The organism is Gemmatimonadota bacterium, assembly GCA_041390125.1.
Classification (GTDB): domain Bacteria; phylum Gemmatimonadota; class Gemmatimonadetes; order Longimicrobiales; family Gaopeijiaceae; genus JAGQIF01.
Genome location: JAWKQN010000011.1, coordinates 114,933 through 229,313, shown reverse-complemented (window position 1 = coordinate 229,313; position 114,381 = coordinate 114,933). Strand labels below are relative to the sequence as shown.

At 71.0% G+C, this 114,381-nt stretch carries 87 protein-coding genes, 2 tRNA genes and 1 pseudogene (1 of these 90 cut by a window edge); 45 read left to right on the top strand and 45 right to left on the bottom strand.

Features of this window, described 5'->3' with window-relative positions:
- Positions 1–2,582, bottom strand: a 2,582-nt coding sequence (locus R3E98_13775; protein MEZ4424473.1) for a M14 family metallopeptidase, incomplete at its 3' end; no start/stop codon positions are given.
- A gap of 254 nt (positions 2,583–2,836) precedes the next feature.
- On the opposite strand from R3E98_13775, the gene R3E98_13770 reads away from it, so the two are divergent.
- Positions 2,837–4,138 (top strand): hypothetical protein, encoded by a 1,302-nt coding sequence (locus tag R3E98_13770; GenBank protein MEZ4424472.1) that lies wholly within the window; start codon positions 2,837–2,839, stop codon positions 4,136–4,138.
- Between the two features lie 25 nt (positions 4,139–4,163).
- On the opposite strand, the gene R3E98_13765 is transcribed toward R3E98_13770, so the two are convergent.
- Positions 4,164–5,321, bottom strand: a complete 1,158-nt coding sequence (locus tag R3E98_13765; protein MEZ4424471.1) for an NAD-dependent epimerase/dehydratase family protein — start codon at positions 5,319–5,321, stop codon at positions 4,164–4,166.
- A gap of 126 nt (positions 5,322–5,447) precedes the next feature.
- Between R3E98_13765 and R3E98_13760 the strand changes: the two genes are divergently transcribed.
- A complete protein-coding gene (locus tag R3E98_13760; protein MEZ4424470.1) occupies positions 5,448–6,770 on the top strand; it encodes a PQQ-binding-like beta-propeller repeat protein in 1,323 nt (440 codons plus the stop codon).
- Between the two features lie 174 nt (positions 6,771–6,944).
- Positions 6,945–10,301 carry an amidohydrolase family protein gene (locus tag R3E98_13755; GenBank protein ID MEZ4424469.1) on the top strand — a complete coding sequence of 1,119 codons (3,357 nt, stop codon included), beginning with the start codon at positions 6,945–6,947 and terminating at the stop codon, positions 10,299–10,301.
- Positions 10,302–10,307: 6 nt separating this feature from the next.
- Here the strand turns inward: R3E98_13755 and R3E98_13750 are convergent, their stop codons facing one another.
- The gene (locus tag R3E98_13750) at positions 10,308–11,243 is read right to left on the bottom strand and encodes an AEC family transporter (GenBank protein MEZ4424468.1); all 936 of its coding nucleotides are present in this window, start codon (positions 11,241–11,243) and stop codon (positions 10,308–10,310) included.
- A gap of 37 nt (positions 11,244–11,280) precedes the next feature.
- Entirely contained in the window at positions 11,281–14,475 is a 3,195-nt protein-coding gene (locus tag R3E98_13745; GenBank protein ID MEZ4424467.1) for an amidohydrolase family protein, read from the bottom strand.
- Positions 14,476–14,633: 158 nt separating this feature from the next.
- Here R3E98_13745 and R3E98_13740 point away from each other — a divergent pair, with 158 nt between their 5' ends.
- The 3 genes from R3E98_13740 to R3E98_13730 all read left to right on the top strand — a co-directional run bounded on the left by R3E98_13740 (position 14,634) and on the right by R3E98_13730 (position 17,128).
- A complete protein-coding gene (locus tag R3E98_13740; GenBank protein MEZ4424466.1) occupies positions 14,634–14,876 on the top strand; it encodes a hypothetical protein in 243 nt (80 codons plus the stop codon).
- On the top strand, positions 14,876–16,393 hold the full coding sequence (locus R3E98_13735) for a winged helix-turn-helix domain-containing protein (GenBank protein MEZ4424465.1): 1,518 nt from the start codon (positions 14,876–14,878) through the stop codon (positions 16,391–16,393). Before R3E98_13740 ends, R3E98_13735 begins: the two co-directional genes overlap by 1 nt.
- A gap of 102 nt (positions 16,394–16,495) precedes the next feature.
- Positions 16,496–17,128, top strand: coding sequence for a hypothetical protein (locus R3E98_13730; protein MEZ4424464.1), 633 nt, complete (start codon positions 16,496–16,498; stop codon positions 17,126–17,128).
- A 61-nt stretch (positions 17,129–17,189) separates the two neighbouring features.
- On the opposite strand, the gene R3E98_13725 is transcribed toward R3E98_13730, so the two are convergent.
- Complete coding sequence (locus tag R3E98_13725) at positions 17,190–18,080, bottom strand: hypothetical protein (protein MEZ4424463.1); 891 nt, start codon at positions 18,078–18,080, stop codon at positions 17,190–17,192.
- A gap of 273 nt (positions 18,081–18,353) precedes the next feature.
- On the opposite strand from R3E98_13725, the gene R3E98_13720 reads away from it, so the two are divergent.
- Positions 18,354–18,653, top strand: coding sequence for an AbrB/MazE/SpoVT family DNA-binding domain-containing protein (locus R3E98_13720; GenBank protein MEZ4424462.1), 300 nt, complete (start codon positions 18,354–18,356; stop codon positions 18,651–18,653).
- On the top strand, positions 18,637–19,080 hold the full coding sequence (locus R3E98_13715) for a PIN domain-containing protein (GenBank protein ID MEZ4424461.1): 444 nt from the start codon (positions 18,637–18,639) through the stop codon (positions 19,078–19,080). Before R3E98_13720 ends, R3E98_13715 begins: the two co-directional genes overlap by 17 nt.
- 72 nt (positions 19,081–19,152) lie before the next feature.
- Here R3E98_13715 and R3E98_13710 read toward each other — a convergent pair whose 3' ends face one another.
- Positions 19,153–19,992: an alpha/beta hydrolase-fold protein gene (locus tag R3E98_13710; GenBank protein MEZ4424460.1), complete on the bottom strand. Its 840-nt coding sequence runs from the start codon at positions 19,990–19,992 to the stop codon at positions 19,153–19,155.
- Positions 19,993–20,213: 221 nt separating this feature from the next.
- Between R3E98_13710 and R3E98_13705 the strand changes: the two genes are divergently transcribed.
- Positions 20,214–20,903 (top strand): SIMPL domain-containing protein, encoded by a 690-nt coding sequence (locus R3E98_13705; protein MEZ4424459.1) that lies wholly within the window; start codon positions 20,214–20,216, stop codon positions 20,901–20,903.
- 24 nt (positions 20,904–20,927) lie between these two features.
- Here R3E98_13705 and R3E98_13700 read toward each other — a convergent pair whose 3' ends face one another.
- Positions 20,928–22,073, bottom strand: a complete 1,146-nt coding sequence (locus tag R3E98_13700) for a saccharopine dehydrogenase C-terminal domain-containing protein (GenBank protein MEZ4424458.1) — start codon at positions 22,071–22,073, stop codon at positions 20,928–20,930.
- A 242-nt stretch (positions 22,074–22,315) separates the two neighbouring features.
- Between R3E98_13700 and R3E98_13695 the strand changes: the two genes are divergently transcribed.
- Together R3E98_13695 and R3E98_13690 are read left to right on the top strand one after the other, a co-directional pair.
- Positions 22,316–22,822, top strand: a complete 507-nt coding sequence (locus R3E98_13695) for a DinB family protein (protein ID MEZ4424457.1) — start codon at positions 22,316–22,318, stop codon at positions 22,820–22,822.
- A 171-nt stretch (positions 22,823–22,993) separates the two neighbouring features.
- Positions 22,994–24,298: an aminotransferase class V-fold PLP-dependent enzyme gene (locus tag R3E98_13690; protein MEZ4424456.1), complete on the top strand. Its 1,305-nt coding sequence runs from the start codon at positions 22,994–22,996 to the stop codon at positions 24,296–24,298.
- 106 nt (positions 24,299–24,404) lie between these two features.
- On the opposite strand, the gene R3E98_13685 is transcribed toward R3E98_13690, so the two are convergent.
- From R3E98_13685 to R3E98_13650, 8 genes are all read right to left on the bottom strand, one after another.
- Positions 24,405–25,103, bottom strand: coding sequence for a hypothetical protein (locus R3E98_13685; GenBank protein MEZ4424455.1), 699 nt, complete (start codon positions 25,101–25,103; stop codon positions 24,405–24,407).
- Positions 25,104–25,269: 166 nt separating this feature from the next.
- Entirely contained in the window at positions 25,270–27,777 is a 2,508-nt protein-coding gene (gene gyrA / locus R3E98_13680) for a DNA gyrase subunit A (GenBank protein ID MEZ4424454.1), read from the bottom strand.
- Positions 27,778–27,898: 121 nt separating this feature from the next.
- The gene (locus R3E98_13675; GenBank protein ID MEZ4424453.1) at positions 27,899–28,213 is read right to left on the bottom strand and encodes a zf-HC2 domain-containing protein; all 315 of its coding nucleotides are present in this window, start codon (positions 28,211–28,213) and stop codon (positions 27,899–27,901) included.
- On the bottom strand, positions 28,210–28,827 hold the full coding sequence (locus R3E98_13670) for a sigma-70 family RNA polymerase sigma factor (GenBank protein ID MEZ4424452.1): 618 nt from the start codon (positions 28,825–28,827) through the stop codon (positions 28,210–28,212). The genes R3E98_13675 and R3E98_13670 overlap by 4 nt, the downstream gene beginning before the upstream one ends.
- 102 nt (positions 28,828–28,929) lie before the next feature.
- Positions 28,930–29,604, bottom strand: a complete 675-nt coding sequence (locus tag R3E98_13665) for a TonB family protein (protein MEZ4424451.1) — start codon at positions 29,602–29,604, stop codon at positions 28,930–28,932.
- A 189-nt stretch (positions 29,605–29,793) separates the two neighbouring features.
- Positions 29,794–30,216 carry a hypothetical protein gene (locus R3E98_13660; protein ID MEZ4424450.1) on the bottom strand — a complete coding sequence of 141 codons (423 nt, stop codon included), beginning with the start codon at positions 30,214–30,216 and terminating at the stop codon, positions 29,794–29,796.
- A 229-nt stretch (positions 30,217–30,445) separates the two neighbouring features.
- Entirely contained in the window at positions 30,446–30,865 is a 420-nt protein-coding gene (locus R3E98_13655) for a hypothetical protein (GenBank protein ID MEZ4424449.1), read from the bottom strand.
- Positions 30,850–31,551 carry a CPBP family intramembrane glutamic endopeptidase gene (locus R3E98_13650; GenBank protein ID MEZ4424448.1) on the bottom strand — a complete coding sequence of 234 codons (702 nt, stop codon included), beginning with the start codon at positions 31,549–31,551 and terminating at the stop codon, positions 30,850–30,852. The genes R3E98_13655 and R3E98_13650 overlap by 16 nt, the downstream gene beginning before the upstream one ends.
- A 131-nt stretch (positions 31,552–31,682) precedes the next feature.
- Between R3E98_13650 and R3E98_13645 the strand changes: the two genes are divergently transcribed.
- Positions 31,683–31,979, top strand: a complete 297-nt coding sequence (locus R3E98_13645) for a hypothetical protein (GenBank protein MEZ4424447.1) — start codon at positions 31,683–31,685, stop codon at positions 31,977–31,979.
- A gap of 7 nt (positions 31,980–31,986) precedes the next feature.
- On the opposite strand, the gene R3E98_13640 is transcribed toward R3E98_13645, so the two are convergent.
- From R3E98_13640 to R3E98_13615, 6 genes are all read right to left on the bottom strand, one after another.
- The gene (locus tag R3E98_13640) at positions 31,987–32,682 is read right to left on the bottom strand and encodes a hypothetical protein (GenBank protein MEZ4424446.1); all 696 of its coding nucleotides are present in this window, start codon (positions 32,680–32,682) and stop codon (positions 31,987–31,989) included.
- 194 nt (positions 32,683–32,876) lie between these two features.
- A complete protein-coding gene (locus tag R3E98_13635) occupies positions 32,877–33,089 on the bottom strand; it encodes a hypothetical protein (GenBank protein MEZ4424445.1) in 213 nt (70 codons plus the stop codon).
- Between the two features lie 4 nt (positions 33,090–33,093).
- Positions 33,094–33,891, bottom strand: a complete 798-nt coding sequence (locus R3E98_13630; GenBank protein MEZ4424444.1) for a Phenylacetic acid catabolic protein — start codon at positions 33,889–33,891, stop codon at positions 33,094–33,096.
- A complete protein-coding gene (locus R3E98_13625) occupies positions 33,888–34,106 on the bottom strand; it encodes a hypothetical protein (protein ID MEZ4424443.1) in 219 nt (72 codons plus the stop codon). Before R3E98_13625 ends, R3E98_13630 begins: the two co-directional genes overlap by 4 nt.
- Before the next feature lies 1 nt (position 34,107).
- Positions 34,108–34,530 (bottom strand): metal-sulfur cluster assembly factor, encoded by a 423-nt coding sequence (locus R3E98_13620; protein MEZ4424442.1) that lies wholly within the window; start codon positions 34,528–34,530, stop codon positions 34,108–34,110.
- Between the two features lie 49 nt (positions 34,531–34,579).
- Positions 34,580–35,554, bottom strand: coding sequence for a Phenylacetic acid catabolic protein (locus R3E98_13615; protein MEZ4424441.1), 975 nt, complete (start codon positions 35,552–35,554; stop codon positions 34,580–34,582).
- 245 nt (positions 35,555–35,799) lie between these two features.
- Here R3E98_13615 and R3E98_13610 point away from each other — a divergent pair, with 245 nt between their 5' ends.
- A complete protein-coding gene (locus tag R3E98_13610) occupies positions 35,800–37,326 on the top strand; it encodes a DUF389 domain-containing protein (protein ID MEZ4424440.1) in 1,527 nt (508 codons plus the stop codon).
- Between the two features lie 17 nt (positions 37,327–37,343).
- Here R3E98_13610 and R3E98_13605 read toward each other — a convergent pair whose 3' ends face one another.
- A complete protein-coding gene (locus R3E98_13605) occupies positions 37,344–38,792 on the bottom strand; it encodes an aspartate aminotransferase family protein (protein MEZ4424439.1) in 1,449 nt (482 codons plus the stop codon).
- Positions 38,793–39,041: 249 nt separating this feature from the next.
- Between R3E98_13605 and R3E98_13600 the strand changes: the two genes are divergently transcribed.
- The gene (locus R3E98_13600) at positions 39,042–40,538 is read left to right on the top strand and encodes an amidohydrolase family protein (GenBank protein MEZ4424438.1); all 1,497 of its coding nucleotides are present in this window, start codon (positions 39,042–39,044) and stop codon (positions 40,536–40,538) included.
- Between the two features lie 237 nt (positions 40,539–40,775).
- A complete protein-coding gene (locus R3E98_13595; protein MEZ4424437.1) occupies positions 40,776–43,175 on the top strand; it encodes a DUF11 domain-containing protein in 2,400 nt (799 codons plus the stop codon).
- A 117-nt stretch (positions 43,176–43,292) separates the two neighbouring features.
- Here the strand turns inward: R3E98_13595 and R3E98_13590 are convergent, their stop codons facing one another.
- Positions 43,293–45,308 (bottom strand): hypothetical protein, encoded by a 2,016-nt coding sequence (locus R3E98_13590; GenBank protein MEZ4424436.1) that lies wholly within the window; start codon positions 45,306–45,308, stop codon positions 43,293–43,295.
- Positions 45,309–45,418: 110 nt separating this feature from the next.
- Positions 45,419–45,718, bottom strand: a complete 300-nt coding sequence (locus R3E98_13585; GenBank protein MEZ4424435.1) for a metal-sulfur cluster assembly factor — start codon at positions 45,716–45,718, stop codon at positions 45,419–45,421.
- A gap of 184 nt (positions 45,719–45,902) precedes the next feature.
- On the opposite strand from R3E98_13585, the gene R3E98_13580 reads away from it, so the two are divergent.
- The 4 genes from R3E98_13580 (at position 45,903) to R3E98_13565 (ending at position 49,580) form a co-directional block, all read left to right on the top strand.
- Positions 45,903–46,988: an ATP-dependent 6-phosphofructokinase gene (locus R3E98_13580; GenBank protein MEZ4424434.1), complete on the top strand. Its 1,086-nt coding sequence runs from the start codon at positions 45,903–45,905 to the stop codon at positions 46,986–46,988.
- 13 nt (positions 46,989–47,001) lie between these two features.
- Positions 47,002–47,568: a DNA-3-methyladenine glycosylase I gene (locus tag R3E98_13575; protein MEZ4424433.1), complete on the top strand. Its 567-nt coding sequence runs from the start codon at positions 47,002–47,004 to the stop codon at positions 47,566–47,568.
- Positions 47,569–47,591: 23 nt separating this feature from the next.
- Positions 47,592–48,608, top strand: a complete 1,017-nt coding sequence (locus tag R3E98_13570; GenBank protein MEZ4424432.1) for an aldo/keto reductase — start codon at positions 47,592–47,594, stop codon at positions 48,606–48,608.
- 120 nt (positions 48,609–48,728) lie between these two features.
- Complete coding sequence (locus R3E98_13565; GenBank protein ID MEZ4424431.1) at positions 48,729–49,580, top strand: creatininase family protein; 852 nt, start codon at positions 48,729–48,731, stop codon at positions 49,578–49,580.
- A 30-nt stretch (positions 49,581–49,610) separates the two neighbouring features.
- On the opposite strand, the gene R3E98_13560 is transcribed toward R3E98_13565, so the two are convergent.
- Complete coding sequence (locus R3E98_13560; protein MEZ4424430.1) at positions 49,611–49,847, bottom strand: thioredoxin family protein; 237 nt, start codon at positions 49,845–49,847, stop codon at positions 49,611–49,613.
- Positions 49,848–49,980: 133 nt separating this feature from the next.
- Between R3E98_13560 and R3E98_13555 the strand changes: the two genes are divergently transcribed.
- Entirely contained in the window at positions 49,981–50,328 is a 348-nt protein-coding gene (locus R3E98_13555) for a winged helix-turn-helix transcriptional regulator (protein ID MEZ4424429.1), read from the top strand.
- A 50-nt stretch (positions 50,329–50,378) separates the two neighbouring features.
- On the opposite strand, the gene R3E98_13550 is transcribed toward R3E98_13555, so the two are convergent.
- The 7 genes from R3E98_13550 to R3E98_13520 all read right to left on the bottom strand — a co-directional run bounded on the left by R3E98_13550 (position 50,379) and on the right by R3E98_13520 (position 69,650).
- Positions 50,379–61,727 (bottom strand): SdrD B-like domain-containing protein, encoded by an 11,349-nt coding sequence (locus tag R3E98_13550; GenBank protein MEZ4424428.1) that lies wholly within the window; start codon positions 61,725–61,727, stop codon positions 50,379–50,381.
- Positions 61,728–62,046: 319 nt separating this feature from the next.
- A complete protein-coding gene (locus R3E98_13545; protein MEZ4424427.1) occupies positions 62,047–64,722 on the bottom strand; it encodes a PIG-L family deacetylase in 2,676 nt (891 codons plus the stop codon).
- Positions 64,723–64,760: 38 nt separating this feature from the next.
- On the bottom strand, positions 64,761–65,687 hold the full coding sequence (locus tag R3E98_13540) for an ABC transporter permease (GenBank protein ID MEZ4424426.1): 927 nt from the start codon (positions 65,685–65,687) through the stop codon (positions 64,761–64,763).
- The gene (locus R3E98_13535; GenBank protein MEZ4424425.1) at positions 65,684–66,733 is read right to left on the bottom strand and encodes an ABC transporter permease; all 1,050 of its coding nucleotides are present in this window, start codon (positions 66,731–66,733) and stop codon (positions 65,684–65,686) included. The genes R3E98_13540 and R3E98_13535 overlap by 4 nt, the downstream gene beginning before the upstream one ends.
- The gene (locus R3E98_13530; GenBank protein ID MEZ4424424.1) at positions 66,730–68,202 is read right to left on the bottom strand and encodes an ABC transporter ATP-binding protein; all 1,473 of its coding nucleotides are present in this window, start codon (positions 68,200–68,202) and stop codon (positions 66,730–66,732) included. Before R3E98_13530 ends, R3E98_13535 begins: the two co-directional genes overlap by 4 nt.
- Positions 68,199–69,233, bottom strand: a complete 1,035-nt coding sequence (locus R3E98_13525; GenBank protein MEZ4424423.1) for a BMP family protein — start codon at positions 69,231–69,233, stop codon at positions 68,199–68,201. The genes R3E98_13530 and R3E98_13525 overlap by 4 nt, the downstream gene beginning before the upstream one ends.
- Positions 69,234–69,350: 117 nt before the next feature.
- On the bottom strand, positions 69,351–69,650 hold the full coding sequence (locus tag R3E98_13520; protein MEZ4424422.1) for a 4a-hydroxytetrahydrobiopterin dehydratase: 300 nt from the start codon (positions 69,648–69,650) through the stop codon (positions 69,351–69,353).
- A 212-nt stretch (positions 69,651–69,862) separates the two neighbouring features.
- On the opposite strand from R3E98_13520, the gene R3E98_13515 reads away from it, so the two are divergent.
- The 3 genes from R3E98_13515 (at position 69,863) to R3E98_13505 (ending at position 72,070) form a co-directional block, all read left to right on the top strand.
- A tRNA-Glu gene (locus R3E98_13515) sits at positions 69,863–69,935 on the top strand.
- Positions 69,936–69,992: 57 nt separating this feature from the next.
- Positions 69,993–70,065, top strand: a tRNA-Val gene (locus R3E98_13510).
- Between the two features lie 382 nt (positions 70,066–70,447).
- Positions 70,448–72,070, top strand: coding sequence for a diguanylate cyclase (locus R3E98_13505; protein MEZ4424421.1), 1,623 nt, complete (start codon positions 70,448–70,450; stop codon positions 72,068–72,070).
- A 67-nt stretch (positions 72,071–72,137) separates the two neighbouring features.
- Here the strand turns inward: R3E98_13505 and R3E98_13500 are convergent, their stop codons facing one another.
- The gene (locus R3E98_13500) at positions 72,138–74,297 is read right to left on the bottom strand and encodes an aconitase family protein (protein ID MEZ4424420.1); all 2,160 of its coding nucleotides are present in this window, start codon (positions 74,295–74,297) and stop codon (positions 72,138–72,140) included.
- 173 nt (positions 74,298–74,470) lie between these two features.
- Between R3E98_13500 and R3E98_13495 the strand changes: the two genes are divergently transcribed.
- Positions 74,471–75,757, top strand: coding sequence for a hypothetical protein (locus R3E98_13495; GenBank protein MEZ4424419.1), 1,287 nt, complete (start codon positions 74,471–74,473; stop codon positions 75,755–75,757).
- Between the two features lie 298 nt (positions 75,758–76,055).
- A complete protein-coding gene (locus tag R3E98_13490; protein MEZ4424418.1) occupies positions 76,056–76,859 on the top strand; it encodes an SDR family oxidoreductase in 804 nt (267 codons plus the stop codon).
- A gap of 40 nt (positions 76,860–76,899) precedes the next feature.
- Here R3E98_13490 and R3E98_13485 read toward each other — a convergent pair whose 3' ends face one another.
- The 6 genes from R3E98_13485 to R3E98_13460 form a co-directional block, all read right to left on the bottom strand.
- Positions 76,900–78,246, bottom strand: a complete 1,347-nt coding sequence (locus R3E98_13485) for an aspartate aminotransferase family protein (protein ID MEZ4424417.1) — start codon at positions 78,244–78,246, stop codon at positions 76,900–76,902.
- Positions 78,243–79,373 carry a hypothetical protein gene (locus tag R3E98_13480; GenBank protein ID MEZ4424416.1) on the bottom strand — a complete coding sequence of 377 codons (1,131 nt, stop codon included), beginning with the start codon at positions 79,371–79,373 and terminating at the stop codon, positions 78,243–78,245. The genes R3E98_13485 and R3E98_13480 overlap by 4 nt, the downstream gene beginning before the upstream one ends.
- A 7-nt stretch (positions 79,374–79,380) precedes the next feature.
- On the bottom strand, positions 79,381–80,343 hold the full coding sequence (locus R3E98_13475) for a calcium/sodium antiporter (GenBank protein MEZ4424415.1): 963 nt from the start codon (positions 80,341–80,343) through the stop codon (positions 79,381–79,383).
- A 1-nt stretch (position 80,344) separates the two neighbouring features.
- On the bottom strand, positions 80,345–82,087 hold the full coding sequence (polX, locus tag R3E98_13470; GenBank protein MEZ4424414.1) for a DNA polymerase/3'-5' exonuclease PolX: 1,743 nt from the start codon (positions 82,085–82,087) through the stop codon (positions 80,345–80,347).
- Positions 82,088–82,090: 3 nt separating this feature from the next.
- Positions 82,091–84,097 carry an NAD-dependent DNA ligase LigA gene (ligA, locus tag R3E98_13465; GenBank protein ID MEZ4424413.1) on the bottom strand — a complete coding sequence of 669 codons (2,007 nt, stop codon included), beginning with the start codon at positions 84,095–84,097 and terminating at the stop codon, positions 82,091–82,093.
- Positions 84,098–84,398: 301 nt separating this feature from the next.
- The gene (locus R3E98_13460) at positions 84,399–85,682 is read right to left on the bottom strand and encodes an OmpA family protein (protein ID MEZ4424412.1); all 1,284 of its coding nucleotides are present in this window, start codon (positions 85,680–85,682) and stop codon (positions 84,399–84,401) included.
- Between the two features lie 240 nt (positions 85,683–85,922).
- On the opposite strand from R3E98_13460, the gene R3E98_13455 reads away from it, so the two are divergent.
- From R3E98_13455 to R3E98_13440, 4 genes are all read left to right on the top strand, one after another.
- Positions 85,923–89,033, top strand: coding sequence for a two-component regulator propeller domain-containing protein (locus R3E98_13455; GenBank protein ID MEZ4424411.1), 3,111 nt, complete (start codon positions 85,923–85,925; stop codon positions 89,031–89,033).
- Complete coding sequence (locus R3E98_13450; GenBank protein ID MEZ4424410.1) at positions 89,030–89,674, top strand: response regulator transcription factor; 645 nt, start codon at positions 89,030–89,032, stop codon at positions 89,672–89,674. The genes R3E98_13455 and R3E98_13450 overlap by 4 nt, the downstream gene beginning before the upstream one ends.
- A 101-nt stretch (positions 89,675–89,775) precedes the next feature.
- Positions 89,776–90,933, top strand: coding sequence for a M20/M25/M40 family metallo-hydrolase (locus R3E98_13445; protein MEZ4424409.1), 1,158 nt, complete (start codon positions 89,776–89,778; stop codon positions 90,931–90,933).
- Positions 90,930–92,114 (top strand): aminotransferase class V-fold PLP-dependent enzyme, encoded by a 1,185-nt coding sequence (locus R3E98_13440; GenBank protein ID MEZ4424408.1) that lies wholly within the window; start codon positions 90,930–90,932, stop codon positions 92,112–92,114. The genes R3E98_13445 and R3E98_13440 overlap by 4 nt, the downstream gene beginning before the upstream one ends.
- 44 nt (positions 92,115–92,158) lie before the next feature.
- Here R3E98_13440 and R3E98_13435 read toward each other — a convergent pair whose 3' ends face one another.
- On the bottom strand, positions 92,159–93,217 hold the full coding sequence (locus R3E98_13435) for an oxidoreductase (GenBank protein MEZ4424407.1): 1,059 nt from the start codon (positions 93,215–93,217) through the stop codon (positions 92,159–92,161).
- 177 nt (positions 93,218–93,394) lie between these two features.
- Between R3E98_13435 and R3E98_13430 the strand changes: the two genes are divergently transcribed.
- The 5 genes from R3E98_13430 (at position 93,395) to dacB (ending at position 96,491) form a co-directional block, all read left to right on the top strand.
- Positions 93,395–93,976, top strand: a complete 582-nt coding sequence (locus tag R3E98_13430) for an RNA polymerase sigma factor (GenBank protein MEZ4424406.1) — start codon at positions 93,395–93,397, stop codon at positions 93,974–93,976.
- 1 nt (position 93,977) lies between these two features.
- Positions 93,978–94,400 carry a hypothetical protein gene (locus R3E98_13425; GenBank protein ID MEZ4424405.1) on the top strand — a complete coding sequence of 141 codons (423 nt, stop codon included), beginning with the start codon at positions 93,978–93,980 and terminating at the stop codon, positions 94,398–94,400.
- Entirely contained in the window at positions 94,397–94,723 is a 327-nt protein-coding gene (locus R3E98_13420) for a YbjQ family protein (protein ID MEZ4424404.1), read from the top strand. Before R3E98_13425 ends, R3E98_13420 begins: the two co-directional genes overlap by 4 nt.
- Before the next feature lie 71 nt (positions 94,724–94,794).
- Positions 94,795–95,061: a hypothetical protein gene (locus R3E98_13415; protein MEZ4424403.1), complete on the top strand. Its 267-nt coding sequence runs from the start codon at positions 94,795–94,797 to the stop codon at positions 95,059–95,061.
- Positions 95,034–96,491 carry a D-alanyl-D-alanine carboxypeptidase/D-alanyl-D-alanine-endopeptidase gene (gene dacB, locus R3E98_13410; GenBank protein ID MEZ4424402.1) on the top strand — a complete coding sequence of 486 codons (1,458 nt, stop codon included), beginning with the start codon at positions 95,034–95,036 and terminating at the stop codon, positions 96,489–96,491. Before R3E98_13415 ends, dacB begins: the two co-directional genes overlap by 28 nt.
- 27 nt (positions 96,492–96,518) lie before the next feature.
- Here the strand turns inward: dacB and R3E98_13405 are convergent.
- The 4 genes and pseudogenes from R3E98_13405 to R3E98_13390 all read right to left on the bottom strand — a co-directional run bounded on the left by R3E98_13405 (position 96,519) and on the right by R3E98_13390 (position 103,190).
- Positions 96,519–99,726: pseudogene (locus R3E98_13405) on the bottom strand (efflux RND transporter permease subunit).
- Positions 99,723–100,859, bottom strand: coding sequence for an efflux RND transporter periplasmic adaptor subunit (locus R3E98_13400; protein MEZ4424401.1), 1,137 nt, complete (start codon positions 100,857–100,859; stop codon positions 99,723–99,725). Before R3E98_13400 ends, R3E98_13405 begins: the two are co-directional and overlap by 4 nt.
- Positions 100,860–100,868: 9 nt before the next feature.
- Complete coding sequence (locus R3E98_13395; protein ID MEZ4424400.1) at positions 100,869–102,173, bottom strand: TolC family protein; 1,305 nt, start codon at positions 102,171–102,173, stop codon at positions 100,869–100,871.
- Positions 102,174–102,320: 147 nt separating this feature from the next.
- Positions 102,321–103,190: a patatin-like phospholipase family protein gene (locus R3E98_13390; protein MEZ4424399.1), complete on the bottom strand. Its 870-nt coding sequence runs from the start codon at positions 103,188–103,190 to the stop codon at positions 102,321–102,323.
- Between the two features lie 212 nt (positions 103,191–103,402).
- Here R3E98_13390 and sufC point away from each other — a divergent pair, with 212 nt between their 5' ends.
- The 10 genes from sufC to R3E98_13340 all read left to right on the top strand — a co-directional run bounded on the left by sufC (position 103,403) and on the right by R3E98_13340 (position 112,831).
- A complete protein-coding gene (sufC, locus tag R3E98_13385; protein MEZ4424398.1) occupies positions 103,403–104,176 on the top strand; it encodes a Fe-S cluster assembly ATPase SufC in 774 nt (257 codons plus the stop codon).
- 24 nt (positions 104,177–104,200) lie between these two features.
- Positions 104,201–105,616 (top strand): Fe-S cluster assembly protein SufB, encoded by a 1,416-nt coding sequence (gene sufB, locus R3E98_13380; protein ID MEZ4424397.1) that lies wholly within the window; start codon positions 104,201–104,203, stop codon positions 105,614–105,616.
- A gap of 7 nt (positions 105,617–105,623) precedes the next feature.
- On the top strand, positions 105,624–106,964 hold the full coding sequence (gene sufD / locus R3E98_13375) for a Fe-S cluster assembly protein SufD (GenBank protein ID MEZ4424396.1): 1,341 nt from the start codon (positions 105,624–105,626) through the stop codon (positions 106,962–106,964).
- Positions 106,957–107,271, top strand: a complete 315-nt coding sequence (locus tag R3E98_13370) for a non-heme iron oxygenase ferredoxin subunit (protein MEZ4424395.1) — start codon at positions 106,957–106,959, stop codon at positions 107,269–107,271. Before sufD ends, R3E98_13370 begins: the two co-directional genes overlap by 8 nt.
- Before the next feature lie 9 nt (positions 107,272–107,280).
- The gene (locus R3E98_13365; GenBank protein ID MEZ4424394.1) at positions 107,281–108,507 is read left to right on the top strand and encodes a cysteine desulfurase; all 1,227 of its coding nucleotides are present in this window, start codon (positions 107,281–107,283) and stop codon (positions 108,505–108,507) included.
- A gap of 9 nt (positions 108,508–108,516) precedes the next feature.
- Positions 108,517–108,975, top strand: a complete 459-nt coding sequence (locus R3E98_13360) for an SUF system NifU family Fe-S cluster assembly protein (protein MEZ4424393.1) — start codon at positions 108,517–108,519, stop codon at positions 108,973–108,975.
- Positions 108,972–109,622 carry a hypothetical protein gene (locus R3E98_13355; GenBank protein MEZ4424392.1) on the top strand — a complete coding sequence of 217 codons (651 nt, stop codon included), beginning with the start codon at positions 108,972–108,974 and terminating at the stop codon, positions 109,620–109,622. The genes R3E98_13360 and R3E98_13355 overlap by 4 nt, the downstream gene beginning before the upstream one ends.
- A 126-nt stretch (positions 109,623–109,748) precedes the next feature.
- Positions 109,749–110,282, top strand: coding sequence for a prepilin-type N-terminal cleavage/methylation domain-containing protein (locus R3E98_13350; protein ID MEZ4424391.1), 534 nt, complete (start codon positions 109,749–109,751; stop codon positions 110,280–110,282).
- A gap of 3 nt (positions 110,283–110,285) precedes the next feature.
- Positions 110,286–112,406, top strand: a complete 2,121-nt coding sequence (locus R3E98_13345) for an HD domain-containing protein (GenBank protein MEZ4424390.1) — start codon at positions 110,286–110,288, stop codon at positions 112,404–112,406.
- Positions 112,407–112,417: 11 nt separating this feature from the next.
- Complete coding sequence (locus R3E98_13340; GenBank protein MEZ4424389.1) at positions 112,418–112,831, top strand: hypothetical protein; 414 nt, start codon at positions 112,418–112,420, stop codon at positions 112,829–112,831.
- Here the strand turns inward: R3E98_13340 and R3E98_13335 are convergent.
- Positions 112,796–113,293: an SRPBCC family protein gene (locus tag R3E98_13335; protein MEZ4424388.1), complete on the bottom strand. Its 498-nt coding sequence runs from the start codon at positions 113,291–113,293 to the stop codon at positions 112,796–112,798. The genes R3E98_13340 and R3E98_13335 overlap by 36 nt on opposite strands.
- A 67-nt stretch (positions 113,294–113,360) precedes the next feature.
- On the opposite strand from R3E98_13335, the gene R3E98_13330 reads away from it, so the two are divergent.
- A protein-coding gene (locus R3E98_13330; protein ID MEZ4424387.1) for an HD domain-containing protein crosses the window boundary here: on the top strand, positions 113,361–114,381 show its start. The gene runs 1,154 nt beyond the window's last position; only the first 1,021 of its 2,175 coding nucleotides appear in the window; the start codon lies at positions 113,361–113,363; the stop codon falls past the right edge of the window.

Here is a 114,381-nt window from a genome sequence, read left to right as displayed (position 1 = left end):
AACCCGAACAGCACCACCTGTCCGTCACCGACGGACACCTGGGCGGCGGCCGTGCGACCCGCCAGGTACGCATCTCCGCCCAGGGTCCAGCCGCTGACGAGGTAGTCGGTGTCGGCGTAGCACACCGGCGTCCGGGAGGCTCCGTCGCTGCCGGAATGCTCCAGCACCTGGCTGCCCGCGAACAGGGTGACCGCATCCTCCGCCACGCCCCAGGCCAGCGGGTGCGATGGATCCACGCGCAGCTGGATGATCGACCCGGGAATGAAGAAGTCCTGCGAGTCCACGCCGCGCACGACGTTGCGGAAGGGCAGATCGAAGGCGGCGATCGCATAGTCCACGGACGCATCGAACGCGACCAGCCACCCACCGTCGCGCACGAACCGCCGGATGGCCTCCGTCCCGGCCTCGCCCAGGCCTCCCACGTACCGGTCGGGCATGCTGCCGGGCTCGTGACCCTCGCGGATGCCGCGCTCGCTCTGGTCGGGAAGGACCAGCACATCGTAGTCGGAGAGCGCTCCGGCCTTCACGTCCGCGTCCCACACGTTCGTCCACTCGAAGCCGTACTGGTCCAGCACCCAGCGCGTCCATCCTTCCGGCATGGGAGCTTCCCACGAGCGATAGATGGCGACGCGCGGGGCCCGTACAGCGGCCAGCGCATCGGACGGAGGGGCCTCGGTGACGGGGACGGGCTCGAGACCCATCTCGGCGAGGACCCGTGCGCCGGCAGCGGACAGTCCCGGCAGCCAGTAGGCCCCTGGGGTCGCCACCGGATGCTCCGCGGATCCGGCGACGTCGGACGGATTCCACGCGCGCGTGATCCGGAAGGTCGGCAGGCCCTCCTGCAGCCGCGTCCCGAGCGCACGATAGGTCCAGTTGTTCGTGGCCGGGAGCACGTACCCGGCCGCGCCGTCGGCGAATCCCGCCCGGCTGGGCACCTCGACCTCTCCCCACGCGCCGTCCGGCATCGCGAACGGGGTGTCGATGCCCACGACCGGCAGCCCCATCGAGAAGCGCGGCTCGTAGCCGGTCATGTCGTAGGGTGGCTCCGGAGGTCCCCCCGGGTACATCCGGCGATCCGGATAGGTCTTGGGCTCCATCAGGTCCACGACGTAGGGGCGGAAGGCCTGCGGCGGGATGACGTAGCTGCCCGCGGGGAAACGCTGGTCGTCCGCGCTGAACGCGCCGGCCGCGCGCACGAACTCGATGCCCGACTGCCGCATCAGGTCCATGAACTCGTACACGGCGCTCGGGTCGTGTGCCGCGTCGGGATCGAGCACGTAGGCGAAGGGACCGCCTTCCGCGCGCTGCCCGCGCTCGATCTGCCTGCGTCCCATCCAGTAGTGGTTGAAGAGGTAGTCCTCCTTCAACCGCGCCCCCATGTCGGCTACCGCCTTGGCGGCGGTCATCATGTAGTCCATGGCGTCGCGGATGTGCCAACACCCACCCGGCCAGGGGTTGTTGTAGTTGGTGGACGGCGTCTTCGCCGGCAGGTTTCCCGCACGATCGTTGAAGGCGTCGGGGATCTCGTCGTAGCAGCCGGGCGTGGCGTAGCGATACAGCGCCGTCTCGGTCAGGAAGCCCAGCATGTTGTGGTAGTCCGGACCGCCCCGCATGGAGCCGTTCCACCACAGGTCGTAGACCACGTCGCTGATGACACCAGGCTTGCCCTCCACGTCGAAGCGCTTGCGCATCGAATGACCCATCTGGTTGAGCGAGCTCACCAGCAGCGGGTCCAGGTGGGGGCTCACCGGATTCTCGAAGGGCGGCATCCAGATGCGGGCGGGGAACGGACCGCTCTGGTGCTGGTTGTAGACGATCTGCGGGAACCATTCGTGGTAGAGCGCGCGGGTGACCGCCTGCGTCTCCACCTGCGTGAGCATGTACCAGTCGCGATTGTTGTCGTGGCCGATGTAGTGGTGGTAGAGCTCGGGGACCGGAGCCACCTCGTGGGGGCCGCCCACCTGCGACATGTACCACTCGGCCACGGTGTTGAGGCCATCCGGGTTCATGTTGGCCATGAGCAGCAGGATGGTGTTGTCGCGGATCCGACGGGTCTCCTCCGATTCGTCCGTGACGAACCAGTGGGCCATCTCCGGCATGACCTGCCCGTGCGCCACCTCCGTGGCGTGCAGCCCGCCGTCGATCCACACGATGGCCTTGCCTTCGCGCGCCAGCGCCCGCGCCGTCTCCTCCGCGAGCACGGAGGGGTAGCCGCGCTCCGGATCGCGGGCGTAGGCCAGCGTGCGCGTGATCTCCTTCCAGCGCTCCAGCCGTGCGAGGTTCTCCGGTGTGGAGATGGCCGCCAGGTAGAGCGGCTCACCCCGCGTGCTCTCGCCGATCTTCTCCAGCATCATCCGGTCGCTGGCCCGATCGAGCGCTTCGAAGTAGCGGGCGATGGGAGCATAGGCGGCGAGCGTGTAGTCCTCGCCGGGCGCGAAGCCGATGATGTCGGCGGGTGTCGGGATCTGGGCCTGGAGCTGCAGCGGGGCGCCGACCAGCAGCGCACCGAGCGCGGCGAGGACCCGCGGCCAGATTGAGGCGGAGCGGCGATACGCGGCTGCGGACGACGACGGTTGGGCCACCGGAAGAGCCTCGGAGCGCGGAGGGGCGAGGGGCGCAGGTCTCGCGCCCAGGCCCGGTCAGAGTGGAGACGGGGATGCGGGGCGGCAACCATCCGAGGCCACCTTCCCGCGTCACGGCCTCGACCGCGGGGTGTTCGCGTGCGGGCCACCCCCGGCAGTAGGGGCCTTCCCTGCGCGTACTGCCTTCGCTGGCATACTCCTCGCAAACGGTGGTGGCCCTTCGGCTCGCTCCCCCTCCACCGGAGTGGATCCGCATGAGAGGACTACCGACCCGCCCGGGGCCGGAGGCGGTCGACAACGCGCTGGCCGGCCTCGACGACTCCCGCTGGAACCGGGGCCTGATCCGCCCCCCATGGGCCCGCGAGTGGCTCGGTGCGGGCGTGGGCCTGGTGATTCTGGGGGGCATGGGGCTCGGAGCCTGGACGGCCGCGTGGAAGGGCATCGAGGCGGGGGATGCGCCCTGGATCGCGGGGGCAGCGCTGTGGGGGGTGGGATGCGCGTCCTTCCTGCTGCAGGTTTCCATCCTCGGCGCGCGCTGGCTGCGGTTCCGTGGCGTCGCCCTCCGCCTGGATCCCTTCCCCGCCAGCCCCGGGGGCCCGTTGGGGGGTTCGGTGGAGATGCCGCAGAGCCCGTCGGATGCCCGGTCCTGCCGCGTCCGCATCACGTGCACGCGTGTGGAGACGGCGGGCGACTCGACGCGCCACCACGTACTCTGGGCCGCGGAGGGCCACCCGCGCGTACAGCGCTGGCGGACCGGTCGACAGCGCCTCTCGTTCACGTTCGTCCTTCCGCCCGACCTGCCGTGTAGCCGGGTCCGTGGGAAGGACGGCTGCGACTGGCACGTCGGCCTGTACGTTCCCGGACGAGGCCCCGATCTGGACGTGGTCTTCCTGGTTCCGGTGCTGCCATCGGAAACGCCCCGCGCCGCACAGGAGGCATTCCGGGTCGAGCCGCTGGGTACGGATGCGCACCCGCACCCGAAGGTGCGCGTGCGGGAGCTCGCCGGTGCAGTGCACATCGAGCTCCTGCCTGGCCGCAACCTGCGGGTTGGCGCCGCGGCTGGCGTCTTCGGCCTCGTCTTCGCGGGAGTGGGGGCCTTGCTGGGCGCGGCTGCGCTGGGCGCCTTCGGCAACAACCCGTTCGCTGCGCTGCTGGGCGGTCTGACCGGCTTCGTGGCGCTGGTGTTCGTGCTGCTGGGACTGCTGGTGTTCGGCGTGGGGCTCGCCACCTCCTTCGGCAGTGGAACGCTGATCGTGCACCCGGATCACCTCGTGCAAGGACGGCGCGCTCGGCGTCTGCCCACCGCCGAGCTGGACGCCATCGAGGCAACGCCGGACGCACAGATGGGTCAGGGCGCGTCGGCGACGTTGAGCTATCGCTTCACGGCGGTACCCACCGCTGGTAGGCCGACGGTGCTCCTGCAGGGCGTACCCGGGCCCGGCCCCAGCCAGATCCTCGCGCGACGCATCGAAGCGATCACCGGTGTGCCCACGCGGTTCGTCGCACGGAAGGCGGCGGGCGTGGCGCCCTCCGCAGCACCGTCCCCGAGCGACTGAGTTCACCGCCGCTCGCGCCCGGCCCCTACCTTCTCGCCTTCCACTCCTCCAGCAGCCGCCGCTCGACGGCCGCAGAGAAGCCCGGGCGCCGCTCCTCCGGCCAGTCGTCGTAGGTCTCCCAGTACCAGTCCAGCGTCGACCTCGCCGTGTCGGCGAGGGGACGGCGCGCGAAGCCGTTGGCCCACGCCAGGGATCCATCGATGGCGAACGCGCCCTCGCCGCCGATGTTGCCCCCGAACGATCGCGGACCCCAATCGTTGCGCGCCGGCCACCACAACGGGATGTCGGTCCACGGCTTCTGGTCGCGCTCCAGGAGGAAGTCCGCATCCACCCAGGTGAACGACACGTCCGCAGCGGTGATGGCGCGGATCCCGTGCAGGGTCTCCGCCCACGACCAAACCGGTCCGACTGCGCTGTAGGCTCCCGCGATGCGTTCTTCGGCGATCTGCACGTACCACGCCGCGAGGTCGCGTACATCCGTCACCTGCATGGAGTCTTCGGGCTCACCCGGAGCGAGCACCTCCCCGCCCCGATCGATGCGGACGCACCAGTAGGTCAGCAGGTGGTTGTTGTCGCCCGGCCCGGCGATCCATCCCGGTCGGATCTGCGTGGAGCTCCCGCCGTAGACGTCGCGCACGATCCGCTCGCAGTCGGCCTTGAGGGGACCGTAGAAGCGGCTGGGGTCCTCCGGACGCGTCGACGAGGGCGGATGCAACGGATACGACTCGTCCATCCCCACGGTGTTGAAGTCGCGGTAGGCGTCGATGGTCGAGGTGAAGATGTAGTGGTCGACCGAGCCGCGGAGCGCCTCCGCCGAGGCCCGCACGTGCGAGGGATAGTAGCCGCTGTTGTCGATCACGACGTCCCAGCGTCTCCCGGCGAGCGCGTCGAGCTGGCCGTTGCGGTCTCCGATCAGCTTCTCGACCTGGGGGAAGAGGTCGGTGTTGGTGCGCCCCCGGTTGAACAGCGTGACCTCGTGGCCACGCTCCAGCGCGCTGCGCACCATGTGCGGACCGATGAAGCCGGTGCCTCCGAGCATGAGGATGCGGAGCGCCCGGCGGGGCGGAGCCGCAGGAACGCTCGGATTCCTCGCCGGTGTCGGATGCCGCTCGGCTGCGGTCCGTGCTTCGGTTTGGAGCGCCGCGGCGGCCAGGGCCGCCCCCAGGAATCCCCGTCGGTCCACGCTGATCTCCCCCCTCTGGTGTGCGCCGGCCAACCCATCCACGGCTCGGACCCATCCCACGAAAGAGACCCCGAACCCGCTGCCCGGGTTGCCCCCACGCTGTCCACCCTTCGTCCTCCTGGACCCATGGCTTCGTACGCGCACGCTGGAATCCCGCCGTTCCTCCTGGCGCTCTTCTCCCTGGTGGGGCCGGGTTCGGGGACGGCGCAGGCCCCCATGTTCCGCGGCGGCCCCGCCCACCAGGGCGTCTACGACTCACAGGCTCCCACGCTGGAGGAGGTCGTCTGGACGTTCCAGACGGGCGGCCGCGTCCTCTCCTCGCCTGCGGTCACGGGGGACGTCGTGTTCGTGGGGAGCTCGGACGGCGTGCTGTACGCCATCGATCGGGCGAGCGGCACGGAACGCTGGCGGTTCACCTCGGGCGGCTCGATCGCTTCCTCTCCGGCCGTGAGCGGCGGGCTGGTCTATTTCAGCAGCCTGGACGGAAACGTCTACGCCGTGGACGAGGCCACCGGGGAGAAGCGCTGGACGTTCGCCACCCGGGGAGAGCGCCGCTTCACCGCTCCCGGCATCCATGGGGCCCAACCCCGGACGGAGCGGATGCCGGACCCCTTCGACGTGTTCCTCTCCTCGCCAGCCGTCACGGGCGGCACGCTCTACATCGGGAGCGGCGACCAGCACGTGTATGCGCTCGACGCTGCCACGGGCACCCTGCGCTGGCAGTTCGGGGCGGGCGATGTGATCCACGCCTCGCCCGCGGTGGCCGACGGCCAGGTCATCGTCGGAAGCTGGGACCGCAACCTCTACGCGCTCGACGCGGAGACCGGCAGGGAGCGCTGGCGCTACACGACCGGCAACGACACGGTGATCTACAACCAGATCGGCATCGCCAGCTCGGCGGCGGTCGTCGACGGAACGGTTTTCGTAGGGGGGCGTGACGGACACTTCCACGTCGTGGACGCGGCCACCGGTCACCCCCGCTGGGTCCACGACAACCACGGGGGGTGGACCATCGGCTCCCCGGCCGTCCGGGACGGCGTCGTCTACTTCGCCACGTCGGATGGACGCCGCTTCAAGGCATTGGACGCAGCGACGGGCGAGGTCCGCTTCGACCTCCCCAACCACGCGATCAGCTTCGGTTCCCCGTCGATCGCCGGCGACCGGGTGTACTACGGGACCTCCGACGGCTGGCTGCACGCCGTGGACGTGCGCACCGGCCGCTTCGCGGCCCACTTCCAGTCCGACGGGTCCAAGGCCAACCTCGCGCCCTGGACGGACTCCACCGGGGTCTTCGAGTCCGGGCGGATGTACCCCGACCGTACGCTGGACGGCATGATGATCGGGATGCGCACCATGTTCACGGTGGGGTCGTTCCTCTCCTCACCCAGCATCGTGGACGGTGTGCTCTACATCGGGAGCACGGACGGGAAGGTCTACGCGCTGCGGTAGGAGACCGGCTCACCGTTCTTCCGCGCCGCTCCAGCACGGGACCGGGCCAGGCGCCGAGCCCGGAAACGCCGGGCTCAGCCGGTCCCGGGGCTGCCTCCATGGCGCGCCGGCGTCGGGTACCACACTCTTGGTGCCGACCCGAATGCGACTCGTCCGTCCCGGAGACCCCGCTCCATGCCCACCTCCGCTCCGTCCTTGAAGTCGACCCTGCGCGCCCTTTGCCTCGCGCTCGTGACCGCCCTCCCGGTCCAGGACGCCGCCGCCCAACGCCAGGGGGGTGGGGAGGAGAACGGCTCCCGTTGGGACGTCACCCAGGCCCGCGGAGCGACCCGCCAGATCGACTTCACCACCGAGGAAGGCACCCGCATGGCGGTGGACCTCTCCCCGGACGGGACGTGGATCGCCTTCGACCTCCTGGGGCACATCTACCGCATGCCGGTGGCGGGGGGCGAGGCACAGGTGCTCACCCAGAGCGCGGGGGTGGCGCTGTCCGTCCAGCCGCGGATCTCGCCGGACGGGTCGAGCATCGCCTTCATCACCGACCGGGGTGGCCAGTACAACCTGTGGATCATGGACGCCGACGGCGGAAACCCGCGCGCGGTGTTCAGCGACCTGAACGTGACCGCCTTCGAGCCGGCCTGGACGCCGGACGGGGACTACATCGTGGTGCGGCGCGCCACGCGCGGTGCCCCCGGCGGCGGCGGGGGCGGCGGGAATGGCCTCTGGCTCTATCACAAGGACGGAGGCCGCGGCGTCCAGCTCGTGGGGACGGACGGCGGTGCGCCGTCCTGGCCGACGGTCTCCGGGGACGGACGCTTCCTCTACTTCCAGGTGAACCGGAACGTCTCGGACGGGCAGCCGCTGAGCGGCTCGCAGCAGGTCAAGCGCTTCGAGTTCAAGACGGGCGAGATCGTCGACATCAGCGCGGGCATCAGCGACGGGGCGGCGGCCGGCCGGCAGTCCAGCGGTGGCGCCGCCGCACCGGAGGTCTCACCGGACGGCCGTTGGCTGGCGTTCGCGCGCCACATCCCCGACGGAGTGCTCTCGTTCAAGGGGCAGGAGTTCGGACCGCGCAGCGCGCTGTGGCTCCGCGATCTGCAGACGGGCGCCGAGCGCCTGCTCATGGATCCGATCGAGCCCATCATCGCGTCCGGGGGCAAGACGCTGGGTGTGTTGCCGCGCTACGACTGGGCGAGCGACGGCCGCTCCGTGTTGATCACACAGGGCGGGAAGATCCGGCGTGTGGACGTGGCCTCCGGGGACGTCTCCACGATCCCGTTCCAGGCGCGCGTGCAGCGCACCATCTCGGAGATGGCCCGCAAGGAGTTCCGGATCACGGACGATCCCATCGACGTGGTCTTCTTCCGCTGGCCCACCTCCACGGCCGACGGCGGCACGCTCGCCTTCCAGGCCGTGGGCCGCATCTACACGCAACAGGGCAGCGGACAGCCACGGCGGGTCACGGCCGAGAGCTTCGATCCGCTGGAGTACATGCCGGCGTGGAGCCCGGACGGACGCTGGATCGCGTTCGTGAGCTGGGACGACACCATCCGCGGCCACGTCTGGAAGGTGCCGGCGGCAGGCGGACAGCCGCAGCGCCTGAGCCGCGAACCCGGGGACTACGCCCACCCGGTCTGGAGCCCGGACGGACGCTCCGTGGTGGTGGCGCGAGGTGAGGGCGCCACGGCGCGCCAGCAGACGATGACCGCGAACGCGTATTTCGATCTCGTGCGGTTCTCCGCGAACCCGCCTTCCGGCGGGGAAGCCGGGGCGTACGTCGTCACCATCCCGGGAGAAGGCGTGGCGCGCCGCCAGCTCGTAGGTCCGTCGTTCGGACCGGACGGGCGCATCTTCTATCCGGAGATCCGGGAGCCGGAGGGAGGTGGCCGCAGCCGCACGTCGCTCATGAGCGTGGCCGCCGACGGCAGCGACAAGCAGGAGCACCTGAGCTTCCCCAACGCCGAGGAGATCGTGCCGTCCCCCACCGGGCGCTGGGTGGCGTTCCAGGAGGGGGACAACGTGTACGTCCAGCCCATGGGCTGGGAGTCGCTCGGCGGCGAGGTGCTGGAGGTGGACAAGCGCCGCGGAGCGCTCCCCGTCACGCAGCTCACGCGCGACGGTGGCCTGTTCCCGCGCTGGCGCAACGAGACCACGCTCGAGTACGGGAGCGGCCCGCGGCACTACGTCCATCACCTGGACACGGGCGTCACGGATACCACGACCCTGGCGCTCCGCGTCCCGCGCGCTGTGCCGCAGGGTCGGATCGCGCTCACGGGTGCCCGCATCGTCACGTTGAACGACCGTCAGGTGATCGAGAACGGCACCATCGTGGTGGACGGCAGCCGGATCGCCTGCGTGGGCCAGTGCGACACGAACGGCGTGGCCCGCACGATCGATGCGCGCGGGAAGACCATCATTCCCGGCTTCGTGGACATGCACGCGCACCACTACCGGGAGTGGCGCGGCATCCGGCCCCGGCACGACTACGAGCAGGCCATCTACCTCGCGTACGGCGTGACCACCACCATGGACGTGTCCATGTGGAGTCAGAACATGTTCCCGACCGCCGAGCTCATCGAGGCGGGGGAGATGATCGGACCGCGCGGGTTCAGCACAGGCGACAACCAGTCCGGCGGGGATGGTCCGCACACCAACGAGATCTCCAACCTCGCGGATGCCGTAGCCGCGGTGCGGCGCCTGACCGACTGGGGTGCCACGCAGATCAAGCAGTACGCCCAGCCCCGGCGGGATCAACGGCAGTGGTTCAGCGAGGCCGCCCGTCAGATCGGCGTGAACATCACGTCGGAGGGCGGCTCGTTCGTCGAGAACCTGGGCATGATCATGGACGGCCAGACGGCGTGGGAGCACGCCTTCAGCGAGGTCCCCATGTACTCCGATGGCGCCCGCTTCCTGGGACAGGCCCAGGCCACCTATTCCCCGACCCTGGTGGTGGCCGGGCCCGCCGCGTGGAGCATCGAGTACTTCTTCCAGGAGAGCGATGTCTGGAAGGATCCCAAGCAGCGCCACTGGTTCCCGTGGCGCATGCTGGTGCCGCAGACCCGCAACCGCTGGCTCCGCCCGACCACGGATTACTCCTTCCCGCTGATCGCGCAGGCGATGGCGGATATCATCTCCGAGGGCGGGTACGGTGCGGTGGGCTCCCACGGGGAGCACCACGGCCTGGCCACCCACTGGGAGACCTGGATGGGCGCGAGCGCGCTCGGCAACCACGGCGCGCTGGAGGTGGCCAGCCTGCACGGCGCCCGCCTGCTCGGCGCCGATCAGGACCTGGGCTCCATCGAGGTGGGCAAGCTGGCCGACCTGATGATCCTGAACGCCAACCCGCTGGACGACATCCGCGCCACCACGGACGCGCAGTACGTCATGAAGGGCGGGACGCTCTACGAGGCCATGTCCCTCGACCAGGTGTGGCCCAACGCCGTACCGTTCGGACCGGCCTACTGGCTCAACGATGACGCCATGAAGACGGATACGGTGGGGACGGACGTGTTCGATCGGCGGGGCGGGTGAGGCGGGTCACCCCATCACCACCAACCACACCGAGATGGTGACCACCGACACCGCGGAGGCTACCAGGACGGTCTTGGCGGCCACGCCCTGCGCCGCGTCGTAGCGCGCGCCGAACAGGTAGACCATGGCGCCGCTCGGCAGACTGGCCATGACCACCGCCACGGCGGCCCAGGGTGCGCCCAGACCGAGGACGGGAACGGCCAGGATCCAGGCCAGCACGGGTTGGAGCACCAGCTTGAGGGTAGCCAGGGCGGCTGCGGGCCCCAGCTCGCCTTGGAGCGGATAGCCCGCGAGGGACGCGCCGAGCGCGAAGAGCGCACAGGGGATGGCCACCGTGGCCAGCAGAGCGGCGGTGGCATCCAGAGGCGCCCAGAGGCCGGTCCCCAGCGCGTTGACCAGCAGCCCCAGCAGGATGCCCACGATGATGGGGTTGGCGAGGATCTCCCCGACCAGGCGGGCCCACCGGACGCCGGGTCTCGCCTCCGTACGAGGTCGCCCCGACTGGATCAGCGCCACCGTCACCGGCAGCAGGGTGATGGAATGGAAGGCGATGATCATGAAGACGGGCAACTCGGCTTCCGGCCCGAAGGCGGTCAGCAGCAGCGGGATGCCCAGCAGCACCGTGTTGGAGAACCCCGCCCCCATGCCGTAGATGGCCTGCTCGTCCCGCGGCCGCCCGAAGCGGAAGCGAGCCACGGCCATCCCGGCCCCGTACGCGAGGAAGGCGCTCGCGTAGTACGCCAGCAGGAACGCCCACTCGATGTGGTCCGGGAAGTCGATCCGGGCCAGCCGATGGAACAGCATGGCCGGGATGGCCAGGTTGAACACGAAGCGCACCAGGCGCTGTGCGCCGGTAGGCCCGAAGAGACCCAGACGCACGGCCAGGAAGCCGAGGACGATCACGCCGAAGACCGGCGCGATCGTGGTGACCAACGTGCTCACGGAGCGGCGGTCTTCCCGCCGCTCCCGGCGAATCCGGTCACCGCGGCGCTCCCTCCCGCGGCGGCCCGAAATCCGTGTACTTGAACGCCCGCAGCGGCTCCGTACGCGGCCACACCATGTCCAGCGTGTTGCCCTCGTACAGCTCACCGCCCTTCATCACCCAGCGGATGGCCGTGCTGTTGCGGATGTCCTCGAGCGGGTTGGCGTCCAGCACCACCAGGTCCGCGACCTTTCCCACCTCCAGGCTCCCGAAGTCCGCGGCCATGCCCATCCCCGTGGCCACGTTGATCGTGCCGGTGCGCAGGACCTCGTGCGGGGTCATGCCGGTCATCTCCAGCATCCACAGCTCCCAGTGCACGGCCAATCCGTGCACCTGGCCATGCCCGCCCGCGGCGACGTTCCCACCTGCGTGCAGGATCGGCGCGGCAGCCGCGCCGCCTTCCAGGAAGTAGTAGTCCTCCAGCGCGAAGCGCTGGCTGTTGCGTGACTTGTGATCCAGCGCGTCGTGGGTCAGGAAATGCGCCAGCTTCTCGTTCGCATGCACATCCGTGGTCTGATACCAGTAGAGCTCGCCCTGATACGTGCTGGGCGACGCCACCACCAGGGTGGGCACGTACATCGTCCCGGAGCGCGCGTAGAGCTGCACCACGTCGTCGTAGATGTGCACGACGTCCGTGGGCGCGTGCTCGATGGCGGTGTAGCCGTCCAGGATCATCGCCACCTGGCGCATCACACCCCCGCCCTCCGCGGTGGTGTTGATGCCGAGCTGGTCGGCCGCCTGCAGCATCCACTGCATCTGGCGCCGCTGCGGCTGCATGTACTGCTTGGTGGAGATGGAGCCGCGGTCCACGTAGCGCTGCACACCCGCGAGGGCATCCTCGAACCGTTCGATCTTCACCGCCCGCGTGGTCTGGGACGGCCCCGTCATGAAGATCCGGGGTCCGAGCATCCGTCCCGCCGCGATCAGTTCCCGGTAGTGGAACTGGTCCGTCGAGGCGTTCACGTCCCGTGACATGGTCACACCGAACGCCAGGTTGACCAGCGGCTCGGGCGCGATCTGCACCAGCACGTCGCGCGGCATGCCGCGGATGTGGGCGTGCGCGTCGATCAGGCCCGGGATGATGGTCTTGCCGGTCGCGTCGATGACCCGCGCCCCCTCGGGCACCTGCACGGACCCGGACGGGCCGATGGCGCGGATGCGGTTGTCGGTCACCACGATCGTCGCGCCCTCGATCACCTCGTCTCCGCGCATCGTCACCACGCGCGCACCGGTGAGCGCCACCGTCCCCTGGGGACGCGGCGTTGCGACGGTGAGCGCGATGCGCTCGTGGACGGCCTGCTGGTCCAGGGCCGAATCCGGCGCCGCCGGCCCGAACACACGATCGAGATCGAGGTGGGAGAAGACGTTCGCGAACACCCAGGTGAGCGTCTCGCCCCCGTCCGCCCACCCGAGGTCCTGGCCACCGTCCCGGGTCACGCGCTGGACGGGGCCCGGCCCCGTGCGCTCGGTGATCGTCGCCGTCTCGTTCGTGGGCGGCAGCGCCGCCACGAACACCTCCTCCCGGAGTGTGAACGCCAGCCAGCGTCCGTCAGGGGAGGGCAGCATCTCGTCGGCCCCTTCCACCTTCGCCAGCTCGCGCCGCTCGGTGCCGTCCAGGCGGACGGAGACCAACGTGCCGTTCTCCGCGAAGGTGATGCGGGACCCGTCCGCAGTGAACGTCAGGGCGTTGTCGGAGGGGATGGAGACCACGGACTGCGCCTCGCCCCCGCTGCTCGGGATCCACTCCAGGAAGCCCGTGTTGCGCGTGTCGCGGTTGCGGGTGGCGGCCGGATCCTCACGGACGTAGGCGATCCGGCTGCCGTCGGCGGACCACGCCGGGTTGGCGTAGTACGCGGGGTGGGTGGTCAGCCGCTGCGGCGTCCCGCCCGCTGCCGGCACCCGCCACACGTGGCCTCCCTCCGTCTCGTGCCAGCTCACGAAGGCGATGCTGCTGCCGTCCGGGGAGAACGTGGGCTGGTAGTGGCCCGCGCCGCCGGCGATCAACGGACGCGGCGTACCGCCCGGCAGGTCCATCACCCAGATCTGGTTGAGCGTGCCGAAGACGAGCCTCCGCCCGTCCGGGCTGCGCTCGGCGTAGCGCACGTTGCGGATGGCGATGGAGTCCTCCCGGAACGGCATCTGGTGCTGGATCCGCGGTCCGAGCTGCTGCTCCACACGCGCCGTGAAGGCGATGGGGCGCACGTCGTGCGTGCGCACGTCCACCTCGTGGAACGTGCCTTCGGACACGAACACCACGGCGCGGCTGTCCGGCGTGAACGTGAACCGGGTCCGGTCGTCCGGGGCTTCGCGGTCGATGGGGAAGACCAGCCACTGGTCCTGCTGGGTCACGAGGTTGCGCACGCGCAGACCGCTCTGCGCGTCCACGTCCGCGACGTAGACCAGCCAGGCCCCGTCCGGTGAGACCGCGGGCCGTGCGGCACCGTTGGGGGTGTTGGTGATCTGCGCCACGTCCCCCGTGCGCCGGTCCAGACGCAGGATCTGCGCGCGCGCCGGGATGCCGTTGCCACGCTGAGCGGCGGTCGCCTGCGGTCCCTCGGTATCGCGAAAGAATACGTAGCGACCGTCCGCGCTCCAGCGGAAGCCGCTGCCCTCCGCCTCCTCCGCCAGGGCCATCCCCCGTCCACCGTCCACATGCACCAGCCAGGCCTGGCGCCCCGTGTTGGGCGTGGCTTCGTCGTTGCGGCGGACCAGCACGTAGTCGCCGTCGGGTGACCACTCCGGGTCGTCGTAGTGCAGGTCTCCGCGGTCGGTGGTCACCGGTCTCGGGTTCGAGCCGTCCGCGTCCACCACCCAGAGGTTCTCGTTACCACTCCGGTCGCTCACGAACAGGATGCGGCTCCCGTCCGGCGAGAACACCGGCTGCAGGTCCAGGGCCGTCCCGCTGGTGAGTCGCGTGGCCGTCCCACCGCTGCGCGGGACCGTGTACAGGTCCCCGAGCAGGTCGAACAGAAGGGTCTGCCCGTCCGGGGAGACGTCCACGTTCATCTGCGTGCCCTGGGTGGTCTCGAACGTGATCGTGCGCGTAGGCGTGATGCAGAGGCTGTCGCAGGCGCTGGCGCGACCGGCCGTGCGGGCCTGCTGGCCCGCGAGGGCGGAGGAGCCCACGAGGGTGCCGACGAGCACGATGAGCGGGACACAGGGGTCCAGGCGAACAGGGCGCAGACGGGACATGCAGGGGCTCCGGGAGCGTAGGGTCGTCCGGACGGACGGGCCGATGACCGTGGCCTTGAACGTAGGGGCCGGACCGGAGTGGCGCACCGAGTCGGCCCCCCTTCCGGCCGGAGGAAGGGCGGGTTGCGATCCGGTGCGCGGAGGCCTACGTCAGCCCCATGGACCCTCTCGGGCTCGTCCTCTCGGTGGTGCTGCTGATGCTCCTGGCGGCCGCATTCCTGCGGCTCCGGGCCCGGGGGACCGCATCGGGCGCCGGCCTGGACGACGATCACATCCGGCGGATCGTCGAGCACGGGACGCTCGCCTTCGAGGAGGACGAGCCGCTCGACGAATCGGAGATCGAGCGGGCCGAAGACGCATTCTGGGACGAAGAGCGCTGGGACGAGGCGGAGGAATGGTGATGGAGGGGCAGGCGCACGGCAGCTACCACTTCGGTCCGTTCCGGCTCGACCCCGCTTCGGGCGAGCTCTTCCGGGACGGCAGCCCGGTGCCGCTCGAGCCCCGTCCCACCCGTCTGCTGATCCGTCTGGTCGAACAGCCCGGACATCTCGTCTCCCGAAGGGAGCTCCGCGAGCTGGGATGGCCCCGGCTCCCGGGGGCGGCGGAGCAGTCGCTGAACACGTGCATCCGGCAGATCCGGCAGGCGCTGGAGGACGATGCGTCGGCCCCTGCGTTCGTGGAGACGCTGCGGGGTCGCGGCTACCGCTTCATCGCACCGGTCGCGCACGCACCGGCGCCGGCGGTGCTCACCGGCGCGAACGTCGTCGCACCCACGACCCCGGTCTCCGGAGGATGGGACGCGGTCCCCTCGCGCAGGCGCGCGCGACGTGCCCGCCTGCTCACGACCGCCGCCGTCGCGGCGGTGGTCGGGGTGGCCCTCGCGTCCGTCGCCACGGTGGCTCGTCGCGGTCCACCGGCTGCGTCCCCGCCCGTAACCTCCCCAACCGCCCGGGTCGAACCGGAGCTCGGCGGAGACGCGGCGTCGCCGTCACTTCCGGACGAGGTGCGCCTCTTCGTCCTCAAGGCGCAGCACCTGGCGCGGACCCACGGCGATCCGGCCCTGGGCGTTGCGCTCCTCGACAGCGCGCTGGTGCGCGCGCCGGAGCTCGCCCCGGCGCTGGGGCTGAAGGCCGAGCTCCTGCTGCGGCTCGACGACCCTGCCAACGCACGCAGCGCGGCGCTGGCGGGGCTGCGCCTCGATCCGTCCGACCCGGGCGCGCTGCGCGCGCTCGCCGGCGTCCAGATGCTGGACGGGACGTGGACCGAGGCCGAGGCCTCGCTGACGGGCGCGCTGTCCGCCCATCCCGACGATCCCACCACGCTCACCGCGCTCGCCTTCCTGCTCACGGTGCAGGGTCGGTTCGACGAAGCGCAGGAGGCGCTTGCGCACGCCGAGCGCGGCGATCCCCTCACCCCCCTCCTGTTGGCGGACGCGGGGCTGCTGCACCTGTGGGCAGGACGCTTCGACCGCGCCGCCGCGGCCTGCCGCGAGACGCTGCAACTGGATCCGCGGGCCGTCTGGGCCCTGGGGTGCGCGTTCGATGCGCTGGTGCGGGCGCAGCGCCACGCGGAAGCTGCCGAGGTGGGACGCACGCTGCTGGCCACCTACGGCGCCGAGGACGTTCCGGAACCGTCCGCCGACCCCGCCACTGTGCTGGCACGGGTCCGGCAGTGGCGGGTGGCCGCGTGGGAGGACGCCGTGCGCGACGGAGATCCCCCGTTCTACCTGGCGGTCGCCTACGCGGACGCGGGCCGCACGGTCGAGGCGCTGCGCGCGCTGGAGGAGGCCGCACGGCAGCCCTCCCTGGCGGTGCTCTCGGCGGCGGTCGAGCCCCGCTTGCGCGCGCTCGCCGACGAGGTCGCGTTCCGGAGCGTGCTCCGCCGCCTCAAGTTGAGCGGCTCCCCGGCCCGGAGCTGACCCCTTCACGCAGTCCTCATGCGATCCTCACGGACTTCGCATGGCCTCGCACGCCCGTGCGTCCGATCCTGCGGCGAGCCCCATTCGAAGCGAGGAGACGCCATGGGACGTGCACGCGCGCCGCAGCCGGTCCTTCGTCCTTGGCTGCGCGCGATCGCGCGGTCAGCTACCGTGCTGGGTGTCTTCGCCGGGCCCGGCGCCGCCCAGACCCCCGATGCGCAGCCCCCGTTCGACGTGGACAACCGGGCGCTCTGTGCCGCCGAGTACCACCTGGGCGGGTGGGTTCCCGGGGACCCGGACGCGCCTCCCGGCATCGGCATCGAGTTCGCGTGGGGCATCCCCGGCAAGACCATCCTGGACGCGGAGTACCGCGAGATCGAGGGCCAGCGCGTCCAGGTGAGCCAGGGCTTCGCGGGCTATCACTACGGCACCCAGGAGATCCAGTGGGTGTCGTTCACCCGGGACGGGGTCCGGCCCTTCGAGGTCATGAACATCGGGTGGATGGAGGTACTTCCCGGAGACACGCTGGTGCGGCACTACCGCAGCTACGATCCCGATACCAGCAGCCGCGAGTATCGCGAGACCTTGAGCCCCATCGATGAGAACACCCGCCGGAACACGATCCTCTATCGGGCCGACGACCGGAGCTGGCAGCCGTGGGGCGTCTTCACGCACGTGCGCGAGACGCCACGCGTCCGCTCGGCGGAGTGCGCCGGGATGACGCCGGGACGCTGACCGACGGGGGCGCCGCGGGAAGCGCGACGCCCCCTCGGCCGCACCCGCGCGGCCTGCGGGATCAGCCGCTGCAGGGCGTGTTGTTCTGGTTGCCGTCCCAGCAGGACTTCACGCCGCCGTTGTACCCGGGCGCGATGATGTAGCCCGTCCCGGTGCCCGCATCCCAGCCGATCTCGACCTCCACGTTCTCGGAGGCGTCGTACCAGGTGACGAGGTGGTCGTCTCCGTCCCGGTCGGCCGTCAGCATGTCTCCCACGTTGGGGCCACTCGTCACGGTGATGGTCACGCCGTGGACGACGTCGCTCTCGTGGGTCCAGTCCACCCGCACCACCTCGGTGGGCGTGCCCGGCCGGGTGATCTCGTTGAAGCGCCACGTGCCGGCCGTCCGGTCCAGCCGCGACGTGCCGCTGTACCACACGAAGTCGTCCAGGGGCGGATTGGTCTGGGGCGCCGTGATGCGCATGTCCCACCCGACCTGATCCCCCTGCACGGCGCCCGACAGGTGCGCGGTCCACAGCTGACCGGCATGCGAGGCGGTGTAGCGCCAGTGCCAGCGGTCGTCGTCCTCGAAGGAGGGCGTGTTGTTGGCCGCGGCCGCGAACACCGCGGCCGGCACCACGAGGTGGAGCGCCGTGATGGCTTGGGCCACCACCACGCTCAGCGCGGCGGTGGTGAAGTGGAGCCCCACACCCGACGCCGCGGCATGCTCCTCCGCCCGCGCGATCAGCGCGGCCAGCTCGTGCACCTCGGCCGCCTGGGCCGGGGCCGCCCCCAACAGCCCGAAGTCCACGTTCATGCTGGTCGCGGCCGGAAGCTCCGGTGGGGTGCCCGGGTCCGCGCCGGGTCCGGTGCCGGTGTCACAGGCGCCCAGGGCGGCGGCGGCGAGGAGGAGCGCCCACGGCGACGTCCGTCGGAGCGCGCGCGGAATCGGAGATCGGTGGGATCGGCTCATGGCCCTTCCATCCTCGTGGGTTCGAGGGTCGCCGGATCCGCCCCCTCGGCGGCTCCGTTCCTGGGTGGGTGTCCTCCGCCCCGATTCCATAGGACACGGCGCGTGGGGACGGGTACCTCCGGGATGTCGGCCAGACGTCCGGCCAGTTCCGGGCCAGGCAACTGGGGAGCCGGGATGAGACAGCCCTGAGGGACCTACGGTCGGGCCGACCCTCCAGGCGTGGGGCGCCGGGGCTCGATTGAACAAGGCCATGATCCTTGCTATCGTAAGGCCATGAGTAAGGTCACCAGCAAGCGCCAGGTGTCGATCCCCAAAGAGGTGGCGGATCGGTACGGAATCGAGCCCGGGGACGAGATCGACTGGATCCCCGCCGGGGACGAGATCCGCGTGGTGGTCGGTGGCTCGGTCGGGACGCAGCGCCTGGGTGTAGCCCAGCGCCTGGCCCTCTTCGACCGGGCGACGGAGCGGAGGGACCACCGAGCGGCGGGGGCCGCGCAGGAAGAGCGCCCGGACGCCCCGGGCGGTCGCGCATGGACCCGGGACGAGCTGTACGGTCGTGGCCGCTCTGGTTGACACCAACGTCCTGGTCTACCGGTTCGACCCACGCTTCCCGGCGAAACAGGCGCGCGCGGACGCGCTGCTCCGGGAAGGGATCTCGGCCGGCAGCCTGCGGCTCGCCCATCAGTCCGTCCTGGAGTTCGTGGCGGCCACGACGCGCACGCAACGCGACGGCACCACGCTCCTCAGCCCCGACGTGGCCCTGCGCGAAGCCGAAGACCTGCTCCGCCAGTTCGACGTGGTGTATCCGGACGCTCGCGTCGTGCGCACCGCCCTGCAGGGGATGGCGGCCTATCAGCTCTCCGTGTGGGATGCGCACATGTGGGCGTGCGCGGAAGTGCACGGGCTGGGTGTGCTGTACTCGGAAGACTTCGAGCACGAACGCTGGTACGGCGGCGTGCTGGTGCTCGATCCGTTCAAGGAGACCGGCACGAGCGGTTGAGTCGCTCGAGTCCCTCCGGCCGAGCGGACACGACGACCCGGGATCTCCGGGCGCCGGCCCGCACGCGCCCGTCTACCGCGATCCCACCGCGAGCAGGCTCCGCACGGCCTTCAGTGCCGCCGGGTGGTAGATCGTGGCGTGCGTCTCGTCCGGCATCGGCTCCACGTGCCAGGTGAGGCTGCCCGGCGCCCCCTGCGCGAGGATCTCCCCCAGCCTCCCGGTCAGGAGGGCGATCGTCTCCTCCGAGCTGTGGGCCAGCCAGAGCGTACGTGACCCCGGCACGCGGGGAATCCAATTGCGTGCCGTCTCCACCAGGTGCCCTCGATTCCACCAGAGGCTGGGATCGAAGGCGATGTAGGTGTCGAACAGGGTGGGCTCGAGCGCGAGGGTCTCCACCACGAAGAGCCCGGCGAGCGATTCGCCCATGAGGACGGTCTCGCCCGTGGTGGCGTACCGCGCGTCGATGAGCGGCATCAGCTCGGCGCGCAGGAAGGCGCGGAACGCGGCGGAGCCCCCCACGACCGGCGCGATGGTGCGGTCCTCGGGATCGTCCGTGGGGCCGGTGAGGTCGCGCCGCCGTTGCGTGTTCTCGATCCCCACCAGGAGGAATGGACGCATGGTCCCATTCCCCACCGACACCTGCAGCAATCCCGCGACATGCAGGAAGTCCTCGGCGATGCCGCCGTCCGGCATGTAGAGGACGGGACGCGGCGTCCCCGGTTCCTCATCCCAGGCGGGCGGTGCGTACACGTTGATGGTCCGCGTCTCGCCCAGCACGGTGGACTCGAGCGTGAACGTCTCGCCGATCGTGAGCGGCGCAGATGCGGAAGCCGCCGGCGGGGTCGCCTGCTGTCCGACCAACGACCCCGTGAGGAGAAGGAGCGCCATGAGGGTCAGCAGCGGTGTCTTCATCGAGATCTCGGACAGGGGACGCGGGACGTCCAGATGGGTGGACGGGGGAGCCGTGCACGACGCGCTCGGCGCGGGATCAGCATGCTCCGCAACGGGCCGGGCGCAGCCCGCTGGGGCCGTTCCGGGGCGATGCGACCGCACAACATCCCGGTGGCGAGGATCTTGCGGCTAGGCTGGCAGTGGAGGGTCGGGGCCCCTGCAGGGGAGGTCCGGAGGGTACGATGCACCATGGGTTCAGCGCAGTCCTGATCGGTGTCCTGTCCTTGCCCGCGGTCGTGGCGGCCCAGGACAATGCCACCTCGGAGGTGGTGACGGTCTCCGCCACCGCGTCGCGCTCCGTGCGACCGGACATCGCCGAGATCCTGTTCACCATCAACGTCACGTCGGGAACTGCGGACTCCGCCACGTCAGAGGTGGCCGAAGCCGCTCGCGGCGTCGTGCGCGTGTTGAGCGAATTCTCCTCCGAGCCACCGGTCATGTTCACGGACGCCTTCTCGGTGCAGGCCGGGCGCACCGATCAACGCACCGCGCTACCGTTCGAGCATGTCGCCAAGAACGACTTCCGCGTGATCGTCACCGGAGTCGAGTCCGTTTCCGATGTGATCGAGCGCGCTGTGCGGATCGCCAACGTCCAGGTGCGGGGCGTGCGCTTCTCGGCTTCGAACCTGGGATCCGCGCGCGACGAAGCGCTCGCCTCCGCTGTGGCCAGCGCCCGCAAGCGCGCCGAGCTCATCGCGGAGTTGGCCGACCTCAGATTGGGCCGCGTCGTGCACCTGATCGTCCATCCGGATCGTGACGAACCCTGGAGCGGGGCCACGCAATTCGTGGCAAACTCGTCCGGGCCACCGATCCGGCCCCAGGATCTCGTGGTGACGGCGCACATCACGATCCAGTACGCCGTCCTGCCGTAGCCTTCGCACGCGGCCCACGCCTCCTCACCCCGTCTTGCGCACCACCTCCACGCCGCTCCGGCGCAGCTCGTCCAGGTAGGCGTCCGCCGGCACCGCTTCGTCGGGCGTGCGCACGCCCAGCTCGGACACGCGGCCGTCCGCCTGCAGGACGGCCGTGGCCGCGAGCGAGTACCCCGTGCTGCGCATCATGGCCGTCACACCGTGCTCGGTGTCGTAGTAGTCGATGAGCTCGTACCGGATGAGCGCGGGCTTTCCCGCCAGGGTGCCCCGGATGTCCACCCGCAGCACGACCAGGTCGTCCCCGTCCGGGTTGCGCAGGTGTGGCGTCACGGCAGCGATGAAGGCCCGACGGGGGACGACCGTCTGGCCATCCACGTCGATCGGCTCGTGCCCGAACAGACCGATGTCGCGCATGGCCCGCATCAGGTACGTATTGCCGGGATAGCGGAGCGTCTTGTAGACCATCCGGTCGATCCGGCCCTGGTAGCGGTAGGGCATCAGGCTGATGCCGCCTGCGGTGTTGAAGGCCTCCAGGTCGCCCAGCGCGTCGAAGGACACCGTCTCCAGGTCCCCGAGCGGCTCCACCTCGGCCACCTTGCCGTCCTGGAGGACCAGCACCGGCGTCGTCGCGTAGTCGATCACGCCCTCCAGGGAGAAGACGACCTGATAGTTCAGCGGGGGCTTGGGATGCTGGGGCAGCCCGCCCACGAAGAGCTCGACCGCGTTCGTGGTATCGAGGTCGTCGATGCCGGCCTGGGCCAGGATGTTGACCATCCCGGGGGCCAGCCCGCAGTCCGGGATCACGGACAGGCCCGCGGCCCGGGCGGCCTCGTGCAGCTCCCGCTGCTGGCGGACGATCGCCGTGTTGCCGCCGAGATCGCAGAAGTGGGAGCCGGCCTCCAGCGCCAGCTCGGTCATCGGGCGATTGAAGTAGTAGGGCAGGGCGCAGAGCACCCCGTCCACCCCGGCCATGAGGGCCTGCACAGCGCTCTCGTTCCGGGCATCCAGCGGGCGCAGCTCCAGCCGGTCGCCCACGTAGGGCTTCAGGAACGGCCTGGGGTCGTCGACCCGCTGGTCGGCGAGGATGACCTGCTCCACCTCCGGGCGCCGGAGGAGGTCGAACGCGGCCGCGGACCCCTGTGCGCCCGCCCCGAGAACCAGGAATTTCATGAACGTGCCCCCGAAACAGCGTTTGTCCCGCGCAAAACCCGTCCGATCGGCCCGCGGGCAGCCATCGAAGATCATCGGAGCCCGTGGATCGGAGCAACGGGGATGCCGCGGGGGATGGGCAGGGGGCCGTTGCCGAGGGCACGACCGGCCGGCAGCCGGAGGAGCCCGAGACCCCGCCCCCCGGCGATCGGCCCCGCCGCTAGCTTGTGGAACCGCACCCGGTTCCCCTGGCCCGGCCGCCCATGGACATCTCGACCATCGACGAGTTCCTCCCGTACTTCGAGCGGGTGCGGGAGCGCACCCGGAACGTCGCGGTGCTCGCTCCGCCGGACCGCCTCGAGTGGCGGCCCGCAGAGGGACGCTTCAGCCTGGGCGACCTGATCCGGCACATCGCGGCCACGGAGCGCTGGATGTGGGCCGAGAACGTGCACGGCCACCCCAGCCGCTACCCGGGGTGCGGGCCGGAGCTCGCCGACGGCCATGACGCCGTGATCGGCTACCTGGACGCCATGCACGCCGAAGCCATGGCGCGGTTTGCGACCCTCACGCCGGAGGCGCTCCAGCGCCGCTGCCCCACCCCGGGCGGGGTGCAGCTCACGGCCTGGAAGTGGCTCCGGGCCATGGTCGAGCACGAGATCCACCACCGCGGCCAGATCTATGAGCGGCTGGCGGACCTGGGCGTCGACACCCCGCCGCTCTATGGCCTGACGGAGCCGCAGGTCCTCCAGAACAGCGTGCATCCGGACTAGGCGGCCGCGCGCCGGTGGGACCTGGGGTCCACCGCGGCCGCCCCATCCACCCCGGAGGCCGGCTCGGGCCGGGCACGCTTCCCACCCCGCGGCCCCTTGCCCCTGCACCGGCGGCGTCCCTACGGTGCGTCTCGACCACCGATCCGCCCTCCTGCGGAGCCGCGCCCCGCCATGATCACTCGCCGAGGCTTCATCCGCACCGCCGGAGTGGCGGGTGCCGCCACCGCCCTCCCGCTCCAGGCCCAGGAGCCCGGTGCTCCGCAGGAGGCGCTGCCGCCACTCGCCCGACCGGACGGTCCGCCCGAGCAGGTGGCGCGGGACGAGGCGTACTGGCGTCGGGTCGGCGCCTACTACAGGACCGGAAGCGGCTATACGAACCTCGAAGCGGGATTCTGGGGCATGATGGCGGCGCCCGTCCTCGCCGACTTCCACGCGCACATCGACCGGGTCAACCAGGAAAGCTCCTATTATGCGCGTCGTCAGTACGATGCCGACCTGAGTGCGGCGCGGGAGCGGGTGGCCCGCTTCGTCGGCGCCAAGCCCACGGAGATCGCGTTCACGCGCGGCGCCACCGAGGCCTTGCAGCGTCTGATCATCCAGTACCGTCACGTCGGGACCGGCGACGCGGTCCTCTACGCCGACCTCGACTACAGCTCCATGCAGACGGCCATGAAGGCGCTGGCGGAACAGCGGGGGGCACGGCTGGTGCGCTTCGACCTGCCGGAGCCGGCGTCGCGTCAGGCCGTGCTGGACACCTATGCGAGCGTGCTCGAACGCACGCCGCGCGCGCGCCTTCTGTTGCTCACGCACCTGAACAACAAGACCGGCCTGATCCTCCCCGTGCGCGAGATCGCGGAGATGGCCCGCGCACGCGGTGTGGACGTGGTGGTGGACGCGGCGCACTCGTTCGGCCAGTGCGATCTGAAGCTCGAGGACCTGGGCGCGGACTTCGTCGGGCTCAACCTGCACAAGTGGTTGGGCGCGCCGGTGGGCGCCGGCCTCATGTACATCCGCGAGGATCGCCTCGACGACATCGCGCCCATGCTGGGCGAGGACGACAACGGCCGCATCGACAGCCGCATCCACACCGGCACCGCCCATTTCGCCACGTTCCTGACCGTCCCCGCCGCGCTGGACTTCCACGACCGCGTCGGGGGGGCTCCCAAGGCCGCGCGGCTCCGCGCGCTACGCGATCGGTGGGTGGCGGCCGTCCGCGCCACGCCCGGGGTCGACGTCCTCACGCCCGACGACCCGGACCTGGTGGCGGCCATCACGGGCTTCCGGCTCCATGGCCGGGGCGGCCGCGCCGAGAACCAGGCCCTCGTGGCCGAGCTCCTCGACCGCTTCGGCATCTTCACGGTGTGGCGGACGGGTGTGGCGGGCGGCGACTGCGTGCGGGTCACGCCGGCGCTGTACAACACGCCTGCGGACGTGGACCGGCTGGCGGAGGCGTTGAACACGCTGGCGAGGGCATAGGCCGGGGGAAGACCACGACGTCAGCCGGGGGTGGCGTGTGACGCGCGTCCCGGTACGCCCCGGTGCCGCTCCCGGCGCGCGAAGCGGCCGGGCACGAGAAAGAACCCTACCCCTCGTCCGTGCGCCCCGCGCGCAGTCGCGCCCGCTCCCCCACCTCTTCCATCTGGCGCATGCGCGTCGCCGACCAGCCGGGAAGCTGGATCAGACCGGCCCCGATGGACACGAGCCCCGCGAGCTCCATCGCCACGGCCCCGCTGATGGCCCCTTCCTTGAGCCCGGTGGCGTAGAGCAGGAAGAGCACGGCGCCCATGATCGCGAAGACGGTGCCCATCATCATCACCGACTGTGCGCTTTCCTTGCGCGAGCCCATGCGCAGCCGGTATCCGTCGCCGTCCGGCTCCACCACGGCGAAGAGGTTCCCGTTGCGCCATTCGCGGAAGGCACCCTCGACCCGGAGCTTGCCGTTGGCACCGAAGGTGTCGCGCAGATCCACGACCAGCCGGTTCCAGTCCTCCTCGGTGAAGGTGCCGGGGAGGCGCACGGTATGCTTCACGCGAATGGGGAGCGTGCTGCGCTCCGCCTTCTGGACCGCATGGCTCCCGCGCCGCTCCAGTGCTCCCGCGGCCTCCGCAATCCGCTCCGGAGGGATCCCCGCCTCCGCGCCGATCTCCTGCAGCTCGGCCAGCGTGAATCCCTCACCGGTGGTCAGGTGCGTGCCCGACCTGTCGCCACGCGCCGGCGTCGGACTCACGGCACGGTCGAAGATCGCGCGGACCTCGTCGTCATCGTATCGGCGCTGCGTCATGCATCGACCTCCACAACCTCGGACGGTATGCTGCCCGAAGGGTAGCCTCCCGGGGCCCCCCGGAGGAACCGGGGCCCGGGCGCGGCGGACCGAACGGTAGCCCCGGATCTACGGACGCCGAAGGCCGTTTCGTCACCGGCGGCCACGAACCGAGCGGCCACCCGGCCTACCCCAGCAGGTCCAGCTGCCCCTCCCGACCCCCTCCGGCCGCGGGCCGTACGGGGCCACCTCCCTCGCCGCTGCTCTCGGTGCGCGTCACCTCCACCACCCGGTCGCCGCGACCCAGCTGCACCAGCGGGCTGCCCCGGGTGCGCCGGCCCTGCTCGGGCACGTCCGCACCCACCAGGCGGAAGACCTTCCCGCTCGCAGCCACCACCATGACCTCGTCGTCCGGGAGCATCTCCAGCGCGGCCACGAGGGGCACCTTGGAATCGGACGGTCCCACCAGCGTGCCCATCCCGCCCCGGCCCTGCAGGGGGAATTCCTCCAGCGGGCTGCGCTTGCCCATCCCGTCCGCGGCCACGGTCAGGATGGACGCCTCGCGGCGCACCAGGATCATGCCGACCACGCCGTCGTCCTTGCCCACCGACACGCCCTTCACACCCTGGGCGGTGCGGCCGAAGACGCTGATGTCGTCCTCGGCGAAGCGGATGGCGCGCCCGTTGGCGGTGAGCAGCATCACCTCGGCGCCGCCGTCCGAGATGCCGACGTCCAGGACGCGGTCCCCCTTCTTCACACCCATGGCGATCACCCCTCCCGCACGCGGGTTGGCGAACTCGCTCAGATGCGTGCGCTTGATCAGGCCGCCCCGCGTCACGAACACCAGGTGACGGTCCGCATCGAGATCCTCCACCGGCACCGCCGCCACGATGCGCTCCTTCCTGTCCACGCCCAGGAGGCCGTAGATGCTCTGTCCCCGGGAGGCCCGCGCGGACTCGGGCACGTCTTGCACGGGCAGGAAATGCGCCTGACCGGCCTCCGTGAACGCGAGGATCAGTCCCGACGTGCGCGCCACGAACACGCGCTCCAGGAAGTCATCCTCGTACTTCTCCATCCCGGCCAGCGCCTTTCCGCTCCGCACACGGCGCTGATAGAGACCCATCGGGATCCGCTTCACGTATCCCTCGTGGCTCACCGTCACCACCACGTCCTCCTCCGCCACGAGGTCCTCGACCACCTCTTCTGCGGTCTCCTCCTTGGCTTCGTCGGTGATGACGGTCCGCCGGTCGTCCCCGAACCGCTTGACCGCCTCGTCCAGCTCGTCGAGCATCACCTCGACCTGGCGGGCCTCGCTCTTCAGGATGCCGCGCAGGTGGGCGATCTCCGCCTTGAGCTCCTTGAGACGATCCTGCAGCTCCTTCTTCTGGAGCTTCGTGAGACGCGCCAGCCTCATGTCGAGGATGGCGTCGGCCTGCACCTCGGAGAGCCCGAGCGCGTCCTGGAGCTTCTCGCTGGCTTCCGGGCGGTCGGCGGAGCTGCGGATGATCTTGATCACCTTGTCGATCTGGTCGAGCGCGATCAGCAGACCTTCGGTGATGTGCTTCTCCGCCTCGGCCTTCTCCAGCAGGAACGTGGAGCGTTTGCGGATCACCTCCAGCCGGTGATCCCGGTAGCGCTCCAGGATCTCGAGCAGGTTGAGCTCGCGGGGCTGCCCGTGGTCGAGCGCCAGCAGGATGGCGCCGAACGTGCTCTGCAGGGAGGTCTTCCGGTACAGGGTCTTGAGCACGCGACCGGGATCGCCCTTGCGCTTCAGCTCCACCACGACGCGTACGCCGTCGCGGTCGGACTCGTCACGGAGGTCGGCGATGTCGTCCGACAGGACTTGACGGGCCACGTCGGCGATCTGCTCCACCAGCCGGCTCTTGCTGACGCCGTACGGGAGCTCGGTGATGACGAGCTGCTCCTTGCCCGCGCGCAGTGCCTCCTTCACCACCCGGCCGCGCACGATCATCCGGCCGCGGCCCGTGGAGTACATGTCGCGGATGCCGTTGCGGCCCACGATGATCCCGCCGGTGGGGAAGTCGGGGCCGGGCACGAGCTTCATGAGCTGCGCCACCGTGGGCTGCTCGTCCCCGCAGATGAGCTTCACCGCCTTGGCGATCTCACGCAGGTTGTGGGGCGGCACGTTGGTGCTCATGCCCACGGCGATCCCGGAGCTGCCGTTGACGAGCAGGTTGGGGATCTTGCCCGGAAGGACCGACGGCTCCTCCAGCCGATCGTCGTAGTTGGGCTGGAAGGCGACGGTCTCCTTCTCGATGTCCGCGAGCAGCTCCACGGCCACCGCGTCCAGGCGCGCCTCCGTGTAGCGATAGGCGGCCGCCGAGTCGCCGTCCAGGGAGCCGAAGTTGCCCTGGCCGTCGATCAGCGGATAGCGCAACGAGAAGTCCTGCACCATCCGCACGAGCGCATCGTAGACGGCCGTATCCCCGTGCGGATGGAACTTGCCCAGCACCTCGCCCACCACCGTCGCCGACTTCTTGTGCGCCCGGTCCGGCCGCAGACCCAGCTCGTGCATGGCGTAGAGGATGCGCCGATGCACGGGCTTGAGGCCGTCGCGCACGTCGGGTAGCGCGCGCTGGACGATGACGCTCATCGAGTAGTCCAGGAACGAATCCCGGATCTCTTCCTCGATCAGGCGGGGAAGGATGCGCTCGCGGCGAGCGGCAGCGGACATCGGGGAGCTCCTACGCAGACGGCCAGAAAGGTCGGCCCATCTTCGAAGGAAGCGGGGAGCCCCGCAAGACGATCGGGGCGGAGGGCAGGCGCGCCGGCTCGTCGGCCCCGAGGCGCCGGCCTCAGGCGGGCGGCTCCTCCGGCTCTCCCCGCTCCCCGGGCTCCTGCAGCACCTGCAGCACGCGCCGTCGCACCGAATCCGGGATCGGCTCCCCTGCGGAGGAGGCCTTCTTCACCGCGTTCAGGAATGCGCGTTCGAAGTCGGCCCGTGTGGCACACGGCGCGCAGACCTCCAGGTGGTTGCGCAGGTGCGTCGCCACCTGGGGATCCAGCTCGTCGTCCAGGTACTCGAAGAGATGCTCCGCGGTCTCGCCACACTTCATCACGTGGCCGCGCCGCTGCCGCCGCAGCTCCCGCAACCGATCGAGGAAGCTCATGACGCCTCCCGGCTGGTGGCGCCCAGGTACCCCATCTCCACGGCGTAGTCGTACAGCTTCTCCTGCAGCTGCCGCCGCCCCCGGAACAGACGGCTCTTCACCGTCCCCACCGGCACACCCATGATGTCGGCGATCTCCGCATAGCTCATCCCCTGGACGTCGGACAGCACCACCGCGGTCCGGTATTCCTCCTGGAGGGCGTCGATGGCGTCCAGGATGCGGTCGTCGACAAGGGACGCGAAGAACGCACCCTCGGGATCGTCCGTCTGACTGGCCACGAACACCGCGTTCTCCCGGGACAGCTGCTCGGGCGAGCGCGCAGTGGTCTCCTCCAGGATCTCGTCGTGCCGCTTCTCACGCTCGCGGTTCCGGAGAAAGACATTTCGACAGATGGTAAAGAGCCAACTCTTGGCCGCGGTTCCCGGGGTGTACTGGTCCCATGCGCGGAACGCGCGATAGAACGTCTCCTGCACCAGGTCCTCGGCTGCGGCCGGGCTGCCACTCAAGCGCAGCGCGAAGCGATAGACCGCGTCGAGGTGCGGCAACGCCTCGCGCTCGAACGCGGCGCGCTTCGCGGTCGGGCTCGAAGCCGGGGGCTCGCGGGTGTCGCTCACGGGGTGCGGGTGCAGGGTGGGCCGGACATGCGATCCCCTCCCAACCCCGGAGCGGCCGATTTGGTGCCCAACCCTCCGCGATTGGTGCCCCACCCTCCGCGGTCAGCGATTGGGCTGGAACGTGATCGGGAACGCGACCCAGACCTCCATCGGGATCTGCTCGATCTGCGCGGGCTGGAAGCGGGCCGCACGGATGGCGCGCAAGGCGGCCGCGTCCACGTCGACGCTGCCCGAGCTCCGCTGGACGAGCGTCCTGCCGACCGTGCCGTCCGTGTGCACGAAGACCCAGACCGTCACGATCCGCGTGCGGTCCAGATCGAGGCCCTGGGCTTCCTGGGTCACCGCCTGCTCCACCAACGAGGTGTTGCGCATGGCGGGCCGGCACATGGCGGGATCGCGGACGCCGCGCAACCGCGGCCCTTGTTCGGTGCGGAGCGTCAGCGTGATCGACTGGCTCGGCAAGGGGCTCCGGGCAGCCGCGATCAAGGTCCCTTCGAGCGCGTTCTCCAGGATCTCGGGAAGCTCCCGCGCGAAGACCGACGCCTGCAGGGCACCCGTGGTGTCGGGACCGATGGTGGCCAGCACCAGACCGCTCGTCTGGGCGAGGAAGGGCGCCATCTCCGTCTCCACCCGCGCCGAGTCGACCCAGGCCTCCAACGACTCGGCGCTGGGCACGAGCGCGGAGCGGCCACAGTTTCCCGCACCGCCACCACCCCCCGCCGACGCACACCCATCCGCGACCGACAGAAGAACGATGCATGCGACGATCCGGCCCATTGCCACCTCCTGGCGTGTGGCTCCAACGGAGAAGCCCTGTCCAGGAAACGGCATATCCGCCACGGTCGGGTCAAGAGGGGCGTGCGGCGTCCGGTCGGTGGGACGCCACCCACGCCCGTGGGTGGACCGGAGGACGGAAGCTGCGGGGGAGGGGGAGTCGCCGCCGAGGGTGCCCCGGAGCGGCGGGGCTCAGTCCGGGAACTGGAACGAGCGCGAGGTCTCTTCGTCCGGACGCCGGCCCGTGACGAGCTCAATCATCGCCTCCATCTCGCCTCGGATGTCCCGGAGCCGGGAGAGGACGGCAAAGGCGTGCGCGAACTCGAAGTACGCATCCACCGCGCCTTCGTCTCCGGGGTGGCTTTGCACCACCACGGACTTCATCTCCGCCTCGAGGCATTCGACGATCGTGTGGACCGCGGTCTCGACGCTGCGCTCCTCCGCCAGCGTGCGCAGCGAGAGGTCGCCCGTGAGACGGGGAAGCAGGACCTCCACCTGGAAGCGCCCTTCGAGCGACGGCTCGACGGAGCAGGACAGCGATCCCTCGAGGCCCAATACGGCGCTGGCGCCGTGGCGCAGCGCCTGGGTTTCCTCGTAGTTGCAGCGCAGGATCACGTCTCGACTCCCCCCGGGGTTCCTACTCCATCAATACCGACCCGGCCCGGGTTTGTTTCTGCAAACGACAGGCCCTCGCTATTGGTGCGCGAGCGGACGGCACCGCCGGACGCGCTTCACTGGCGCCGGGGCGCCAAACGATTGCCAGAACGGCAGTTGGGATCGATCGACGGCAGCGGCCCCCGCCGCGTGCACCGGACCGGCGTTGTCGCGCTGCACCTACGCTCGCTCACGCCTGCGCAGCACGTCCGCGTTCGGGGCCGGCCACCAGGAGGGGTACCGTCACGAGCATCCGGGTGTCGACGGAGACGTCGAAGGCGTACGAGCCGGGCGACTGGAACACGATCCCGTCCAGGTTGATGACGTGCGGGAGCCGGAACAGCCCGCCCGCCGTGGGCGGTCCCGCGGAGACCTGGATCTGCCCGTTGATCCCGAACACCTGTTCGCCCTTGGGACCGCGCATGGACAGGCGCACGTCGTGGCCACCCACATCCCCGAGCCCGCCGCTGAAGCGGAGCACCAGGGTGATCCGCGGGTGCTGCGCCGGGAAGCCCTGCACCTCGATGCGGTCGAAGGCGCCCAGGATGTTGATCTTCCCGGCCGCGTCGATCGTGGCCGCGTCCGCCAACAGCGCTACGTCGATCTCCATTCGACTCCCGTTCGTTCGGCGGCGCGGCGCGTCCATCGCTCTCCGAGGAGCAGCCCGCCGATCCAGTCGATCATCGTGTGTGCCAGGATGGACGGCCACAGCCCCCAGCCCAGCCACACCGGAAGGGTGAGCACCACCCCCAAAAGGCCGGCCCGGATGCGCCCGAACGTGCCCTGGTACGCGTGCACCCACCCGAACGCCATCGCGGTCACGACCCCCGCGATCAGGGGGCTGCCCGTCCAGAGCGCCAGCAGCTGGAAGGCGAAGCCGCGGTACGCGATCTCCTCTCCTACCCCCGCCATCACCGAAAGGCCGGCGAAGACCCACTTCTCCCGCAGGGTGACGGGCAGGAGCGCCAGCACCCAGGCGCTCTCGGACTCCCCGCGGCGGGCCCGCCACCGATCCAGTCCCTCGGTGATCGCCACGGACGTCCCCGCCAGCAGGGCGGCCTGGAGCAGCACGACGCTCCACGAGGCCGGAGCGGCCAGGCCCAGGCCGGCCAGCCCCCACCGCCAGGTGCCGAGCCAGAGCCCCAGGGCGCCCAGCACACCGATGGCCACCATGGACTCCAGGTAGGCCGGGATGCGACGCAGGTCGGCGGGGTCCATGAGCTTCAGCTGGGCCTGGGCCGACCAGGGGACCACCAGGAGCAGGAGGAGGAGGAGGGCTCCCTCCAGGAAGACCATCAGCCGGACCGCGGCGGCAGGAGGCCGGTCCGCGCGGAGGGCGGCGTCCGCGCGACGCGTTGACGCTCCCGGTCCCGGGCTCCAGACTTGGGGCGCTCCGGTCCCACCCCACCGCTCGCGAGGTTCATGGAATGGCCCGTTTCCGGGTGATCGACGCGTTGGCCGCTCCCCACGGCGGTTCCATCCTGCGCCTGCGCCTCACCGACGGGGAGGCGCCCGCGCTGCGGGCCCTCAAGGGCGCCACCCTGACGGCGAAGAGCCCCGACGGGAGCGCGTCCCGCCGCGTGCGCGTGGAGGGCTTCCCGGTGATGTGGGGCAAACCGTCGGACGCCCGGGTGAAGGCCTCCGGACGGGTGGACGTGCACGTGAAGGACCTCGACGGAGCCGGAGAGCCCATCTGGCTCAAATGGCAGGTCGAAGGCCCCTGAGGGCTCCTCAGCCGGCGCCGCCCGTCTCCTCGCCCCGCAGGCCCGGCGGTGGGCGATCGAACGTGTCCTCGAACCACGTCCGATACTCCTCGAGCCCGTTCGGATGCTCGGCGATCCAGGCGTTGCGCGCCTCGGGGAACTCATCGGGTCGGTCCGTGAAGAGGAACGCGTCCAGGTAGCCGTTCTCACTGGCGTAGATCAGCTCGTCCAAGGCCGCGTACGGCGTGGTCTCGAACACGGAGCGTCCGTACAGCCAGGCGTCGGCCACGCGTTTGACGATGGCGCGCTCCAGCGGGTAGCCCGTCTCGTCGGCCGCCTCCGGCAGCCACTCCTCCAGCTCACCCCGCCGCTCCATCAGGTGGAAATGGGCGTAGAGCTGATAGGGAAGCCCGATGTCGGGCACGCCGCCCTCGTACGCGATGCGGACGGAGTCATCCGACAGCACCTCCAGGTGGGCCCAGGGCAGGACGGGCTGGAGCGCCGTCGTGCTGATCACCCAGAACGAGGGGTCCTGCTCGATGTTGAGGTTCTGGGCCCGCACCCACGTGTCGATCTCCGCCATCCGCTCGGGCTCGGGCTGCAGGCGCGCCCCTGAATGCACGATCAACGGGCGCGGGGGCGGCAGCTCCACGTTCGCGGCCCCACACCCGGCGAGCACGCCGGCAGAAAGCACCACGAGTGGACGCAGAGCGGATCGGAGCATGGCGGCGGACCTTGCCTTCCTGTCTCGGGTGGCACGGAGGATCGGCGTGGTGCGACTCGGCCGGACCTCCGACTAAGACCGCCCAGGACGCCAGGAGTTCCTGTGCGGAAGCCGCTCGCAAGCGGTGGCCACAGGGCGCAGATGCGCTTCCGTGCCCCGTCGGCAGCCGGGCCGCGACGGCCCGGTGTGGCGGGTCAGCAGCGATCCCGCTCGCGTCCGGCCCTGGAGTATCCGCTCCCCGGCTCGGTCCATTTCATGACCTCGAACGGGGAGCGACAACTCCGGCACCAGTAGGTGGAGACCGACAGCTGGGAGCCGAACGCCGAGAAGAGCTCCGTCTCCGTGCCCTCGCAGAAGGGGCAGGGGGGCGACTCGGGGAGCCCCGGGGGCGTGACCTGCTCGATCACGCCGCTACTCGACGAACAGCGCGCGGTTGCGGTCCCCGCGGGCACGCTCCAGCGCGTCGTCCGTCGGACCACCGGGGCCTCGACCGCGCGCCTCGTCCCAGCCGTCCGTGGCGGGCGCCACCGATGTCAGGTCGATGCCCACCCGCTCCAGGAGCGGCCCGACTTCCGCCGCGTACCGTGCCGCGCGGGTCTCGGTGCCCGCCACCAGACCGGCGTCGATCAGCGCGGCCGTGTGGGCATCGTCGGAGGCCAACCAGGCCAGCGTCCGGGGCAGGAGCGCCCCGCAGGCGGCCTTCAGCTCCGGAGCCGCCTCTGTCGATTCCGCCAGCCGGCGGAACCAGGCCTGGGCGAAGTCGCGGTGCAGCTCCTCCTCCGCCAGCATCTTGGGGACGCGGCCCCGCGCCAGCTCGAAGGCGCCCTCGCCGAAGTCCGCGAGCCGGACACGGATGGCACCGTCCACCAGCGCGGAGGCGGCGACCAGACCGGCCCAGCTCTCCGGTTGCAGATCCAGCCCGTCCACGGAGGCGTAGGCCTCGTCGGCGCGGTCGTGCTCGACGGTGACGGGGTCGTGGCCCAGCTCCTTGAGCATGGCGTAGAGCAGGCGGGCGTGGCCCCATTCGTCCTGCGCCATGGAGGAGCAGGCGATGCCGGTCTCGATGGACGGCGAGCCGAGGAGCCAGTCCGAGTAGCGGATCCCCATGAGGCGCTTGGAATCCGCCAGGGTGAGGATGAGGCGCTCCAGGGCCGGGACGGCCGCTTCGGAGACGCCCAGGGTGCGGGCCACCTCTGCGCGGTCGCTCATGCCCCACCTCCCGTGCCCAACGCGGCTTCGGGACGATTCACCGGCAGGATCGCCGAGCGGCGCACGATACACATTTCGAACCAGCTCTCCTCGTCGTACGTCTTCCAGGCGTAGACCCGCGCGAGCTCGTCGTCGAACGCATCCACGTAGCCGATGTGACGCAGAGGCTCGCCGCGCGTCTTGCGGGCGAAGACGTCATAGACCGTCTCCAACATGTCACCCCACTCCCAGCGACCGGAGCTGACGCCGGCCTCGTTCGGTGATGCGTTCACGGGTCCACGGCGGATCCCAGACCTCGTCCAGCTCCACGGTCCGGATCCAGGGCTCGCGCGTGAGCCGGTCCGTGATGTCCTCGCGGATGAACTCCATGCAGGGGCATCCGGTGGCGGTGTAGGTGAGCCGGATGCGCACCGCTCCGTCCCGATACTCCGCCCCGTAGATCAATCCCAGATCCACGAGGCTGATGGGGATCTCCGGATCCAGCACCTCGGTGAGCACCCGCCACACCTCCGCCTCCGGGTCCGCAGGCCGCTCCGGGAGCGGGTCCGTCCACCGGTCGCGTCCGCCGGACGCATGGGACTGGACGTGCGCGGGGATCGCCGACGTGGGGACGCGCAGGACGGGAAGCTCGACCGTCACCGGGCCTCCAGGCGCCCTGCGGGGAACGCGGGTCGCATGGCGATCCGCCCTACGCCGCGCGGGTGCCGTTCAGCCACTTGCCCACCTGCGTGCGCGAGCGCCGGACGGAATCCACGTAGATCTCGTTCATGGGGCCACGCTGCTTCCACCGCTCGAAGACCGTGTCCCAGGAGATCTGCCCGCCGTCGAAGTCCCAGACCTTGGCCTGGGCGTCGTACTGGCACGGGAAGGGGAAGTCGATGACGTAGCTCTCGCTGGCTTCGTCGTAGTGGGCGGGCACCTTCAGCCCCAGCGATTCCGCCAGCGGCACCGTGGCCGACATCCACACCTGGCGCAGCTGATCGTTGGAGAGGCCCTTGAGCTTGTAGTCGAGCTGCCCGGAGTGACGCTTCATGTCGTCGGGGAGCCCGAACCACTCCAGCGTCATGGGGAACATCCAGTCCACCGCCCGTTGGAGCACCTCGCGCGCTTCGCCTCCGGCCTTGGCGAGGCGGCGCATCCAGACCTCCCCGTGCCGCAGGTGGAAGGTCTCCTCCATGTCCACCTTGACCAGGGCCCGCTTGAGCGGGCCGTAGGACGTGTTGCGGTGGACGTCGGACAGCAGCGTGATCCCGGCGCGATCGAAGAAGCCGTTCGCGACCACCAGCTCGCCCCAGTTGTCGAGCGGCTGGTCGAACCCGTACGGGTGCTTGAACTCGTGGGGCTCACGCCCGTAGACCAGGTGCTCCTTGGAGACGCCCAGGTCCTCCAGCAGCCGGTACGCGATGTTCGCGTGGGCCAGCTCGTCCTGGATGATGGCGTGGGCGCTCACCTGGGTGTTGGCGGAGGGCGCGTAGCGCGCCGCCATCCAGTAGGAGGGGGCGCTCATCAGCTCCGTATCCGCCTGCACGGTCAACTGGACGATGAGGGCCTTCCGGTAGCCGGGGGTCATGTCGGCCAACGACTCGACCACGAACCCGTCGGCCACCTTGGCCTTCATCTCCTCCTCGGCGCGCGCCTCCTCGGGCGTGAGCTGCTTCGCCATGCGGGGCCCCTCCCAGCGATTCGTTCGAACGATCGTTCCAAGTCTGGGAAGATAGGCCGGAAGGGTGGGAACGGGCAACGTCGCGGCCCGCAGCGGGGCCCGGAACCGAAGCCCGGCCAGGCCGCGGCCCGCGGTCCGGCGCGGGTCGGCGCCCGCCCAGGACTTGCGACATCCGTGTCGGGGGTACTTCGTTCGGGCCGTTGGACGTGGCCATCGGTCCCCCGCGTCCGCCCGACGGAGGTGTCATGACCAGCGCGACGGGCTCTCCGCCCGAGCAGGAGCCGGCCGGAGGCATCTCCGAGCCGGAGATGGTGCAGCGCAGCTTCCGGGTGTTCGTCCGGGGAGTACGGCGGTTCCTCAACCGCACCCTCGACATCCGCGACGACGCCAACATCGACGGCACCATCGAGACCATCCATAAGGACATGGTCTTCCGCGGGCCGAACGTGTGGGTGCTGGTCTGCTCGATCTTCATCGCGAGCATCGGCCTCAACACCAATTCGGCCGCCGTCATCATCGGCGCCATGCTCATCTCCCCGCTGATGGGCCCGATCCTCGCGATCGGGCTGTCCGTGGGCATGAACGACATCGATGTCCTGCGCCGGGCCGTCCGCAACTTCGCGGTCATGGTGGCGGTGGCGCTCTTCACGTCCACGCTCTACTTCCTGATCACGCCGTTGGGAGACGTGCAGTCCGAGCTGCTCGCGCGGACCCGTCCGACGCTGCTCGACGCACTCATCGCGGTGTTCGGCGGCATCGCCGGCATCATCGGTGTGTCCCGCCGCGACCGTGGCAACGTCATTCCCGGCGTGGCTATCGCCACGGCGCTGATGCCGCCGCTCTGTACGGCGGGATACGGTCTGGCCAACGGCAACTGGCCCTTCTTCTTCGGCGCGATCTACCTCTTCGCCCTGAACTCGATCTTCATCGCCATCTCGACGGTGATGATCGTGCGGTTCCTGCACTTCCCGTTCGTGAAGTTCATCGATGCACAGGCCCGCCGACGCGTCCGCATCCGGATCGCGGTGTTCGTCGCCGTGGTGCTCCTGCCGTCTGCCTGGGTGCTCTACGGCGTGGTGCGGGAGAGCCTGTGGCGCGCTCGCGCGGCGGAGTTCGTGACGCAGAACATCCTGAACCTCCCCGGCGTCGACGTCATCAATCAGCGCATGGAGTACGCCGACTCGTTGTCCCGCATCGAGGTGTTCCTCGCGGGCGACACCGTCCCGCGGTTCCTGGAGGAGCAGCTCCAGACGCGCATGGCGCAGGCGGGGCTGGGCAACACGTCGCTCCGGCTCCACCAGCCACAGGACATCCGCGGCGAGTTGGGCCGGCTCTCCAGCGAGCTCCGGGTGGGGATCGTGCAGGACCTCTACGAACGCAACGCGCTCGCGCTGGCCGAACGCGACCAGCGCATCCGCGAGCTCGAAGGCCGGCTGCTGCTGTTCGAGCGCGACACCATCCCCCTGGCGCAGATCACCCGGGAGATCGCGACGCAATATCCTGCGATCGAGCGCATCGCCTTCGGCCGCGTCATCGAGATGCGGGAGTCGCCACCGGAGGCCGACCCGGATCCCCTCCTCCCAGACAGCGCGCGCGCGGATTCCACTGTCGTCCCGCTCGCCCCCCCGCGGATGCAGGACACGATTCCGACGTTCATGGTGCGTTGGAACGGGAACGCGCGGGCCGCCCAACGGGCCCAGGATACCGAGCGTCTGGCGAGCTGGCTGAAGGTCCGCCTGGCCCTCGACACGGTGCGGGTCGTCGAGAACTGACCTGCAACGCCGGCGGGTCAGCGCGCTGCCCGGATCCGCCGGCCCAGCTCACGCACGGTATCCACGAACCCGTCCATGTGTTCACCGGTCGTGCGCCAGTTGACGAGCGCGGGACGGAGCGCCACGCGACCCTCGAAGACGGTCGTTCCCGCGAAGTAGCGCCCGTCGGTCAGGACGGCCTCGCCCAACGCCCGGTTGAGCTCGTTCAGGGCCGCTTCGTCGAGGCCGCCCGGATTGAACCGGAAGCACACGATGTTGAGCGGCACGTCCGCGAGTCGCTCCAGGTCGGGGGCCGCGTCCACGCGTTGCGCGAGGTGCTGGGCGAGGTCGAGGTGGTGCTCCACCATGGTGCGGTACCCTTCCCTCCCGTAGGCCTTCAGCGTGGCCCACACCGCGAACGCGCGCGCGCGCCGTGAGCTCTCCGGCCCCAGGATGCCGAAGTTGGGCCGGGGATCGTCCGGCTGTTGCAGGTACGCGGCCGAGTACGCGAAGCTGCGCTGGAGGAGGCCCCTGTCCCGCACGAAGGCATACCCGCTGTCGTAGGGGACATTCAACCACTTGTGTCCATCGGTGATCACCGAGTCGGCGCGCTCGACCCCTTCGACCAGATGGCGCGTGCGGGGGCTGAGACGCGCGAACAGGCCGAAGGCTCCGTCCACATGCAGCCAGGCGCCGTAGCGCTCTGCCAGATCGGCGAAGGCCTCGATCGGATCGAAGTCACCCGCGTTGACCTCTCCGGCATTGGCGACGAGCACGGCTGGCGCGCCGTGCAGGGAGACGAAAGCCTCCTCCAGTGCGTCCAGATCCACGCGCCCTCGTGCATCGCGCTCGAAGGTCTGGAGCGAAGCTCTCCCGATTCCAAGCAGACCCAGGACCTTGACCGCGCTGGCGTGCACGTAGCCGCTCGTCAACACGGGGATCGGTGGGGCGCCGCTGAGGCCTTGGAGCGCCGGATCGATCCCGGTCCGCTCCCCCCACCACTGACGCGCCGCCGCCAGGGCCACGAAGTTGGCCATGGTGGCCCCCGTGGTCATGACGCCGGTCCAGGACGCCGGCAGCCCGAACAGCTGTTTCAACCACTCCAGGCTGCGCTCCTCGAGCACGGTCGCCAGCGGCGACGACAGCCACGCGTAGGCAGCCTGGTCGTAGGTCACGGCCAGCAGATCCGCGCCGAGCGCGGCGGGGGTGGTGCCGCCCATCACGAAGTGGTAGTTGCGCGGTCCGCCGGAGTGGAGCAGCGCGGGCGCCCCGTGCTGGATCAGGTCCTCCAGCGCGGCCAGCGCCCCGGTCCCGGTCTCCGGTAGAGGCTCGTCGAAGTGGCGGAGCACTTCGTCCGGATCACCCCGACGCGCCGGCGCATCGTCCAACCCCGCCAGGTAGGCGGAGGCCTCCGCGATCACCCGTTCGAGCACGGGCTGGATCTCGTCCTGGCGCGGCCGCAGGCCGCCGCTGTCGATCTCGTCCATGCGCTCAAGTTCGTGGGGTGTGGGGTCCGCGGGTAGCGTCCGCGGCGGGTGCCCGCCCCCGACGCTGGACAGGTACGGCCACGCGTGTACAGCCACGCGTGGCTTCTTCCACACCCTGGGCTCCTCGAGTCCACCCCGGCTTCGGAGTCCGCCTGCAGTTGCCGTGGGTGCGGGTACGGCGTCCATTCCGCTGGAATCGAGGGCCGCACAGGCCCGAGTCGCGCACCCTGGGTCCTGAGGATGCCAAGGATGACCGCAGCTCGCCCACTCCTGCTCCTGGCGTTGCTGGCGTTCGGCTCGTGTGAGCCCCGGCGGAGCTACGACCGGGTCATCGTCGGCGGTCGGGTGATGGACCCGGAGACCGGACTCGACGCCGTCCGACACCTGGGCATCGTGGACGGCACCATCCAGGCGGTCAGCGAGGCTCCCCTGGACGGGGCCGACACGGTGGACGCGACGGGCCTTGTCGTGGCTCCAGGCTTCATCGACCTCAACACCTATCAGCACGGCGACGACCTCTTCCGGCTGCGCGCGGCAGACGGCGTGACCTCCGTACTCAACCTGGAGAGCGGCGCCCTGGACGTGGAGAAGTACTACGGGGCGCTCGAAGGCCGGGCGCTCCTCCACTTCGGCGCCGCCGTGGACCACCAGGTCCTGAGGCGCGTGGCCCAGGGCGACGCGGTCGCCGAGCTGTACGGCGTCTCCGACTGGCCCACCCTCCCGACGACCCGCGCCTCACCCGAGCTCGACCAGCGGGCCTTGACCGATCCGGAGCTGGACTCGCTCGTCGTGCTCGTCGAACGGGGCCTCCAGGAGGGCGCGATCGGCATCGGCTTCGGGATCGCCTACACGCCCGGAGCCACGCACTCGGAGATCCTCCGGATGTTCGAGCTCGCCGCAGCGTACGAGGCTCCGTCCCACGTCCACCTCCGCGACTTCGACGCGGTACGGGAGTGGGATGAGCTGTACGAGGTGCTGATGGGGGCGCTGCGCTGGGGCGGCGACATCCACATCAAGCACCTGCAATCCCACTTCGGCGCGTTCGTGGACCCGGCGCTCGAGTTCATCGACCGGGGGAGGGTGACCGGTCTGGCGGTCACCACGGAATGCTACCCCTACATCGCCGCCAGCACCTTCATCGACTCCGGATCCTCGGACGACTGGAAGGAGTGGCCCGACGAATCGTTCCAGCGCTACGAGTGGCCCCCGACCGGAGAGCGCCTCACCCGGGAGAGCTACGGCAAGTACCGCGAGCAGGGCGGGTTCATCATCATCCATCCGAGCGACCCCGAGCGGCAGGAAGCCGCGGTGCGCGCCTGTCTGGCGCACCCGCTTCCCATGATCGCCAGCGACGGCGCCTGGGACGGAGGCTTCACCCACCCGCGTGTGGCCGGCACCAACAGCCGCGTGCTCGGCCGGTACGTGCGGGAGGAAGGGGTGATGCCGCTCATGGACGCGCTGCGGAAGATGAGCCTCGACCCGGCGAACCACCTGGCCCGGCGTGTTCCCGCCATGCGCCGGAAGGGTCGGGTCCAGGTCGGGGCCGACGCTGACCTGGTGCTGTTCGATCCTGGGACGGTCGTCGACCGGGCCACCTACCGGGAACCGCTCCTGGCGCCCGCAGGGATCGCGGCGGTGCTGGTGGACGGCGTGATGGTGGTGCGGGACGGCCGGGTCGTGGAAGGGGTGATGCCGGGGAAGGCGCTGCGGGGGGACCGTGGCGATCCAGCGGAGGCGCGCCGCTAGGGGACCCAGGGCGCGCTCGCGGGACCCAGGGTCGTTCGGCGGCGCTGCGCGGGTTCGTGGCGTCCGGCGCGACGCCCGCGCGGGGAACTCCGCGCAGCGAGCCTGTCCCCGCGCACCTGGCCGTGTCCATCCGGGGAGCCATCCGTCGCCGTGGGCGGAGAGGGCGCGCATCGGCGGGCCCCGAGCTCACGACCAGGTGGGACGATGCGGCGGTTTCTGGGATGGACGACGTGCCTGATGGCGCTGACGGCGTGCGCGGAGCCTCCCACGGCGCCCGATCTCACCGGTGACGCTTCGTCGGAGACCCTTCCGCTCGTCGCTACCGCATCGCCGCGGGTCTCCTTCACCTGCACCCGCTCGTGGACCACAGGCGTGGACGGAGACTGGGACGACGCGGGTGCATGGACGCCGGCGGGAGTCCCGACGGAGACCGACAACGTGTGCATCGATGCGTCGGGTACGTACGACGTGGAGATCGGCGCGCCGGTAACGGTCAACAACCTGAAGATCGGCGGGACCGGGGCCTGGGCGACCGTGGAAACGGAGGACGATCTGCTCATCAAGCGGAACCTGCTGATCGAGGTCAACGGCCGACTCGACATGGATGTGTCCGGAGGCGAGTACCTGGGAGGCTCTCCCCACGGCCACCCGTCGACCTTCCTCCCCACGTACTTCGAGAATTACGGCACCCTCGACCTGAACGACACGAGCGGCAGCGGCTCCGGAGCCACCCTGAGGTTCAACCTCTACGACAACTACGGCTTCATGTATCTCCCGGGGGGCACGTCCGTCCTCCTCGAGGTCGGGACGTCCTTCCCGTGGTTCACGAACCTCGGATTCATCCTGACCGAAGGGTCGGGGGAGGTGGAGGTGTCGCACCCCGATCACTACTACCTGATGTTCGGACACCTGCGAGGCACCATCGGCGGCTCGGCACCCCTGCGGATCCACGCCGACATCGGCATGTTCTGGTGGACGGGAGGCACCCTGCCGTCGTTGGTGGGTGGCTCCGGTCAATCCGTCCTGCGAACGGACCTTCCCGACGTGGCGTTCAATGCCCCGACCGGCGGCAACATCGAAGCGACCCGCGTCAAGCAGATCCAGGGAGGGATGGAGGCGGGCGGCCGCCTGGTGCTGTCCGAACCGGCCGACACGATCGACTTCTGGAGCTACGACGGTCAGAGCCCCTGGGTGAACCACGGTGAGGTCGAGATCCAGGCCCAACCCGGTCAACAGGTCGAGCTGGAGATGGGTTCGTGGTATGGCGCGGAGAACTCCGGCACGCTCGCGCTGACCGGAGGCGCGGAGTTCAGCATGGAGGTGGTGTCGTTCCTGAACACCGGGACGGTGTCGACCGAACAGCCGCTACGCGTCTACAAGGCCTGGGGTGGTCCCGATTTCCAGAACGCCGGTCTCGTGTCGGTGGCCACCGGAAGCGAGTTGACTCTGGAAGACGGCACCTTCACATCGGAACGCACCGGCGTGATGCAGGGGACGCTGAGGATGGTGGGGGGGACGCTGGAGGGCGGCGGCTCCCTGGGAACAGTGTTCTCCGAAGGGGCCACCGTGAAACCGGGCTTCCAGCGTGCCACGCTGCCCGGCCTGCCCGATCCCCGTCTCGGAACCCTGAGCGCGGGATCTCTCTTCCTGGACACCGCCAGCGAGCTCGTGCTCCAGGTCGCCGACACCATGCCCGGGACGTACGATCGGGTGTCGGTCGCGGGCGCGGTGGGGTACGGAGGGAAGCTCACCGTCCGCACGCTCTCCCCCTTCCAGGGCGGCGTGTGCGGTCAGGTGATCCCGGTGATCACGGACGGCGGAAAGGGGCTCGTCCCGCGCGGGACGTTCGACTCCTGGTCCGGCCTCAACACCGGCCCCAACCGAGCGTGGCGCCTGCACAACCCCACCGGGCTGTTGGCGCTGGTGGGCTACCGACCCGGACCCGAGCCGCTCTATGCCACGCCGTCGACGCTCGCCTTGAGCGAGGGTGGTGGGCCCGAGGTCTATCGGGTCTGTCTGGGGGATGTCCCGCCCACCGGCGACCTGGTGCTCGAGGCGAGCTCCGCGCTGGCGCAGACCTCCGGCACACGCCGCGTGGACATCCCCCTGATCGACTGGATGCTTCCGCGCCTGATGGCTGCACGAGCCATCGACGATGGATGGGTGGAAGGTCCGCACGTGGACACCATCCGGCACGTGCTGGTCGGCGCAGGGAAGGGAGGCAGCCCCTCCTCGCCCGTGCTGGTCCCGGTCACGATCACGGACAACGACGGCGCCGCGGACCTCTCCCTGATCAAGGTGTCCCAGGAGGACAACCAGTTCGTGGGAGACACGATGGATACCGTGTTCCGGGTCACCAACCACGGTCCGACCGAATCCTCGGGGTCGACCGTGTCGTCGACGCCGCTCAGCGGGCTGGCTTTCGTCTCGGCAAGCGGCGCTACGTGTGCGCTCGACGGGGCAGGCGCAGTCACCTGCGAGGTCGGATCCATCCCGCCCGGCGGACAGGTGGACATCACCGTCTCGTTCGAAGGCGCCACCGTGGGTGTCCACACCTCGACGTGGACCGTCACGGGGGAGCAACCGGATGCCGACGCCACCAACGACGACGCACCGTACAGTCAGCGGGTGAACTGATGTGGTTCACCCTGGGATCGCTCTCCGGGAGCATCTGCGTCAGGCTGTTGCATGGGCCGCCCAGGCCGTCCGAACGTCCTGTTCACGGCTCCCGTGGAGCGGTGGCCGTAGCGGTGGCTACTGCCGACACACGTTCGCAGGCTCGTAGAACGCCCAACCAGGGTCGCTCGGGCCCGATGGGGCGGTATCGACCAGCCGGAAGAACTGCGTGTACTCGTCCAGGAGTGTCCACCGCTCACCGACCGTGCTGCGTGCGTTGAACACACGCTCCAGACAGGGGCACCACTCGCGTCCCACTCGAAATCCACCCTCTTCGATGTAGCGTTGGCAGGCGGCGCCCAACGTGAGAGGCATTGCACCGACGCTCGGTAGTGTCGCCGCTGCGCGTTCCTGCTGGAGGGTGGGGAGTGAGTAGGCCATCCGGCGCATGTTCTCCTGGAACTGCGCGAGCACGGGTGAGTCACATCCCTGTTCGAAGAGCATGCCGAGATCCTGACGGATCTCTTCGACCATCCGCGCCATGAGGAACGATGTCCGGATCATCTCCCCCATGGACCCCGGGTTGGTGAGGACCCGCACGAGCATCTCCACCACACGCGCCGGGTCTCGGGAATCGAATCCCGGAGCGTAGAGTGCAGGCGCAGCCTGCGAATCCGCATCCCAGAGCTCGAAGGGTCTGACGAATGCGGTATGGATGTACGAGGTGTCCTGGTCGACGACGTGGGGTGCCGTGTAGTCGTCCCACTCGACGGTGGTGACCGTCCTGACCACCATGCTGTCCAGCGGAATCCGGTCCGCACAGCGATCGGAGAACGCGAGCACGGTGCGCTTGTAGATCTGGCCGAACTCCCACTCTTCCGTGGCGTTGGGGAAGAAGCCCTCGAAGACGGCGCGAAACTCCCCACTGGCCTGGAAACGATCCCAGAACGTGGGGTCCACGTAGGTCAGACCTCGTGTCGGCCAGGTGCGCGCGCGCTCCTGTTCCAACGTGGCGCGACCAGCGAGCCTTGCCTGGCGTTCGGCGCGTTCCCGAGCGTCACGCTCGGCGCGTACCACCGCATACAGGGCTTGCTGCTTCGCGTAGGCCTCCTGGATGCCGCGAATGGCCAGCACGGTGTTCTGGAGGGGCGGGTCCACCCGGTCGCGGTCGTCCCCCGACATCCAGGCGAACGGCTGAGTGGGCTCGGAACGCCGACCGAACCACCGTTCGAGCGTCATCGGAACCTCCACGCTCTCGTCGCTGGTCAGCGGATGACGTTGGTAGGCCCACTGGAAGTTGGTGTCGGGTTGACGGGCCAGGTGCACATCCGTGCCGTAGTGCCAGACCTCGATCTGCGCCACGGCATCTCCTGTGGGCCGGAGCAGGGGAACGATCTGCTCACGGAACCGGCGGCTGGTCTCCGGTCCATAGCGAAGGACCGGACGACCGTACATGTCGGCTTCTCCGCTCTCCTGGAAGTCCAGGAGTGGTTGGGTCTCCGTGACCGGGCGCACCACGGCCAGCCACACCCTCCACTCACGCTCAGCCAGGAGGTAGACGGCCGAGCCGTCGAACGTGCCCAGCAGGTGCGAGGCGGGCCACCCGCGCTCGCGCAGCGTGGGTGGCCAGGCACCATCGACGCTCGCCTGCACCACGGGCGCCTGGTAGAACGGGTGCTGAGACCAGAGAGGAATCGCCACGAGGTAGCGACCGCTGCCGCCGGGTGACTCAGGCAGCACGTCCTGCGCGAGCACTTCCCTCAGGACCTGTGTCGCTGCGCGCGACAGCATGATGCCGTCCCGACGGAGGTTCCCTGGGGCAGCCGGCAGCACCATGGCGGCGGGTCCAGCGTCTTGCACGGTGTAGCGTCCGCCGCTCTGCACCAATGCCGCCGAGAGCAGGACGCACGCGCCGACGCTCGCTTCCGCGGGAAGCTGGATGCGGAGGGTCGGTGGGGCCCCGAGCGCTCCGATCCCGTCGTACAGGAGCGGAGTGCGGATCTGCTGCTGGACGGTGCGGATGCGGGCAGCGATCTGCGGGTCGGAGCAGGGATTGCCGCTGCGGGGAGTCTGCGCCCGGGCCGGTGCAGCGGCTGACCAGCAGACGAGAAGCACCAGGGGGAGCGCGCGGAGTCGGGAGCGCGTCGACTTCATGAGGGTACCTGCGGGTCGGAGGCCTGCCTGCGAAGCCCGCCGACGAAACTCCGGGCCGGGGTGGGGCGAGGCAAGAGTCGGGGCCGGCCCAGAGGCCCGCTACGGAGCCGTTACAGACCCAGGGAGGAGCGGATCAGCGGAGCGATGCGGTCGGGCGTCCACGGCGGGTCGAACGTGAGCTGCACGTTCGCGTCCTCGATGCCGTCCACCGCGAGCACCGCCTGGCGGGCGTCCTCGACGATCTGGGGCGCCACCGGGCACATGGGCGTGGTCAGGGACATGCGCACGTCCGCATGGGTGCCGTCCACCTGGATGTCGTAGACCAGGCCCAGCACGACCAGGTCCAGGTTCAGCTCCGGGTCCTTCACCTTCCGGAGCGCCTTCTCGATGTCCTTCTCGGTGACCGCCATCGGTGCCGCCTCGGCCGTTCGGGATGGGAGGGCTTCGTAACCCCTTCCCGGGCGGCCCGTTCCGTGTGCTCCGCCGCGGCCGGGCCTGACCATCGGAGAGGAGACCCGTCGCGTTGAACGGGCGCGGGTCAGGCGTTCTATTCTCCCCCTCGGTTCCTACGCTCGTCCCTCGCCCAGGCCCAGCATGCGCATCGCGATCAACACCGGGGGCGGTGACGCTCCCGGCCTGAACGCCGTCATCCGCGCCGTCACCCTGTCCGCGATCCGCCGCGGCTGGGAGGTCTGGGGAATCCACAAGGGCTACAACGGCTTGCTGGACGGGGACGGGGATGGCGTGGTGCGCCTCGACCGGCAGGCCGTGCGCGGCATCACCCACCTCGGCGGTACGATCCTGGGCACCACCAACCGGGGCAGCCCGCTCGAGTGGCCGGAGCGCCAGCCGGATGGGTCCGTGGTCAAGCGCGACCGCACCCCCGAGATCGTCGAGGCGTTCCGGCAGCGGGGCTGGGACGCGCTGATCGCCATCGGCGGGGACGGCTCGCTCAAGATCGCGCAGCGGCTGCACGAGCTCGGGCTCCAGGTGGTGGGCGTCCCCAAGACGATCGACAACGATCTCGCCGCTACTGCGGCCACCTTCGGGTTCTTCACGGCGGTGGATACGGCCACGGACGCGCTGGACAAGCTGCACTCCACGGCCGAGGCCCATGAGCGGGTGATGGTCGTGGAGCTGATGGGCCGCCACACCGGCTGGATCGCGCTCTTCGCGGGAATGGCGGGCACCGCCGACGTGATCCTCATCCCCGAGATCCCCTACCGGTTGGACCGGGTCTGCGCGTCGATCGAGGACCGCTACGCCCGGGGACGCCGCTTCGCCATCGTGGCCGTGGCCGAGGGTGCCCGCGCCCTCAACGAGGACGCCGTCTTCATCGAGACCGGCCGTCCGGACGCCGCAGACCGCTACGGGGGGATCGCCGAACGGCTCGCCCGCCAGATCGCCGAGCACACCGGCAGGGAGACCCGGTCGCTCGTGCTCGGTCACCTGCAGCGCGGCGGCCACCCCAACGCCTACGACCGCCTCCTGTCGCTCCGGTTCGGCGCCGCCGCGGTGCAGATGATCGCGGACGGGCACTTCGGCTGCATGGTGGCGCTGGACCCTCCCGAGGTGAAGGCCGTGCCCATCGTGGACGCCATCCGCGAGCTGAAGCGCGTTCCCCTCGGCGGCGACGTGATCGCCACGGCCCGTGCGCAGGGGATTTGTCTCGGTGACTGAGCCGGCGGAACGGATCCGCTGCGGCTGGGTCGCGAGCGCCGGTCCGCTGGACCAGGACTACCACGACCGCGAGTGGGGAGTGCCCGTCCACGGCGACGCGCACCTCTTCGAGATGATCACGCTGGAAGGCGCCCAGTCCGGGCTGTCCTGGTCCACCATCCTGAAGAAGCGCGAGGGCTACCGCGCAGCCTTCCACGGCTTCGACGCGGACCGGGTGGCACGCATGACCGCGCGCGACGTGGAGCGCCTGCTGCAGAACCCGGCCATCGTACGCCACCGGGGCAAGATCGAGTCGACCATCGCGAACGCGAAGGGAGTGGCCGCCATCCAGGACGAGATGGGCTCGTTGGATGCGTTCGTGTGGTCCTTTGTGGAGGGGACCCCACTGCAGAGCGGTCTGCGCTCCTACCGGGACGCACCGTCCGCGACGGATCACTCGCGTCGGCTGAGCAAGGCACTCAAGCAGCGCGGATTCCGCTTCGTGGGTCCCACCACCATGTACGCCTTCATGCAGGCCGCCGGACTGGTCAACGACCACGAGGTGGGCTGCTTCCGTCACGCCGCCCTGGCGCGGCCGTAGTCGCTCCACCCGAGGAGGTCTCCGTGCAGTACACGCGTCTCGGCAGCACCGGGCTCAGCGTCTCCCGTATCGCGCTCGGCTGCATGTCCTACGGCAGCAAGCAGTGGCGGAACTGGGTGCTGGAGGAGGAGGATGCGCTGCCGCACTTCCGCCGCGCCGTGGAGCTGGGCATCAACTTCTTCGACACCGCCGACGTCTACTCGATCGGCGTGAGCGAGGAGATCACGGGCAAGGCGTTGCGGGAGTTCGCGCGCCTGGATGAAGTGGTGCTGGCCACCAAGGTGCGCCTCCGCATGGGGGACGGCCCGAACAAGGTGGGCCTTTCCCGCAAGCACATCATCCAGTCGTGCGAAGCGAGCCTGAAGCGCCTCGGCGTGGAGAAGATCGACCTGTACCAGATCCACCGCTGGGACTACGACACCCCGGTGGAGGAGACGCTGGAGGCGCTGGATCAGCTCGTGCGCCAGGGCAAGGTGCTCTATCTGGGGGCGAGCTCCATGTACGCCTGGCAGCTCATGAAGGCGCTGTCCGTCTCGGAGCGGAGTGGCTGGGCCCGCTTCGTGAGCATGCAGAACCACTACAACCTGGTCTACCGCGAGGAGGAGCGGGAGATGATCCCGCTCTGCGTGGACCAGGGCCTGGGGGTCATCCCCTGGTCACCGCTCGCGCGGGGCATGCTCGGCGGAAAGCGCCAGCGCGGCAGCCACGACACCACCACGCGGGATGGCGACGACGGCGTGCTTGCCGATCAGCTCTACGATCACCCGTCGGACTGGGACGTGGTGGACGCCACGGTGCGGGTGGCGGAGCGGCGGGGTGTGGAGCCCGCCCAGGTGGCCCTGGCCTGGCTGCTGGCCCAGCCCAACGTGGCTGCCCCCATCGTGGGCAGCACCAAGGTCGCGCACATCGAATCCGCTGTGGCGGCCGTGGATCTGGAGCTCACGGAGGAGGAGCGCGCGGAGCTGGAGGCGCCCTATCAGCCCCACGGCGTCCGTGGGTGGCTGGATGGGCCGGTGCGGCTTCCTGGGATCAAGTCGTAGATTCGCGACGGAGCGACGCCTCGGCATCCTGGAGCGGGCCGAAGACGACACCCGCGCTCCGGGCCGGCCCGGGCCGACCTCGGCGCCGGGCCTGATCCCCCTCGATCCACCGGAGGACCCATGCGCGCCGCCTTCGCTTCGTCTGCGATCTCCGCCTGCGTCGCACTGGCCCTGTGCAGCGCTCCGTCGATGGCCCAGACCCGCGGCGCCCACCTGGGTGAGCTGACCTGGCCCGAAGCCGAGGTCCGCATCCGCGAAGCGCCACTGGTGGTGATCCCGTTCGGCGGGGGAGCGAAGGAACACGGGCCGCACCTGCCCATGAACGCCGACGCCCGTGTGCTCGAGTACCTGATGCAGATGGCCGTGGACTCGACGGACGTCCTGGTGGCGCCGCCCATCCTGCACGGGTGGTTCCCCGCGTTCCGGGCCTTCCCGGGCACCGAGGTGGCCGATCCCGACGTCTTCCGGCGGTACGTCCACGAGGTCGCGAAGTCGGTGGCCGAGCAGGGCGCGCGCCGGATCGTGTTCCTGAACACCGGCATCTCCATGGCGACCGGTCTGCCCATCTCCATGGTCGCGCGCGACCTGCGGGTCCAGTACGGCATCCCCGTCCTGGTGCTCTCCTGGAACGACCTGGAGACGGACGAGGTGGACGCGATCGCCGAACAGACGGCGGGCGGGCACGCGGACGAGCTGGAGACGTCCATCCACCTGTTCCTGCAGCCCGATCTGGTCCACATGGACCGGGCGGTCCAGGACTACGGCGACCTGACGCCGCGCGGATACCCCGGCTACGAGCCCGGGCTGTTCTCGCGGGACCCCGACGACCCCGAATATTCCGAGACCGGCCTCTTCGGGGATCCCACGCTCGCGACGCGCGAGAAGGGGGAGCGCGTGCTGGCGATCCTCACACGGCAGTGGCTGGCTGCGCTGCGTGGGTTCTCGCAAGCGCCGGAGCGGGAGCGGCGGTAGTGGGGCCGATCCTCCGGCCCCACCGTCCACTCAGCCGAGATCCGAGAGCGAAGCGCCGAAGTTGATGTGATAGGGCTTCGCGTCGATCACGAGCGCAGGGACCGACTCCACTCCTGCTCGGCTGGCTTCCGCGATGCGTCCTCGCTGCTCACCGAGATGCACGACCTCGACCTCGTAGCGTTGTGGATCCAGGCTGCGCGCGAAGGTCTCCTCCGCAGAGACGCAGACGGGACAGCCCGCATGGTAGAACGTCGCTCGGGTCTTCATGGATCCTCCGATCGGGACGGATCCGGGGGTCCACCTGGACCTCCGGCTGGTCTCCACGGTATGCTGGCGCCGCAGACGATCAACCGGGTACCGATCGGTCGGGTACGTTCCGAACGGTAAGGATTGTGGCACGATGGGAGCAGGTTCACAGGACATCCCACCGGTCGGGCATGCGCCGGTGGCGGCGATGGTGGAGAGCATCGTCGGCTGCAAGTGGTCCCTGGCCGTGCTGGCGGCGATCCGTGGCGGTGCGCGGCGGCCCGGTGAGCTGGAACGTGCGTGCGTCGGGATCTCCGCGAAGGTGCTGAATCAGCGGCTCCGCAAGATGCAGCGGTTCGGCATCCTGACGCGCCGGAGCTATCCCGAGGTTCCCCCTCGCGTGGAGTACGATCTCACGGAGTTCGGCGAAGCCTTCACGGCGCTCCTGGATACGATCGACGTTCTCGAGCTGCGGGTCCGCAGAGGGGAGTTCGAGTCGTAGGACACGGCGTGCTCTCCAGCCACGAGGCACCTCGATCAGGCCCCGACCTCCTACAGACCGCCCCGCACCTTCAGATCCGCCTCCTGCCGCCGGGTCTCGATGCGGATCCCGTCGGGCGTGAAGTAGAACAGCACCACCCTGCGGTTCCGCGCGTGCCCCACCTCCTCCGTGGCCGGCAGATGGTTCTCGCTCTCCCCGCGCGATGCCTCGCGGAGGCGATCGGCAGCGATTCCTCGGCCTTCCAGGTACTCCCGCACGGCGCGGGCGCGGCGCCGACCCAGGTCCACGTTGTAGGCGTCGGAGCCGCGTACATCGGTGTGGCCGTAGAGGGCCACGGTGACGTCCGGGTAGGTGGCCAGCACGTCCACGACCTGATCCAGCACACCCTTGCTGACGGCATCCAGATCGGCGCGATCGAACGCGAAATGCACCACGTTCGGCACCACGAGCTGCGCCGGCGCCGGTGACTCCGGCTCCGGATCCGCCGGGGGCAGAGGTCTGCGGATGGACTCCACCGCGGCCGTATCGGCCGGGACCGGAGCGGCGGGGCGCGCGGCGGCGGGCGCCCCGGCCGCGCAGTCGCATCGGCGCGCGTCCACGGGGCTGCGAACGGACGTGTCCTCGCCCACGCGTCCACCCCGCTCACCCAACCCGAACGTGCTCTCGTCGAAGCGCCACGTCAGATCCACGAAGAAGCCCCTGTCCGTGTACTGGTCGAGCGCCAGGTCGTCGTCGCGGAAGCCGAACGCGTTGTAGCCCAGGGCGAGACGCAGGTCCTGCGACAGTCGCACGCCGAGCTCCACGCCCAGACCGTGCTGACGCCGGGTCCCGTCGAACAGCGTCCGTGCGATGCCTCCGAGGTCCAGACCACCGGTCAGATCGACGGTGGCGCGAGCCGCGAGCAACTGGGCGGAGAGCTCGCTCTCCACCGGACCGAATCGATCCGTGGCGAACTTCGCAGCCCATTCGGCGCGCGTGGTGACGCGCTCGGTGGGACGCACGTTGACGTGGCTGGAGATCACATGGGCACGGTGGTCGAGCGCACCTCCCGCAGCGAACGGATCCTCGTCCGTGCGGTGCTCGTAGCGGGCGAGCAGGTTCCAGCTCGTGCGGCTCTCGCCTCGGTAGGCCAGGCCCAGGCGCGTGCGCTCGAAGAACGCGCCGCCATCCAGAACCTTGGTGAGGGCACTCTGGGCGAGCAGGGTCGTGTTCCGACCCAGCCGACGGGCGAAGCCCAGCGTGCCCAGGACCTGGTCCGTGGTCTCCGTCGTCCGTAGCTCGCCTCGTACGGAGCCCTTCCAGAGCGGGCTGGTGGCCCACTCCAACGCGCCCGTGACGGCCAGAGCAGGACCGGTGACGGAGGACGCGGCGGGCGCCACCCGCTCGAACGTGGTGTTGACGCGCACGCCCTCGCGTAGCGTCCACTGGTTGCGCAGCCCGATCGCCGCGTGGGCCTCCCGCCCGTTCAGGCGGTCGGCGAGCCGGTACTCGGAGAAGACGCTCTGTCCCTCACGGTATTCGGCGGCCACACCGAACACGGTCCGATTCCGCTCCTGCATTCCGTTGAGCGACCAGGGCCCGGCCAGACTGGAGAGCAGCTCGTGTTGCGCGTACAGACGCGCCCGGTCGAGCACGCGCAGGTCACCCCCGACGGCAAGACGGCGGGCATCGGCGGTCTGGACGTCCTGTTCGAACTCCGCGAAGAGGGTTCCCCGCTCCGCCCACGCCGACTCCAGGCGCAGCCCGATGGCGTTGACGTCGTTGGGTACCACACCCAGGCTCTCCGCGACGGCCGCGCGCTCCTCGGTCGCATGCCGGAAGCCGAGCTCTGCGCTCCAACGCTCGCTCAGCTTGCGCGCCACTGCGAGTCGACCACCGGTGAGCACACCGTCGGTGCGTTGATCCTCGGAGCGGATGAGCTCCGCCGACACCGCCGTGCGCGCGCCCAGGAGCGTTCTTCCACTCACCCCCATCTCGGTGCGCCCCGACGCCACGCCCGCGCTCGGGTTGCGGAAGACCGAGTCGGCCGTGAGGTAGAACGCCCGCAGCTCGGCCTTGTCGGAGCGATGGAAGAGCTCCGCCCGGGCAGCAGCGCCCTCCAACACGGCCGCGCTGTCCGACCGCGCCAGCTCACCCGACAGCCAGGTGCCTGCGCCCAGGCCCAGCGTGGCGTTCACGGAGGCCAGGTCATAGCGGCCCACCGGATCGTCGCTCCGGACGGCGCTGCCGCCGACGCTCAGGCGCTCGGTGGGGCTGAAGCGTCCCTCCCCGCCGAAGACCCAGTGACGTGCACCACCGCCCTCCGCCTCGTACGTCACGCGGATGCTGATCGGGTTCAGCCGCTCATCCACCGAGGGAATCGCCCGCTTGAAGAGCAGGCGCCCGGTGAACGGCTCGATCGTGTAGTCCGTGAACCGCTGTAGGGGCGTCACGTCCAGGATGAGGCCCGGCTGGGTCCGGTCCCGCGTCACCAACTCCACCCGCTCGGAGTTGAGGAGGGCGTCCGTCCGGCTCAGCGCGTAGGGTCCGCTGATGCCCAGGGCCGGGATCTCGTCGACCCGCTGCTGGAAGCGATCGCGGCTCGCGAAGGTGCGCAGCGCGACACGGTCCGACGAGTACTGTTGCAGGGCGCCGTTCAGCGTGCGCGCGTAGCGTCCGAGCTGGGAGGCGGGGTCGTAGGACGCCGTGTTGAAGTCCCCGTAGAGCGCGTAGGAGTCTCCGCGCGCCAGGGCCCCGAAGACCCGACCCTTCGACTGGGCCTCGAACAGGTGCGGCGCAGCGTCGCCGAACACGTCGTAGAGCTCGTCCGGTCGGATGTCGTTGAAGAAGCGGCGACCCCGATCCGTCTCGGTGTCGACCCGGACCGTGGCCTGCCATCCATCCCCGACATCTCCCGTCGCGAAGGCGGCGACCCGTGCTCCGGCCATGCGGGTACCGTCGTCGCTGGTCTGGGACAACTCGACCAGCGCCTCCTGGAACCGGTCGCGCACGCCCGGTGTGAGGAGCTCCCCATCGCTCAGGGAGCGCCAGTCGATCCGGCCCTGCACGAATCCCATCAGCAGCACGCCCAGCCGCTCCCGCCCTGCGCCCGGACCGGTCGTGGCGGACGTGCGGCCATGGCGGTCGGCGGTCGGGTCCAAGGCCATCCCGGACGAGGAGCCCGGACGCCGGAACAGGGGCGCCAGCAGGGCCTGATCGGCACCGCCCGGTACCGGGCTCGCCGCGCTCGGCGCGGCCAGGCCGAACAACGCCGGACGCGGAGGCACGGTGGACGTGAACGGCGTGCGGAGCGCGCCCGCGGCCCAGGGCGCCGGCGCTCGCCGCAACTCCGTTCCGGCGCGCAACGCCCTGGCGTCCGCGAGCGCCACGTCCGGCACCGGCCCGAGCGCCGCGCGCGCGCGCGCCTCGGCCACGACGGCGACCGTCGCCGTGCGGTCGCCGAAGTCGGCGCGCGCCATCTCGCCGCGCGTCAGGTCCACCAGCTTGCTCGATCCCGAGGCCAGGTGGCGTGCCGTCAGCGCGTCCAACCGCATGCCGGCAGGCAGCGTGCGCTCATCCACCCGCACCAGCCAGTGGCGCGGCTGCAGCCCATCGAACGAGTAGCGTCCCTGGGCGTCGGTGATCGCCGACGTGCCGTCGTGCAGGTAGACACGGACACCGGGAACGCCGAGAACGTCCTCGCCGGTCGCGGTCCCGCTGTCTGCGGCGCACGCGCAGATGTCCACCCAGACGCGCCCGACGATCAGGCCCTCGTCGGTGAAGACGCCCCGGCGCAGACCCACGGCCGCCACGGCCTCGTTGCTCGCCGCCAGGCCACCGGCGCCCGTGGCGCGCGCGCGGTTGATGACGTCGCCGAGCTCGGCCCCCACCCCCACCCGCACGCGGTAGACGATGCGGCGAAGCCCGCCCGCCATGAGATCTCCGAGGGGCAGCTCCAGCAGGGGCCCGGGGGCCCCGAGCGGATCCGCCACCGGCTGTCCGTCCACCAGGACGGACCCCGCCACCAGCGAGAAGCCGGTCGGGAGCCGGTCGGAGAGCGTCACCGCGGCGACCGGCCCCGCACCCACGTTGCGGAGCACCAGATCGTACGTCAGCACGTCGCCGATCTCGGCCTCGGCCGCCGAAGCCCGCTTCTCGAGCTCGAGCGCGCCGGGCGGTTGGATCTCGGCGGGCAACGTCGTGCCCGCGTTGTTGCCGGCGCCGCCCGTGTCTCCCAGGGTCGTCACGGTGGCCGTGTTGCGCACGGCCTGACCGGCCGTGCCCGTCACCCGTGTGACGAGCGTGATCGTCGTGGAGGACCCGGGTGTCAGCGGCCCCGGCAGGGTGCAGGTCACGACCTGGCCGGCCGCACCGCAGGTCCAGCCCGGCCCTTCGGCGCTCTGCCAGGCGAGGGCGGCCGGCAGCGTGTCGACGACCGTCACCGGACCCTGCGTGGGCACCGCGCCGACGTTGGAGACCACCAGCTCGTAGGTAGCGGTCCCGCCCACCGCCAGGATGGGGGTCGTGAGTCGCTTCTCGATGGCCACGTCGATGCGCTGCGTGACCGTGGTCACGCGCTGCGCGGGCGTGGACCCGTCGTTGTTCGTCGGATCCGGATCCGGATTGTCGCTGGACGCCGACGCGATGTTCTCCCAACTGCCCTCCTGGGGAAGGAGGATGCGCACGGTGTCGGTGATGCCGGCCCCCGCCGTCAGCAGCGGCACGAGCGGCCAGCGTACGCGCCCCGCGGTGGCGGTGGCGCCGCGGCTGGCGGAGACGAACACCGCGCCGACCGGCAGGGAGTCCGTGATCGCTACGGCCTCCGCGTCGGCCGGCCCGTCGTTCCGCGTCGTGATCACATAGGCGACGGTGTCGCCGGCGTAGGCCGTCGTGGGACCGGTCTTGCCCACCACGAGGTCCGCCCCGCGCTCGTCCACCACCACGGTGGAGCGGCTGGCCGCCGCCGTCCCGTTGTTGTTGGACGGATTGGGGTCGAGCGTGGGCGAGCTGGCCCGCGCCACGTTCTCCCAGGTCCCGATGGCGGAGGCGAGGGCCCTCACCTCACGGACCTCCACCGCGCCGGACGCCATCTGGCCGATCAAGGGCCAGGCGAGCGTGCTGCCGGACACCGTAGGGCCACCCGTGGCGCTCACGAACGTGACGCCACCCGGAAGCACGTCCTGGATGGCGACATCGACGGCCGTGCCCGGTCCGCCGTTGGTGACCGTGATCACGTAGGTGATGGTGTCGCCCAGCTGGGCGGTGGCCGGCCCCGACTTGGTGACCCCCAGGTCGGCGGGCTGGATCACCACTGGCGTCGGCACCGAGTTGTTCGTGGGATCACCGTCCCCGTCGGGGTCCACCGCGCTCCCGTTCTGGGAGTCGTCGCTGAACGGACCTGTCCCTCCCGGTCCCAGGGCGCTCGTGCGCGCGGTGTTGGCGTAGATGCCCCACCCGCTTCCGCGGTCCGTGACGGTGGTCAACGTCACGCCGACCTGGATCACGGCCTGGGCGCCGGGCGCGAGGGTGTTCGCACCGGGAGTGGTCTGGTCGATCAGCTCGGTGGCTCCGCCCGAGCCGGTGTAGCCGGCGTCGAGCGTCAGGCTGCCCGGGTCCACCACGAACGTGGGTGGACCGCTGAGCGTGTAGTTCCCCGCGCCGAAGACGAGATCGAGGTCGTCGGTGACCGAGATGGCGCTCGCCACCGCGTTCCCCGTGTTCTCCAGGTGGATCTGGAACGTCACCGCGAGCCCGCTCACCTGCGCGCTCTTGGCCACGCCCACCGTGGCGTCCGCGGGGAGCGTCACGATGGTCGGGCTGGTGTCGTCCGTGGGATCCCCGTTGCTGTTCGGATCGACCGCGACGCCATCGACCGACGCATCGGTGTACGGGCCGGCCGCTCCGGGCCCCCGTGCCCGCGTGGCCGCGGTGTTGTGGAAGACGCCCAGGCCGAAGCCTCGATCGGTGACGTTGGTCACCTGCACGCGGAAGCGCACGACGGCGCTGTCCCCCGGAGGCAAGGTGTTGGCGGCCGGGGGTGAGGCCGCCAGCAGATTGGTGGACGTTCCGGCGCCGCTGTAGCTGTTCGACAGCGTCAGCGTGCCCGTCATCGGGGCCAACACGAGCACCGGCGGCGCGAGCACCTGATGATTGCCCGCACCGAAGGTGGCGTCCAGATCGTCGGTGAGCTGGATCGAGTCGGCGACGGCGTTCCCGGTGTTCACGAGCTTCAGCTCGTACGTGACGGTGTCGCCGGCGATCGAGCCCGCCTTGGCGACACCGATGGTCGCATCGGCGCCCAGTGCGACGATCGTCGGAGACGTATCGTCGGAGGCGGTGCCGTTGTTGTTGGCGTCGGGATCCGTGCCGTCCACGGAGACGTCGGTGTAGGGCCCGACGGCGCCCGGCGCGAATGCAGAGGTCGTCACCTGGTTGTGGAAGACGCCGAGCCCGTGGCCCTGATCGGTGACGTTGTCGACCCGTACCCGGAAGCGGATCACGGCGACGTCTCCGACGGCCAGCGTGTTGGCGAGCGGTGTCGTCTGATCGATCAGATCCGTGGCCGCTCCGGTCCCCGTCCAGGCGGGGTTCAGCGTCAGTGATCCGCTGGCGGGTGACGTCGTCAGCGTCGGGGCCTGCACGATCGTGTAGTTGCCCGCCCCGAAGACGGCGTCAAGGTCCTCCGGGACCGAGACCGAGTTGGCCGTCGAGAAGGACAGGTTCTCGAGGGTGAGGTCGTAGGAGACGACCGTCCCGGAGATGCTCCCGCTCTTGGCCGCGCCCACGGCGGCGGACCCCACGCCCACCCGCACGTCCGCGTCGGAGTCCGGAGCGGCGTTGACGCCCTGACTCGTGCTCGTGCCGATCGCGCTGTTCGCCTGGCTGGTGCCGGACGGGGGCTGCGTGTAGCTGAATCCGATGGGCGTCGTGCCGTCCCCGGACGCGATCTGGGCCGCGTCCAGGGATGCGGGCATCGCCCCGAAGGTGACCTGACCCGTGCCCGGGTCGTAGACCGCGGTCGCCCCGGTCGGCAGGTTGGAGAACGTGACCCCGGACAGGTTGGCCGTCAGGGTCAGGGTGTACGTCACCGAGGCAGCCGCGTAGGGCCCCTGGTTGGTGAAGAGGACGGCACCGGTGGTGGTGGAGCCGGCGTTCCCGGTGCCGGACAGCGTCACCGTGGTGGTGACGTCGGCCACGAGGGTCGGCGTGAGCGGCGTCGGCGTATCGTTGTCGGTCGGATCGCCGTCGGCGTCGGGATCGGGATCGGCGCCATCCTGCGAGAGGTCGCTCGGTGTCTGCCCCGACAGCGCGCCCGTGGCGTCCACGCGCGCCTGGTTCTCGTAGCCTCCCGGCGGGAGCGGCACGAGGGGTTGGAAGCGCAGCGTGAAGGACAGCTCACACGTAGCACCGACCGGCAGCGTCGCCACCGTCGCCACTCCGGTCGTGCCGTCTCCGTCGAACCCGGCATTGGCCACCCCTCCGGCACAGGCTCCCACGAAGGCCGGCGCGACCTGGATCGTGTACTGCCCCGGTGCCAGCACGGCGGCCGCCCCTCCGGCCACGAACGCGCCGAACGCCGGCGCGGCCCCGGCCAGGGGGTCGGTGACCGCGACCAGCGTCAGATCCTCCAGGGAGGGATTCTGCACCCGCAGGCGGATCTCCGCCGTGTAGCTGGAGTCCGCGGCGACGGTCGGGCCGGTGGCGACGCGCTTGGCGATCCCGACCCGGGCCTGCGGCACGAACGCGAACAGATAGCCCGTGGCCGCATCGATCTCGGGAAGCGCCACACCGGAGATCTGACCCACGACCGCCGCGTTGCCCCCCCGGTTTCCGGCCGTCTGCTGCCCCACCACCAGGTGCGGCTCGCTGACCGTTCCGCGCTGGACGGCGTAGGTGCCCTCCGGCAGGTCGGAGAAGGTGTAGACGCCGCTTCCGTCGGTGGTGGTGGTGCGGGAGACCGCGCTGGCATCGAAGGCGGTGCCCGTGAGCGTCATGGTGACGCCGGAGATGCCCGTGTCGGTCCCATCCTGGACGCCATCGGCGTTGAAATCCCGGAAGACGACGCCGGCCAGGCTGGAGCCCTGGATGGTGACGGGGCCCGACCCGGTGTCGTTCGCGGGCTGTACATCCAGCGAGAACGTGCTGACGGTCGCGGAGTTCGTGGCGGTCCCGCCCACCGGAACGCTCGTGGAGCGGACCGGGACGGTGATGTCCACCTCGCCGCCGTTGCTCACGGTGCCCAGGTCGCACGTGAAGCTCGTCGCACCTGCGGCACCCGTGCAGGTGGCGGCGGTGGTCGTGCCGGACACCACGGCCACCGTGGGCGTGGCGGTCAGCTCCAGACCGGCGGGCAGGTTGTCGGCGACCTCGACGCTGTCGGCTTCCGCGAGGCCGGCGCCCACGTTGTTCCGCACCCGCAGCGTCCAGGCGAACGGGCGCCGCACGGCCACCGGGTTCGGCGCCGCCACCACGCTCACGACCTCCATGTCGGCGCGGGTACGGACGGTCGTGTTCTCGTCGGACGTGTTGTTGGACGCGTCTTCGAAGCCGAGCGCGGTCTCGTCGGTCGCGATGGAGACCGGGCTGTTCCAGACGCCTTTCGTCTCCCCGCGCATCCCCACCGTCAGGGTCGCCGACGCACCCGCACCGAGGCGGGCGATGGAGCAGACCACCGTGCCACCGATCGTATTGGGTGCCGGCGTGCTGCTGCAGCTCCCCGCCGGGAACGTCACGGACTGATAGCTCAAGCCACCGGCCGGAAGCACGTCCGTGATCACCACGTTCTCGGCATCGGACGGGCCGACGTTGGTGATGACGATCGTGTAGTCGGTGGGATCGCCGACCGCGATGGGATCGAACGTGTCGGACTTGTTGACCAGCACGTCGAGGGTGGGATTGCTGACGGAGACGTCGGCGGTGGTGCTGTTGTCCGCGGGGCCGGGCACCGCGGGTTCGATCGTGGTGGTGCTCACGCTGGCCGCATTCGTCAACGTCGTGCCGCGCGTGACGTTCGTCGGCTTCGCCCGGATCGTCAGCGTCCGCTGAGCGCCGTTGTTGATGCTTCCGAGATTGCACACCACCTGCCGGTTCCCGGGCGCCGTGACCGTGTTCGCGGTGGGCGTCGTGCTGCAGGACCCCGCGGACGGCGCCGCCGAGACGAAGACCATGTCCAGCGGCAGGTCGTCGGTCACCGTGACGTTGGCGGCCTGGCTGGGGCCGTTGTTGCGTGCCGTGACGACGTAGACGACCTCCTGGCCGGCCGCTGTCGGATCGGGGGTCGCGGTCTTGGTGACGGTGACGTCCGCTCGGGCCTCCACCGTGCTCGTGACGCTGCCGCTGTTGTTGCCCGTATTCCCATCGGCCGTGGCGGAGGAGACCACGCTCGCGGTGTTGGACCGGCTGCCCCCGTTGCCGCCGGGCCGGATGGCAACGTCGACGGTGGGACAGTCCACCCCTGCGGTGCAGACCGGGAGGTTCGGGATGGTGCAGGTGAGGCGTCGGCTCGTGCTGCTGGTCGAGGTCGTGGAGCAGGTCACCCCACCAGGCCCGGCCACGTTCTCCGTGATCGTGTGACCGACGTAGCCGGAGCCCGTGGCCCCGACGCTGTTGTTGATCAGCGTTCCCAGATTGTCCGTGAGCGTGACGCTGCCGGCCGCGGTCGGACCCAGGTTCACGATCTCCACGGTGTACGTCAGCACCTCGCCGGCGGGGACCGATGCCAGGTCCACGGTCTTCCCCACCGTCAGGTCGGCGGAGGCGGCGACGATGCTGGAGGTGACGGAGGCGCTGGCGGTGTTGTTGGCCGCGTTCGGATCGCTGACGCTCGGGTTCAGCGTGGAGAGGGTGGCGTTGTTGGTCAGCAGACCGGTCGTGGTCGCGGTCGTGCGGAACGTGATCGAAGGCGTGCTGGCCCCCGACGCCAGCGGAGAGCCGACCGTGTAGGTGCGCTCACAGTCGATGCTGGCCGCCCCGGCCACGGGAGCGGCGGGAGTGCAGGTCCAGCCGTTCAGCGTGTACGAGTCCACGGTCAATCCGGTCGGCACGGCGTCGGTGACCACCAGGGTGCCGGAGAAGACGCTCGGACCGTTGTTGCGCACGCTGACCGTGAAATCGAACGGGACGCCCTGCACCACCAACGCCGGATTGGGCGCGGTCTTCGTGAGCTGGAGGTCGGCCGCGGGATCCTGCAGGTTGGCCCCGCCGTCATCGGCGGTGTTGTTCGACAGGTCGGGGTCGGCCGGTGAGCCGGCCGAGATCGTCGCGGAGTTGGCGACCGGGTTGCCCGCCGCGGCGACGACCACCGGGATGGTGACCGAGCCGAGGGACTGGTTGGCGCCCGCGACCCCTCCCGCGGCCCGGGTGCAGGTCACCTGCTGCCCGGACACCGCGCAGGTCCAGCCGTTCTGGGAGAGGTTGAAGGAGCCCGTGTCGATGGTGTACTGGGCCGGCACCACGTCCACCATCGACAGGCTGGCGGGGCTGTCGCCCGTGTAGCTGCCGGTCAGCACCAGGCCCAGGGTGCCTCCCACGAAGTACGGGCCTGCCACGCTACGGGTCACGACGATCCGGACGTCACTCCCGGCCGATACCGTCGTGTTCAGGACCGCGTTGTTGTCGGAGGCATCCGGATCCTGCGGCGTCCCGAACGGCGCGCTCCCGCTCACGGCCACGGACGCGGAGGCTGCGACGGTGCTCCCGGACGCCGCCGAGATCTGCCAGGTGAAGGGGCCCACCACCAAGGTGCCCCCGGACGCGATCGGCCCAGCGACGGTGCAGGTGATCGTGCCCCCGGAGAGCGTGCAGCCCGAGGGCAGCGAGCCCGTCTGGACCAGGCCGGCGGGGACGGGGAACTGGAGCACCAGCGAGGTCGCGGGATCGGGACCGGCGTTCGCGATCGTGATCGAGTGCGCCAGGCTGCCCCCGGACGCCGCGGAGGCGGGGCCCGTGAACGAGAGCGACAGGTTCGCGCCGGCGGTGACCGTGGTGGTCTCCGTCACGCTGTTGTTGCCCGGCTGGGCGTCGGCTTCGTTGGCGCTCGTCTGCGCCTGGATGACCACCGAGCCGGAGGCCGTGGAGCCCACCTGCACGGTGAAGGGGGCGGTGACCCCGTTGGCCAGGTTCGGGAGCGAGCACGTCACGGTGACCGGACCGGCCTGGCCGATCGTCGCGCCCGAGCAGGAGACGCCTGCGCCGGTGAAACCTTGCCAGGTGGCGTTGGCAGGAATGTCCAGGGTGAACTGCACCCCGGTGGCGGTGGTGGCGCCGTCGTTGTTGACCGTGACCGAGTAGGTGATCACCCCGCCCGCGACGACCGGATCAGGGCTGTCGGTCAGGTTGAGGACGAGGTCGACCTGCGCGGAGACCGCGGCGGGCAGGAGAAGGGAAGACAACGCGACGATGAGGGGCGCGAGCGTGCGCATGGCGCAGCGACGCGAAGAGCTCCGGGGGCCCAACCTGCCTGCCTCGTTCCACGGGGACCGTCGGGATGCCGGCATCCGCCGGCGTCCGGCTACGGGTGGCGTAGCCGCCCCCCGCGCTTCTCGTCACCGAGGAGCCGGGAGGAAGACGGACCCGCCGACCCGAGGCCGACGCGGGGATGGGCCCGAAGCGGCGAGCCCCGAGGGGATCGTCCGCCACCTGGAGCGGCGGGCTGAGGCAACCGACGTGCCACGGGCCCCCACCGGGATCGGCGGGGGCCCGTGTTCAGGAACGGCTAAAAACGAGCACAGTCCGAAGGGCTCAGGGCAGCACCCCCGGCCGCACCGAGAGCAGGTTGGCGAGCAGGCGGTACGCCCCCGGCACGCCCGCCGGAAGTTGCCGGAAGAGCGCCAGCCCGGTGTAGACGTAGACCCCTTCCCCGAGCGGCCCCACGAGCAGGCTCCCCCGCTTCGGGTCCTCGCCCGGGTCCGCCATCTCCAGCAGCGGTGTCCAGTGCTCGTCCCATTCGCCGAGGAAGTAGAGCCCGCGCTCCTGGACCCACCCCTCGAAGTCGGGCGGGCCGAGCGCGTTGGGCTGCGTCAGCACCGGGTTGTCCGGCTCCAGGAAGCGCACGGCGGCCGTCTCGTCGGTGACGCGGTCGTGGGGCCGGCGGATCTCGACGGGCCAGGGCGCGATTCCAGGCTCGTTGTAGGTGTACTGGTTGTACTGCGAGATCAGCACGCCTCCGCCCCGTACCCAATCCAGCACGGTCTCGTTGTACTGGATGAGGTCGGGCCGGGCCTCGTACGCCCGCACGCCCAGCACGATCACGTCGAAACGACCCAGGTCTCCGGACGCCAGGTCCTCGGTCGTGATCAGGTGGGGCTCGATGCCCAGCTCGCGGATGGCGGCCGGGCCGGCGTCCCCGGTGCCCATCACGTAGCCCACGCTCCGCCCCTGGGCCACCTGCACGGGGAACGCACGCAGGAGGGACCGGGCGGGATCGAACAGCGCGACACGCTGGATGTGCTCGTAGTCGATGAGCTGGACGGCTTCGTCGTACGTGGGTCCATCCGTGACGGTGGCCAGCGCGCGGATCGCGCTCTCCCCTTCGGCGACGTTGGCGGGCGGCACGACCTGGAAGGCGAAGGTGGCTCGGCTGCCCGCTCGTTCGAGGCGGAACGCGGCCTCTTCCGGCTCGGCCGTCCACCCCTCCGGCATCTCCAGACGCACCCTACCCGCACGGGCATCCGGTGCGTGGCTTTCCAGGGTCACGTTGACGATGCGCGGCTCACGCCGGTCGAGTGGCCACACCAGCACGCCGGGATCGAGCGCCACGGAAAGGGCGGGCAGGATCAACACGGGCTGCCGGTACTCACCGCGCGCGGGGTTCACACCGCGGTAGTCCACCGCGCCTTCCCAGGCGACCGTCGCGCGATGCCCCTCGGCCGCGAGCGTGAGCGCAACCCGCGCGGGGAAGCGCTCCGGGTCGCGGGGGAGCGCCCATTCCGACGGCTCCGCCGGCCACTGGTACATGGCACCCGTACGCGGCCGCTCCAGGTAGTACAGCCGCGACAGCGGCACGGAATCCGGCAGCTCGACCTCGAAGCTCCAGCGCTCGAAGGCGCCGGCCTCCACCGTCCGCGCCACGCCCTGCGCGGCGTCGGCCCAGTCGCCGAGCGGCTCCAGCGGCGCACTCTCGTCCGCGGTAGGCGGGCCGAACCGGCCCCGCAGCTCGGGCGGGCGCACCGGACGGGCGCGCGCGCCCGCGGGCAACGCCACCGACGGCGTCACGTCCGTGGCAGCCACCCCTCCGGCGTTCCAGACCTCCAGGTCCACGCGGAACGTCTCGCCGGGCACCAGGCGGTCGCGACTCGCGCGTGCGTCCACCACCACGCTGGCCGCGGCGAGCACCGCTTCCTGCATCCGCTCCGTACGCCGCGTGAGCTCGGCGCGCAACGTGCTGCCGCCGATCGCACCCGCACGTGCGCGCGCCAACGCGTCCGCGGCGCCCAGCAGCGCGGGCAGCGCCGACGAGGGGTCTCCGGGCACGAGCGCGCTGCGCGCCTCCGCAATCCGCTCACGGTACTCCCCGAGCGGATTCATCGCGGCCGCGGGAGCGTCGCCCGCGATGGCCGTCAACGCCGTGTCCACCCCCGCCCAGAGCGTCGGATCGGCCTCCAGGTCCGGCGCGCTGCGCACGAGGTCCAGGACCGAAGCCGCGGGTCCCAGCGTCTGCGGAACGCCCATGTCCTGCGAGCGATGCTGGCTTCGGCTCTCCATGGCGATCTGGAACCATGAGCGTCCGGTGACCGGATCCACGGCGCCCGTCACCACGCGGGTCGTATCCCCCTGGGTGCGACCCCGCAGGAGCTGATAGAGCTTGTCGGGCTGCCAGACCTCCACGCCGCGTACGAGCTGCTCCGGAAACCGTCCCGGATCGCCCGCCGCGCGGAAGGCTTCGCGCGCCATGATGCCCGCGGCCTGGTGCTGTCCGTGTCCGTCGGCGGGCGTGCCGCTGAAGACGGAGACGATGACCTGGGGCCGGTACGTGCGCACCACCCACACCACGTCCGCCAGCAGTTGCTGCCGCGGCCACAACGCCAGCGCTTCCTCCGCGTTCTTGGAGAAGCCGAAGTCGAAGGCGCGCGTGAAGAACTGTCGAGCGCCGTCGAGGCGGCGCGCGGCCAGCAGCTCCCCGGTCCGGATCGCACCGAGCCCCTCGAAGAGCTCCGGACCGATGAGGTTCTGCCCGCCTTCGCCGCGCGTGAGGGACAGGTAGGCGGCTTCTGCCCCCTGACCGCGCGCGAGCGCGGTGAGGAGCGCCGTGTCCTCGTCGTCGGGGTGGGCCGCGATGACGAGCACGCGCTTCACGCCGTCGAGCCCGCGCAGGAGCTCGGCCACACGTGCCGTGCCCCCGGCATCCGGGATCTGGGCGGCGAGGGGGAGGGCGGACGCCCAGGTCAGGAGCGCGAGGAGGATCGTTCTCGTTGTCATGCGTCGAAGCTACCCCGTTCGCGAGGGCCGGGTACCCCTCAGCGGCCGTCGGGAGGCCAGGGCTGCCCCAGCGCGGCCGGAGCGACCGAGCGGCCGCGCTGGACGGCCAGAGCCGCCAGGGTGAGCAGGTAGGGCAGGGCCAGGAAGACCGGGTACGGCAGGTCGAGCCCCAGGCTCTGCAGGAAGAACTGGAGGGCGGACGCGCTGCCGAAGAACAGGGCGGCCGCGAACACCGGAAGGGGACGCCAGCGTCCCAGCACCACGATCGCGATGGCGATGAACCCGCGCCCCGCCGACATGCCCTCGGCGAACGTGCCGGCGTGGGCCAGGGCGAGGTGGGCCCCGGCCACGCCCGCCATCACACCGGCGAAGGCGAGGGCGCCGACGCGCAGCCGTGCGACGGGTACGCCCGCCGCGGCGGCCGCGGTGGGGGCCTCGCCCACCGCCCGGACCCGCAGGCCCCATCCCGTGTGGAACAGCGCCCAGCCCACGGCCGGTGCCAGCAGGTAGGCCAGGTACGCCGTGGGTGCCTGGGCGAACAGCGCGCTGCCCACCACGGGCAGGTCCGCGAGCACGGGCAGCGGCAGCGGAGCCAACGTGGGGATGGTGAGCGCCGTGCCCGTCACCCCGAACACCTCCTGGTAGACGATGCCCGTGAGGCCCAGCCCGGCCAGCGTGATGGCGGTGCCCGTGATGATCTGGTCGGCGCCGAAGCCCACGACGACCAGGGCGAACACGAGCACCAGGGCGAGCCCGCCCCCGGCCCCGGCGAGGACCCCCACCGCGGGTGAGCCCGTCGCGAGGGCCCCCAGCGCGCCGGCCAGCGCGCCGGCGATGATCGAGCCTTCCAGCCCGATGTTCAGCACCCCCGCCCGCTCGCTGACGAGCTCGCCCAGGGCGGCCAGGATGAGCGGCACGGCGAGCCGCACGCTCGCCTCCAGGAAAGGCACGAGGGCCTCGCTCACGGGCCCTCTCCCACCGCCCGACTCCGCCACGCCCGCCCGGTACGGGTCGCCACGACCAGCACGGTCAGGATGAGCACGGCTTCGATGCCGACCACCCAGACGGAAGGCACCCCGGCGCTCCGCTGCATCGCGCCCGCCCCTCCTTCGAGGGCTCCGAGGAAGAGCGCGGCCAGCACCACGCCCGCGGGCCGCAGGCCTCCCAGCAGCGCGACCGCGATGGCCGTGTAGCCCCATCCCGGCGAGAGGTCCTCGTACAACGCCCAGGTGACCCCGGTCACCTCGAAGGCGCCCGCCAGCCCGGCCAGCGCCCCCGAGAGCACCAGGACGCCGGCGCCGACGCGCCCGGGGTCGATCCGCCCTGACAGGCGCGCGGCCCGGGGAGAGGCGCCCAGGGCGCGCACCTGAAAGCCCCAGTCCGTGCGCGCCAGCACCCGGTGCAGCAGCACCGCCAGCCCGATCGCCAGGAGGAAGCCCACGTGCAGGCGGGTGCCGCCCACCAGGAGGGGGAGATGGAAGGCCTCGGGCAGGGTCTCCGATTGCGGGAAGACCCCGCGGGCCTCCTGCAGCGGCCCCCGCACGAGGACGCTCGTCAGGTGGAGCGCCACGAAGTTGAGCAGCAACGTGGTGATGACCTCGTTGGTGCCGGCGCGCAGTCGGAGCAGGGCCGGCAGGGCCGCCCACAGGCCTCCCGCCAGCAGGGCGCCGCCGAGCGCCAGGGGAAGCGCCACCAGCGTGGGGAGGTCGGGCGCCGCCGCGCCCAGCGCCGCCACCGCGACCGCGCCGGCATAGAGCTGACCCTCGGCGCCGATGTTCCAGATGCCGGCGCGGAAGGCGAGAGCCACCGCCAGGCCCGTGACCAGGAGCGGCGTGGCGCGGACCAGCGTGATGGACAGGATCCGATCCGACGATCCCACCGCTCCGTCCACGAGCGCGGCCAGGGCCTGCGCGGGTGCGTGACCGCCCAGCGCGAGCGCGCCGGTCACCAGGACCAGCGCCACCCCCACCGCCAGGGCAGGCGTGACCCACAGCGCGGCCGCGCGTCTCATACGGACGCCGACAGCATGCGGGCGCCGACCTGCGCGGGGGTACGCTCGGCGTCGGGGACCGGATCCCAGCGGCCCCGGACGAGCGTGCCGATCCGGTCGCCGAGGGTCAGCACCTCGTCCAGGTCCGTCGAGATCAGCACCACCGCCCGACCCTCGTCCCGCAGCCGGAGCAGTCGCTCCTGCACGTAGGCGGCCGCGCCCAGGTCCAACCCGCGGGTGGGGTTCTCCACGACCAGCAGGGGTGCGTCGCGCGCCACCTCCCGTCCCACCACGAGCTTCTGCTGGTTGCCGCCCGACAGCGTGCGGGCCGGTGCGCGCGGACCCGGGGCGCGCACGTCGTATTCCTCCAGCAGGGCCTCCGTCCGCTTCCGGAGCGCCGGCCAGTCCAACCCCGATCGGCGCCGGGCACCGCGTGTACCGCGCAGGGCCAGCGCCACGTTCTCGACCAGATCCATGCTGCCGATCAGGCCCTCCCCCAGGCGCTCCTGGGGGACGTAGCCCACGACCGGCGGAAGCTGCGCCTCACCCCGCGTCGGGGCCTCCATCCCGGCGAGCACGAGCGCGAGCTCGCGCTGGCCGTTCCCCTCCACGCCCGCGACCGCGAGGATCTCCCCGCTCCGGACCTCCAGGCCCACGTCCGTCAGCACGTCCCGCCCACCACGCGTCACGCCGACCCCGCGCAGCCGGGCCACGACCGGCCCGGGATCCCTCGGCGCATGGGGCCTCGGACGGGGGGGATCGAACCCCACCATGGCACGCCCCAGGCGGAGCGCGTCGACGGCGGCGCGCTCCGCCTCCAGCACGGTCTCGCCGCGCCGCAGCACCGTGACGCGGGAAGCGATGGACAGCACTTCGTCCAGCTTGTGGGCGATCAGGATGACCGTCCGCCCCTCCGCGGCCAGGGCCCGTAGCGCACGGAAGAGCCCGTCGACCTCCGGCGGGGACAACACCGCCGTGGGCTCGTCGAGCACCAGGACACGGGGGTCGCGGTAGAGCAGCTTGAGGATCTCGAGCCGCTGTCGGGCGCCGACGCTGAGATCCTCGACCCGGGCATCGAGCGGCACGTCCAGCCCGGTCCGCGCCGCCACGTCCCGGGCGCGCTGGCGGATCCGCGAGAGCGGCAGGGGCCCCCACCCCACGTCGCGCCCCGCGGACAGCGCCACGTTCTCCAGCGCGGTGAGCGCTGGCACCAGCGCGAAGTGTTGATGGACGACCCCGATGGAGCGCGCGGCCGAGGCCCGGGGGGAGTCGATGCGCACGGGAGCCCCCTCCAGCCGGATCTCGCCGTCGTCGAGACGGACGAGCCCGGCCAAGGCACCGACGAAGGTGCTCTTGCCGGCGCCGTTCTCCCCCAGGAGGGCGTGCACCTCGCCGGCGAAGGCCTGGAGGTGCGCGCCCGCCAGGGCCCGCACCGGACCGTAGCGCTTCTCCAGGCCCCGCGCCTCCAGGGCGGGTGCCGAACCGCTCACGGCGTGGCTTCGCCCTCGACGAACGGGACGCGCGGCACGCGCAGCGTACCCGCCACGATCTCCTGTCGGGCCTCCTCCAGCCGATCCAGCAGCTCGGCGGGCAGCACGTCGGCCAACGCGGGATTGGGCACGAAGTCGATCACGCCGTCGCGGAGGCTCATGTCCAGCGGCTCGGCAGGCATCGGACCCGCGCGCAGCCGCTCGGCGGCCTGCAGGAACGCTTCCGGGATGCGGATGACGGCGCTCCCCAGGATCACGTCCGGCGCGACGTCGTTCTGATCCCGGTTCATCCCCATCGCCCACACGTCGCGGCCCCCGGCCCGGGCTTCGCGCACGGCCTGGAAGATCCCGAAGCTTCCCGCGTCCACGTTGTGGATCAGGATGTCCGCCCCCGCACGAAGCTGCGCCACGGCTGCCTCCTTCGCCGCAGCCACGTCCTCCCAGTCACCGGTGAAGGCCTCGATCACCCGTATGTCCGGCCGGACCGACATCGCCCCCGCCCGGAAGGCATCGAAGGTCCCCTTCACGGGAGGGATCTCGACGCCTCCGACCATGCCCACGGTCCCGCTGCGGGTCAGCGCTCCCGCCACCATCCCGGCCAGGTAGCTTCCCTCCTCCAGGCGGAAGATCAACGGGATCACGTTCCGCGCGATCCGGCCTCCGGAAGAGACCACGATGCGCAGGTCGGGGAAGCGCGCTCCGGCCCGGAGCGCGGCGTCCTGGTACTCGAACCCGTGGGCGAAGACCAGGTCGTAGCCGTCGGTGCCGAACGCGACGAACGCCTCGTCGAACTCGGCGGGCGTGCGGGTCTGCTGGTGGCTGACCCGGGCCCCCATCTCGGAGCCGATCCGTTGGAGGCCTTCGTAGGCGCCGGCGTACCAACCGGCGTCGGACACGGGACCCGACGTCAGCAGCGCGACACGGAAGGACGACTCCGCGGGGGCGTCGGAGGAGGGCGAGCGCTCGGATCCCGAACACCCGACGAGGAGGAGCAGGGCGACCAGGCCGCCCGGACCCAGAAGCTTCTTCATCACGCACACCGGTGGTGGGGGACGGCGGAGCCGGGAGCGGGAGCCCGGCCTCAGCGGTTCGGATCGAGGAAGCGGATCTCCCCCGCGCGCGAGGGACCGCACATGTGCAGAGCTTCCCTACCGGGCCGACGTCGCGAAATCGATGGTCCGCGCGACGTCCAGGTCGGACTTCGTGATCCCCCCCGCATCATGGGTCGTCAGCGCGATCTGGACCCGGTTGAAGCGGATGTCGATGTCGGGGTGGTGGTCGGCGTCGTCGGAGATGGTGGCCACGCGGTTCACGAAGACGATGGAATCGCGGAAGTTCTTGAACTTGAAGTCCTTGACGATGGACCCGTTCTGGAGCTTCCAGCCCTTGTGCTCGCCGAGCCACTCCTCGAGGGTGGCTTCGTCCAGCACGCGACGCTTCTTCGCCATTCGGTCGTCCTCGGCCTGATTCCGTACGTCGGGGAACGCCGCTTCGCCGGCATGTAACCCGTGGAGCGGCATTTGGTTCGGGCGGCGGTACCGGACCGCGGCCGACAGCGCCTTTCTGCGCAGCTCCACGCAGACCGGAAACGGGGTTGACGGCCGCAGGGGGCCGGGTATTTTCCACGTCTCCCGGAGGCTCGGGCCTCCGGGGCCGCTACGCCCCCATCGTCTAGTGGCCTAGGACATCTGGTTCTCAGCCAGAAAACCGGGGTTCGATTCCCCGTGGGGGTATCGGGTCCGCTCGTGCGGGTCCGCGCTGCGTGGGAGCCCCGAGACGCTTCCCGGAGCGGCCGCTTAGCTCAGCTGGTAGAGCACTACGCTCACATCGTAGGGGTCGCTGGTTCGAGTCCAGCAGCGGCCATGCGAGCGCCCCGCGCCGGGATCCGGTGCGGGGCGCTTTCGCGTCCGGTGTACCGGGGACTCCCCGGTGGGGGTCGGCACGAATGACCTCCAGGGGACCTTCCTGCCCCCCCGAGCGCGTGGGTTGAGGACCTCCTAAGGGACGTAAACACCTGACTTTGCGCCGCTTTCCCGAGGCGGCAGATCCTTCCGGGTCCTGAGGGGAAACCCCCAAGGGGCGCCATTCCCGGGCGGCCCTCCGAGGCGTATCCGCGTGCACGGGGAGGCGGATGACCGGGAAACGCTTGATTTCGCGCATTCCCGGGTATGAAAGGTGCAGCTTTCCCGGGTGCTGGCGCGTACCCGCTGGACCCCACCCCCGCCAAGGTCCTCTTGCAGTGCAGTTGACGAACTGGATCCTTCCCCCGTTGCTGGCCGTGCTGTGGTGTGTCGCCACGGCGGCCTACAGCCGGCGCACGCGCCCGGCCGCCGCATCGTTGATGTTGCAGGGGATGATGATCGCGGTCGCCCTCTACAGCCTCATGCAGGCCCTGGCGCTGGCCTTCACGAGCCTCACGGCCCAGCTCTGGTTCTGCAAGCTCCAGTATCCGGCCGTGCTCGGCGCCTCGGTCGCCTGGTTCCTCTTCGCGCTCCGCTACACCGGCCGCAGCCCGCGGACCAGCTCCCAGTGGGGTCCGTTGCTGGTCCTCATCGCGGCGGTGATCACGGGCCTGGTCTTCACCAACGACTGGCACGGGCTCGTCTGGGCGGACATCCAGCAGGTCCGCTCCGGTGCGCTGCTCAGCCTGTCGCTGGAGCACGGGCCGGTCTTCTACCTGCATGCGATCTATTGCTACGGCCTGATGCTGGCGGCGACGGCCGTGCTGGTCTGGACCGTGGGCCAGACCTATCACACCCGCAAGCAGCTCGTCGCGATCGTGGGTGGACCCGCGCTGGTCGTGGTGGCCACGATCCTCTATCTGTCGCCCCTTAGCCCGGGGGTGTGGTTCGACTTCATCCCGCTCGGCTACGCCTTCGCGGGTTCGCTCCTGGCGTGGGGCCTGATGCGGTCGGGCGCGGCCGACCTCGTGCCGGTCGCCCGCAACCAGGCGTTCGAGAGCATCGGGGACGCCGTCTTCGTCCTCGACGACGAAGGCCGCATCCTCGACTTCAATCCCGCTGGCGCCGCGATCTTCGGGCCGGCCACCCACGCCGCCATCGGCCGTTCGTTCTCGGATCTCGCGCGGGCTCCCGCGTTGGAGCATGTCCTCGACCTCGGGATCGCCGAGGTGCAGGACGTGACCATGGGTCCAGGTCTCGACGAGCGCGTGTACGATCTGCGGGTCTCGCCGATCCACAGTCCCTCCTCGGGCGCGTTGATGGGACGCGTGCTGGTGTTCCGGGAGACCACGGATCGGCGGCGTATCGAGGCCGGCTTGCGGGTGGTCACGGCCTCTCTCGAGGAGGCGAACACCGAGCTCGAGCGTCTCGCCAACAGCGACACGCTGACCGGGCTCAGCAGCCGGCGCTACTTCCTGCAGCAACTGGAGCGGGAATGCCGGCGCAGCCAGCGCCACGGGCACGACTTCGCGTTGATGCTGCTGGATCTGGATCACTTCAAGGAAGTCAACGACGCCTTCGGACACCAGGTCGGAGACGAGGTGTTGGTCGCGACCGCGCGCGCCGTGCGCTCCGTGGCGCGCGAGGTGGACGTGACGGGCCGCATCGGCGGCGAGGAGTTCGCGATCCTGCTCCCCGAGACCGACCTGGAAGGCGCGTCCGCGCTGGCCGAGCGCATCCGCACGGAAGTGGCGGACGCACGGCACACCGACCCGGACCAGAAGCCGTTCCGCGTGACGATCAGCATCGGGATCACGACCTGGGGCATGGGTCGCGACACACCCAGCGAGTTGTTGCGCGCGGCGGACCGGGCGCTCTACGCGGCGAAGCGCAGCGGCCGCAACCGGGTGGTGCGGGCGGCACCCTCGGCCGCGCCGGGCGAGCCCACCCTGGCCGACATCGCCTGAACGGACGAGGCCCGACGCCGGAAGGCGTCGGGCCTCGCTGCTCGCTCGGCCGGGTGACCCGCGCAGCCTACGCGGGCTGCGGCTCCCGCGCCGGCACCGGTCGGATCGGCTCTCCCGGCACCCACTCCACCACGGCACCTGCGACGGCGCTGGCCGCGACCGTGTAGGGCGAGCCCAGGTAGAGCTGCCCGGGACCGGAGCGACCGGGGAAGTTCCGGTTCTGCGAGGAGATCGACACGTCGCCCGGGGCTGCCGTCACGCCCGGCCCCGCGTTGATGCAGGCCCCGCAGCCGGGCTCGATGAACTCGGCACCCATGGCCTCGAAGAGCTCCAGGTATCCCTGCCGGCGGCAGTACTCCCGTACCTCGATCGAGCCGCACTGGATGTAGCAGCGCACATCGGGGTGGATGCGCAGACCCTGTGCCCGCGCCTCGCGGAAGACACGGGCGTACATGTCCATGTCCTCCTTCTTGCCCGCCGTGCAGGAGCCGGCGTAGGCGATGTCGATGCGGATGGGCTCGCTGCCGAGCTCGTCGACGTACAGCCCGTTGCCGGGGTCGCCGGGCAGCGCGGCCATCGGCCGCACGGAGGCCGCGTCGATCTCGATCACCTTCACGTATTCGGCGTCGGGATCGCTCTGCATGCCCGCCGCGAGCGCGCGCGCCTTGTCGGCGTCCATGCCGCGCTCGTTCACCAGGAACTCCACCGTGCGCTCGTCGGCCGCCACCAGGCCGGTGAACGCGCCGACCTCCGCCGCCATGTTGGTCATGGTGGCCCGCTCGTCGACGGACAGCGCCTCCACGGCCGGCCCGGCGTACTCGATGATCTGCCCGATCGCGTGCCCATCCCGGATGTAGGGATGCCGGAGGATCTCCAGCATGTAGTCCTTGGCCGTCACGTTCGCACGTGGCGTCCCCGAGATGACCACCTTGAACGAGGGCGGGACCTGCACGCGGACGTCGCGCGTGATCCAGGAGTTGAAGATGGCCGTGGTGCCCACGCCGAAGGCGAGCGCGCCGATCGCACCCGCGTGGGGCGTGTGCGAGTCCGTCCCGATGATGAGCATCCCGGGCTCGGCGTACTCCTCGAGGATCTTCGAGTGGCAGATGGCCTCGGAGCCCAACCGGTGTCCCATCTGCTCCCCGTACAGCTTGATCCCCTGCCGCTCGGAGAACTCGCGCTGCTTGACCTCGAGCTGGTTGGCGACGTCCAGCAGGCCCTCCTCGATCCGCTCCTGGCTCATGGCCTTGGCCAGGAAGGTCAGGTGATCGCGGAAGAAGAGGATGGAGCTTCGATCGGCGACCTCGGCGTCGGCGCCCAGCTTCTCCTCGAAGAAGATGGCCGCCATGGGCGTCACGTATTCGTGCGAGAAGCGGATGTCGGTACGGAAGAAGCCCGCCTCGCCGGGGCGCACCCACTCCACGCCCACGTCACCGGCGGCCGCGTCGACCACCCAGTGGCGGGCGAAGATCTTCTCCCCCAGGGTCATGGGCCGCCAGGGCGGCTGCACCGGCGGAAGGCCGGACAGCTCCGCCGCGGGAGAGGAGGCCTCGATGGCGGTGGACGAGGCGCTGTTCGCCGCGGCCAGCGCCTCGGGGAGCGGCAGCTCCACCTTGCCCTGCAAGCGGGCCAGGTTGAACTCGAACAGCCCGCCGTACTCGATGATCTGACGGGTGATCGGATCGGTGCCGGCGAGGAAGGCCTCGAGCGGGATCTCCTCACCCCGACGGATCCGCTCGATGATGCCGAAGTCCGTGGTGGTCAGCATCCCCAGGTTCTGGCAGTTCTCGTTGTAGATCCGCTCGATGCTCTCCCCGACCACCACCTGGATGCCCGCCATGAGCTCCGCATAGGGGCTCTGCTCGCGGGAGGAGCCCTTGCCCCGGCGCTTGCCCGCCACCGAGCACACGAAGCCGCCGGCCTTCACGCTGCCCCGCGTCACGGGCGCGACCGGCGTCCCGGTCGCGGGGTCACGGGAGCGCAGCCCCAGGTAGGGGAACTCGCCCAGGGTCTCGTCGTGGAAGTAGCAGATGTAGGCGGGCGTGATCTCGTCCGTGCTGATCTGATCGCGCAGCAGGGCTCGCAACTCGTCCGTCAGCTCGAGGTTCTCACCGTCCTGGAGCTGCCGCCGCATGAGCGCGGCGTCGTCCACCAGGAACAGGATCCGGCCCTCGAAGCGGAGGGTGCGGGGGCGCTTGGCAACGGTCCGGGTGAGCAGGTCCGTCATCGGCACTCCGGGAGTTCTGGGGTCCAGGGCGCCCGCCTCCGGGGGTGTGGGCGCAGTCTTGAAAGATAACGACGTGCCCCGGCCAACGCTGGCGCCGCGGGCGGGCATCCCATCCCCTGCACGCGCTGGAGACGCCCTCCGGCCCGCCACCTCCGCCGCCGCGGCGAGGCACCATGCTCCGGACCTGTCTTCCGTCCACGATCGCCCTGGCCTTCGTTCCGCTGGCCGTCGCTGCCCAGACGGTCACCGACCTGCCCCGAGCGGACCGGACGCTGGCCCTGCGCACCGAGGAGGTGTACCGCATCGGGGGCGCCGACGGGGCGGAGTGGCAGGAGCTGGCGCGGGTCACCCAGGCCGCCTTCGACGCGGCGGGTCGGCTCTACGTGCTCGATGCCCAGAGCCAGCGGGTGGTCGTGGTGGGGGCCGACGGCACCCACGTCCGCACGCACGACCTCCGGGGCGACGGACCGGGGGAGTTCAGGAGCCCCGTCTCCCTGGGCGTGGCGCCCGACGGGACATTGCTCGTCTTCGATCTCGGGCACATGGCCTTCCTGCGCTTCGGTCCCGACGGCCGCTTCCTGGGCCAGGAGGCCCACGGCCCGGACCAGGGCCTTCCGCTGCGCGGCTTCCAGGTCGACGCGCAGGGCCGGGTGCTGTTCAGCGGGGACGGCCTGCGGATCGGCGCGGGGGACGCCGGTCCCGCCGATCGGCGCCCGATCCAGCGGGTGGCGCCGGGAGCGGGCTCCGGGGTGGAGACCGCCTACGACGCCTGGCGCCTGCCCCCGCCCGAGCGCCCGGTGGAGCTCTCCCCCGGGGGCGGGATGCGCTTCTCCATGGGAGACGCCGAGCTGGCCTTTGCTCCCGGGCTGCACTTCGGCCTGCTCCCGGGCGGCCAGCTGGCCGTCACCGATTCGGTGGGCTATGCCGTCAAGCTCGTGGGCGCGGGGGGCCGCGTGGAGCGGGTGCTGCGCCGGCCCCTTCCGCCTCGCCGGGTCGGCGAACGGGACCGGGAGGCCTACCGGCGGCAGCGCATGGAGGCCGCGCGCGGGGGCGGCGGCGGGGGTGGCCGCCCGGGCGCGGTGATGATCGTGCGGGGCCAGGGTGGGGGCGGCAGCAGCGGCGGCTCGGGCTCGCAGACCGTCACGCTCGACCAGAAGGCCATCGAGCGCATGGTGGAGCAGCAGCTCGAGCAGACCACGTTCGCGCAGGAGCGCCCGGTCATCGCGGGGCTGGCGACCGACTGGGCGGGCCGCATCTGGGTGGAGCGCACGGCCGAGGCCGTGGGGGCGGAGGGGCCGATCGACGTGCTGAGCCCCACCGAAGGCTACCTGGGGACCGTCCCGGCGGACGGCCTCCGACTCCCGCTCGCGTTCGGTCCCGACGACCGGATGGCGGTGGTCGAGCTGGATGCCCTGGACGTCCCCACCGTGGTGGTACGCAGGCTGACCGGCCTGCGCTGAGGCCCGGCCGGACGGGGGCGCCGTCCGATCGGTCGGGGGCGCCGTGCGGTCGGTCGGGGATGCCATTCGCGGTCGGGGACGTCGTCCGACCGGTCGGAGGACGCAGTCCGATCGGTCGGGCAAGCCGTCCGACCGGTCCGGACCCCGCCGGGTCGGTCGCGCAGACGGCCCCACCCTGGGGCTCCGGGCCGGTACCGGCCGCGGTCGGGTCGGCCTATCTTGGCGGCCGGTGCCGTCCGTCCGGGGCGGCCTCATCGCCCGCCGGCCCGGCCCGGCCTGCCTCCCAGAGTCCACCGCCATGGCCCACGATCTCCTGGCCGGCAAGACCGGCATCATCTTCGGCGCCCTCGACGAGCTCTCCATCGCCTGGAAGGTGGCCGAGCGGGCCCACGCGGAGGGCGCGCGCTTCGTCCTGAGCAACGCGCCGGTGGCGCTGCGGCTGGGGAGCGTGAAGGACCTGGCCGAACGCACGGGTGCGCCGCTGATCGCCGCCGACGCCACGTCCACCGACGACCTGAATGCGCTCTTCGACGCCGCCGAGGCCGAGCTGGGCAAGATCGACTTCGTGCTGCACTCCATCGGGATGTCCCCGAACGTGCGCAAGAAGCGTGTCTACACCGACCTCAACTACGACTGGCTGCAGAAGACGCTGGACGTCTCGGCCGTGTCGTTCCACAAGATCATGCAGCTCCTCTATCACCGGGATCTGATGAACGAGTGGGGCTCCATCGTGGCGCTCAGCTACGTGGCCGCGCAGCGCACCTTCTCCGAATACAACGACATGGCGGACGCCAAGGCGCTGCTGGAGTCGATCGCGCGCAGCTTCGGGTACCACTTCGGCACGAAGAACCGCGTGCGCGTGAACACGGTGTCGCAGTCCCCCACACCCACCACGGCGGGGACCGGCGTGTCCGGGTTCGAGAAGATGCTCGCCTACGGGGAGCGCATGTCGCCGCTGGGGAACGCCACCGCGGAGGAATGCGCCGACTACTGCGTCATGCTCTTCTCGGACTACACCCGCAAGGTCACGATGCAGAACCTCTTCCACGACGGTGGCTTCTCAACCACGGGCGTGGCCAAGGACATCCTGGAAGGGTTGTAGGGACGCGGCGGGGCGACGTCGGCAGGCGACGCCGCGCCACTCAGGCCCGGGTGATCTCCGCGCGCAGGATCTCGCGCGCAAAGGCCACCTGGTCCTCCGAGATCGTGAGCGGGGGCGCCAGCTCCAGCACGCGCCCGTCCGGTCCCGCAGGCAGCAGGATCACGCCCCGCCGCAGCAGGGCTTCGGCCACCTCGGGCCCCGGGCGCAGATCCGGTCCGGTGGCGAGCTCCACGCCGATCAGCAGTCCGCGGCCTCGCACGTCCGTGACGGCCGGATGGTCGGCGAGATCCGCACGCAGGCCCGCCAGCAGGGCGGCGCCCACCTCGCGGGCCCGTCGCACCAGCCCTTCGCGCTCGAGCGTGTCCAGGAACGCCAGCGCCGCGGCACACGAGAGCGGGTGACCCAGGAACGTGCTGGTCTGGAGCGCCTCCCCGGCCGACTCCGGCCACGCGTCCATCACGCGGCGCGGCCCCAGGCACGCGGACAGGGGCATCCCACCCCCGAGCGCCTTCCCGACGCAGAAGAGGTCCGGCTGGATGCCCTCGTGCTCGAACGCGAACATGCGCCCCGTTCGCCCCAGGCCGGTGAAGATCTCGTCGCAGACGACGAGGGCACCGTGCTCACGCGCCAGATCCGCGACGTGGCTCAGGAACCCGGGCGGCGGTACCCGCACCCCGCCACGCCCCTGCACCGGCTCGACCAGGATGGCGCCCACGGGCGGGCCGTCGTCCCCACCCGACAGCGCGGCGGACACGGCGTGGATGGCCTCGTGCACCGGAGTGCCGCCCACGCCGCCCGGGAACGGGAGGAAGCGCACGCCGGGGAAGAGCCGCTCGCGGAACGGCGCGCGGAAGTCCTCGCGATGCGTGACCGCGAGCGCGCCCAGGGTGAGCCCGTGGTACGACCCCTCGAACGCCAGCACGCCGGTCCGTCCGGTCGCCAGGAGAGCGGTCTTGAGCGCGATCTCCACCGCCTCCGACCCGGAGGAGGCCAACACCGCGCGCGCGGAGCGCCACGGTGCCAATCGCGCCAGACGCTCGAGCAGGTCCACCTTGAGCGCGGGCGGATGGATGTCTCCCATGCCGTGCACGAGCAGCGACACCTGCGCCGTCACCGCGTCCGTGACCGCGACCGGCGTGTGCCCGGCGGAGGCCACACCGAACGCGCCGCTCAGGTCCAGGTAGACGTTGCCGTCGGCATCCTCGACGTTGGCGCCGTGTGCGCGCTGCCAGAAGACCGGGAAGGTGTCCGAGACGTAGGTGACGTTGCGTGACTCCACGCGGCGCAGGCGCGCGGCCAACTGTCGGGACCGGGGGCCCGGCGGCCGGACGCGGATGCGCGGCAGCTGCTGGCCGAACGGGAGACCGGACGGGTCGGAGCCGCTCATACCGGTCCTCGCGCGAGACGCGTGGCGATCCCGAACAGCAGCGCGGCGGTGGCGCCCAGGACCAGCACGACGGAGAGCGGTCCGCGGTCCCCCCAGCGCGTGAGGGCCCCCGCGGCCGCGAGGAGCGCGATACAGGCGTTCAGCGCCACCGCGCGCGAATGCCGCAGCCCGTACGGGATGCCCACCGCGGCCACCAGCGCCGGTCCCAGCGCCATCCAGCGCCCCCGCAGATCCACCTCCTCCAACGAGAAGAACGAGAAGACCATCCCGATCAACACGGTGCCGGCGAGGAGCCGGTCGTACCAGGGCCGCCACAGCCGCGGCGGCGCGCGATGGATGCCCCAGAGCAGGACGGCCACGATGACCAGCAGCCACAGATCCAACGGCCAGATGGCCGAGCCCTCGACGCCGAGCGGGCCGACCGCCGTCCACCAGACCAGGACCAGCCCGCCGAACAGGCTGACCAGGAACGCCACCAGCGTCGCCTCGACGGCGGAGGACGGATCCGCCGCGCGCAGCCGCAGCGCGAGCGACACCAGGGACAGCAGCAGCACGGCGTCCAGCACCCAGACGACGCCGTCCCCGGACAATCCGAGGCGGTCGAGGAAGACCGCGAGGAAGGCATACGCGGCGATCGTGTTCACCGCCGCCGTCCCGGCCCGCCGCCCACTGGCCAGCCGCACGCTCAGCCACGGCGTCAGCAGGGCGAGCGCGGCCACGAGGAACGCGCCGGGGGTCCCGGCCTCCCACGCTTCGTCCGAATAGAGCCACGCCACCAGCACGAGGGCGAGTCCCGAAGCGCGCAGCAGCAGTCCCACCGGCTCCAGCCGCGCGCGGGTCTCCAGGGGTCGCGCACCCGCCACGAGCAACGCACCGGTCCCGACCAGGATGGCGCAGCGGAACGGCACGCCCAACAGCGCCCAGTTGCGCGCGATGAAGATGCCGGCGGCCAGGAGCAGGATGAGCCCCGCGGTCGCGCCCAGCGTGTACTGGAGCTGCGTCCGGCCCCGCTCCTGCGCCGAGGCGACGGCGTCGGCACGCAGCCGCTCCGCGAGCTCCTCGCCCACGAGCCCGCGCTCCAGCCAGCGCTCGATGGCAGCCAGCACCGGGTCGGAGGAGCGGCTCATGGATGGCTCACCAGAAGATCCAGAGACCCAGACCGAGGTAGGTGAGGCAGAGCAACGTGCCCTCCAGGCGCTGCACGGTGTAGCTGGACCGCGCGAACGGGAAGACGAGGACCGACATGAACAGCACCGCCAGCAGGTGCAGGTTGGGGACTTCGGCCCCGACGGGGATCGGCTGCACGAGCGCGGTGACGCCCAGGACGCCGCCGATGTTGAAGATGTTGGAGCCGATGATGTTGCCGACGGCGATGTCCGCCTCCTGGCGGATGCCGGCCACCACCGACGTGGCCAGCTCCGGCAGGGACGTGCCCACCGCCACGACCGTCATGCCGATCACCATCTCGGAGACGCCCAGCGCCGCGGCGATGTAGGTGGCGGAGCCCACGATGGCGTTGCCTCCGATCACGAGCGCCGACAGACCGACCAGGATCAGCCCGATATCGCGCAGCGTGCGGCGCGTGTTGCCCTGCGTCTCCGGGATCTCCTCGATGAACCCGGAGAACTCCTCGAGCACGGCCTCCGGCTCGTTGCGCGAAGCCTTCAAGACGTAGATCAGGTACGCGACCAGGAGCGAGACCAGCAAGGCACCGTCGAAGCGCGTCACCTCGAGATCCAGGATGAGCGGGTAGAGGAGCAGCGTGATCCCGATCATGATGGGGATCTCCCGCACCACGACCCGGGCGGCCACCGTGAGCGGTTGGATGAGGGCGGTCAGACCCAGGACCAGCCCCACGTTGGCGAGGTTGGACCCCAGCACGTTGCCCACCGCGATGTCGGCCTGCCCGCCCAGCGCCGCCCGGATGCTCACGGCCAGCTCCGGGGCGGACGTGCCCAGCGACACGACGGTGAGCCCCACCACGATGGGCGGCACGCCGAAGCGCTGGGCCAGGGCCGCGGCGCCGCGGATCAACCACTCGGCGCCGAAGTAGAGGGCGCCGATCCCGCCGGCCAGCAGCAGCAGGCGCGCCAGCATGTCAGGCGTCCCGCCGGCGCAGCCACGACGCGAACGCATCCGCAGCTCGGGCGTTCAGCACGTGTTCGGGACCCAGCCAGGCGCGGCGCGCCTGATCCACGCCGAAGCGGGCGTTGTCGAGCTCACGGACCTTGTGCGTGTCGGTGGTCACGGCCACCGGAATGCCGAGCTCGCGCGCCCGCGCCAGGTGGACGTCCGGGAGGTCCAGGCGCCTGGGGTTGCTGTTGACCTCCACCGCCACGCCGGCCTCGGCCGCCGCCTGGAGCACGGTCTCCATGTCGATGGCGTACGGCTCCCTGCGGTTGAGCAGCCGCCCGGTCGGATGGCCCAACAGGTCCACGGACGGGTGTTCGAGCGCGCGCACCACCCGGTCCGTCATCTCGTCCTTCTCCATTCCCATGTGCGTGTGCACCGACACGATCACGAAGTCCAGCTGCTCCAGGATGTCGTCATCCATGTCCAGGGACCCGTCGCGCAGGATGTCGACCTCCAGCCCACGGAAGATCCGGATGCCTTCGACGACCTCCTGCACCCGCTCGATCTCCTCCCACTGCTGCCGTACCTGCTTCGCGTTGAGCCCTCCCGCCACGCCCACGGCCGGCGTGTGGTCGGTGATCACCACGTACTCCAGCCCGCGATCCCGACAGGTCTCCACCAGCTCCCGCAGGGTGAGCGCGCCATCGCTCCATTCGGTGTGGGCGTGCACCTCGCCGCGCAGGTCCTCCACCCCGACGAGGGTAGGCAGGTGCCCCTTCCGGGCGGCCGCGATCTCGCCCCGGTTCTCGCGCAGCTCGGGCGGGATCCAGGGCAGGCCCAGCGCCTCGTAGCACTCCTCCTCGGTCCGGCCGGCCAGCCGCTCCCCCTCCTCCCCGGTCTCTGTGACCCGGAAGATACCCCACTCGCTCACCTTGAGTCCGGCGCGGACGGCCTGGGTGCGCAGCTCGACGTTGTGCTCCTTGGAGCCCGTGAAGTAGAGGAGCGCCGAACCGAAGCTCTCCGGGGGCAGCACCCGCAGGTCCACGGCGGGGCCTCCACGCAGGACCACGCTGCCCTTGGTCTCGCCCTGCCCCGTGATCCGCTCGACCGAGGGGTAGTCCACGAAGCGCTGGATGACGTCCGCTCCGTCTCCCTGGACCGTCGCGAGCAGGTCCAGGTCACCGATGGTCTCCCGGCGGCGACGGAAGCTCCCCGCCACCTCGAGGCGCTCCAGGTCGGGGGCCTCGCGCAGCCAGCGCAGCAGCGGGTCCAGGAAGGCTTCGGCCTCCGACAGGAGGAGACGGCCGCGCTGCTTGCGTCGGTCCGCGATGGCCTCCAGCAGGCGGGTCGCGCTCTTGGGGCCGAAGCCGCTCAGCGTCTCCACCCGTCCGGCCTTCACGGCCGCCTCGAGCTCCTCCAGCGTGGTGACCCCGAGCTCCTTCCACAGCCGGGCCGCCTTCTTGGGCCCCACGCTCTCGAGCCGGGTGAGCTCCACCAGCGAAAGGGGCACCTCCCGCCCCAGCTCCTCCAGGCGGCCCAGCCGGCCGGTGCGCACGAGCTCCACGATGTGCGAGGCGACCGTCTCGCCGATGTCGGGCAGGTCCGTCAGCTTCTCGCCGGCGGCCACCATCTCGGCGTAGGGGCGACTGGTCTGCGCCACGGCGCGGCCGGCGTTGCGGTAGGCGCGCACCCGGAACGAGTTCGCGCCCTGGATCTCCAGGAGGTCGGCGAGCTCGCCGAGCACGCGCGCGATCTCGAAGTTCTCCACGGTCTAGTCCTCTCCGCCCACCAACGCGAGGAACTCCTCCTCGGTCAGGATCTCGAGGCCCAGGTCCCGGGCCTTGTCCAGCTTCGAGCCGGCGTCGCTTCCTGCCACCACGTAGTCGGTGGCCTTGCTGACGGATCCCACCACGCGGCCGCCCTCGGCCTCCGCGCGGGCCTTGGCCTCATCGCGCGTCAGGGTCTCCAGGCCCCCGGTGAAGACGATCTTCTTTCCGGTCAGTCGGCCCACGCGCACGGGCGGTGGGGCGGTCAGGGTCCGCATCTCGCCGGCGAGGCGCTCGATGGCGGAGCGGTTGCGCGGCTCGTCCAGGAAGGCGCGGATGGCCTCGGACATCTTGGGCCCGATCCCCGGGACGGCCACGAGGGCGTCCGCGTCGGCGGCGAGCAGGCCCGGAAGGGTCTGGAAGTGCGCGGCCAGGTCCCGCGCGACGGCGGAGCCCACCTCGGGGATCCCGAGGCCGTGGATGAAGCGGGCCAGCTCGGTGTCCCGGCGGGCCTGGATGGCGTCGACCAGGTTGCCGGCGGAGCGCTCCGCGAAGCCCGGCAGCTCCACCAGGGCCTCGGGCCGCAGGTGGAAGAGGTCCGCGAGGTCGGTGACCAGCGCCCGCTCGACCAGCAGGGCGGAGGTCTCTTCGCCCAGGCCCTCGATGTCCAGCGCGCCGCGCGATCCGAAGTGGACGAGCCGACCCTTGAGCTGGGCGGGACACCCGAAGCGGTTGGGGCACACGGTGAACGGCCCGCGCTCCACCACCGGGGTGCCACAGGCCGGACAGGTGTCCGGCATCCGGTACGCCTCCGACCGCTCACGCCCGGGCTCCTCCAGGCGCTCCACGACCTGGGGGATCACGTCCCCCGCGCGTTGGATGCGCACGAGATCCCCCTCGCGCACGTCCTTGCGCGCCACCTCTTCCCGGTTGTGCAGCGTGGCGCGCGAGACCGTGACGCCGCCCACCTCCACCGGCAGCAGCAGCGCGACCGGTGTGATGGCGCCGGTGCGGCCGACGGAGACCGCGATGCGCTCGATCCGCGTGACCTCCTGCCGCGGGGGGAACTTGAACGCCATGGCGCCGCGCGGGTGGCGCGCGGTGGTGCCGAGTCGGGCGCGTGCGGCGAGATCGTTGACCTTGATCACGACGCCGTCGATCTCGTAGTCGAGCCCGTCGCGGTCCTCCCCGTAGCGCCGATGGTAGTCGAGCACGCCGTCGAGTCCGGTGACGACCTCCACCCGGTCCGGGATGCGGAAGCCCCACGCGGCCAGGAGCGCGATGCCCTCGTCGTCCCGCTGGAGCGTCAGCCCCCGCGCCTCCAGGACGTCGTAGGCGATGAACTGCAGGGGCCGCTCGGCGGTGATGCGCGAGTCGAGCTGACGCACCGCTCCGGCGGCCGCATTGCGCGGATTGACGAAGGGCTCTTCCCCTCGCTCCATGAGGCGTTCGTTCAGCGCCTCGAACGCCTCGAGGAACATCAGCACCTCTCCGCGCACGGACAGCAGCTCCGGGGGAGCGACCGCACCCTCCGTGCGCAGCCGCAGCGGCACCGACGGGATCGTGCGCACGTTCTCGGTCACGCCCTCCCCGTGGGTCCCGTTGCCGCGCGTCACGGCCCGCGTCAGCAGGCCGTCCTCGTACACGAGCTCCATGGAGGCCCCGTCGAGCTTGGGCTCCAGGACATACTCCGGCTCGCCATCCAGCGCCTTGCAGAGGCGGTCGTGGAAACGACGCACGTCGTCGGGGTCCTGGCTCGAATCCAGGGACAGCATCGGGACCACGTGCTGGAGCGTGGGAAGCGTGGACAGCGGCTCGCCCCCCACGCGCTGCGTGGGGGACTGCGGGACGCGCAACGCGGGGAAGTCCGCCTCCAGCTCCACCAGACGCGCGAACAGACGGTCGAACTCCGCATCGGAGATCGAGGGTCGGTCGAGGACGTGGTAGCGGTGGTTGTGCTCGTCGATGGCCCGCGCGAGCTCGGCGGCTTCGCGCTGGGCGTCCTCGGGCACCGGTGGATGGGTCCGCGTCTTCAGGGCAGCGTCCGCTCGGGTGGATCCGTGGCAGCGGCGGATCCGCGTTCGCTCCCGCGAGAGGCCGGAAGGATGCACGGACCCGGAGGACCCGTAGGGTAACACCGGGCCCGCGCCGGCGGCGACGGGTGCGGAGCACGACGAGGCCCGGCCGGGGCGTCCCGGCCGGACCTCCTTCCGCACCCCGGGCGGGGGCCGGGAGCGGGTGCTACCGGGGCGGCGTTCCGCGCGCTCCCGGTCGGGGGGGCCGGAGCCCTCGGGCGATCCCCCGGAGCCGGGTCTAGGAGCCGGCCTTCAGGACGACCCGGCGGTTCTGCTGGCGCCCGGCCTCGGTGGCGTTGTCGGCCACCGGCTCGGTCTCGCCCCGCCCCACGGCCGACAGCCGCCCCCCGGCCACGCCGTTGTCCACCAGCCACGCCACCACCGCGGCCGCGCGGCGTTCGGAGAGCTGCTGGTTGTACTCCTCCTCGCCGCTCGAATCGGTGTGGCCCTCGATGGCGAGCGAGAGATCCCCATGCTGCTCGAGCGTCGTCAGGATCGACTGCAGGGTCGGGGTGGATTCCGGGCGCAGGCGGTCGGAATTGAAGTCGAACAGGATCCCGCGCGTGGTGAACTCGCCCGTGTTGGTGAGCGCGTCGTAGAGCGGATCCCCATGGATCGCGACCACCAGGTTGGAGAGGTACGCGCGCCGTGAATCGTTGGCCGGGATGCGGATCTCGAGCGAAGCCCCACGCGCGAAGTCCCCGTTCGGCACCTGGGCGACCCGCTCGGTGCCGGCGTAGAGGATGGCGTAGTCCGGCTGCTCCGCGTCTCCGTCCACCTGGAACTTGAACGGGATCATCTCCGTGGAGATGTGCCACAGACCCGCCTGGCTGGAGATGAGAGTCCCACCGTACGCGATCCCCGAGCTCTGCCACAGATTGAGGTAGTGGTGACCGTAGGAGCGGATGTTGCTGGACTCGTGCGCCCCGATCAGCATCGTCATGCCGATGTTGGGCGCCGCCGCCTGGAACTCGAACTCGATGGTGAAGTCCTCGGGGAGCTCGCGCGGCAACGGGATGTGGAAGCGGGTCTCGGAGCTGAACTCCAGCACCTTGCGCCCGTCCTTCTCCACCACCTGCATGTTCCCGCTCTCGTAGTCGAGCTGGCGGGCGGGGATGCGGCCGATGGGCTCGTCGGTCAGATCCAGCGCGTAGATGACCTCGCTCCCGGGCACGAAGTCGTAGTTGCGCCAGACGCCGCTTCCGGGGGCCTCGCCGGCACGCTCCGCATCCTCAGGATCGGTGATCGGCTCTCCGTTCTCGTCCGTCACGATGTTGCCGTCGTCGTCCTCGAAGACCGGCGTCTTCCCGTCCTTGCGCGCCTGCTCGGCGCAGGCTGCGTCCCCGAGCGAGCAGCGCACCGCGTCGCGGACCATGTCGTCCACCTTGCGGTTCACCTCGTTCTCGACCGTGCGTCGCACGCGGTCACGCAGGCCGCGCAGCTGGGCGTCGGCGGGCGCGACGTCCGCGCCGACCAGGAGCAGGGCCGCCAGCAGGGCGACGAGGAGACGATGCAGGTTCACGGAAGGCTCCGGGTCTGGGGTGGGGCGCGGGGTGCCATCGCGCGTCGGGTCCTGACGCAGGGTACGGGAGATGCGGCGGGCGCGGCATCGCCCGTTTGTGTGATTTCCTCCTGCTGGCGTGGCCTCCATCCTCTCGGAGGCCCAACGGGGCGCCGGTGAGCGTGCCGTGCGTGCGGCCAAGGCCGGTGGCGCGCCTGCGCCGGTGTGTCCACCTTGGCCGCTGCCCTCCAATCGAGCCCGATGAATCGACGCCTACCCCAGCGGATCGCACGCTTCTGGACGGTGGCCGTGCTGCTGGCGCCCGCGCACGCCGCGCCGCAGGAGGCCCCTGCGATCGCCGCCGGCGATCTCCCCGCCTCCTTCGTGCAAGCGGTCGATCTCGAGGCGCTCCTGCCGCAGAGCTCGGTCTACGACATCCTCGAGGACCGGGAGGGATTCCTCTGGTTCGCCACGCGCGAGGGTGTGGCCCGCTGGGACGGCCGCGAGGTGCGCACCTGGCGGCACGACCCGCTCACCCCGGGTTCGCTGCCGGGCAACATCGTCCGCTCGCTGCGGCAGGATCGCAGCGGTGACGTCTGGGCCGTCGCGTACGACTACCTGCAGGTGCCCGCGGGCATCGCGCGCATCCGCGCGCCCGGCTTCACCGTGGTCGAGCGCATGGGGTTCGCGGGCGCGACCGTCGCCCTGTCCGCGCGGGGCGAGCCGGTGCTGGTGGGAGCGGATTCGCTGTGGCGCTTCGACCCGCGCACGTCCTCCTTCCAGCCCTGGATGCCGCGCGCAGCTCCGGCGGCGTCCGGCGCCGACGATCAGACGCCGTCGCGGACCCTGCTCGACCGGAGCGGGCAGCTGTGGCTCGCCGACGAGGGTGGGCTCGAGCGCTGCCGGCTCGAACCCCCGGAAGGGTGTGTCGCACTGCCGTTCGGGGAGGGCGTGCTCGCGCTCGCGGGCGGACCGCTGCTGCAGACGAGGGACGGGACGGTGTGGCTGGGCACGGCCTCCGGGGTGGCCCGCTGGGCACCCGACGCGCACCCCGCACAGGACGCGCCGACGCTCCTGACCCTGGGCGTCGCGCCCGCCTCCCTGGCCGAGGACTCGGCCGGTGTCGTCTGGGTGCTCTCGAACGACGGCGTGGACCGGGTCGAGGCCGGACGGGTGCGCGCCCGTTCGTCCCTGCCCGTGCTGGGCACGCGCTCGGAGCTGGCGCCCGTCGTCCTCCATGTGGACCGGGCCCAGAACGTCTGGGTCGGGACCGTCTGGGGGGTGTTCATGCATGCCCGGGCCCACAAGCCGTTCCACCATCTCGAGCACGTGCCGGACGACCCCCGTTCCCTGGGCTCCGGTCTGGTGACGGCGCTGGCGGAGGCACCGGGCGGCGCCGTCTGGGTCGGGACCATCGGCGGAGGGCTCAATCGCTGGGACCGTCGCACCGGCGTGGTACGGCACTTCCGCGCCGCTCCAGGCGATCCGGGCGCGTTGCCCTCGGACGTGATCTGGGACCTCGCGGTGGACGCAGGCGGCGTGCTCTGGGTCGCCACCTCCGAGGGCCTCGGGCGGTTCGTGCCGGAGACGGGACGCTTCCGGGTGTACCGGCGCGTCGCGCCACCGCCGCCACCGACCCTGGAGGGCAGTCCCAACTCCATCCCCGACCTCCAGCCGGATCGGAGCGGTCGCGTCTGGACCAGCTGCGCCACCCCGTGTGCGGATACGCTGGCGTGGTTCGACGGCGATGCCGAGACGTTCCGACTCGTGCCGGTACCGGGGCTCTCCCAGATGGGCTACCTCAAGGAGGATCCCGATGGGCGGCTGTGGATGGGCGCCCGCTCCGGGATCGAGGTGCTCGACCCGGGGTCGGGAGCGCGCGAGCGCATCGAGGATCTGTCCGGCAGCCTCGACGGCGTGCTCGTCTTCCACTTCTCTCCGGGCGGCGACGTCTGGGTGGGCGCGAACAGCGGCCTCTACCGGGTCGGCGCCGATCGCTCCCTCCGTGCCCGCTACACGACCGCGGACGGGCTCCCGAGCGACGCGGTCTACGGCATCCTGGAGGACGAGCGGCGCCGGCTGTGGCTCTCCACCAACCGCGGTCTCGCCGTCCTGGATCCCGACGAGCCGGAAGGGGAGCGGATCCGGGCCTACGATCGCAGCACGGGCCTCGTCAACGTCGAGTTCAACCGCAACGCCTATCTGGAAGCGGCCGACGGCACGTTGTTCTTCGGTGGCGATCGCGGCGTCACCTGGTTCCACCCCCGCGACATCCGCGACAACCCGTACGCTCCGCCCGTGGTGGTGACGGCGTTCGAGCGCGCCACGGAGTCCGGGAGCACCAGGGAGCCGCTGGGGGCCGGGGCGTCGCTGCGGGTGCGCCCGTCCGAGTACACCTTCGCGTTCGAGTACGCGGCGCTCAGCTTCGTGAACCCGCACCGCAACCGCTACGTGATCATGCTCGACGGGTTCGACACGCAGTGGCGCGACGTGGGCACCGCCACCCGTGCCACCTACACCAGTGTGCCCCCCGGCACGTACACGTTCCGGGTGCGCGGCGCGAACGAGGACGGCGTGTGGGGCCTCGAGGAGGCACAGGTCCCCCTGGTCGTGGAGCCGTGGGTATGGCAAACCGTGTGGTTCCGGGCCACCGTGCTGGCGGGGCTCGGCTCGGTGATCGCAGGAGTGACGGTCCTGCTGGCACGGGCCCGCTACCGCGTGCAGCTCGCGCGTGCGCGCGCCGAGCAGGCGCTGGAGCGGGAACGGGCCCGGCTCTCGCGGGACATGCACGACGAGGTGGGCGCCAGCCTGACCGAGATCGCCATCCTGAGCGATGTGGCCGCGGCGGAAGGTGGAAGCGGCGGTGTGGAACGGATCGGCCGCATCGGCGCCAAGGCCCGCGAGGCGCTCGACGCCATCGGCGAGATCATCTGGGCCATCGATCCGGTGAACGACGGAGGTCGCACCGCGGCGTTCCTGCGGGAACACGCCGGGGACGTGCTGGACGCGGCCGGACTCGAAGCGGAGCTCGACTTCCCTCCGAGCGGAGTGGTCCCGGCGTTGTCGGCCGAGTCCCGCCGGACGTTGCTGCTCGTGCTGAAGGAGGCGCTGGCCAACGTGCTGCGCCACGCGGGAGCCGGGCGGGTGCGCGTGCGGCTGGCCGTCGACTCCTCGAGCGTGCGGCTCGAGATCGAGGACGACGGCCGCGGACTCCCGCCGGGCCCACCGCCCGCCCCCGGCTCCGGACACGACGGGCTCCGCAACATGCACGCACGCGCCGCGGCGGCAGGCGGCACCTTGACCGTGGACGCGGCACCGACCGGCGGGACGCGGATCACACTGCGCGTGCCCGTGGTGGAGGTGGAGCCATGAGCGGGGAGCGCGCACCCATCCGCGTCCTCGTGGTGGAGGATCGGGAGGAGGTCCGCGCCGGACTCGCGCATCTGGTGGATACCGCGACCACGTCCACGTGTGTCGGTGCGTTCGCCTCCGCCGAGGAGGCGTTGGAGATGCTGGAGCGCCATCCGGTGGACGTGATGCTCATGGACATCGAGCTGCCCGGGATCTCCGGCATCGAAGCGGCCCGCCGCGTCAAGGCTCGCTGGCCCGCGGTGCAGATCATGATGCTCACCGTCTATCAGGACGACGAGCGCATCTTCGAGTCCCTGGCCGCGGGCGCGACCGGCTACGTGCTCAAGACCACGCCACCCGCGCGCCTGCTCCAGGACATCGGCATGCTGCACGAGGGCGGCTCCCCGATGTCCAGCGCCATCGCCCGCCGCGTGGTGGAGACCTTCCACACGCCCCGGCCCGCGCCGGCCGCCACGGAAGGGCTCACGCCCCGCGAGGAGGAGATCCTGGCGCTGCTGGCCGAGGGCTTCCGATACCGGGAGATCGCCGAGCGCCTCTTCATCACGCTGGACACGGTGCGCACACACATCCGGCACATCTACGAGAAGATGCAGGTGCGCTCCCGCACCGAGGCGACGCTCAAGTACCTGGGCAGGGGGTAGGCGCGCGGACCGGGTCCCGCCTGCGTCCGCCACACCCTTGCGTCGGGCCCGTCGGCGCCGTCGGTTGGCGACACCCTCCCTCTCATCCGGAGTCGCTCCGCATGCCCGGCCCCGCCGGAGATCCGTTCGTCGAGGACGCGCTGGCCCGCTACGTGGCCACCCCGTCCGTCAATCCGGCCTTCACCGAGGAGCCGAGCGGAGAGGCCGCCCTGGCGGCGCTCGTCGCCACCGATCTGCGCGAGGCCGGTCTGGAGGTCTCCATCGTCTCCGTCGGGCCCGGTCGCGACTCCGTGGTGGGCCGCCTGCGCGGCCGCGGAGGCGGGCGCTCCCTGATGCTGAATGCGCACCTCGACACCGTGGGCCCGGGCGGCATGGAGCAGCCCTTCGAGCCCCGGCGGGAGGGGAGACGGCTGCACGGCCGCGGGGCCTACGACATGAAGGCGGGGCTGGCGTCCTGTGTGGCCGCGGCCCGGGCCCTGGCCGCGGGCCCACCCCTGGCGGGCGACGTGGTGGTCACGGCGGTCGCGGACGAAGAGCACGCCAGCCTGGGCATGCAGGCCGTGCTGGAGACCGTGCGCACGGATGGCGCCGTGGTGACCGAGCCCACCGAGCTGGAGGTGTGCGTGGCCCACAAGGGCTTCCTGTGGCTGGAGGTCGTCACGCACGGACGCGCTGCGCACGGCTCGCGCTTCCGCGAAGGCGTCGACGCCAACCTGCGCATGGGCCGCGTGCTGGCGGCGTTGGATCCCCTGGAGGCGTCGCTGCGCGAGCGGTCCCCGCACCCGTTGCTGGGCCCGCCCTCCATGCACGCCGGCACGCTGCACGGCGGCGCGGGGCTGAGCGTCTATGCGGACCGCTGTGTGCTCGGGCTCGAGCGGCGCACCGTCCCCGGCGAACGCACGGACGCGATCGTGGCGGAGCTGCAGGCGATCCTGGACCGGCTGGCCGCGGAGGATCCCGACTTCCGCGCCGACGTGCGGGTGCTGCTCGAGCGCGCACCGTTCGAGGCGCAGGCGGACTCGTCGGTCGTCGCGGCGCTCGACGCCTCCGCCGCGGCGGTGCTCGCTGGGCCGCGGCCGCGTCAGGGCGGCAGCTACTGGATGGACGCCGCGTTCATCCAGGCGGCCGGGATCGACACGGTGGTCTTCGGTCCGGCGGGCACGGGTGCCCATGCGGACATCGAGTGGGTGGACCTGGACTCCGTGCAGCGCCACTGCCGGGTGCTGCAGGACACCGCCCGAGCCTACTGCGACGGATGACGACCCTCGACCTCGACCGTCTGCGCGCGGAGACGCCCGGTGTCGCGCACCGGATCCACCTCAACAACGCCGGTGCGGCGCTCATGCCCGCGCCCGTGTTGGATGCGATCCGCGACCATCTGGACCTGGAGGCGCGCATCGGCGGCTACGAAGCCGCGGACGAGCGTGCGGCGGAGATCGCCGAAGCGCACCGCTCGGTGGAGCGGCTGTTGAACGCACCGACGGGCACGGTCGCGTTCCTGGACAGCGCCACGGCGGCCTTCAACGCCGCGCTGTCGTCCATTCCCTTCCGCGCCGGCGACGTGCTGCTCACGACGCGCAACGACTACGCCTCCAACCAGATCGCCTTCCTTTCGCTGCAGCGCCGGATGGGCATCCGGGTGGTGCGGGCGCCCGACACCGACGAAGGCGGGGTGGACGTGGCCCAGATGGAGACGCTCGTGCACCGGTTGCGTCCGCGACTGGTGTCCATCACCCACGTCCCCACCAACTCGGGCCTGGTGCAGCCTGTCGCGGACGTCTGCCGCATCTGTCGCGACCGCGACGTCCCCGTGATCGTGGACGCCTGCCAGTCCGTGGGGCAGATCCCGCTGGACGTGGAAGCGCTCGACTGCGACTTCCTGTCGGCCACGGCGCGCAAGTTCCTGCGCGGACCACGCGGGATCGGCTTCCTCTACGTGTCGGACCGCATCCTGTCCGCGGGCCTGGAGCCGTTGCTGCCGGACATGCGGGCCGCGGACTGGATCGAGGAGGACCTCTACCAGCCCGCTCCCGACGCGCGCCGCTTCGAATGGTGGGAGCGCGCCTACGCCCTGGTGCTGGGGCTGGGGGCCGCGGCGCGCTACGCCGAGGCGCTGGGCATCGAGGCGGTGGGGCGCCGCATCCGGGCGCTGTCGGCCCACGCCCGCGAATCCCTCGCCTCCATCTCCCAGGTGCGGGTGCTGGACCGGGGACCGGACCTGTGCGGCATCGTGACGGTGACGGTGGGCACGCTCGACCCCGCCGAGGTGGTGGGGCGGCTCCGCAGCCACGGCATCAACACGTCGGTGAGCCCGCGCGAGGCCGGGGTGCTCGACTTCGATGAGAAGGGGGTCGAAGGCGCCGTGCGGATCTCGCCGCACTGCTACAACACGGCGGACGACATCGAGCGCCTGACGGAGGCGATCGCGGCGCTGGTCTGAGCGGGGAGCCGGGTCGCCCCGAACGGCCACCGGGCCGCCGCGGGTCAGCCCCCGATCCGCACGACCCGCCCCTCGGGACCCACCATCCACCCCACACCGCCCGGCGCGAAGCCCACGGCCCAGAAGGCCCGATCGGAGAGCGCCTGCCAGGTGGTCCCGGCGTCGGGAGACCAGTCCGCTCCGGCCGGTCCCACCGCCACCACACCCGGCGTGCCCGGCCGCCAGGCGCTCCCGTAGACCGGTCCTGTCATCCGCAACGGCATGCCGGCCGCCCAGGTGCGGCCCCCGTCCTGGGTCACCAGGACGTTGGCGGTCCGGGCCTCCATCTGGCCGAGGTCGCCCCCGAGCGCGATGCCCTGCCCCTCCGGACCGAACGAGACGGTGGTCAGCCCCGCTGCCTCCCCCCGCACCACGGGGGCTTCCCGGGCGTTCCAGGCTCGGGAACCGGGAGCCAGGGACAGCAGGCGGGCGTGCCCGCCGGCGCCCGTCGCGACCCAGACGCCTCCGTCGGGAGCCGCCCGGACACAGGTGCCGGAGGCGGCGAACCCGCCCTCGCCCTCCCCGGCAGCGGGCAGCTCCGAAGCGGGCACCCGGGCCCAGGTCTGGCCGCCGTCCGCAGTCTGGAGGAGGTAGGGCACCCCGTCGAAGGCGTCGCCGTAGGCGTAGCCCCGGCGATCGTCGACGAAGTCCAGGCAGTCGAGGAAGCCGCGCGCGTCGTCCATGAGGAAGGCGAGCGACCACGTGCCACCGCCGTCCGTCGTGCGGTAGAGCCGCGAGAGCGCCCCCGGACCGGCGCTCAGGGCCACGGCCACGTCCGGACCGAACGCGTGCACGTCCCGGAACTGGAGGGTATCGCCGCCCGGCGTGGGGATCCGCGCCCATTCCCCGCCGCCGTCCAGGGTGCGCAGGATCACGCCCTGGTGCCCGCCGACCCACACGACGCGCTCGTCTACCGGGCTGACCGCCTGGAGCAGGGCCACCGTCCCGGAGTGCTGCTCCAGGAGCGCCGGAGCGCCCGCCTGCGCCAGCACCCTCCCGCTTCCGCCCAGGAGCGCCGCACCCGCCACTGCCGCTCCCACCGTCCACCGCCGTAGGGATTCCATGGCCCGCACGCTATCCGCGCCCGGCCCGGCCCGTCCAGCCCCCTCCCCCGCAGCGCGGTGCCGCGCGGGCCCCGCCCGGACGGTCCCGTCGAAGGTCGGTTGCTCCGAAGCCCGGGCGGTGAAGAACTTCAGGGGCTGTCGCGTAGAGCCTCGTGGAACCGAAGCCCTGGAGCCGGCTTGCAACTGGAGGTCGAGCGGGAATTGATCGCGAAGTGCAGGGCCGGCGGCCCCCGCTTCTTCGAGCCGATCGTCCGGGCCTACGAAGGCCCGGGCCTGCGCCTTGCCCTCGGGATGCTCGGTGACCCCGACGAGGCGCGCGACGCGCTCCAGGATTCGTTCGTGAAAGCCTGGCAGTCGCTCGGACGATTCGACCCTCGGCGGCCGTTCGGACCCTGGTTCTTCCAGATCCTGCGCAACCGGTGCCGCGACCTGCTGCGCAGCCGGCAGGCCCGCTTCAAGGTGGAGGTGCTCGACGAGCACCTCGAGCGCAACGCGGACGACCCGGCCCGCCGCCCCGACCAGGTGCGGGAGCGGGCCGCGCGCAAGGAAACGTTGTGGAAGGCGCTCGAGCGCATCGCGCCCGAGCACCGCGAGGTGTTGGTGTTGAAGGAGCTGGAAGGATTCCGGTACCAGGAGATCGCGTCCATCCTGGACATCCCCGACGGAACCGTGGCCAGCCGCCTCTTCCACGCCCGCAAGGCGTTGAAGGAGGCGCTCGAGGACATGGGCTGGAGCTCCCCGGCGGGGCAGGCGGGCTAGCGTGAAGACCATCGATCAGGAAACCCTCATGCGCTACCTGGACGGGGAGATCACCCCGTCCGAGGCAGCGCGCATCGAGGCCGAGCTCGCCACCTCCACGGAGCTGCAGCGCGAGGTCGCGTTGTTCCGAGCGCTCAAGGAGGACCTGCAGCAGCTCACGTTCGATCCGCGGGTGCTGGCGCCTTCCGTCTGGCAGCGGGTGCACGCGCGTCTCACGCGTCCGCTCGGCTGGTTGCTCATGGTGGTGGGCGCGGTGGTGTGGGTGGCCTACGGCACCTGGATGTACACGCGCTCGTCCATCGCACTGTGGGAGAAGATGGCCACGGGCGCCGTGGTGCTCGGTATCGTGCTGCTGTTCGCCACCGTGCTCTACGAACGCTACCGCCACTGGCAGGTGGACCCCTACAAGGACGTCTATCGATGATCCTCGCGACGATCGAAGCCATCCCCGATCATCGCGTCGTCCAGGTCCTGGGGCTCGTGCGGGGTGCGAGCATCCGGGCGCGCCACCTCGGTCAGGACATCGTCGCCACCATGCGCAACATCACCGGCGGAGAGCTCTTCGAGTACACCAAGGTGCTCGCCGAGGCGCGGGAGGAAGCCGTCGACCGGATGGTCGACGAGGCGCGCGCTCTTGGCGCGAACGCCGTCCTGGGCGTACGCTTCCAGTCGGCCGAGGTGACGCGCGGGGCGGCGGAGATGCTGTGCTACGGCACGGCCGTGCGGGTCGAGCGCGCCACCCCGTAGAACCGCACGCCGGGTCGCCGGCGACGCCTCGGCCGCGCCCGATCCTTCGTCCGTACCGACCCCACGCCCGCATGCGTCCACGCCGCACCGGTCCGCTCTTCGCGCTGGCAGCCCTGGTCCTGATGGGCTGCTCCGGCGTCGCCGCGCCCCCCGGGTCGCCGCCTCCCGAGCGCGCGCGCCCCGCCAGCGGGAACGGCAGCGCGGCCGTGGCGACGGCGCTTCCGGCTCCGGACACGGTACGCGACACCGTCTACGTGGTGCGCGAGGCCGCGCCTGCCGACCGGAGGAAGGGGTCTTCGTCCCGCTGGAGGTGGAGCGGCCCGAAGGCAGCGCGCTGACGCGGCCGGCCGCTTCGGGCGACCCCGCGGTGATCGAGCGGGTGGCCGCGATCATCGATCGTCCTCCGTTCGACCAGATGCACTGGGGCATCGTCGCCAAGGATCTGCACGACGGCCACCTGCTCCTGTCCCTGAACGCGCACCACAAGTTCGCGCCGGCCTCCAACATGAAGGTGCTGGCCGGCGCGGCCGCGCTGAGCGCACTGGGGCCGGAGCACCGCTTCCGCACACCCGCGTTCGCCACCGGGCCGCTGAGCGGGGGCACGGTGCGCGGCGCGCTGGTGGTGGTGGGCTCGGGCGATCCCAGCTTCTCCGACGCCTTCCACCCGTCGTGGCGCACGCCGTTCGATCGCCTCGCCGACTCGCTGCTGGCCGTCGGCGCGCGCCGCTTCGATGGACCGCTCGTGATCGACGTGGCCGCGTGGGATTCGACGAGCGTGCCGGGCTCGTGGATGGTGGAGGACCTGGGCTGGTCGTGGGGCGCCTCGGGAGGCGCGTTCGTCGTGGCCGGCGGCCAGGTGGCGCTGACGCTCGACGCACCGTCCACCGTCGGCGCGGAGGTCCCGGTCCGCTCGGAGCCGCGGCTGGCGTCGGGCCGGCTCGAGCTGGACGTGCGTACGGCCGCCACCGACACGGCCATCGTCCATTCCCGTCCGCTGGGCGAGAACGGTCGGATCCGCCTGTCGGGAAGGGTGCCTCCGCGCTGGCGACGGACGCTCCGGATCGCACAGGGCGACCCCGTGCGGGTGGCCGGCGAGCTGCTGTACCAGGTGCTGACGGAGCGCGGGATCCGGTTCGATGGCGGCCTCGCCTTCGCGTGGGAGCGCGAGGCGGAGCTGCCGGGCGGCTGCGCCGCGGGGCGGATCGCCTCGTGCCCGGCCGCTCACCGGCTGGCCACGCTCACCTCGCCGCCGCTCATGGAGCTCCTCGATGCGGCGCTGGGTCCCAGCGACAACTGGATCATGGACCAGCTCACGCGCGCCCTCGCGCAGAGCTCGACCGGAACAGGGGGCTGGGAGCAGGCGGGCGACGCCGTCGCGGAGGAGCTGGGGCGAGCCTACAACGTGCTGGCCTACGACGTGGACGTCGTGGACGGCTCCGGCCTGTCGGCGTACAACCTCGCGACGCCCCGGGCGCTCGTGGACGTGCTCACCCAGATCCGCATCCGACCCGAGGGCGAGCGGTTCCGGAGGGCCCTGGCCGAGCCGGGTGAGGCGGGCACGACGCTGTCCGGTCGCCTGGGTAGCCTGGGCGGGCGGGTGTTCGCCAAGACCGGGAGCCTGACCCACACCAACTCGCTGTCGGGCTACCTGGTGCGGGACAACGGGCGGGAGCTGGTCTTCAGCATCCTCACCAATGCCTCCGGCCTGGACGGCAGAGCCGTTCGGGACGTCATCGACGCGCTGGTGGTCGAGCTGGCGCGCTGGTAGCCGCGCCAGCCCGGTGTTTCGGCCCGCTCAGGGTCCGACCGGCGTCGGAGCGCGCGCGCCCACTTCGCGTTCGGCGGCGGCCCGCTCCGCGGCGGCCGACCGACCGGTCATGAAAGCCCCGACGCGCTCCGCCGACGTGTTGAAGATCAGGTAGGCGCTGGGCACGACGAACAGGGTGAGCAAGGTCGAGATGCCCAGGCCGCCCACGACCGCGATGGCCAGCGGCTGCATCAAGCTCCGAGCCCTGCCCGATGCCGAGCGCCAGCGGCAACATCCCGAACAGGGTCGTCAGCGTGGTCATGAGGATCGGACGCAGGCGCACGGCGCCGGCCTCGATGACCGCCTCCTCACGGGACAGACCCCGTTCCTTCCGCCCCTGTTCGATGTATTCGACCAGCAGGATGGCGTTGTTGACCACGATGCCGGCCAGGAGGATCACCCCGAGCAGCACCGGTGCGCTGAGCGGCGTCCCGGTGAGGAAGAGCAGGACGCACACGCCGATCAGCGACAGCGGCATGGCCAGCAGGATCACGAACGGGTTGACGAAGCTCTCGTACTGCACGGCCATCACCACGAACACCAGGAAGACGGCCAGCAGCACCACGATCGTCATCTGCTGGTTGCTCTCCCGGATGGCCTCCTCCTCCCCGCCGAAGATCACGCCGTATCCGTCCGGCAGGGACATCCCGGCCAGACGCACGCGAATGGAGTCGTTGACCTCCCCCACCGTCGCCACCTCGGCGATGACGTCCCCGGTCAGCTGCAGCTGCCGGTTCTGGTTCTCGCGCCGGATGGTGGTGGGCCCGAGGATCGTGCGCACGCGGGCCACGTCCCGCAGGTAGATCGGCGCACCGCCGGTCTGCCCCGGGAACAGCGCGATGGACTCGATGTCCTCCGGGCTCCGGAAGCGCTCGCGCGGGAACATCACGCGCAGGTCGTACTCCTGGTTTCCGGCCGTGAAGCGCGTGGCTACGGTGCCGTCCAGCGCCGTGCGGAGCGTCTGCCCGACCGCCGCGACGCTGAGCCCGAGGTAGCCCGCCCGCTCGCGATCCAGCTCCACGGAGAGCTGAGGGCTGGCCTCGTCGGTGGAGGGCTGCAGGTTCTCCAGACCGGGCACGCCGCGCGTGAGCGCCAGGATGTCCTCGGAAATCCGCTGCAGCTCGAGCAGGTCGTCCCCCTGCACGCTGAGCGCGATGGGCGAGCCCGCCGAGTTGGTGCGCAGACCGCGGATGGACGGGGGCCGTACGAAGACACGCGCACCGGGGAATCCGCGCGCGTTGATCTGACGCTGGAGCGTCTGCACCCACGCCTCGGCGGTCACGTCACGCTCGGTGCTGGGAGCCAGCACCACGTTGATGGAGCCGCGGCCGGCCGACTCGTTCGTGGAGGCACCGAAGAGCATCCCGCCGGCCGTGGCGAACACGGCCTGCACGTAGGGCATCTCGCCGATCATGGCCTCGACGTCCTGCACGATCCGGTTCGTCTCCTCGGCGGCCGAGCCGGGCGGCAGGGAGACCATCACGTTGACGTTGCCGTCGTCCACCTGGGGGAGGAACTCACTGCCCAGGTCACGCACCAGCAGGACCGACCCCGTCAGGGCCACCAACGCCACACCGAGCACCACCCAGCGGCCGCGCAGCACGACCGGAGTGGCGATCCGGCGGTAGAGGGCGCGCAGCGTCCCGATGAAGCCGTCGAAGGCCCGCAGCGCGCGCCACGACTGCAGCCCGCTGCTGAAGCGGATGCGGGACAGCTGCGCGGCCAGCATGGGGACCACCGTGAGCGCCACGGCCAGTGACGCCAGGATGGCGAAGGAGATGGTGAGGATCAGCTCGCGGAAGATGAGCGCGGCCAGACCGCTGATGAGCAGGAACGGCACGACGGCCGCGAGATTGGTGGCCGTCGACGCCACCACGGCGCTCTGCACCTCGGCCGCGCCCACGTGGGCGGCCGTCTCCGGATCCTCGTGCGCGTCTTCCTTGCGACGGAAGATGTTCTCGAGCATCACGATCGAATTGTCGATCAACAGCCCGACACCGAGCGCCAGCCCGCCCAGGCTCATGATGTTCAGGGTCAGCTTGCCCATGCCCATCATCATGAACGTCGCCAGCACGGCGATGGGGATGGACAACCCGATGATGAACGTCTTGCGCAGCGAGCCCAGGAAGAGGAACACCACGACCATCGCCAGCCCCGCTCCACCGAGCGCGGCGCTGCGCACGGAGTTGACCGAGTTGCGGATGAACGTGGCCTGGTTCTGGATGGTCTGACGGTCGATGTCGGCCGGCATGAAGCCGGACGCCCGCAGGTCCTGCAGGCGGGCCTCCACCTGCTCCGCCACGGCCACCGTATTGGCGTTGGGCTGCTTGCGGACGGAGATCTTCACGGCCGGCACACCGTTCAGACGGGCCCACAGGCGCTGCTCGCGGTGGGTGTCGGAGACCTGTGCCACCTCCGACAGCGGGATGCGCCGGGTGCCGGTCGGAAGCAGCACGCCCCGCACGTCCTCGACCGTCCGGAACTTGCCGGTGGTCTTGCCGACGATCTCCCGGGTGGGCGAGGAGACCCGTCCGGCGGCCACGTCCTGGTTGGCGGCGCGCACGGCTTCGATCACCTGGGAGACGGTGAGGCCGTAGGAGCGCAGCCGCTCCTGGTCCAACACCACCTGGATCTCGCGCACCAGCCCGCCCGAGATGTCGACGGACGCCACGCCCTGGATGGTCAGCAGTTGCGGCTGCAGGCGGAACTCGACCCAATCGCGCAGCGAGATCAGATCCCGCGTCTGCGAGGAGAAGGCCGCTTCGAAGACCGGCGCCTGGGATGGGTCGAACTTGAAGATGGTCGGCGGGTCGGCTTCCTCCGGCATGGTGGAGCGCGCCCGGTCCAGGTTCTTCGACGCGTCCTGGAGCGCAAAGTCCATGTCGGTCCCGTACGCGAAGTTCAGGCTGACGCTGACGCGTCCCTCCTGCACCTCGGTCTCCATGCGCACGAGATCCTCGGTGGTCGACAGCGCCGCTTCGAGCTGCTTGGCGACCGTCTCCTCGAGCACCTGCGGCTCCACGCCGCGGTTGTTCACCGACGCCCGCACCTGCGGATAGACGATGGTGGGCAGCAGGTCGAGCGGCAGACCGGACAGGAAGAAGAGCCCCAGCACGATGACCACCGACGTCAGCATGACGGTGCCGACGGGCCGGTGGATGGAGAGGCTGGGGAGCCCGCGTCGGGTGGACTTCATGATCCGCTCCTGGCGCTCGTGTCTCCGGGCATCGGTCCTTCCTCGCCGCCCGCGGGCATCACCCGCACCTGCGCGCCGTCCCGCAGCTGGTTGTTGCCGGCCGTCACGACCTGCTCCGCGCCGGTCAATCCGTCCACCACCTCCACCCGGCCCAGGGACGTCAGACCGGTCGTGACCGTACGCCGGACCGCCCGACCGTCCTCGATCACGAACACCGAGGAGGATCCCGTCCCGCCCACGATGGCCGAAGCCGGAACGAGCAGCACACCGTCGTGGCCGGCCAGCGCGAACGTGGTGCGGGCCAGGAAGCCCGGACGAGCCAGGCGGGCCGCCTCGCCCTCGAACGCCACCTCCACCGGCACGAGCCGCGTGGTGGGATCGGCGCTCGGGAAGATGCGGCGGATGCGACCGGAGAGCTCGCGGCCGGCGAACGCGTCGAGCCCGACGGAGACCGGGTCCCCGACCCCGAGCTCCACCACGTCCAGCTCGGACACGCCGACGCGCACCACGATCGTGGACAGGTCGGCCAGTGTGAACAGCCGCGTCTGCGGCGCGACGATGTCCCCCGCCTCGACGCGCTTCTCGGTCACCACGCCGCGGATGGGCGCCTGGACCGTGGCGTAGCCGATACGGGTGCGCACCTGCTCGAGCTGCGCGGTCGCGGCTGCGTAGGCCGTGCGGTCCCGCTCGTACTCGGGGAGCGTGATGACCTGCCGCTCCCGCAGCCGCTCCGAGCGCTGCCAGGCCGCCTCCGCGACCTGGAAGGACGCTTCGGCCGCGGCCAGCTGGGCCTGCAGCTCACGGTCGTCCATGCGGGCGAGCACCGCGCCCTCCGCCACGACAGCCCCTTCCTCGGCGTGGATGGACAGGACCGCCCCGCTCAGCAGGCTGTTCACGCCCACCGTGCGGATCGGCTCCACCACGCCGGAAACGGTCACGGACTGCGCGATGGAACCGCGCTCGACGGGGACGACCTCCACCGGCGTGGGGCCCCCCGGCCCGCGAGGTCCTCCGCCCGGTCGGCCACCGCCGCCCTGGGGAGGCGCCGCCTGGGCGCTCTCGCCGTCTCCACCGCCACAGGCCGCCAGGGCCAGAGCGACACCCAGAAGGCCGATCCCTGCACGTCGACGCATGAGCACGTGTCAGCGAGCTCCGATCCGTTGTCCGAGAATGGCTTCCAGCCGAGCCACCGCAGTGCCCAGCGCCTGCCGCGCCAGGACCCGCGCGTTCTCCGCGTCGGCCAGGGTCACCTGCGAGGTCTGCAGGTCGAGGATGGTGGCCGCCCCGATCTGATACCGTTCCTCCTGCACGCGGAGGTCCTCCTCCGCCAGCTCCACCGATCGGTCGGCGATCTGCACACGTTGCCCGGCCGATTCGATGGTGAGCACCGCGGCCTCCACGTCCGCGCGTGCGGCGATGCGCGCGTCCTGCGCCCGCCCCGCTGCCGCCCGCTCGGCGGCGGCGGTGCGCTGCAGCGCCGCTTCCCGCTGGAACCCGTTCAGGATCGGCAGCGACACGGTCAGACGCATGTTCCAGCTGCGCTGGCTCGGTGGGAAATCGAAGGCGAACCAGTCGTAGCCGCCGGCGAGCTGCGCCGTGGGCAGATAGCCGGTGTAGCTGGCCAGGCGTTCGGCGTGCCGGCTCTGCAGGTCCGCTTCGGCAGCCACCACGGAGGGGGACGAGGAGAGCGCCCGGGCCACGAGGGTCTCGGTGGCGGGCAGCTCGGGGGCCCGGTCCGGGAGCGCGTCGTCGGCGGGGCGCACCTCGCCCTCCACCCCCACACGGCGCCCGAGCTGAAGGGCGGCGGTGCGCAGGCCCGCGTTGGCCTCCAGCACGGCCAGCTGGGCGTTGCCCCGCTCCAGCTCGGCGCGCAGGGCATCCGACCGCGTGGCGGTACCCACCTCCAGGCGCGTCTGGGCGAAGTCCAGCTGCTGTTCGGCCCGACCGAGGCGCTGCTCGGCGGCGCGCAGCAGATCCTGCGCGGCGGCGGCGTCGTAGTAGGCCTGGGTGGTGGCCAGGATGGTGGCGAAGCGCTGGGCCCTCAGGTCGGCGTCCGCGGACCGCACGCCCGCGCTGGCGGCCCGACCCTGGGCGAAGCGGCGGCCACCGGTGAAGAGCTGGACGCTTCCCTGGGCCTGGGCGCTGTAGTTCTGGGAGACGAGCTGCCCGGTGGCTTGATCGAAGCGCTCGTTGCTGGAGTTGGCGAACGTGCCCCCCAACGACAGCGCGGGGAGCCAGGCGCCCCGGGTCGTCAGCTGGGTGGCGCCGGCGACCGCCCGACCCGATTCGGCGTCGAGCATGGCCGGCGCGACCTCCAGCGCCCGTTCGATCGCCTCGTCCAGCGTGACCGTGACGGGCTCCTGCGCGGCCAGCGGCCGGACGCCTCCTCCGCAGGCGAGGACCACCACCACGCCGCCCCTGCACATCCGCCCAGCGAAGCTCCGCATCGTGCCGCTCCGATTCGTGTCCGGCTGCGGGGGGCGGCCGGGCCTGCATGCGAGTCAGGAGAGGACAGCCGACGGGGGTCGAGCGTTAGCGTAGGCCGAGGCCCGGCGGACGCGATGTCTGGACCCGCAGTCGAAGACCTGCCCGCCTCAGCGGCGGGCCGCCAGCGCCTGCCGGGTGGCCCGGTAGCCCTCCTCCAGGAAGTACTTCACCTGGTCGAAGGCGAAGGCGGAGTGGCCGTCCACGTCGGGGCGGACGTAGACGAGCTCCGGTGGCCCCTGCCACCGGGCCGCCTGTTCGAGGCGACGCCGTCCGGACATGATGGCGAAGACCCGGTCGTGGATGGCCACGATCCCGTCCTCGACGGTCTTCGTCGCATCCGCCTCCGGGCCGGATCCGACGTCGATCGCGACGATGGTCGCAGCCCCCAGCTCGCGGGCCCGCTCCAGGGGAAGCGCGTCCCCGGCCCCGCCGTCGACGAACCAGCGGTCGCCCAGGCGGGCGGGCGGGAACAGGACCGGGAGCGCGGCCGACGCGTAGCAGGCCTCGTGCAGGCTGACGTCCGTCCGCGCGCCCACCCCGAACCATTCGGTGCGGCCGGTGCCCAGGTCCACGGCGTTGACCTGCAGGGGGAGGGTCAGGGCCTCCCACGTGACGCCCGGCAGGGCGGCTTCCGTGTAGCGGCGGAGCAGGTCGCCCCGGAACACCGAGGGCTCGCGGATCCCGTTGACCCAGACGACCCCGCGATTGAGGCGGACGATGTCCTCCTTCTTGAGCGACAGGCCCATCCGGACCAGGCGGCGCCACTCCATCCCGCTGGCGATGGCCGCGCCCACGAGGGCTCCGATGCTCGTGCCCACGATGCCGGCGACCGGCACTTCCGCTTCGCGGAGGGCCTGCCAGGCCCCCGCGTGCGCCACCCCGCGGATGCCTCCGCCGCCGAGCACCACCCAGACCGGCTCCGGCCAGGGCCGGGTGGCTGGCGGCGCAGGACCGGGGTCTCCCGTCTCCACCGTCATGGACGGGCAACATGGCCGGCGGCGGAGGGGGGCGCCATCCGGCCGGGATGCGACCTTTGACAGGGGTTCTCCGCCTTGACCCTACCGCCGGTCCCGGGGTACCATACCGAAACTAAGAATCATTCTTGTTAACAGCGGCCCCCAGCGGCCGCTGCTTTCGTCTCCGTCTCCGGGCGGACCCCTTCGAAGCACACACGAAACGCAACGGGCCGATGAGCGATTCGCCGATCCTGAAGATCACCGGACTCCAGGCCAAGGTGGCCGAGGAGGACCTCGACATCCTGCGGGGCGTGGACCTCGAGATCCGCCCCGGGGAGATCCACGCCATCATGGGCCCCAACGGGTCCGGCAAGAGCACGCTCGCCAAGGTCCTCATGGGCCACCCCGGCTACGAGGTGACCGGGGGCGAGGTGCTGTACCAGGGTGAGCCGCTCCTGGAGCTGGAGCCCGACGAGCGCGCCCGCGCGGGCCTGTTCCTGGCGTTCCAGTACCCGGTGGACATCCCGGGCGTCTCCATCGCCAACTTCCTGCGCGCCGCCAAGCAGGCGCGCATGCCGGAGGGCGAGGACCTGGACCTGTTCGACTTCCAGGACGACATGATCGCCCGCATGGAGCTGCTGGAGATGGACCAGAGCTTCGCCGAGCGCTCCGTGAACGACGGATTCAGCGGCGGCGAGAAGAAGCGCAACGAGATCCTGCAGATGGCCATGCTGCAGCCCACCCTGGCGCTCATGGACGAGACCGACTCCGGTCTCGACATCGACGCGCTCAAGGTGGTCGCGCACGGCGTGAACGTGCTGAAGAAGGAGCGGCCGGAGATGGCCGTGCTCCTGATCACGCACTACCAGCGGCTGCTCAACTACATCCAGCCCGACATCGTACACGTGATGGTGCGAGGCCAGATCGTGCGCTCGGGCGGACCCGAGGTGGCCACGGAGCTGGAGGCGGAGGGGTACGCGGAGTTCCGCGAGCCCGTCGGCACCTGATCCGCCGCCTCACGGAGAGACGACATGCCTGAGAATCAACTGGTCGAGGGACTGCAACTCGACGAATACAAGTACCACTTCATCACCGAGGACGAACCGCTCTTCCGCTCCGATCGGGGGCTGAACGAGAAGATCGTGCGGGAGATCTCGGCGCAGAAGGGCGAACCGGAGTGGATGCTCGAGTTCCGCCTGAAGGCGCTCGAGATCTACAACGCCAAGCCGATGCCGGAGTGGGGCGCGGATCTGTCCAACCTCGAGCGGGTCCTGGACCAGATCTACTTCTACGTGCGCCCCCAGGAGAAGATGGAGCGCTCCTGGGACGACGTGCCGCAGTCCATCAAGGATACGTTCGAGAAGCTCGGGATCCCCGAGGCCGAGCGGAACATCCTGGCGGGCGTGGGCGCCCAGTACGAATCGGAGATGGTCTACCACTCCCTCAAGGAGGAGTGGACCCGTCAGGGCGTGATCTTCGACTCCATCGAGGACGGGCTGAAGAACCACCCCGAGCTCTTCCGGAAGTACTTCGCCACGGTGGTTCCGCCCGCGGACAACAAGTTCGCGGCCATGAACTCGGCGGTGTGGTCCGGCGGCTCGTTCGTGTACATCCCCAAGGGCGTCCAGCTCGAGACGCCGCTCCAGGCGTATTTCCGCGTCAACCAGGAGCAGATGGGGCAGTTCGAGCGCACGCTCATCATCGTGGAAGAGGGTGCCCGCGCGCACTACATCGAAGGATGCACGGCCCCGGTCTATTCCACCGACTCCTTCCACTCGGGCGTCATCGAGATCGTGGTGATGCCGGGCGCGCACTTCCGCTACACGACCATCCAGAACTGGTCCAACAACATGTACAACCTCGTGACCCAGCGCGCGCTGGTGCACGAGCACGGGACCATGGAGTGGTTGGACGGCAACCTGGGCTCGAAGGTCACCATGAAGTACCCGTCCTGCTACCTGGTCGGGGAAGGGGCCCACGGCTCCATCCTTTCCATCGCCTACGCAGGCAACGGACAGCATCAGGACACGGGCGGGAAGATCGTGCACGCGGCGCCCCACACCACGTCCTCCATCGTGTCCAAGTCCATCTCCAAGGGCACGGGGCGCTCGTCCTATCGTGGGCTCTGCAAGGTCTACGAGGGCGCGACGGGCACCAAGGCCAACGTCGAGTGCGACGCGCTCCTGATCAACGAGACCTCGCGCACGGACACGTATCCGTACATCGAGATCGAGGAGAAGGACGCCAACGTCGGTCATGAGGCCACCGTCTCCAAGATCGGGGACGAGCAGCTGTTCTACCTGACCAGCCGGGGCATCCCCGAAGACGAGGCGATGGCGCTGATCGTCCGCGGCTTCATCGAGCCGATCGCCAAGCAGTTGCCGTTGGAGTACGCCGTCGAGCTCAACCGGCTGATCGAGCTCGAGATGGAAGGATCGGTGGGCTGAGGATTCGATGACGACGATGACGACGACCAGCCCCGAAGGGGTGACCGCGGCGCTCAACCGCGACGCGATGGAGATGCGCTCGGCCGACCTGCCGGCCTGGGTCCGGGAGGCCCGGGCGGAGGCGTGGGATCTGTACGAGACGCTGCCGTTCCCGACCACGCATCTGGAGCACTGGCGCTACACGGACGTGAAGCGGCTGCTCAAGGTGGATCAGCTCGCACTGTCGGATGGAGCGGAGGGCGTGACGCCCGCCGACTTCCCGGCAGAGCTGCAGGCCGCGATGCAGGCGGACCACGCGGCGGCCGGGCACGTGGTGGAGATCGACGGAAGGGTCGTGCACGTCGACCTGGACGCCGACCTGGCCGCGCGGGGCGTGGTCCTGACGTCCCTGCGCGAAGCGGTCTCCACGCACCAAGCCCTCGTGGCCAAGCACCTGGGACAGGCGGTGCCGGCGCGGGACGGGAAGTTCCAGGCGCTCAACGCGGCGCTCTGGAGCGACGGGGTCTTCCTGTACCTCCCGCCGGACGTGCGGCTGGAGCACCCGGTGCGCGTTACACGCTGGGCGTCCGAGCCCGGCGCGGCCGTCTTCACGCGTACGCTGCTGGTCGCGGCGCGGGGGGCGCAGGCGTCCTTCGTGGACGAGATCCTCTCGCCGGACTTCGAGCGTCAGACGTTCCATTCGACGGCGGTGGAGGCCTTCGCGGACGACGGCGCCCAGATCCAGTTCGTCTCGCTGCAGCGCATGGGGAAGGGCGCCTTCCACCTCTCGCAGCAGCGCACGGTGGCGCATCGCGATTCCACGCTGGACTCGCTGAACGTCCAGCTCGGTGCCTCGGTGGCCCGGCTGGACCTGAACGCCCGGCTCCTCGGGCCCGGCGCCAACAGCGACATGCTGGGGCTCTACTTCGGGGACGGGAAGCAGCACTTCGACATGTGCACCAGCCAGGATCACGTGGCCCCCAACGCTACGTCGGACCTGCTGTACAAGGGCGCGCTGGACGGCCGGGCCCGCTCGGTCTTCCGCGGCATCATCAAGGTGCATCCCAAGGCGCAGCGCACGGACGCGTACCAGACCAACCGCAACCTGCTGCTGTCGGACGAGGCGCGCGCAGACTCGCTGCCCAACCTCGAGATCGAGGCGGACGACGTGAAGTGCTCGCACGGCGCCACCGTGGGGCAGCTGGACGCCGAGGCGCTCTTCTACCTCATGAGCCGCGGGCTCGACCGCGAGCGCGCGGAGCGCCTCGTGGTGCTGGGCTTCCTGGGCGAGGTGCTGGGGCGGTTGCCGCTGGGCGGCGTGGTGGAGAAGGTCACGCGCGCCATCGAGACCAAGCTGGGCCGTGTCTGATCCGTGGGTGAAGGTGGCCGACCGGGAGGACTGCCCTCCTGGTCGGCTGCTCGCCGTAGAGGCAGCCGGCGAGGCCATCGTGCTGGCCAACGTGGACGGCAGCGTCTACGCGTTGGAGGACCAGTGCTCGCACGCCGACTTTGCGCTCTCCCAGGGAGAGCTGGTGGGCGGGGAGGTGGAATGCACGCTGCATGGCGCGCGCTTCGACGCCTGCACCGGCCGCGCCACCCGCCTGCCCGCGATCCGCAAGGTGCGCGTCTACGACGTGGAGACGCGCGCAGACGGCATCTATGTGAAGGTGGAGTGAGGAGACGACATGGCTGACGCACCGCTGGCTGCGCGGGAGGACTTCCCCATCTTCGCGGAGCCGGTCGGAGGGCGGCCGCTCACCTGGCTGGACAGCGCCGCCACCACCCAGAAGCCGCGGGCCGTGCTGGACGCCCTGCTCCGGTACTACACGCACGACAACGCCAACGTCCACCGTGGCCTCTACGAGCTCTCGCGGCGCTCCACCGAGGCGTACGAGCACGCTCGCCAGACCGTGGCCCGCTGGATCGGCGCCACCGATCCGGCCGAGGTGATCTGGACGCGCGGCACGACCGAAAGCCTCAACCTCGTGGCCCAGGCGTGGGGACCGGATCACCTCCGCGAAGGGGACGAGATCCTCCTGAGCGAGATGGAGCACCACTCCAACCTGGTGCCCTGGCAGCTCCTGGCCCGGCGCACCGGGGCCCGCCTGCGGTTCCTGCCGGTCACGGACGAGGGCACGCTCGACCTGGACGCGCTGCCGTCGCTCCTCTCCGAACGGACCCGCATCGTGGCCGTGGCGCATGTCTCCAACGCGCTGGGGACGGTCCACCCGGTGGCCCGGCTGGCCGCGGCCGCCCGGGCGGTGGGCGCCGTGATGGTCGTGGACGGCGCCCAGGGCGCACCCCACCTGCCCGTGGACGTGTGCGCGCTCGGGTGCGACTTCTACGCCTTCTCGGGTCACAAGATGCTGGGGCCCACCGGGATAGGCGTCCTGTGGGGCCGGCGGCCGCTGCTGGAGGCCATGTCGCCCTGGCAGGGGGGCGGGGACATGATCGACCGGGTGGACCTGGAGTCGAGCACCTGGGCCACGCTGCCCAACAAGTTCGAGGCGGGCACCCCCCCGGTGGCGGGCGCGGTCGGACTGGCCGCGGCCATCACCTACCTGGACGCGCTGGGCCGCGAGGCCGTGCTGCGGCACGAGCGTGCGCTGGTGACGGCGGCCTGCGAGGCCCTGGAGGCCGTGGGTGGCATCCGGATCTTCGGGCCGCGCGATCCCGAGCTGCGCTCCGGGGTCGTGTCCTTCGAGGTGGAAGGGGTCCATCCCCACGATGTCGCGACCGTGCTGGACGCCCACGGGGTGGCCATCCGGGCCGGCCACCACTGCGCGCAGCCGCTCATGCGCCGGCTGGGCGTCCCGGCCACGAACCGCGCCTCGTTCTACGTGTACAACGCGCGCGCCGACATCGACCGGCTGGTCGAAGGTCTCGGCGAGGTCCGACGCATCTTCGGCTGACGGAGCACGGTGGAGAACCCGGAGCCACAGCTTTCCTCGCTGTTCCAGGAGCTCATCCTGGAGCACTACCGGCATCCCCGGAACAAGGGGGAGCTGGAGGGCGCCACCGTCGAGGTGCACATGCGCAACCCCAGTTGTGGGGACGAGGTGCGCCTCCAGCTCACCATCGCCGACGGCCGGATCGACGACGCGCGCTTCAGCGGGCAGGGCTGCTCCATCTCGCAGGCCTCCATCTCCATGATGACCGGCCTGCTGAAGGGACGCAGCACGGCGGAGGCCCTGGACCTGGCGGCGCGCTTCACGGGCCTGATGCACGGCGAGGACGGCGCGGCCAGGGACCGCGCCCTCGGGGACTTGCGAGCGCTGTCCGGCGTACGTCGCTTTCCCGTGCGGGTCAAATGCGCACTCCTGGGCTTCGACGCGCTCCAGGAGGCGATCAAGCAGAGCGAGGAGACGGAGCGGACGTGAGCGGATCCAGGTGGACGAGGCGGGTGGCGGCGACCCTCGCGGGCATGGCGGTGGTGTGGGGTGCGGCGTGCGGCGGTAGCGAGCCGGAAGCCGAGGAGGTCCCGTACATCCCCCCCGGTCCGCCGGCCCAGGATACGCTGTCCCAGGGCACGCTCGAGGGCCTCGATACGGAGGAGCTCGGGCTCACGCTCCCGTGGACCAGTGGGGCCCTGAACCGCCGTCCCGCCCCGGGCGCTCCATCGCGCACGATCGAGGGGATCGAGCTGTCCGGGGGCGAGGGCTTCGACCGTCTGGTGATCAGCTTCGCGGCCGACGCGCGTGACTTCCCCGGCTACCGCCTGGAGTACCTGGAGGCGCCCCCCACGGACTGCGCGGCCGACCCGGCGGAGGCGCCGGTGGCCACGTCCGGAGCGGCCTTCCTGCGGGTCCGCATCCTGGGCGCGCGCGGTCACGACGACAACGGGCGCTCCACGGTGGGGTCGGCCAGCCGGAAGGGCACGTCCGACCACCTCCTCACGCTGGTCCGGACCTGCGACTTCGAGGGGGAGGTCACCTGGGTCTTCGACCTCACCGAAGCCACCCCCTACCGCATCCTCGAGCTGTCCTCCCCGGACCGGCTCGTGGTGGACGTGCAACGCCCCGCCTGACGCGGGCGGTGCGCAGCGCCGCCACACGGTAGGCGCACCTAGCACGGCGTTTGCACCCCGGGGCCGTGTCCGAGTGGCTGCGGCGGGGCATCTGTGCTTCGCCGGCCGCTCGGCCCGGGCCGGATGATGCGCGCCAAACCGTATATCAATCAAGGGTTTACGCTCATCGAGCTCCTGGTGGTCATGGCCATCGTGGGGACGCTCGCCTCGATCGTCGTGCCCAAGCTCCAGGGGGCCCGTGAGCAGGCGCAGAATGCCGCCGCCATCGGCGATGTGCGGGTCCTGAGCCTCGAGATCCTCGAGTACGCGGGCAAGAACGATGGGCTGCTACCGGCCAGCCTGGCGGACATCGGGCGCGGCACCTTCCTCGATCCGTGGGGCCGCCCCTACGTATACCAGCCGCTGGCCGCCACCAAAGGCGCCGGAGCGGGTGGAGGTGGGGGTGGTGGCGGCGGAGGCGGGGGTGGCGGTGGCGGGGGTGGTCCGCCCAGTTGCTCGCCTCGCAAGAACCGGTTCCTCGTACCGTTGAACTCGGACTTCGACCTGTATTCCAAGGGGCTCGACGGGACCTGCGTCTCGCCGCTGACCGGCGCGACGTCCCAGGACGACATCGTCCGCGCCAACGACGGCGGCTTCATCGGCCTCGGCCGGAACTTCTGAGCCATGGCGCTCTTCGAGCGGCGTTTCCTGACCACGCGGGTGGCCCGTCGGCTGCTCGGTCTGTTCGTGCTCTGCGCCCTCCTCCCGCTCTCGCTCTCGTCCTGGCTGTCCTACCGGCACGTGACCCGCGAGCTGTCCAATCAGGGCGAGGAGCGGCTTCGGCAATCCGCCGCCGCGGCGGGGATGTCGGTCATCGAACGGCTGATGGCCGCGGAGGCGGAGCTGGGGGCCCTGGCGGCGGCCGATCCGGCGCCGGGGGCGCCCCTGCAGACAGGCTCGGCGCGGTTCCGGCTCCTGGCCGGTGTGGCCCGGGGACCCGAAGGCGCGGCCCCGACCTGGGGTACAGGCCAGGCTCCCGCGATCCTGCCGGTGCTCGATGAGCCCACCCGCGCCTTCCTCGACGACGGCGGCACCCACCTGATCCTCGACGGTCAGCTGCGGCGTCCGGTCCTCGTGCGGCGGGACCCGGCCGGGTCCGGCCTGCTGGCCGCGTCGGTCCGGACGGATTCGCTGTGGGCCACCGCCCAGGTCTATTCGGCTTCCGAGGTCGGGCGCGCCCTCTGCGTGCTGGACCCCTACGGCGAGCCGCTGGTGTGCCCGCACGGACTCCCGGCCTCTCTTCGTTCGCAGGCCACCGCCGCGCGCTCCGAGCCGGTGCGCTGGGGCCGCGGGGCCGACGAGCGGCTGGGCTGGGGGTGGCAGATCTTCCTGAGCGGGCAGTTCCGCGCCGAGCCCTGGGTGGCCATCGTGAGCGAGCCGGCTCGCGCCGCGCTGGCGCCCCTCAACGGCTTCACGCGTGCCTTCGTGCCTACGCTGCTCCTGGCACTCTGGTCCGTGCTCCTGCTGAGCAACGTGCAGATCCGGCGCACCATCGATCCGCTCGATCGCCTGAAGGCGGGAACCGAGCGGATCGCGGAAGGCCATTTCGAGAGCCGCGTGGTGGTCACCAGTCACGACGAGTTCGGCGAGCTCGCTGCGGCCTTCAACGGAATGGCCCAGGACCTGGGTCGGCAGTTCCGCACGCTGGAAGCTCTGCACGCGCTGGATCGTCAGGCGCTGGAGTCCCAGAGCCTCGATCCGGTCCTGGAACGCATCGACGATCCGCTCCGCCACGCCCTGCCCGGCACGGAGCTGGGCATGGTCCTCCTGGATGATGACGAGGGCGCCACGCTGCTCCGGGGCACCGCCGACGCGGACCGGAGACGCGCGCTCGTGCGCCTCGCGCCGGGAACGCTCCACCTGATCCACCGCTGGGGGGACCACCACGTCCTGGAGGGCGACGAGCGCGCACCGCTCATCGCCATCGGGGCGGTGGAGGGCCATCGCACGCGTCCCGTGCACGTCTTCCCTCTGCGGGCGCGCTCGGAGGCGGCCGGCTTCCTGTGGATCGAGCGGACCGACGGGCAGCTCCTGAACGAGACGGAGCAGACGCAGGCGCGGCAGCTCGCCGACCAGGCGGCCCTCAGCCTGGCCAGCGTACGGCGGCTCGTGGATCTGAACGGGCTGAAGGAAGGCGCGCTCGACGCCCTGGCGCTGGCCATCGACGCCAGCTCGCACTGGACGGCGGGTCACTCGCAGCGCGTCACGGATCTGTCGGTGCGACTCGCCGTGGAGCTGCAGCTCCCGGCGACCGAGATCGAGCGTCTGCGCGCCGCCACCCTCCTGCACGACGTCGGCAAGATCGGGATCCCCAACGCCGTGCTGAACAAGCCAGGGCGCCTGACCGACGAGGAGTTCGACCTGATCAAGACCCATCCGGTCGTGGGGGAGGCGATCCTGCGTCCGATCGAGGCCTTCGCCTTCATGCTGCCCGTCGTACGCCATCATCACGAGCGCTACGACGGGCGGGGCTACCCCGATGGACTCGCCGGGAGAGCCATCCCGTTCGCGGCGCGCATCGTGGCCGTCGCCGACACGTTCGACGCGCTGGTCTCCGACCGGCCCTACCGCGCCGGGAAGAGCGTCGAAGCCGCGACCCGGATCATCGAGGAGGAGACGGGGGCGCAGTTCGACCCCAGGGTCGTGGGAGCCTTCATGCGTCTCTACACGGGCGATCTGCGCGACGTCGTCGCGTCCCACCGCGAAACCGCCTTCCCGGAACGGGCCGTTCCGGTCCCGACCTGACGGAGCTCATCATGTTCGCCTCTGCTACCCGCTTCGCGCGCCTCCTCGCGGCGTCCCTGGCGCTGCTGGCCACCGCCTGCACGACCGAGGTGGCTCCCGACATCCCGACGACGCTGCAGGGCCGCTGGACCACCGACACGGAGGGGTACGAGGGCCGGGAGATCCAGCTCGCCGGGAACCGTCTCATGATCCGGCTGGGCGGCTCCATGATGCGCGCCCATCCCATCGACGGCATCGAGAGCGCCCCGTACGGCATCCAGACCGAGTTCCGCATCCTGTTCCGGAACGAGGAGGGGCTCGCCGACGAGATGATCCTGCGCTACGAGAACCGCGAGGGAGACGAGACCCTGCGGATCCGCAATCTCGAGACCGTGGTCTGGCGGAAGGCCTCAATCGGCCAGGGCGCCGAAGCGGCCGGCGAGTAGACGGCCCCGGAACGCGAAGATCTCGCGGAGCCAGGGCTCGATGATCCGGTTCGCGAGCCCGCCTCCCCAGAGGCTGTAGTCCACCACGTCGGTCACCGCCGTCCCGCCTTCCATGGGCTCGAAGCGGTGGTCGTGCCAGAACCCGCGGTAGGGTCCGCGGGTCTGCACGTAGCTGAAGCGGTCCAGCGGCTCCCAGGCGTCGATCCGGCTCTCCCAGCGCCACACCAGGCCGCGCGTGCGCAGGCGGTAGCGCAGCGTGGTCCCCACACCGATCCGGTCCGGCACGGGGTCCCGGAAGTCCAGTCGGAACCACGCGGGCGTCAGGCCGTTCAGCTCGCGGGGATCGGAAAGAAGCCGGTACAGCGTCTCCCGCTCCGCGGCCAGTTGCATGCGGGCAACGAGCCGGAACTGTGCACGCTTCTTGCCCCCCGGCAGGCGTTGCACGGAGACCACCGTCGACATGGCGCGTGCGTTCCCGAGCAGGTTCAATGGACGGCCCCCAGGGCCCACAGGATCCGCAGCAGATACCGTGAGAGTCGAACTCGGTTTCCTCGAGACGAAGGTCGCACGCCGACTGCTGTTCCTGTTCGTGTTCTGCGCCGTCCTCCCCGTGGGGGCCCTGGCCACCGTGTCCTACCGCCAGGTGGCGCGCCATCTGCGGGCCCAGCATGAAGCGCGCGTGGCCGAGGTCGTGCGCGACACCGAGAGCCTCCTGACGGAACGTCTGCAGGTGGCGGATGCCGAGCTCGAGGTCCTGGCGCGGGTGCTGGAGCTGCCGGAGGTCGACGAGACCCGGGTCCGTCAGATCACGGAAGCCGCCACGAGCTTCTCGGCGGTCGCGCTCGATCGCGGGACCCGTACGCCCGAGATGCTCCGCGGCCGGCTGGCCAGCCTGCCCGAGCTCGAAGACCGCGACCGGGCCCATCTGGACACCGGCCGCCCGGTGCTCGCGCTCGTACGCAACCCGCAAGGCGCTCCCGACCTACTCGTCGCCCGCGCCCTCGGCAACGCACGTGCGCCGCAGACGGTGGTCTGGGCGCGGCTGCGCTCCGGCTTCCTCTGGGACGGGCTGGATCTCGCTCCGCTTCCGGAGTCGGACCTGCTGATCGTGGACGACGTGGTGGAGCCGGTCGTCGGTCGGCCTGTGGAGGACCTGACGTTCCGCGGCGCCCTCGACCAGGCCCTGGCGGACGGCGAAGAGACCCGGCTGACGTGGCAGGCGGACGGCGTAGAGCAGGAGTCGGTCGTGGCACCGCTCGCGCTCGGGGAGCGCTTCCGCGGGCCGGGCTGGCACCTGGTCCTCACCGTGCCCGCGGCGATCGTGACCGCGCCGGTCCGCGAGTTCACGCAGCGGTTCCTGCCCCTCGCGCTCACGGCGCTGCTGATCGTGCTGCTGCTGAGCGACCTGCAGATCCGGCGCACCATCCAACCGCTCAAGCGGCTCAAGGAGGGGACGCGCCGGATCGCCGAGGAGCGCTTCGACACCACCGTGGACGTGACCAGCAACGACGAGTTCGAGGAGCTGGCGGAGTCCTTCAACACGATGGCCC

Bases quoted from the DNA above. Each gene is read 5' to 3' on its own strand.
- R3E98_13770 (MEZ4424472.1), top strand. From the start codon at position 2,837: ATGAGAGGACTACCGACCCGCCCGGGGCCGGAGGCGGTCGACAACGCG.
- R3E98_13760 (MEZ4424470.1), top strand. From the start codon at position 5,448: ATGGCTTCGTACGCGCACGCTGGAATCCCGCCGTTCCTCCTGGCGCTC.
- R3E98_13755 (MEZ4424469.1), top strand. From the start codon at position 6,945: ATGCCCACCTCCGCTCCGTCCTTGAAGTCGACCCTGCGCGCCCTTTGC.
- R3E98_13745 (MEZ4424467.1), bottom strand. From the start codon at position 14,475: ATGTCCCGTCTGCGCCCTGTTCGCCTGGACCCCTGTGTCCCGCTCATC.
- R3E98_13740 (MEZ4424466.1), top strand. From the start codon at position 14,634: ATGGACCCTCTCGGGCTCGTCCTCTCGGTGGTGCTGCTGATGCTCCTG.
- R3E98_13735 (MEZ4424465.1), top strand. From the start codon at position 14,876: ATGGAGGGGCAGGCGCACGGCAGCTACCACTTCGGTCCGTTCCGGCTC.
- R3E98_13730 (MEZ4424464.1), top strand. From the start codon at position 16,496: ATGGGACGTGCACGCGCGCCGCAGCCGGTCCTTCGTCCTTGGCTGCGC.
- R3E98_13725 (MEZ4424463.1), bottom strand. From the start codon at position 18,080: ATGAGCCGATCCCACCGATCTCCGATTCCGCGCGCGCTCCGACGGACG.
- R3E98_13720 (MEZ4424462.1), top strand. From the start codon at position 18,354: ATGAGTAAGGTCACCAGCAAGCGCCAGGTGTCGATCCCCAAAGAGGTG.
- R3E98_13710 (MEZ4424460.1), bottom strand. From the start codon at position 19,992: ATGAAGACACCGCTGCTGACCCTCATGGCGCTCCTTCTCCTCACGGGG.
- R3E98_13705 (MEZ4424459.1), top strand. From the start codon at position 20,214: ATGCACCATGGGTTCAGCGCAGTCCTGATCGGTGTCCTGTCCTTGCCC.
- R3E98_13700 (MEZ4424458.1), bottom strand. From the start codon at position 22,073: ATGAAATTCCTGGTTCTCGGGGCGGGCGCACAGGGGTCCGCGGCCGCG.
- R3E98_13695 (MEZ4424457.1), top strand. From the start codon at position 22,316: ATGGACATCTCGACCATCGACGAGTTCCTCCCGTACTTCGAGCGGGTG.
- R3E98_13690 (MEZ4424456.1), top strand. From the start codon at position 22,994: ATGATCACTCGCCGAGGCTTCATCCGCACCGCCGGAGTGGCGGGTGCC.
- R3E98_13685 (MEZ4424455.1), bottom strand. From the start codon at position 25,103: ATGACGCAGCGCCGATACGATGACGACGAGGTCCGCGCGATCTTCGAC.
- gyrA (MEZ4424454.1), bottom strand. From the start codon at position 27,777: ATGTCCGCTGCCGCTCGCCGCGAGCGCATCCTTCCCCGCCTGATCGAG.
- R3E98_13675 (MEZ4424453.1), bottom strand. From the start codon at position 28,213: ATGAGCTTCCTCGATCGGTTGCGGGAGCTGCGGCGGCAGCGGCGCGGC.
- R3E98_13665 (MEZ4424451.1), bottom strand. From the start codon at position 29,604: ATGGGCCGGATCGTCGCATGCATCGTTCTTCTGTCGGTCGCGGATGGG.
- R3E98_13655 (MEZ4424449.1), bottom strand. From the start codon at position 30,865: ATGGAGATCGACGTAGCGCTGTTGGCGGACGCGGCCACGATCGACGCG.
- R3E98_13650 (MEZ4424448.1), bottom strand. From the start codon at position 31,551: ATGGTCTTCCTGGAGGGAGCCCTCCTCCTCCTCCTGCTCCTGGTGGTC.
- R3E98_13645 (MEZ4424447.1), top strand. From the start codon at position 31,683: ATGGCCCGTTTCCGGGTGATCGACGCGTTGGCCGCTCCCCACGGCGGT.
- R3E98_13640 (MEZ4424446.1), bottom strand. From the start codon at position 32,682: ATGCTCCGATCCGCTCTGCGTCCACTCGTGGTGCTTTCTGCCGGCGTG.
- R3E98_13630 (MEZ4424444.1), bottom strand. From the start codon at position 33,891: ATGAGCGACCGCGCAGAGGTGGCCCGCACCCTGGGCGTCTCCGAAGCG.
- R3E98_13625 (MEZ4424443.1), bottom strand. From the start codon at position 34,106: ATGTTGGAGACGGTCTATGACGTCTTCGCCCGCAAGACGCGCGGCGAG.
- R3E98_13615 (MEZ4424441.1), bottom strand. From the start codon at position 35,554: ATGGCGAAGCAGCTCACGCCCGAGGAGGCGCGCGCCGAGGAGGAGATG.
- R3E98_13610 (MEZ4424440.1), top strand. From the start codon at position 35,800: ATGACCAGCGCGACGGGCTCTCCGCCCGAGCAGGAGCCGGCCGGAGGC.
- R3E98_13605 (MEZ4424439.1), bottom strand. From the start codon at position 38,792: ATGGACGAGATCGACAGCGGCGGCCTGCGGCCGCGCCAGGACGAGATC.
- R3E98_13600 (MEZ4424438.1), top strand. From the start codon at position 39,042: ATGACCGCAGCTCGCCCACTCCTGCTCCTGGCGTTGCTGGCGTTCGGC.
- R3E98_13595 (MEZ4424437.1), top strand. From the start codon at position 40,776: ATGGCGCTGACGGCGTGCGCGGAGCCTCCCACGGCGCCCGATCTCACC.
- R3E98_13590 (MEZ4424436.1), bottom strand. From the start codon at position 45,308: ATGAAGTCGACGCGCTCCCGACTCCGCGCGCTCCCCCTGGTGCTTCTC.
- R3E98_13585 (MEZ4424435.1), bottom strand. From the start codon at position 45,718: ATGGCGGTCACCGAGAAGGACATCGAGAAGGCGCTCCGGAAGGTGAAG.
- R3E98_13580 (MEZ4424434.1), top strand. From the start codon at position 45,903: ATGCGCATCGCGATCAACACCGGGGGCGGTGACGCTCCCGGCCTGAAC.
- R3E98_13565 (MEZ4424431.1), top strand. From the start codon at position 48,729: ATGCGCGCCGCCTTCGCTTCGTCTGCGATCTCCGCCTGCGTCGCACTG.
- R3E98_13560 (MEZ4424430.1), bottom strand. From the start codon at position 49,847: ATGAAGACCCGAGCGACGTTCTACCATGCGGGCTGTCCCGTCTGCGTC.
- R3E98_13555 (MEZ4424429.1), top strand. From the start codon at position 49,981: ATGGGAGCAGGTTCACAGGACATCCCACCGGTCGGGCATGCGCCGGTG.
- R3E98_13550 (MEZ4424428.1), bottom strand. From the start codon at position 61,727: ATGCGCACGCTCGCGCCCCTCATCGTCGCGTTGTCTTCCCTTCTCCTG.
- R3E98_13545 (MEZ4424427.1), bottom strand. From the start codon at position 64,722: ATGACAACGAGAACGATCCTCCTCGCGCTCCTGACCTGGGCGTCCGCC.
- R3E98_13535 (MEZ4424425.1), bottom strand. From the start codon at position 66,733: ATGAGACGCGCGGCCGCGCTGTGGGTCACGCCTGCCCTGGCGGTGGGG.
- R3E98_13525 (MEZ4424423.1), bottom strand. From the start codon at position 69,233: ATGAAGAAGCTTCTGGGTCCGGGCGGCCTGGTCGCCCTGCTCCTCCTC.
- R3E98_13520 (MEZ4424422.1), bottom strand. From the start codon at position 69,650: ATGGCGAAGAAGCGTCGCGTGCTGGACGAAGCCACCCTCGAGGAGTGG.
- R3E98_13500 (MEZ4424420.1), bottom strand. From the start codon at position 74,297: ATGACGGACCTGCTCACCCGGACCGTTGCCAAGCGCCCCCGCACCCTC.
- R3E98_13495 (MEZ4424419.1), top strand. From the start codon at position 74,471: ATGCTCCGGACCTGTCTTCCGTCCACGATCGCCCTGGCCTTCGTTCCG.
- R3E98_13490 (MEZ4424418.1), top strand. From the start codon at position 76,056: ATGGCCCACGATCTCCTGGCCGGCAAGACCGGCATCATCTTCGGCGCC.
- R3E98_13485 (MEZ4424417.1), bottom strand. From the start codon at position 78,246: ATGAGCGGCTCCGACCCGTCCGGTCTCCCGTTCGGCCAGCAGCTGCCG.
- R3E98_13480 (MEZ4424416.1), bottom strand. From the start codon at position 79,373: ATGAGCCGCTCCTCCGACCCGGTGCTGGCTGCCATCGAGCGCTGGCTG.
- R3E98_13475 (MEZ4424415.1), bottom strand. From the start codon at position 80,343: ATGCTGGCGCGCCTGCTGCTGCTGGCCGGCGGGATCGGCGCCCTCTAC.
- R3E98_13455 (MEZ4424411.1), top strand. From the start codon at position 85,923: ATGAATCGACGCCTACCCCAGCGGATCGCACGCTTCTGGACGGTGGCC.
- R3E98_13450 (MEZ4424410.1), top strand. From the start codon at position 89,030: ATGAGCGGGGAGCGCGCACCCATCCGCGTCCTCGTGGTGGAGGATCGG.
- R3E98_13445 (MEZ4424409.1), top strand. From the start codon at position 89,776: ATGCCCGGCCCCGCCGGAGATCCGTTCGTCGAGGACGCGCTGGCCCGC.
- R3E98_13440 (MEZ4424408.1), top strand. From the start codon at position 90,930: ATGACGACCCTCGACCTCGACCGTCTGCGCGCGGAGACGCCCGGTGTC.
- R3E98_13435 (MEZ4424407.1), bottom strand. From the start codon at position 93,217: ATGGAATCCCTACGGCGGTGGACGGTGGGAGCGGCAGTGGCGGGTGCG.
- R3E98_13420 (MEZ4424404.1), top strand. From the start codon at position 94,397: ATGATCCTCGCGACGATCGAAGCCATCCCCGATCATCGCGTCGTCCAG.
- R3E98_13415 (MEZ4424403.1), top strand. From the start codon at position 94,795: ATGCGTCCACGCCGCACCGGTCCGCTCTTCGCGCTGGCAGCCCTGGTC.
- R3E98_13400 (MEZ4424401.1), bottom strand. From the start codon at position 100,859: ATGCGTCGACGTGCAGGGATCGGCCTTCTGGGTGTCGCTCTGGCCCTG.
- R3E98_13395 (MEZ4424400.1), bottom strand. From the start codon at position 102,173: ATGCGGAGCTTCGCTGGGCGGATGTGCAGGGGCGGCGTGGTGGTGGTC.
- R3E98_13390 (MEZ4424399.1), bottom strand. From the start codon at position 103,190: ATGACGGTGGAGACGGGAGACCCCGGTCCTGCGCCGCCAGCCACCCGG.
- sufC (MEZ4424398.1), top strand. From the start codon at position 103,403: ATGAGCGATTCGCCGATCCTGAAGATCACCGGACTCCAGGCCAAGGTG.
- sufB (MEZ4424397.1), top strand. From the start codon at position 104,201: ATGCCTGAGAATCAACTGGTCGAGGGACTGCAACTCGACGAATACAAG.
- sufD (MEZ4424396.1), top strand. From the start codon at position 105,624: ATGACGACGATGACGACGACCAGCCCCGAAGGGGTGACCGCGGCGCTC.
- R3E98_13365 (MEZ4424394.1), top strand. From the start codon at position 107,281: ATGGCTGACGCACCGCTGGCTGCGCGGGAGGACTTCCCCATCTTCGCG.
- R3E98_13350 (MEZ4424391.1), top strand. From the start codon at position 109,749: ATGCGCGCCAAACCGTATATCAATCAAGGGTTTACGCTCATCGAGCTC.
- R3E98_13345 (MEZ4424390.1), top strand. From the start codon at position 110,286: ATGGCGCTCTTCGAGCGGCGTTTCCTGACCACGCGGGTGGCCCGTCGG.
- R3E98_13340 (MEZ4424389.1), top strand. From the start codon at position 112,418: ATGTTCGCCTCTGCTACCCGCTTCGCGCGCCTCCTCGCGGCGTCCCTG.
- R3E98_13335 (MEZ4424388.1), bottom strand. From the start codon at position 113,293: ATGTCGACGGTGGTCTCCGTGCAACGCCTGCCGGGGGGCAAGAAGCGT.